The 109384-nt window shown below is 63.1% G+C and carries 114 protein-coding genes, 1 other RNA gene and 5 pseudogenes; 57 read left to right on the plus strand and 63 right to left on the minus strand.

Annotated elements, in window-relative coordinates; all coding sequences use genetic code 11:
- A partial coding sequence (locus tag BLU35_RS15395; RefSeq protein ID WP_143032929.1) for a transposase occupies positions 1–267 on the plus strand: 267 nt, incomplete at its 5' end.
- A gap of 30 nt (positions 268–297) precedes the next feature.
- Here the strand turns inward: BLU35_RS15395 and BLU35_RS15400 are convergent.
- From BLU35_RS15400 to pdxR, 4 genes are all read right to left on the minus strand, one after another.
- Positions 298–1281 (minus strand): threo-3-hydroxy-L-aspartate ammonia-lyase, encoded by a 984-nt coding sequence (locus BLU35_RS15400; protein ID WP_093233617.1) that lies wholly within the window; start codon positions 1279–1281, stop codon positions 298–300.
- Positions 1282–1352: 71 nt separating this feature from the next.
- A complete protein-coding gene (locus tag BLU35_RS15405) occupies positions 1353–1784 on the minus strand; it encodes a hypothetical protein (protein ID WP_210185141.1) in 432 nt (143 codons plus the stop codon).
- A 271-nt stretch (positions 1785–2055) separates the two neighbouring features.
- Entirely contained in the window at positions 2056–2739 is a 684-nt protein-coding gene (locus BLU35_RS15410; RefSeq protein WP_093233618.1) for a redoxin domain-containing protein, read from the minus strand.
- A gap of 170 nt (positions 2740–2909) precedes the next feature.
- Positions 2910–4394, minus strand: coding sequence for a MocR-like pyridoxine biosynthesis transcription factor PdxR (pdxR, locus tag BLU35_RS15415; protein ID WP_286161537.1), 1485 nt, complete (start codon positions 4392–4394; stop codon positions 2910–2912).
- 87 nt (positions 4395–4481) lie between these two features.
- Here pdxR and BLU35_RS15420 point away from each other — a divergent pair, with 87 nt between their 5' ends.
- The 13 genes from BLU35_RS15420 (at position 4482) to BLU35_RS15475 (ending at position 13271) form a co-directional block, all read left to right on the plus strand.
- Entirely contained in the window at positions 4482–5105 is a 624-nt protein-coding gene (locus tag BLU35_RS15420; protein WP_093233620.1) for an FMN-binding negative transcriptional regulator, read from the plus strand.
- Positions 5106–5202: 97 nt separating this feature from the next.
- The gene (locus BLU35_RS15425) at positions 5203–5835 is read left to right on the plus strand and encodes a LysE family translocator (RefSeq protein WP_065376289.1); all 633 of its coding nucleotides are present in this window, start codon (positions 5203–5205) and stop codon (positions 5833–5835) included.
- Between the two features lie 96 nt (positions 5836–5931).
- Complete coding sequence (locus BLU35_RS15430) at positions 5932–7518, plus strand: acetolactate synthase large subunit (RefSeq protein ID WP_093233621.1); 1587 nt, start codon at positions 5932–5934, stop codon at positions 7516–7518.
- 282 nt (positions 7519–7800) lie between these two features.
- The gene (locus BLU35_RS15435) at positions 7801–8043 is read left to right on the plus strand and encodes a helix-turn-helix domain-containing protein (protein ID WP_057253735.1); all 243 of its coding nucleotides are present in this window, start codon (positions 7801–7803) and stop codon (positions 8041–8043) included.
- A gap of 497 nt (positions 8044–8540) precedes the next feature.
- Positions 8541–8750 (plus strand): cold-shock protein, encoded by a 210-nt coding sequence (locus BLU35_RS15440; RefSeq protein ID WP_057253733.1) that lies wholly within the window; start codon positions 8541–8543, stop codon positions 8748–8750.
- Between the two features lie 119 nt (positions 8751–8869).
- Positions 8870–9142, plus strand: coding sequence for a hypothetical protein (locus tag BLU35_RS15445; RefSeq protein WP_057253730.1), 273 nt, complete (start codon positions 8870–8872; stop codon positions 9140–9142).
- Between the two features lie 45 nt (positions 9143–9187).
- Entirely contained in the window at positions 9188–9427 is a 240-nt protein-coding gene (gene rpsU, locus BLU35_RS15450) for a 30S ribosomal protein S21 (RefSeq protein ID WP_057253728.1), read from the plus strand.
- A 43-nt stretch (positions 9428–9470) separates the two neighbouring features.
- Positions 9471–9692 (plus strand): hypothetical protein, encoded by a 222-nt coding sequence (locus tag BLU35_RS15455; protein ID WP_057253726.1) that lies wholly within the window; start codon positions 9471–9473, stop codon positions 9690–9692.
- A 260-nt stretch (positions 9693–9952) separates the two neighbouring features.
- The gene (locus BLU35_RS34975; RefSeq protein WP_143032930.1) at positions 9953–10354 is read left to right on the plus strand and encodes a hypothetical protein; all 402 of its coding nucleotides are present in this window, start codon (positions 9953–9955) and stop codon (positions 10352–10354) included.
- A 358-nt stretch (positions 10355–10712) separates the two neighbouring features.
- Positions 10713–10835, plus strand: coding sequence for a hypothetical protein (locus tag BLU35_RS36135; RefSeq protein WP_255571031.1), 123 nt, complete (start codon positions 10713–10715; stop codon positions 10833–10835).
- 168 nt (positions 10836–11003) lie between these two features.
- On the plus strand, positions 11004–11915 hold the full coding sequence (locus BLU35_RS15465; protein ID WP_093233622.1) for a pyridoxal-phosphate dependent enzyme: 912 nt from the start codon (positions 11004–11006) through the stop codon (positions 11913–11915).
- 142 nt (positions 11916–12057) lie between these two features.
- Positions 12058–12831: a TIGR01458 family HAD-type hydrolase gene (locus tag BLU35_RS15470; RefSeq protein WP_093233623.1), complete on the plus strand. Its 774-nt coding sequence runs from the start codon at positions 12058–12060 to the stop codon at positions 12829–12831.
- Between the two features lie 215 nt (positions 12832–13046).
- The gene (locus tag BLU35_RS15475) at positions 13047–13271 is read left to right on the plus strand and encodes a hypothetical protein (RefSeq protein WP_093233624.1); all 225 of its coding nucleotides are present in this window, start codon (positions 13047–13049) and stop codon (positions 13269–13271) included.
- A 374-nt stretch (positions 13272–13645) separates the two neighbouring features.
- Here BLU35_RS15475 and ilvC read toward each other — a convergent pair whose 3' ends face one another.
- Positions 13646–14665, minus strand: a complete 1020-nt coding sequence (ilvC, locus tag BLU35_RS15485; RefSeq protein WP_058322376.1) for a ketol-acid reductoisomerase — start codon at positions 14663–14665, stop codon at positions 13646–13648.
- Positions 14666–14722: 57 nt separating this feature from the next.
- A complete protein-coding gene (locus BLU35_RS15490) occupies positions 14723–15364 on the minus strand; it encodes a TetR/AcrR family transcriptional regulator C-terminal domain-containing protein (protein WP_373419870.1) in 642 nt (213 codons plus the stop codon).
- A gap of 163 nt (positions 15365–15527) precedes the next feature.
- Between BLU35_RS15490 and BLU35_RS15495 the strand changes: the two genes are divergently transcribed.
- Positions 15528–16103 carry an AAA family ATPase gene (locus tag BLU35_RS15495; protein ID WP_093233626.1) on the plus strand — a complete coding sequence of 192 codons (576 nt, stop codon included), beginning with the start codon at positions 15528–15530 and terminating at the stop codon, positions 16101–16103.
- A 146-nt stretch (positions 16104–16249) separates the two neighbouring features.
- On the opposite strand, the gene BLU35_RS15500 is transcribed toward BLU35_RS15495, so the two are convergent.
- Positions 16250–16663 (minus strand): hypothetical protein, encoded by a 414-nt coding sequence (locus BLU35_RS15500; protein WP_058322373.1) that lies wholly within the window; start codon positions 16661–16663, stop codon positions 16250–16252.
- A gap of 141 nt (positions 16664–16804) precedes the next feature.
- Positions 16805–17653: a LysR family transcriptional regulator gene (locus BLU35_RS15505; RefSeq protein WP_176907273.1), complete on the minus strand. Its 849-nt coding sequence runs from the start codon at positions 17651–17653 to the stop codon at positions 16805–16807.
- Between the two features lie 127 nt (positions 17654–17780).
- Here BLU35_RS15505 and BLU35_RS15510 point away from each other — a divergent pair, with 127 nt between their 5' ends.
- The 5 genes from BLU35_RS15510 (at position 17781) to BLU35_RS36660 (ending at position 23795) form a co-directional block, all read left to right on the plus strand.
- The gene (locus BLU35_RS15510; protein WP_093233628.1) at positions 17781–18404 is read left to right on the plus strand and encodes a cysteine hydrolase family protein; all 624 of its coding nucleotides are present in this window, start codon (positions 17781–17783) and stop codon (positions 18402–18404) included.
- A gap of 177 nt (positions 18405–18581) precedes the next feature.
- Positions 18582–19931, plus strand: coding sequence for an efflux RND transporter periplasmic adaptor subunit (locus BLU35_RS15515; protein ID WP_093233629.1), 1350 nt, complete (start codon positions 18582–18584; stop codon positions 19929–19931).
- Between the two features lie 8 nt (positions 19932–19939).
- A complete protein-coding gene (locus BLU35_RS15520; RefSeq protein WP_093233630.1) occupies positions 19940–21883 on the plus strand; it encodes a MacB family efflux pump subunit in 1944 nt (647 codons plus the stop codon).
- Positions 21884–22080: 197 nt separating this feature from the next.
- Entirely contained in the window at positions 22081–22392 is a 312-nt protein-coding gene (locus BLU35_RS15525; protein WP_093233631.1) for a hypothetical protein, read from the plus strand.
- Positions 22393–22469: 77 nt separating this feature from the next.
- Positions 22470–23795 (plus strand): nucleotidyltransferase family protein, encoded by a 1326-nt coding sequence (locus BLU35_RS36660; RefSeq protein WP_353615033.1) that lies wholly within the window; start codon positions 22470–22472, stop codon positions 23793–23795.
- Between the two features lie 45 nt (positions 23796–23840).
- Here the strand turns inward: BLU35_RS36660 and BLU35_RS15540 are convergent, their stop codons facing one another.
- Entirely contained in the window at positions 23841–24164 is a 324-nt protein-coding gene (locus BLU35_RS15540; RefSeq protein WP_143032931.1) for a hypothetical protein, read from the minus strand.
- A gap of 26 nt (positions 24165–24190) precedes the next feature.
- Here BLU35_RS15540 and BLU35_RS15545 point away from each other — a divergent pair, with 26 nt between their 5' ends.
- The gene (locus tag BLU35_RS15545) at positions 24191–25084 is read left to right on the plus strand and encodes a LysR family transcriptional regulator (RefSeq protein ID WP_093233634.1); all 894 of its coding nucleotides are present in this window, start codon (positions 24191–24193) and stop codon (positions 25082–25084) included.
- A 24-nt stretch (positions 25085–25108) separates the two neighbouring features.
- Here the strand turns inward: BLU35_RS15545 and BLU35_RS15550 are convergent, their stop codons facing one another.
- Both BLU35_RS15550 and BLU35_RS15555 read right to left on the minus strand, forming a co-directional pair.
- The gene (locus BLU35_RS15550) at positions 25109–25696 is read right to left on the minus strand and encodes a hypothetical protein (RefSeq protein WP_093233635.1); all 588 of its coding nucleotides are present in this window, start codon (positions 25694–25696) and stop codon (positions 25109–25111) included.
- A 15-nt stretch (positions 25697–25711) separates the two neighbouring features.
- On the minus strand, positions 25712–26119 hold the full coding sequence (locus BLU35_RS15555; protein WP_093233636.1) for a GFA family protein: 408 nt from the start codon (positions 26117–26119) through the stop codon (positions 25712–25714).
- 169 nt (positions 26120–26288) lie between these two features.
- On the opposite strand from BLU35_RS15555, the gene BLU35_RS15560 reads away from it, so the two are divergent.
- Entirely contained in the window at positions 26289–27038 is a 750-nt protein-coding gene (locus BLU35_RS15560; RefSeq protein WP_093233637.1) for an SDR family oxidoreductase, read from the plus strand.
- 83 nt (positions 27039–27121) lie between these two features.
- On the opposite strand, the gene BLU35_RS15565 is transcribed toward BLU35_RS15560, so the two are convergent.
- Entirely contained in the window at positions 27122–27577 is a 456-nt protein-coding gene (locus BLU35_RS15565; RefSeq protein WP_093233638.1) for an Lrp/AsnC family transcriptional regulator, read from the minus strand.
- A gap of 118 nt (positions 27578–27695) precedes the next feature.
- Between BLU35_RS15565 and BLU35_RS15570 the strand changes: the two genes are divergently transcribed.
- Complete coding sequence (locus BLU35_RS15570; protein WP_093233639.1) at positions 27696–28682, plus strand: nucleoside recognition domain-containing protein; 987 nt, start codon at positions 27696–27698, stop codon at positions 28680–28682.
- Between the two features lie 199 nt (positions 28683–28881).
- On the opposite strand, the gene BLU35_RS15575 is transcribed toward BLU35_RS15570, so the two are convergent.
- The gene (locus BLU35_RS15575) at positions 28882–29112 is read right to left on the minus strand and encodes a type 2 periplasmic-binding domain-containing protein (protein WP_353615034.1); all 231 of its coding nucleotides are present in this window, start codon (positions 29110–29112) and stop codon (positions 28882–28884) included.
- Complete coding sequence (locus BLU35_RS15580; protein ID WP_093233641.1) at positions 29084–29788, minus strand: LysR family transcriptional regulator; 705 nt, start codon at positions 29786–29788, stop codon at positions 29084–29086. The genes BLU35_RS15575 and BLU35_RS15580 overlap by 29 nt, the downstream gene beginning before the upstream one ends.
- A 230-nt stretch (positions 29789–30018) precedes the next feature.
- Between BLU35_RS15580 and add the strand changes: the two genes are divergently transcribed.
- A complete protein-coding gene (gene add, locus BLU35_RS15585; protein ID WP_093233642.1) occupies positions 30019–31041 on the plus strand; it encodes an adenosine deaminase in 1023 nt (340 codons plus the stop codon).
- Positions 31042–31497: 456 nt separating this feature from the next.
- On the opposite strand, the pseudogene BLU35_RS35935 reads toward add, so the two are convergent.
- The 4 genes and pseudogenes from BLU35_RS35935 to ftrA form a co-directional block, all read right to left on the minus strand.
- Positions 31498–31845: pseudogene (locus BLU35_RS35935) on the minus strand (transposase); the annotation flags it as partial.
- A 280-nt stretch (positions 31846–32125) separates the two neighbouring features.
- Positions 32126–32434: pseudogene (locus BLU35_RS15595) on the minus strand (IS91 family transposase); the annotation flags it as partial.
- A 10-nt stretch (positions 32435–32444) separates the two neighbouring features.
- Positions 32445–33349 (minus strand): annotated as a pseudogene (locus tag BLU35_RS15600) (tyrosine-type recombinase/integrase).
- Positions 33350–33645: 296 nt separating this feature from the next.
- Positions 33646–34683, minus strand: coding sequence for a transcriptional regulator FtrA (ftrA, locus tag BLU35_RS15605; RefSeq protein ID WP_502688156.1), 1038 nt, complete (start codon positions 34681–34683; stop codon positions 33646–33648).
- 86 nt (positions 34684–34769) lie between these two features.
- On the opposite strand from ftrA, the gene BLU35_RS15610 reads away from it, so the two are divergent.
- Both BLU35_RS15610 and BLU35_RS15615 read left to right on the plus strand, forming a co-directional pair.
- Entirely contained in the window at positions 34770–35201 is a 432-nt protein-coding gene (locus BLU35_RS15610) for a rhodanese-like domain-containing protein (RefSeq protein WP_093233643.1), read from the plus strand.
- Positions 35202–35400: 199 nt separating this feature from the next.
- The gene (locus BLU35_RS15615) at positions 35401–35880 is read left to right on the plus strand and encodes a hypothetical protein (RefSeq protein WP_143032932.1); all 480 of its coding nucleotides are present in this window, start codon (positions 35401–35403) and stop codon (positions 35878–35880) included.
- A 347-nt stretch (positions 35881–36227) separates the two neighbouring features.
- Here BLU35_RS15615 and BLU35_RS15620 read toward each other — a convergent pair whose 3' ends face one another.
- Entirely contained in the window at positions 36228–37460 is a 1233-nt protein-coding gene (locus BLU35_RS15620) for an HlyD family secretion protein (RefSeq protein ID WP_093233645.1), read from the minus strand.
- Between the two features lie 3 nt (positions 37461–37463).
- Positions 37464–37904, minus strand: coding sequence for a hypothetical protein (locus BLU35_RS15625; protein ID WP_176907275.1), 441 nt, complete (start codon positions 37902–37904; stop codon positions 37464–37466).
- Positions 37905–38174: 270 nt separating this feature from the next.
- Here BLU35_RS15625 and BLU35_RS15630 point away from each other — a divergent pair, with 270 nt between their 5' ends.
- Positions 38175–38900: a class I SAM-dependent methyltransferase gene (locus tag BLU35_RS15630; RefSeq protein WP_093233646.1), complete on the plus strand. Its 726-nt coding sequence runs from the start codon at positions 38175–38177 to the stop codon at positions 38898–38900.
- Between the two features lie 25 nt (positions 38901–38925).
- On the opposite strand, the gene BLU35_RS15635 is transcribed toward BLU35_RS15630, so the two are convergent.
- From BLU35_RS15635 to BLU35_RS15650, 4 genes are all read right to left on the minus strand, one after another.
- Complete coding sequence (locus BLU35_RS15635; RefSeq protein ID WP_143032933.1) at positions 38926–39378, minus strand: hypothetical protein; 453 nt, start codon at positions 39376–39378, stop codon at positions 38926–38928.
- A 170-nt stretch (positions 39379–39548) separates the two neighbouring features.
- A complete protein-coding gene (locus tag BLU35_RS15640; protein ID WP_093233648.1) occupies positions 39549–40817 on the minus strand; it encodes an NAD(P)/FAD-dependent oxidoreductase in 1269 nt (422 codons plus the stop codon).
- Between the two features lie 125 nt (positions 40818–40942).
- The gene (locus BLU35_RS15645) at positions 40943–41536 is read right to left on the minus strand and encodes an isochorismatase family protein (RefSeq protein ID WP_093233649.1); all 594 of its coding nucleotides are present in this window, start codon (positions 41534–41536) and stop codon (positions 40943–40945) included.
- A gap of 6 nt (positions 41537–41542) precedes the next feature.
- Entirely contained in the window at positions 41543–42007 is a 465-nt protein-coding gene (locus BLU35_RS15650; RefSeq protein WP_057253667.1) for an Lrp/AsnC family transcriptional regulator, read from the minus strand.
- Between the two features lie 185 nt (positions 42008–42192).
- Here BLU35_RS15650 and BLU35_RS15655 point away from each other — a divergent pair, with 185 nt between their 5' ends.
- Complete coding sequence (locus BLU35_RS15655; protein WP_093233650.1) at positions 42193–42912, plus strand: aspartate/glutamate racemase family protein; 720 nt, start codon at positions 42193–42195, stop codon at positions 42910–42912.
- A gap of 61 nt (positions 42913–42973) precedes the next feature.
- Here the strand turns inward: BLU35_RS15655 and BLU35_RS15660 are convergent, their stop codons facing one another.
- The 4 genes from BLU35_RS15660 to BLU35_RS15675 form a co-directional block, all read right to left on the minus strand.
- A complete protein-coding gene (locus BLU35_RS15660; protein WP_058321305.1) occupies positions 42974–43339 on the minus strand; it encodes an NIPSNAP family protein in 366 nt (121 codons plus the stop codon).
- Positions 43339–43719: a VOC family protein gene (locus tag BLU35_RS15665; RefSeq protein WP_093233651.1), complete on the minus strand. Its 381-nt coding sequence runs from the start codon at positions 43717–43719 to the stop codon at positions 43339–43341. Before BLU35_RS15665 ends, BLU35_RS15660 begins: the two co-directional genes overlap by 1 nt.
- 55 nt (positions 43720–43774) lie before the next feature.
- On the minus strand, positions 43775–45055 hold the full coding sequence (locus tag BLU35_RS15670; protein ID WP_093233652.1) for an FAD-dependent oxidoreductase: 1281 nt from the start codon (positions 45053–45055) through the stop codon (positions 43775–43777).
- A 378-nt stretch (positions 45056–45433) separates the two neighbouring features.
- Positions 45434–45838, minus strand: a complete 405-nt coding sequence (locus tag BLU35_RS15675; protein ID WP_058321302.1) for a winged helix-turn-helix transcriptional regulator — start codon at positions 45836–45838, stop codon at positions 45434–45436.
- A gap of 200 nt (positions 45839–46038) precedes the next feature.
- Here BLU35_RS15675 and BLU35_RS15680 point away from each other — a divergent pair, with 200 nt between their 5' ends.
- Positions 46039–46923 carry an NmrA family NAD(P)-binding protein gene (locus BLU35_RS15680; protein WP_093233653.1) on the plus strand — a complete coding sequence of 295 codons (885 nt, stop codon included), beginning with the start codon at positions 46039–46041 and terminating at the stop codon, positions 46921–46923.
- 198 nt (positions 46924–47121) lie between these two features.
- A complete protein-coding gene (locus BLU35_RS15685) occupies positions 47122–47505 on the plus strand; it encodes a VOC family protein (protein WP_093233654.1) in 384 nt (127 codons plus the stop codon).
- Between the two features lie 152 nt (positions 47506–47657).
- Here BLU35_RS15685 and BLU35_RS36140 read toward each other — a convergent pair whose 3' ends face one another.
- From BLU35_RS36140 to BLU35_RS15700, 4 genes are all read right to left on the minus strand, one after another.
- Positions 47658–47945, minus strand: coding sequence for an MFS transporter (locus tag BLU35_RS36140; RefSeq protein ID WP_286161528.1), 288 nt, complete (start codon positions 47943–47945; stop codon positions 47658–47660).
- Positions 47885–48871, minus strand: coding sequence for an MFS transporter (locus BLU35_RS15690; RefSeq protein ID WP_286161529.1), 987 nt, complete (start codon positions 48869–48871; stop codon positions 47885–47887). The genes BLU35_RS36140 and BLU35_RS15690 overlap by 61 nt, the downstream gene beginning before the upstream one ends.
- 109 nt (positions 48872–48980) lie before the next feature.
- Complete coding sequence (locus tag BLU35_RS15695) at positions 48981–49613, minus strand: histidine phosphatase family protein (protein ID WP_093233655.1); 633 nt, start codon at positions 49611–49613, stop codon at positions 48981–48983.
- A 62-nt stretch (positions 49614–49675) separates the two neighbouring features.
- Positions 49676–50428, minus strand: a complete 753-nt coding sequence (locus tag BLU35_RS15700) for a pyridoxine 5'-phosphate synthase (protein WP_093233656.1) — start codon at positions 50426–50428, stop codon at positions 49676–49678.
- A 449-nt stretch (positions 50429–50877) separates the two neighbouring features.
- Here BLU35_RS15700 and BLU35_RS15705 point away from each other — a divergent pair, with 449 nt between their 5' ends.
- From BLU35_RS15705 to BLU35_RS15720, 3 genes are all read left to right on the plus strand, one after another.
- Entirely contained in the window at positions 50878–51990 is a 1113-nt protein-coding gene (locus BLU35_RS15705; protein WP_093233657.1) for a hypothetical protein, read from the plus strand.
- Positions 51991–52580: 590 nt separating this feature from the next.
- Positions 52581–53258, plus strand: coding sequence for a MerR family transcriptional regulator (locus BLU35_RS15715; RefSeq protein ID WP_057253643.1), 678 nt, complete (start codon positions 52581–52583; stop codon positions 53256–53258).
- A gap of 197 nt (positions 53259–53455) precedes the next feature.
- A complete protein-coding gene (locus BLU35_RS15720) occupies positions 53456–54130 on the plus strand; it encodes a spermine/spermidine synthase domain-containing protein (protein WP_058326714.1) in 675 nt (224 codons plus the stop codon).
- Positions 54131–54297: 167 nt separating this feature from the next.
- Here the strand turns inward: BLU35_RS15720 and BLU35_RS34985 are convergent, their stop codons facing one another.
- Complete coding sequence (locus tag BLU35_RS34985) at positions 54298–54822, minus strand: hypothetical protein (protein ID WP_143032935.1); 525 nt, start codon at positions 54820–54822, stop codon at positions 54298–54300.
- Positions 54823–54847: 25 nt separating this feature from the next.
- The gene (locus BLU35_RS15735; protein WP_057253637.1) at positions 54848–55975 is read right to left on the minus strand and encodes an ATP-dependent DNA helicase; all 1128 of its coding nucleotides are present in this window, start codon (positions 55973–55975) and stop codon (positions 54848–54850) included.
- 437 nt (positions 55976–56412) lie between these two features.
- Between BLU35_RS15735 and BLU35_RS15740 the strand changes: the two genes are divergently transcribed.
- The 4 genes from BLU35_RS15740 (at position 56413) to BLU35_RS15755 (ending at position 59510) form a co-directional block, all read left to right on the plus strand.
- Positions 56413–57501, plus strand: coding sequence for an AbrB family transcriptional regulator (locus BLU35_RS15740; RefSeq protein WP_286161530.1), 1089 nt, complete (start codon positions 56413–56415; stop codon positions 57499–57501).
- A gap of 266 nt (positions 57502–57767) precedes the next feature.
- Positions 57768–58142, plus strand: coding sequence for a COG4315 family predicted lipoprotein (locus BLU35_RS15745; protein ID WP_058321292.1), 375 nt, complete (start codon positions 57768–57770; stop codon positions 58140–58142).
- Positions 58126–58680 (plus strand): RNA polymerase sigma factor, encoded by a 555-nt coding sequence (locus tag BLU35_RS15750; RefSeq protein WP_057253630.1) that lies wholly within the window; start codon positions 58126–58128, stop codon positions 58678–58680. Before BLU35_RS15745 ends, BLU35_RS15750 begins: the two co-directional genes overlap by 17 nt.
- Positions 58677–59510 carry an anti-sigma factor family protein gene (locus BLU35_RS15755; protein WP_093233661.1) on the plus strand — a complete coding sequence of 278 codons (834 nt, stop codon included), beginning with the start codon at positions 58677–58679 and terminating at the stop codon, positions 59508–59510. The genes BLU35_RS15750 and BLU35_RS15755 overlap by 4 nt, the downstream gene beginning before the upstream one ends.
- Positions 59511–59547: 37 nt before the next feature.
- Here the strand turns inward: BLU35_RS15755 and BLU35_RS15760 are convergent, their stop codons facing one another.
- The 5 genes from BLU35_RS15760 to nthA form a co-directional block, all read right to left on the minus strand.
- On the minus strand, positions 59548–60393 hold the full coding sequence (locus BLU35_RS15760; protein ID WP_093233662.1) for a glycosyltransferase family 2 protein: 846 nt from the start codon (positions 60391–60393) through the stop codon (positions 59548–59550).
- Positions 60394–60424: 31 nt separating this feature from the next.
- Positions 60425–61366, minus strand: a complete 942-nt coding sequence (locus BLU35_RS15765; protein WP_502688157.1) for a glycosyltransferase family 2 protein — start codon at positions 61364–61366, stop codon at positions 60425–60427.
- 194 nt (positions 61367–61560) lie between these two features.
- Complete coding sequence (locus BLU35_RS15770) at positions 61561–61935, minus strand: nitrile hydratase accessory protein (RefSeq protein WP_286161531.1); 375 nt, start codon at positions 61933–61935, stop codon at positions 61561–61563.
- A complete protein-coding gene (nthB, locus tag BLU35_RS15775) occupies positions 61922–62581 on the minus strand; it encodes a nitrile hydratase subunit beta (protein WP_093233664.1) in 660 nt (219 codons plus the stop codon). The genes BLU35_RS15770 and nthB overlap by 14 nt, the downstream gene beginning before the upstream one ends.
- A complete protein-coding gene (gene nthA, locus BLU35_RS15780) occupies positions 62578–63216 on the minus strand; it encodes a nitrile hydratase subunit alpha (RefSeq protein ID WP_057253620.1) in 639 nt (212 codons plus the stop codon). Before nthA ends, nthB begins: the two co-directional genes overlap by 4 nt.
- A gap of 458 nt (positions 63217–63674) precedes the next feature.
- Here nthA and BLU35_RS15785 point away from each other — a divergent pair.
- The 3 genes and pseudogenes from BLU35_RS15785 to BLU35_RS15795 all read left to right on the plus strand — a co-directional run bounded on the left by BLU35_RS15785 (position 63675) and on the right by BLU35_RS15795 (position 67397).
- Positions 63675–65305: pseudogene (locus tag BLU35_RS15785) on the plus strand (DUF1254 domain-containing protein).
- Positions 65306–65629: 324 nt separating this feature from the next.
- Positions 65630–66918: pseudogene (locus tag BLU35_RS15790) on the plus strand (SDR family oxidoreductase).
- A gap of 2 nt (positions 66919–66920) precedes the next feature.
- Positions 66921–67397, plus strand: a complete 477-nt coding sequence (locus tag BLU35_RS15795; RefSeq protein WP_058321317.1) for a DUF2269 family protein — start codon at positions 66921–66923, stop codon at positions 67395–67397.
- Here BLU35_RS15795 and BLU35_RS15800 read toward each other — a convergent pair.
- Positions 67389–67982 (minus strand): LysE family translocator, encoded by a 594-nt coding sequence (locus tag BLU35_RS15800; RefSeq protein WP_093233665.1) that lies wholly within the window; start codon positions 67980–67982, stop codon positions 67389–67391. The genes BLU35_RS15795 and BLU35_RS15800 overlap by 9 nt on opposite strands.
- A gap of 1362 nt (positions 67983–69344) precedes the next feature.
- Between BLU35_RS15800 and BLU35_RS15810 the strand changes: the two genes are divergently transcribed.
- Positions 69345–70190 carry an aldo/keto reductase gene (locus tag BLU35_RS15810; protein WP_093233667.1) on the plus strand — a complete coding sequence of 282 codons (846 nt, stop codon included), beginning with the start codon at positions 69345–69347 and terminating at the stop codon, positions 70188–70190.
- Between the two features lie 20 nt (positions 70191–70210).
- Here BLU35_RS15810 and BLU35_RS15815 read toward each other — a convergent pair whose 3' ends face one another.
- Positions 70211–71173: an acyl-CoA desaturase gene (locus BLU35_RS15815; RefSeq protein WP_093233668.1), complete on the minus strand. Its 963-nt coding sequence runs from the start codon at positions 71171–71173 to the stop codon at positions 70211–70213.
- Between the two features lie 179 nt (positions 71174–71352).
- On the opposite strand from BLU35_RS15815, the gene BLU35_RS15820 reads away from it, so the two are divergent.
- Entirely contained in the window at positions 71353–71697 is a 345-nt protein-coding gene (locus BLU35_RS15820; RefSeq protein WP_065374913.1) for a metalloregulator ArsR/SmtB family transcription factor, read from the plus strand.
- A 281-nt stretch (positions 71698–71978) separates the two neighbouring features.
- Here the strand turns inward: BLU35_RS15820 and BLU35_RS15825 are convergent, their stop codons facing one another.
- The 3 genes from BLU35_RS15825 to BLU35_RS15840 form a co-directional block, all read right to left on the minus strand.
- On the minus strand, positions 71979–73007 hold the full coding sequence (locus tag BLU35_RS15825; protein WP_286161532.1) for an NADP-dependent oxidoreductase: 1029 nt from the start codon (positions 73005–73007) through the stop codon (positions 71979–71981).
- 432 nt (positions 73008–73439) lie between these two features.
- Positions 73440–74012: an acetolactate synthase small subunit gene (gene ilvN / locus BLU35_RS15835; RefSeq protein ID WP_065374914.1), complete on the minus strand. Its 573-nt coding sequence runs from the start codon at positions 74010–74012 to the stop codon at positions 73440–73442.
- Between the two features lie 22 nt (positions 74013–74034).
- The gene (locus tag BLU35_RS15840) at positions 74035–75813 is read right to left on the minus strand and encodes an acetolactate synthase 3 large subunit (RefSeq protein ID WP_093233670.1); all 1779 of its coding nucleotides are present in this window, start codon (positions 75811–75813) and stop codon (positions 74035–74037) included.
- 583 nt (positions 75814–76396) lie between these two features.
- On the opposite strand from BLU35_RS15840, the gene BLU35_RS15845 reads away from it, so the two are divergent.
- Both BLU35_RS15845 and BLU35_RS36840 read left to right on the plus strand, forming a co-directional pair.
- Positions 76397–77206: a DUF2092 domain-containing protein gene (locus tag BLU35_RS15845; protein WP_093233671.1), complete on the plus strand. Its 810-nt coding sequence runs from the start codon at positions 76397–76399 to the stop codon at positions 77204–77206.
- Between the two features lie 13 nt (positions 77207–77219).
- Positions 77220–77414 (plus strand): hypothetical protein, encoded by a 195-nt coding sequence (locus BLU35_RS36840; protein WP_093233672.1) that lies wholly within the window; start codon positions 77220–77222, stop codon positions 77412–77414.
- A gap of 117 nt (positions 77415–77531) precedes the next feature.
- Here BLU35_RS36840 and BLU35_RS15855 read toward each other — a convergent pair whose 3' ends face one another.
- Positions 77532–78599 (minus strand): alkene reductase, encoded by a 1068-nt coding sequence (locus BLU35_RS15855; RefSeq protein ID WP_176907281.1) that lies wholly within the window; start codon positions 78597–78599, stop codon positions 77532–77534.
- Between the two features lie 106 nt (positions 78600–78705).
- Here BLU35_RS15855 and BLU35_RS15860 point away from each other — a divergent pair, with 106 nt between their 5' ends.
- Entirely contained in the window at positions 78706–79584 is an 879-nt protein-coding gene (locus tag BLU35_RS15860) for a LysR family transcriptional regulator (protein ID WP_093233674.1), read from the plus strand.
- Between the two features lie 162 nt (positions 79585–79746).
- Positions 79747–81480, plus strand: coding sequence for an adenylate/guanylate cyclase domain-containing protein (locus tag BLU35_RS15865; RefSeq protein WP_093233675.1), 1734 nt, complete (start codon positions 79747–79749; stop codon positions 81478–81480).
- Between the two features lie 48 nt (positions 81481–81528).
- Here BLU35_RS15865 and BLU35_RS15870 read toward each other — a convergent pair whose 3' ends face one another.
- Positions 81529–81897, minus strand: a complete 369-nt coding sequence (locus BLU35_RS15870; RefSeq protein WP_093233723.1) for a hypothetical protein — start codon at positions 81895–81897, stop codon at positions 81529–81531.
- Positions 81898–82066: 169 nt separating this feature from the next.
- Between BLU35_RS15870 and BLU35_RS36145 the strand changes: the two genes are divergently transcribed.
- Positions 82067–82195, plus strand: coding sequence for a hypothetical protein (locus BLU35_RS36145; RefSeq protein ID WP_286161533.1), 129 nt, complete (start codon positions 82067–82069; stop codon positions 82193–82195).
- A gap of 80 nt (positions 82196–82275) precedes the next feature.
- On the opposite strand, the gene cax is transcribed toward BLU35_RS36145, so the two are convergent.
- Both cax and BLU35_RS35635 read right to left on the minus strand, forming a co-directional pair.
- Positions 82276–83373 (minus strand): calcium/proton exchanger, encoded by a 1098-nt coding sequence (cax, locus tag BLU35_RS15875; RefSeq protein WP_093233676.1) that lies wholly within the window; start codon positions 83371–83373, stop codon positions 82276–82278.
- A gap of 111 nt (positions 83374–83484) precedes the next feature.
- Complete coding sequence (locus BLU35_RS35635; RefSeq protein WP_176907268.1) at positions 83485–83706, minus strand: hypothetical protein; 222 nt, start codon at positions 83704–83706, stop codon at positions 83485–83487.
- Between BLU35_RS35635 and BLU35_RS15880 the strand changes: the two genes are divergently transcribed.
- Positions 83656–85731, plus strand: coding sequence for an ATP-binding protein (locus tag BLU35_RS15880; protein WP_093233677.1), 2076 nt, complete (start codon positions 83656–83658; stop codon positions 85729–85731). The two genes, BLU35_RS35635 and BLU35_RS15880, sit on opposite strands and share 51 nt — an antisense overlap.
- A gap of 236 nt (positions 85732–85967) precedes the next feature.
- Positions 85968–86369: a VOC family protein gene (locus tag BLU35_RS15885; RefSeq protein WP_057253593.1), complete on the plus strand. Its 402-nt coding sequence runs from the start codon at positions 85968–85970 to the stop codon at positions 86367–86369.
- A 29-nt stretch (positions 86370–86398) separates the two neighbouring features.
- Here the strand turns inward: BLU35_RS15885 and BLU35_RS15890 are convergent, their stop codons facing one another.
- Together BLU35_RS15890 and miaA are read right to left on the minus strand one after the other, a co-directional pair.
- Positions 86399–86686 (minus strand): hypothetical protein, encoded by a 288-nt coding sequence (locus tag BLU35_RS15890; RefSeq protein WP_093233678.1) that lies wholly within the window; start codon positions 86684–86686, stop codon positions 86399–86401.
- On the minus strand, positions 86683–87621 hold the full coding sequence (gene miaA, locus BLU35_RS15895; protein ID WP_093233679.1) for a tRNA (adenosine(37)-N6)-dimethylallyltransferase MiaA: 939 nt from the start codon (positions 87619–87621) through the stop codon (positions 86683–86685). The genes BLU35_RS15890 and miaA overlap by 4 nt, the downstream gene beginning before the upstream one ends.
- Here miaA and serB point away from each other — a divergent pair.
- Complete coding sequence (serB, locus tag BLU35_RS15900; protein ID WP_093233680.1) at positions 87620–88507, plus strand: phosphoserine phosphatase SerB; 888 nt, start codon at positions 87620–87622, stop codon at positions 88505–88507. The genes miaA and serB overlap by 2 nt on opposite strands.
- On the plus strand, positions 88504–89070 hold the full coding sequence (locus BLU35_RS15905; protein ID WP_093233681.1) for a GNAT family N-acetyltransferase: 567 nt from the start codon (positions 88504–88506) through the stop codon (positions 89068–89070). Before serB ends, BLU35_RS15905 begins: the two co-directional genes overlap by 4 nt.
- A gap of 86 nt (positions 89071–89156) precedes the next feature.
- Here BLU35_RS15905 and BLU35_RS15910 read toward each other — a convergent pair whose 3' ends face one another.
- From BLU35_RS15910 to BLU35_RS15955, 10 genes are all read right to left on the minus strand, one after another.
- Entirely contained in the window at positions 89157–90059 is a 903-nt protein-coding gene (locus BLU35_RS15910; RefSeq protein ID WP_093233682.1) for a LysR substrate-binding domain-containing protein, read from the minus strand.
- Between the two features lie 588 nt (positions 90060–90647).
- Positions 90648–92129, minus strand: a complete 1482-nt coding sequence (locus tag BLU35_RS15915) for a DegQ family serine endoprotease (protein ID WP_093233683.1) — start codon at positions 92127–92129, stop codon at positions 90648–90650.
- Positions 92130–92478: 349 nt separating this feature from the next.
- Positions 92479–92865 (minus strand): ACT domain-containing protein, encoded by a 387-nt coding sequence (locus tag BLU35_RS15920; RefSeq protein WP_057253576.1) that lies wholly within the window; start codon positions 92863–92865, stop codon positions 92479–92481.
- 6 nt (positions 92866–92871) lie between these two features.
- Positions 92872–93057: a DUF2065 domain-containing protein gene (locus BLU35_RS15925; protein ID WP_057253574.1), complete on the minus strand. Its 186-nt coding sequence runs from the start codon at positions 93055–93057 to the stop codon at positions 92872–92874.
- A 7-nt stretch (positions 93058–93064) separates the two neighbouring features.
- The gene (hflC, locus tag BLU35_RS15930) at positions 93065–93988 is read right to left on the minus strand and encodes a protease modulator HflC (protein ID WP_057253572.1); all 924 of its coding nucleotides are present in this window, start codon (positions 93986–93988) and stop codon (positions 93065–93067) included.
- Complete coding sequence (gene hflK, locus BLU35_RS15935; RefSeq protein ID WP_093233684.1) at positions 93985–95094, minus strand: FtsH protease activity modulator HflK; 1110 nt, start codon at positions 95092–95094, stop codon at positions 93985–93987. The genes hflC and hflK overlap by 4 nt, the downstream gene beginning before the upstream one ends.
- Positions 95095–95249: 155 nt before the next feature.
- On the minus strand, positions 95250–95786 hold the full coding sequence (locus BLU35_RS15940; RefSeq protein ID WP_057253568.1) for a dihydrofolate reductase: 537 nt from the start codon (positions 95784–95786) through the stop codon (positions 95250–95252).
- The gene (locus BLU35_RS15945) at positions 95779–96384 is read right to left on the minus strand and encodes a glutathione S-transferase (protein WP_057254388.1); all 606 of its coding nucleotides are present in this window, start codon (positions 96382–96384) and stop codon (positions 95779–95781) included. The genes BLU35_RS15940 and BLU35_RS15945 overlap by 8 nt, the downstream gene beginning before the upstream one ends.
- Positions 96385–96545: 161 nt before the next feature.
- Complete coding sequence (locus tag BLU35_RS15950; protein ID WP_057253566.1) at positions 96546–97340, minus strand: thymidylate synthase; 795 nt, start codon at positions 97338–97340, stop codon at positions 96546–96548.
- A 203-nt stretch (positions 97341–97543) separates the two neighbouring features.
- Positions 97544–97852: a DUF2853 family protein gene (locus BLU35_RS15955; protein ID WP_057253564.1), complete on the minus strand. Its 309-nt coding sequence runs from the start codon at positions 97850–97852 to the stop codon at positions 97544–97546.
- A 146-nt stretch (positions 97853–97998) separates the two neighbouring features.
- Here BLU35_RS15955 and ssrA point away from each other — a divergent pair.
- From ssrA to BLU35_RS15980, 5 genes are all read left to right on the plus strand, one after another.
- Positions 97999–98358, plus strand: a transfer-messenger RNA (tmRNA) gene (ssrA, locus tag BLU35_RS15960).
- Between the two features lie 132 nt (positions 98359–98490).
- Positions 98491–99003 (plus strand): SspB family protein, encoded by a 513-nt coding sequence (locus BLU35_RS15965; RefSeq protein ID WP_057253562.1) that lies wholly within the window; start codon positions 98491–98493, stop codon positions 99001–99003.
- A gap of 124 nt (positions 99004–99127) precedes the next feature.
- Positions 99128–99340, plus strand: a complete 213-nt coding sequence (locus tag BLU35_RS15970) for a DUF4169 family protein (protein ID WP_057253560.1) — start codon at positions 99128–99130, stop codon at positions 99338–99340.
- 193 nt (positions 99341–99533) lie between these two features.
- On the plus strand, positions 99534–99770 hold the full coding sequence (locus BLU35_RS15975; protein ID WP_057253558.1) for a ribbon-helix-helix domain-containing protein: 237 nt from the start codon (positions 99534–99536) through the stop codon (positions 99768–99770).
- A gap of 288 nt (positions 99771–100058) precedes the next feature.
- Positions 100059–100847 (plus strand): hypothetical protein, encoded by a 789-nt coding sequence (locus BLU35_RS15980; protein WP_057253556.1) that lies wholly within the window; start codon positions 100059–100061, stop codon positions 100845–100847.
- A 114-nt stretch (positions 100848–100961) separates the two neighbouring features.
- On the opposite strand, the gene BLU35_RS15985 is transcribed toward BLU35_RS15980, so the two are convergent.
- Positions 100962–102296 carry a TadE/TadG family type IV pilus assembly protein gene (locus tag BLU35_RS15985; protein ID WP_057253554.1) on the minus strand — a complete coding sequence of 445 codons (1335 nt, stop codon included), beginning with the start codon at positions 102294–102296 and terminating at the stop codon, positions 100962–100964.
- 584 nt (positions 102297–102880) lie between these two features.
- On the opposite strand from BLU35_RS15985, the gene BLU35_RS15990 reads away from it, so the two are divergent.
- Positions 102881–103462 carry a cation efflux transmembrane domain-containing protein gene (locus BLU35_RS15990; RefSeq protein ID WP_093233685.1) on the plus strand — a complete coding sequence of 194 codons (582 nt, stop codon included), beginning with the start codon at positions 102881–102883 and terminating at the stop codon, positions 103460–103462.
- 223 nt (positions 103463–103685) lie between these two features.
- Here the strand turns inward: BLU35_RS15990 and BLU35_RS15995 are convergent, their stop codons facing one another.
- A complete protein-coding gene (locus BLU35_RS15995) occupies positions 103686–107423 on the minus strand; it encodes an AsmA family protein (protein WP_093233724.1) in 3738 nt (1245 codons plus the stop codon).
- 243 nt (positions 107424–107666) lie between these two features.
- Complete coding sequence (locus BLU35_RS16000; RefSeq protein WP_093233686.1) at positions 107667–109073, minus strand: FAD-binding oxidoreductase; 1407 nt, start codon at positions 109071–109073, stop codon at positions 107667–107669.
- Positions 109074–109384 lie beyond the last annotated feature (311 nt).

A 109384-nucleotide genomic window follows, 5' to 3' on the forward strand; every position in this document is an offset into this window, starting at 1 on the left:
GCCGGCCTCGCTCCGGTCGCTCGCCAGTCCGGACAGTGGATCGGCCGCGCCTTCATCCGCGGCGGCCGGGCCAATGTCCGACGAGCACTCTACATGCCCGCGCTCGTCGCCATCCGCTTCAATCCCGACCTCAAGGCCAAGTACGACCGGCTCAAGGCCGCCGGAAAAGCCTCAAAACTCGCCATTACCGCCGTCATGCGAAAGCTCATCATCATCGCAAACGCATTGCTCAGGGATGGCCGCATATGGGAACCAACCCGTACTTGACCAACACGGATGCTCTGGGATCGCCGCTCTCTACTGCAGCAGGGCGCAGAACGTCGCGAGATCGACATTGCCGCCGCTGATCACGATGCCCACTCTTTGCCCGGCGCAGGGAAGCACGCCCTGCAGCACGGCCGCCGCCGCCAGGCATCCGGTCGGCTCCACGATCATTTTCATGCGCTCGGCAAAGAAGCGCATGGTCTCCACGAGTTGGGCGTCGCTCACCGTGACGACCTCGCGGACATCGCGCTTGAGGATCGGGAAATTGTGCTCGCCGATATGGTTGGTCAGCGCCCCGTCGGCGATCGATTTCGGCACCGGGATATGGACGATCTCGCCCTTCCTGAGCGACTGCTGTCCGTCATTGCCAGCCTCCGGCTCGACACCGACGACGACAGCGCCGGGCGAACGTTCCTTGGCGCTGAGTGCCGTGCCGGCGAGCAGGCCCCCGCCGCCGAGCGGCGTCACAATCAGGTCGAGTTCGCCCACCTCCTCGATCAGTTCCAGCGCCGCCGTCCCCTGCCCGGCGATCACATCAGGGTGGTCAAAGGGCGGGATGAGGACGGCATCGCGCTCGGCCGCCAGCTTCGCGCTGATCGCCGACCGGTCCTCGGTGTAGCGGTCATAGAACACGACATCGGCGCCATAGGCGCGGGTCGCCGCCACCTTCATTTCGGGCGCATCCTTCGGCATCACGATCGTCGCGGCAACACCCTGCAGCCGCGCGGCATAGGCGATCGCCTGCGCGTGGTTGCCGGAGGAGAAGGCGACGACGCCCCGCTTCTGGCCGCCTTCCTGCAAGGCGGCGATCGCGTTGTAGGCACCGCGGAATTTGAAGGCGCCGGCGCGCTGGAAATTTTCCGCCTTGAAGAAAAGCCGCGCGCCGGTGGCGGCATCGGCTGTGCGCGAGGTCAGCACCGGCGTTCGATGCGCCATGCCGGCGATGCGGTCCCGTGCCGCCTGCACGTCGTCGAATGTCGGAAGGCGCAATGCCGCCTCTGCCGCTGAAACTGCCATGAGCCTCTCCCTGAGCTTGCCACTTCCGAGGCTATTGAATGCGGTCCTGCAAGGCAAGGATGCCAGCGCGGCTACCCACCGCTGGAAACGACAGTGCGGTAGTGATCGACCGCGAAGCTGAAAAGCACCTTCAGCATGAACAGGGCCGACACCGCCGCCATCGCCGGCGTCAAGCCCGGCAACATCGGCAAGCCAGTGAGGCCGACCGCCAGCAGCAGCCCGCCGACAAAGGTCTGTGCGGCGCGTCCCGCAAGCAGATTGACGACCGCGGCCGCAGCGATCGTATAGGCCCAGACGGCGACCGCAGCACCGAGCCCGGTGCCGACGAGCAGCGCGACGATGACCACATGGAAGTGGATCGCGATGAAGATCCAGCGATTGCGCGGCCGCGCCGCGTAGAAGTCGTTGGTCGAGGGCGTGAAGTTGGCGATGCAGCCGGCGGCGATATCGAGGACGAGGACAAGCGCCAGTGCCGCCCGCCACCAGGCAAGGCCTGCCAGCATCTGGCCCGCCGACAGGGCAAAGGTGGCCGCGACACCGACACCAAACAGGAGATCGCGAGCAGATAGGCCGGCGGCTGCTCTTCACCGAACATGTCGTGAAGCTGGGGATGTATGCGATGAGATCTCATGAAGGCCACACCGCCACACTGAAGAGTTGGCCACTATGAGCAGACGCAGCCAGGGCGCAAGCAGCTAACCGTAACGCGAGGCCGGTTGCGACCTTGGCCTGCACCCTGTTTGCAGGCCCCAGCTTGCAAGCCGGTTGCCCGTACTAGGTTGCGACCCTCTTGACGGCCGTCATGATCTCCGCGGCGCTCGGGAACACGCCGAGTTCGTCGGGGCCGAACCGCGCCTCGATCTCGCTCCAGCTGATGATGCCGGCTGCATCGACCAGGAAGTGGCCGACCAGTTGCGTTCCGTGTTCGGCAAAGATTCGCAGATCGGTCTCGTCCGGCTCGAAGCCTTCGCGTGCATTGAGCAACTCATTGGCCCGCATCGGATGCATCGGTTCGGCGAGCTCGCCTGTCGGGTTGATGCGCGCTGCGGCGAAATCGGCAGGCCGCGTGCGATGGGGCCATTCCGGCGTCTCCGTGCTTTCGGGCGGAAGCAGCGCGGCCTGTGGCGCGCCGAAATCCCTGTGCGTCTGGCAGTCCGGATCCGCAAGGACCGTGACCGGCGTCGGCTGGAAGCGGAAATAGAGGCGCGCCCGCTCGACCGGGGTGTTGACCACCGCCAGCGTTTCCACGCCGACGGCACGCAATGCCGGCTCGACGGAGGAGAACTGCCGCATCTGGCGCCGGCAGAACGGGCAGTGCAGGCCGCGGAACAGACCGATCAGAAACGGCCGGCCGCGAAGGCTCGCAAGCGAAACCGGACCGTCCCGATTGGCGCTTGCAAGCTCGAAGGCGGGTGCGGGTTGTCCCGGCTGCAACGGCTGCACTCTCCGGTCTGCCATCTGCTCCCCCAGTCGACGCCCCTGCGCCGCTCTGTCCCTGCCCGTGATTTTCGCTCCCATTGCCGCCCGCCCGGAGGCCGGTCGATGGCGGAAGATAGCCCCACCCTACCACAGGTGGACGGACGGCCCACGTCGAATGGTGATCTGCATGGCGTTTTGTGCCGCCGGTGCTAATCGAACCAATCACCCAGCAGCTTCGCGAGCGCCGCGACACCCTGACCGATCTGCGGCACTTCGAGGCTTGCATAGCCCATGACGATGCCGGCGCGGTCCGGCCGGTGACCGGCATCATCGGCACCGTAGAGGGGCGAGATCGGATAAAGGCCGATGCCCGCTGCCCGCGCCCGCACGATCAGTTCGCCTTCCTGCGTCCGGTCCAGCCGCTCGAACCAGACGACGACGTGCAACCCGGCGTCGGCGCCCGATATCGTCACGCGGCTACCGAGTTCCGCCTTGAGCGCCTGAAGCAGCGCCTGGCGGCGGCGGCCATTGCTGCGCCGGCTCCGGCGAATGTGGCGTTCATAGGCCCCGCTTGCAATCATCGCCGCCAGCGCCTCCTGCTCGAGGCTGGGCGAATGCCGGTCGACCAGCTGCTTGGCGGCGGCGAAGACGGGGTAAAGCAGCGGCGGCACGACGAGATAACCGAGCCGGAGCATCGGCGACAGGCTCTTCGAGATCGTGCCGAGATAAAGGACGTTCTCCGCATGGCCCATCGTCTGCAGCGGCGGGATCGGCCGGATATCGTAGCGATACTCGCCGTCGTAATCGTCTTCGATCACAAAGGCGCCGCTGCGTTCCGACCAGGCGAGAAGCTCCTGCCGGCGCCGGGCCGAGAGCACGCCGCCGAGAGGAAACTGATGCGAGGGCGTGACATAGGCAAGCCTGACGGCGTCGAGCCCCGCGAGCGCATCGGTCTGCAGCCCCTCCTCGTCGACGGCAATCGGAACCACCTCAGCGCCGGCGGCCGCAAACACCCGGCGCGCCATAACGTAGCCGGGATCCTCGATCGCAACGCGGTCGCCGGGATCCAGGAGCACGCGGGCGGCAAGATCCAGTCCTTGCTGCGAACCGTTGACGATGATGATCTGGTCCGGCGCGCATCTCAGCCCGCGCGCCCGCCAGAGATAGGCCTGCAGGGCTGCCCGCAGCTCCGCCGAGCCGCCGGGGTCGTCATAGGCGAGCCGCGGTTGGCGTCGCCGAAGTGCGGCGTTGACCGCCCGCCGCCAGGCCTCCGCCGGAAAGTCGGCCGCCGACAGGTCGCCGTAGCGAAAATCGGCGATCAACCCACCGGACTGCGGCGGCACCCAGGACGGCCCTTCACCAAGGGTCGCTCCAAAGCGCGACAGGCGAACGGGTGCTGCCGGTCTCGGCGCAAACCGGGAAGCCGTCCCTGCGGAAAGCGGCTTGGCACCCTCATGCGCGTGCAGCAGCGCCACTCTTGAAGGCGCGCCCTGCCGGCTCTCCAGAAACCCCTCGGAAAGAAGCTGCTCATAGGCTGCGGTCACGGTGGTGCGCGAGACACCAAGCTCGGCCGCAAGCGCCCGCGTCGATGGCAGCCGATCTTCGGGGCCATAGGTGCCGCCGAGGATCTGCGCCTTCAGCGCGTCGTAGATCCGCCGGGTGGTCCCGCCCCTCGCCTCGTCCTTCTCCGTCACCAACTGGCCCACTCATTTATGCGGAAACTGGATATTCGTTCTGGTCCAGTTTGCATCTATGACAGGACAAGCACAAGGAGCAAGATCATGTACACACCCCCGGCCTTCAAGGAGGAAACACTGAGCGTGCTGCACGCGATCATCGAGGCCGCATCGCTTTCCACTTTCGTCACCGCAACGGCCGAGGGCCTGCTGGCCACCCCGCTGCCGCTGCTGCTCGATCGCGACGAAGGTCCTTATGGCACACTCTACGGCCACCTCGCCCGCGCCAACCCGCAAGGGACGACCTCGCCGATCGGCGCAGCCATGGCGACCTTCATGGGACCGGATGCCTATGTCACCCCCTCCTGGTATGCCTCCAAGCGCGAGCACGGAAAGGTCGTGCCGACCTGGAACTATTCGGCCGTGCATGCCTATGGCGAGGTCGAGTTCTTTACCGACGAGGACCGGCTTCTCGATGTCGTCACCCGCCTGACCAATCGTCACGAGGCGGCGCGTGCCGAACCCTGGCAGGTGAGCGACGCGCCACCCGCCTTCGTCAAGGCCCAGCTTCGCGGCATCATCGGTCTGCGGCTGCCGATCGACCGCCTCGACGGCAAGCGCAAGTTCAGTCAGAACCGCAGCATTGAAGATCGTCAGGGCGTGGCCGCAGGGCTCGCAGCCAGCGCGCAGCCCGAGGATCGCCTCGTCTCCGGGGAGATACCGGTCTGACGCTCACGGGGGGCGCTCCGATTTCCCGTCAACTTTCCCGCGCAAGACCTTAGAACGACTCTCGAAAGAGGCCGCGCATCAGCAGACGAGGTATCCCATGCCATCGCTCGACATTCTCCTCACCTTCTTCGTCACGACAGCGATCTTCGCCTATATCCCCGGACCGGCGATGCTCTACGCCGCTGCGCAGACGATGGCGCGCGGCCGTTTTGCCGGGCTGATGGCCTCGCTCGGCATCCATCTCGGTGGTTACGTGCATGTCCTTGCGGCCGCCGCCGGACTTTCGATCCTGTTTCATGCGGTGCCGACACTCTATCTCGTGGTGAAGCTTGCCGGTGCCGCCTATCTCGTCTGGCTGGGCTTCACGCTGATGCGTGCCAAGGCGAGCGGCGACGGTCACCTGCCCGCGGTCGAGGCGAAATCGGCCCGCCGCGCCTTCTTCGAAAGCATCACCGTCGAGGTGTTGAACCCGAAGACCGCGATCTTCTTCGTCGCCTTCCTGCCGCAGTTCACCGATGCCTCTGCCGCCTTCCCGGTGTGGGTGCAGTTTCTGCTGCTCGGCACCGTCGTCAACCTGATGTTCTCCTCCGCCGATCTCGTCTGCGTGTTTCTCGCCGATGCCGTCGTCGTCAAGATGCGCCGCTCCACCCGGGCACAGCGCCTGCTGCAGCGCGCCGGCGGCACGGTGCTGATCGGGCTCGGCGCCCATCTCGCCTGGCAGCGGACGTAACCCCACTTGGGCGGCGCATCGAGCGCCGCCGCAAGCCTACCTTGCACCCGCATCACTTGCAGCTATCATGCGTGAACGCCATCGGGGGACACGCGCATGGGAGAAGGCGGCCAACCTATTCGCACCACAGGTGCGGACATCCTCGTCGATACACTTCTGGCAAACGATGTGAATGTCTGTTTTGCCAATCCCGGCACGTCGGAAATGCACTTCGTCGCCGCCCTTGATCGCAAGCCGGAGATGCGCTGTATCCTCGGCCTCTCCGAAGGCGTCGTCACCGGTGCGGCCGATGGTTATGCGCGCATGACGGGTTGCCCGGCCTCGACCCTGCTCCACACCGGTCCCGGTCTCGCCAACAGCCTTGCCAACCTGCACAACGCGCGGCGCGCTCGCACGCCTGTCATCAACGTCGTCGGCGACCATGCCTCCTACCATCTTGCGCTCGATGCCCCGCTGACCAGCGATATCGAGGGACTGGCACGCCCGATGTCGAACTGGGTGCGGCGGGTGAACGACCCCTCCGACGTGGGGCCGACGGCGGCCGCCGCCTATCGCGCGTCGTTGACGCCACCGGGCGTTGCCACCATGATCCTGCCGGCAGACGCGTCCTGGGGCGCGTTTTCCACCGACGCGCCAGTGCAACAAGTCCTGATCGAAGCCCCGCGGCCGGCAAGTGCGGAAACGGTCCGCGAGGTCGCCCGCCTCGTCCGTGCGAATCCTGCAGGGGTCGCCATGGTCTTAAGCGGCGCCGCCGCAAGGGCCGAGAGCCTCGCCATCGCCGGGCGGATCGCGGCCGCCTGCAACGTCCAGCTTTTCAACGAGGTGCTAGTCGCCCACACCCAGCGCGGCCGCGGGCGGGTGGCGCCGCGGCGCATCCCCTACCCGATCGACATGGCGCTCGAAACGCTCCGCGACGTCAAGGTTCTGATCCTCGTCGGCGCACCGGAACCGGTGGCTTTCTTCGCCTATCCGGGAAAGCCCGGCCGGTTGGTGCCGGAAGGCTGCGCGGTGGTCACGCTTGCCCGCCACGGTGAAGACCTGAAAGGAACGCTCGAAGCGCTGCGCGACGAACTCGGTATCAGCGCCACGCTGCCCCTGCCGATGCCAAGCGCCCCCACAGACGAGGGCGAGCCTTCGGGCGCGCTGACCGAAGACGCAATCGCCGTCATCGTCGCCCATAAGGTGCCGGAGAATGCGATCGTCTGCGACGAGGCGGCCACTTCGGCCCGGCGTTACTTCGCACTTTCGGCCTTCTCTGCGCCGCACGATTTCATCATGCAGACCGGCGGCGCGATCGGCGAAGGCATCCCGCTTTCCACCGGTGCCGCGATCGCCTGTCCCGACCGCAAGGTGATTTGCCTGCAGGCCGATGGCTGCGCCATGTACAATATTCAGGGCCTGTGGACGCAGGCGCGCGAAAACCTCGACATCGTCACCGTCATCTTTTCCAACCGTACCTACGCCATCCTGCATGCCGAAATGCGCAATGTCGGCGTCGAAGAGATCGGCACCAACGCGCGCCGCATGCTGAACCTCGACAACCCCGCGCTCGACTGGGTTTCGCTCGCCCGCGGCTTCGGCGTTGAAGCTGCCGTCGCGACCTCCTGCGAAGCCTTTGCAGCGCTCTTCGATGCCGCGCTATCGCGGCGTGGGCCCTTTCTGATCGAGGCTCGCCTCGTGTGAATTTCCCTGCCGTTTTTGCACTGCGTCGAGCACCCGCGCGTCGTAAGGATGATGCCCCTGACCGATGGGATTTACCGGCCTCCTGGCGCGGAAATCACAGGGTAAACGATTGATTTAAATAGGCATTTCACAAAACTTCGGCCGCAAACTTGCGCCCGGAAACTTCTCGCTTATATTAGCGGCGCCCTAGGTTCGCGCTCATCTGTCCGAGTCGCATTTCAGTTTTGGGCCCCCTTCAACCGACAATGTTCTTTGTCGGTGGACCAACGAAGGAGACACTTCATGTCCTTTAAGAAAGACCTAACCAAGGCCCCCGGCGCATCTCTGTCCCGCGTCAATATCGGAGCCGCCATCAAGCATTCGCGTGAAACCGCCGGCTATACGGTCGACGATCTCTCGGTCACGACTGGCCTGACGGAAGTTGAAATCTCAAAGATCGAGCTTGGCGCCGATACCGATCCCGCCAAGCTGCAGCGCATCGCCGCCGCATTGCAGGTCTCGCCGCAGACCTTTACAAGCGCCTGACAAGCGGGGGCGGTGCGCCGAAGACAGCGCGCCGCCGCCTTCTACCTTCGCGCCTCCTGTCGCGACCGGCCGCTTTGGTCGAAATGGCCAGCGACAGCCCGCTTGCCGATCCAAGAATCCGCTTGCCCGCCCTCAAAGCAGCGCCTGCCTTTTCATTCAGCAGCTATGCGTCCGGAGCACCGCGCAACGACGGGTCGCGGCGTGGCTCACGCGCACAGCGTCTGGCTCTCGAGAAGCCGTATCAGCTTGAATAACAAGAAAAATAAATGGACGAAAAACCCGCCATTTCAGGCCTTTGCAGATGTTTTCGCGATCGCTCAAAATCAAATAATTTAATATTTTCATTGAGTTTCAAAAAGTATCGTCTATATATCACCTCATCGAATATTGCTTGTGACCTTTGACACGGCGCTTCCGCGCGGCCAGATCTCCTCTCAAATATCGATCACCGCCAGAGAAATATTTCTGGTAAATTCAGCGATTGAAAGGAAATCGTCATGGCTTCAGGCACGGTAAAATGGTTCAACGGCACCAAGGGCTTCGGCTTCATTCAGCCCGACGACGGCAGCACGGACGTGTTTGTACACATCTCCGCGGTCGAACGGGCTGGCATGCGCTCGCTCAACGAAGGTCAGAAAGTGACCTTTGACGTTGTTGCCGACCGCAGAACGGGCAAGAGCTCGGCCGACAATCTCAGGGCCGAATAATTTGTCATTCGCCCTCCTCTGACCACGGATGTACTGGCAGGGAGGCGCTTGAATGACGGGAAGAGGTCGGGGAACAACCCGGCCTTTTTGCGTCTCAGGGCCCTTTTCAGGAGACCACCATGAGCCGCAAAACCTATGAGATTGGCGACAAGGTCACGCTGAGGGCGAGTGCCGCTCAGTCGACCTTGAACAGCCGTCTTGGTCTGATCGTCGGCCTTTTGCCCAATGATCGTGGCGAGGCGCGCTTTCGCGTAAGGGTCGAAGGCGAGACGTTCGAACGCTGCGTGCTGGAGACTGACATCGAGCATGCCGAGACTTCGAAAGAGGACGCCCCCCAGGCGGCCATCACCGGGCCCTGGCTCAAAAAATTGAGCACCAAACCCGGCAGATAACCGCGGCTACAGGGAAAGCCGCGACCGACAACAGGAGAACATCTTTTGCAGGTACTCGTTAGGGACAATAACATCGACCAGGCCTTGCGCATCTTGAAGAAGAAGATGCAGCGCGAGGGTCTGTTCCGTGAATTCAAGGCGCGCAGCAGCTACGAGAAACCTTCGGAAAAGCGCGTCCGCGAAAAGGCAGAAGCGGTACGGCGCCAGCGCAAGCTGCAGCGCAAGAAGCTCCAGCGCGAAGGCCTGCTGCCGGGACCCAAGAAGGCAGCGCGACCTTCGCGCTGAGGCTTGGGGTCGGCAAAAATCCGCCCGTTTCAGGAGACAGGTCATGACGCCACACCCCAACACGGCATTTAAACCGGCCAAGACCTCCGCGAGCGAGAAGGCCTCCGCCACCGATCACACGGCGAGAGCAATCGTTGCTGCCGAAAAGATCGCCCGCGACAAGAAGACCGAGAAGCTCAAGGCCCAGCGCCTTGAGCGCGCCGCCGCCGAACCGCCTGCGGAGGTGCCCGCAAGCAAACCATCCCGAAAATCGCGCCGGCCGTAATATCGACTGAAACCGAACGCGCAGGCCCGGACATGGGCATAAGGCCTTGCGCAAGCACCGACAGCGCCGCGCGTCTTGTCAGACGCGCAAAGGCCGCCGTAGACTTTGACTTGCTGCATGTCTTCGTCCTTAAATCGAGATCGATTGAAGGAGACATGCAGTAGGAGAGAATTGTCGGAGCGTCCTTTGTGCGTTCAGATGAACGTACGGCGCCCTGGACGCGCCGAAAACGACGTTTCCCGTCAACAGGAGGTGGCTTCATGTCACCCGCTCAGCGGCATCCATTGGCTCCCTCCGACCTGGCAATGCTCGATGGCGTGTTGCGGCGCGCGGGCTTTCATCAGCGCGTCGACCTTGACGATCAAGACAGCCTTCGCCTTGCCGCCGTCTTCCTTGTCAGAAGGTTCCAGGCGGGCGTTACCACCGCGGATATCCTGCTTGCTGAACTGCAGAACCGGGATGGGCAGCGCACCCCGCGGCAGATTGAAACCGCAAATCTCGAACAGTGGGAAAACGACGGCGGCGCGCCGCAAAGACCCAGCGCGATTACCCGCTACACCGGTGCCCGACGCCTCCCCTGGCCGGGCGTGATATCGCCCCTGAACCCGACACCCCGTCCCGGCAAGGGCCCGAAATCCGGCAAGGCCCCGAAATCCGGATAGGCCCGTAACCCGGACAGGCCATGAGTGCCGGAACGTCGAAGGGATGTCCTTCGAAGGGGATCTCCCTTGTGCTGGACACATTTGAGGCGCATGGTTCGACGATCGACACTGGCCGACTTGGCATATCGCGGTGGGGGGCTCCCGACCGCCAATTTCCTCCTTTATCGACAGCAGTACGTCCGCGACGTTGCGCGGAGGCGAGAGGCAACCGTGAGCCGAACGGGTGTGTAACGGGTGTGTTCGGGGCTGAGCAGACAATCTCGCCACAGCGAATTTACGGGCGCTACATTTTACGGGCGCCGCATTGCGCTTGAACGAACGGCGAGGAGCCGCAGATCCCTTACGATTGGACGAACACATGTTCCAGACGCTCACACACAGACTTCGCCGATACGACTATACTCTGGCAGCCATCAAGGCATCGCTCGTCCTGTCCCTGCTCTTCATCACGCTCATGACATTGAGCGGCCTTCTCTGGTGACGGGCGCCGTAGACCCATAGTATCCCACGACAGGACACGGCCATCCGCGACTGTACCCCTCCCGTGTTGCGTTGAACTAGCGATCAGGGGCAAATTGCTTCAAGATTCTCCCGCAGGAGCCATTGCAACAAACCGGCCTCCAGCACCGCGCGCTCAACGGAACATCCCATGGCACTTCACCTCGAAACTCCCCTCCTTGAATCCCGCCCGCTAAGCCTCGCATCCGATTGCTCCATCTGGCTAAAGATGGAGGCGCTGCAGCCGCCCGGTTCGTTCAAGATCCGCGGCGTTGGTGCTGCCTGCGAGCACCATGCGCGAAACGGCAAGCGGCGTTTCGTCTCCTCCTCCGGCGGCAATGCCGGCATGGCGGTTGCCTATGCCGGCCGCCAGCTCTCAATCCCCGTCTCCGTCTTCGTTCCCGAAACGACCACCGAACGGGCAAAGGCGCTTATCCGCCAGGAAGGCGCCGAGGTGATCGTCCACGGCGCCGCTTGGGATGAAGCGAATGCCCGCGCGCTCGCATCCGTCGATGCCGAGACCGCTTTCATCCATCCCTTCGACGATCCGCTGCTGTGGGCCGGGCACGCGACGATGATCGACGAGGTGGTCAAGGCCGGCCTCGCCTTCGATGCGGTCGTGCTCTCTGTCGGCGGCGGCGGGCTGCTGTCGGGCGTCGCCGAGGGACTGGAGCGCAACGGGCTCCGAGAAATTCCTATTGTCACTGCGGAGACCGAAGGCACCGCGTCCTACCTCGCCTCCGTCAAGGCGGGAGAGCTGGTGGAGCTACCCTCGATCAGCGGCGTCGCCACTTCGCTCGGCGCCCGAAAGGTCTGCAAGCGTGCCTTCGAGATCAGCCAGATCCGGCCGGTCGAATGCGTTGTCGTCAGCGACCAGTCGGCGGTCGACGCCTGCACCCGCTTCCTCGACGACCACCGCGTGCTGGTGGAACCCGCCTGCGGCGCCGCCCTGGCCATCGCCTACGAGCACGCCGATCAACTCCTGCGCTTCGAGCGCGTGCTGATGATCGTCTGCGGCGGCGCGACGACGACCGTCGAACGGCTGCAGGCCTGGCAGGCCTGATCCTTAGGCGGCACCGGCCCTGCTCGCCTGCCGTGGGAAGACAGCAACCAGTCCCCAAGGTGCCAGCGCTAAAGGGGAACCGATTGGGAGGCGTCCGCCGCCCAACGTTGACCATGGTCTGGCGCTCAGGCAGTCTCTTGCCATGGCAAGAGGCGTGCTGCTCGATCTCTCCGGCGTGCTCTATGACGGCAACACGGTGTTGCCGGGTGCCATCGCGGCGGTGCTGCGGCTGCGCGCAGCTCGCCTCCCCGTCCGCTTCCTGACCAACACCACCCGCCAGTCGAAGCGCCAGATCGTCGCTCACCTGCAGCGCCTTGGCTTCGATTGCGCTGCCGACGAGGTGTTCACGCCGGTTGCCGCCGCGCGCGCCTGGCTCAAGGCGAACAGCCACCAGCCGCACCTGCTCATTCATCCCGCGCTTGAGGAAGACTTCGCCGATTGCCGCATGGACGGCCCCGTCGCCGTCGTGCTTGGCGATGCCGCGGAGCGCTTCAGCTATGAGGGCCTCAACGCCGCGTTTCGCGCCCTGATGGCTGGCTCGCCGCTGCTGGCGCTCGCCCGCAACCGGTTCTTCCGTGATCGCGACGGCGAGCTGAGCCTCGATGCCGGCCCCTTTGTCGAGGCGCTGGAACATGCGAGCGGCATCAAGGCGAAGCTCTTCGGCAAACCCTCTGCCGATTTCTTCCTGGCAGCAGCAGCGAGCATGGGCCTTGACCCGGCCGATTTGGCCATGATCGGCGACGATGCCGAAAGCGATACCGCCGGTGCGCTTGCCGCCGGGATCGGCACCGCGATCCTCGTGCGCAGCGGCAAATATCGCGATGGCGATGAGCAGCGTTTCCAGCCGGCGCCTTCGGCGGTTGTCGACGACATTACGGCCGCCTGCGATCTCATCCTGGCGGCGCAGCGGGACTGACACCCGAGGTACAGCGCCGCGCGCCTTATCAGACGCGCAAAGGTCGCTGTAGCACTTTGATTCGCTGAAGCCGATTAAAGGAGACATGCGGTAGCCGAAACGGAACGGCCCTCTCTTCGGACCTCCTCGCTCCTGGCCCCTGGCGATCACGCATACGCGAACTTATATGCTGAAGTGAACCATAGATTGTTCTGCTCTCAGCCAGGAAGGCAAGCATGCGCGAGACGTTCCTGTTTATCGTTCGGGTCACAGTCGTCTGTGCGGCGACCGCCTTCGGCGCCCTGCTCGGCTGGCAAGGTCACGGCTGGGACGGAGCGCTCGGTTTCGGCGTGGTCGGCTTCGGCGCCGGTTCGGCCTCTGTCGCCTTCCCTGGCTTTTGGCTGGATCTGCTTGGGAGTCTCTGTTTGGATCTGCTTCGGTTTCTCTGGGAAGTCGTCTAGGGCGCCGTGCGTTCAGATGATCGCACCAATCACGCTCGAGTGCTTTGGTTCTACAGCGCCGCGCGTCTCATCAGACGCGCAAAGGTCGCTGTAGCACTTTGAAGTGCTGCATGTTTTTGTCCTTTAACCGGCCACGATTAAAGGAAACATGCAGTAGCCCATCTTTCTGTCTCAACTGGTTTCACTTCAGGCAGGATGCTCCAGGCCGACTGCTTGCATCTTGCCGCCGCACGCCGTCAGGCTGCCACCCGTCTGCCTCGACCAATCTCGCGCCGATCCGGCAGCAATGACGCGGTTTTGCAAGTGGCCTGCCCGGGTCACGAAAAAAGCCGGGGCACTGCCCCGGCTTCCTTCATTCAATCGTTCGATAAGGCTTAGTTCTTCGCCTTGTCGACCAGCTTGTTCTTGCCGATCCAGGGCATCATGCCGCGGAGCTTCGCGCCGACTTCCTCGATCTGGTGGCTGTCGTTGACGCGGCGGATGCCCTTGAAGCGGGCGGCACCCGACTTGTACTCCTGCATCCACTCGGAGGTGAACTTGCCGGTCTGGATGTCCTTGAGGACGCGCTTCATTTCGGCCTTGGTTTCTTCGGTGATGATGCGCGGGCCGGTGACGTATTCGCCCCACTCGGCCGTGTTCGAGATCGAGTAGTTCATGTTGGCGATGCCGCCTTCATAGATCAGGTCGACGATCAGCTTCACTTCGTGCAGGCACTCGAAATAGGCCATTTCCGGAGCGTAGCCGCCTTCAACCAGCGTTTCGAAGCCGGCGCGGATGAGTTCGACGAGACCGCCGCAGAGAACAACCTGTTCGCCGAAGAGGTCGGTTTCGCACTCTTCCTTGAAGTTGGTTTCGATGATGCCCGAACGGCCGCCGCCGACGCCGCAGGCGTAGGAGAGCGCGAGGTCAAGGGCGTTGCCCGAAGCGTCCTGGTGAACGGCAACGAGGCAGGGAACGCCGCCGCCCTTCTGGTATTCGCCGCGAACCGTGTGGCCCGGGCCCTTCGGCGCGATCATGACGACGTCGAGCGAAGCCTTCGGCTCGATCAGGCCGAAGTGAACGTTGAGGCCGTGGGCGAAAGCGATCGCAGCGCCGTCGCGGATGTTGCCGGCGATGTCGGCCTTGTAGATTTCGGCCTGCAGTTCGTCAGGCGTTGCCATCATGATCAGGTCGGCCCACTTGGCGGCTTCCGCAACCGACAGAACCGAGAGACCGTCGGCCTCGACCTTGGCAGCCGTTGCCGAACCCGGCTTCAGCGCGATGCGGATTTCCTTGGCGCCGGAATCTTTCAGGTTCAGCGCATGGGCGCGGCCCTGGCTGCCGTAGCCGACGATGGCGACCTTCTTCGACTTGATCAGGTTGATATCGGCATCACGATCGTAATAGACGCGCATTTTCGTGGTCCTTCCCGTTTGCTTGTCAGTTTGTCGATGGCGAGGTTCCCCCCGCCGTTACCCTTTCGTGCCGTAAAGCGCGAGGAAGGCTGAAACCGCCTGCTCCGCCTTGCGACTGAAACTCTTCTTCATCTCGCCGGCCTCTTCGCCGAGCAGCATCTTCAGGTGCCAGTCGGAAACGACAAGCCCATAAAGTGCCCCATAGGCCTCGTCGGCGTCGTCGAACCTGAGCAGCCCGGCTTTGCGCCCGGCCTCCAGCAGTGCGGCCGCACGGCGGCCGATCTGCCGGCGTCCGCGTTCCTGCAGCATGTGGCCAAGTTTGGAGCCATCGCGGCTCGCCTGGCCGATCGCCAGCCGGTTCAGCGCCAGCGACACGTCGCCCGAGAGAACCTCGAGCAGATCTTTGGCGAAGACGATCAGGTGTCGCTCCAGGCTCTCGGCATCGAGCGCCTTGGCGGCGACGTCCTGGGTGCGCACCTTGCTCGCCTGGAAACCGATCATTGCCGAGATCAGCCCGTCGCGATCGCCGAACCACTTGTAGAGGCTTTCCTTGGAGCAATTGGCCGCGCGCGCGATGCCCGCCGTCGTCAGCGCCTTTTCGCCGCCGTCGACCAGAAGACGCAATGCCTGTTCGAGAACGGCGCCCTGACGTTCCGTCAGCCCCTCCCCGGCATTCGCCTCCCTTATCGCCGCAGTCATCTGCACGTCGCCTCGCTCCCGATCAGTACCGTACGGTACGGTTCGCACTCTTCTAGTGAAGCGCCCCGGAGGCGTCAAGACGATTCTCACAACGGGGCGAAATTTCGGCGGTGACGGCGAAAGGCGGAGCCCATAGGTTTCGAGCCGACTGAACGAGATCGACCTGCCACCGCCCCTGGGTCTTCTGATTGGAGGAAGTTCACACGTCGGCAAGTCGACATTGGCTAGCGCTCTGGCAAGCTCTCTCGGTCGCGAGCTGATCTCGACGGACAATCTGGGCCGCCATCCCGGCAGGCCGTGGCCATCGGTCCGCCCGCAAGTCGCCGAATATTATGCCAGCCTGTCCGACGAGACCATTCATTGGTTCCTGAAGGTTCACCATGAGAATATGTGGCCGCGCATCCGCCAGATCATCGAAAGCCATCGGCAACTGGCAAAGCCGTTCGTGCTGGAGGGCGCCGCGCTTAGACCGGAATATGTGGCTCAACTCGAACCGGGGAGCGTTGCCGCCGTGTTCCTCTACGCGGATGAGGATTTCCTGCGTCGACGGATGATGGAAGAAGCTGGACACTCAGATGCGGACGAGGCGACAGCCGCGATTATCGCGAAATTCATCGAGCGCTCGATCCGAGAAAATAGAGACATGCTTGAGGCTGCCCAAGCGGCCAACATCCGGTGTGTCGATGTCGCAGCACCCGGAACGCTTGACGCGTTGACGAAAGCGTTTTCGGCGGCTTGATCGCCGAAGAGTGATGGCCGCTTGGGCCGTCGGCGGTCACTGGGGCACGGTGCCGCTCAGAGCTGAAGGCCCCTCATCTGCCAGCCGGCACCTTCTCCCCGCCCGCGGGGACAAGGGCGGCCACAAGTCCGGGCCCAAAAGCGGAACTATGTAGCAATCGCCGCCAAATCGGTCATTTGAACGCGCTGAGACGGCAATGGGACTTGGATCTGAGATGGCCGTTTCAACTTCGCCTCATGCAGATTCCACATCGTCAGAAACAATGTCGTCACGGCAAAAAAGGCCAGCGCTGCCAGGTGGATCTTGCCGATGCGGCGCGCGAAATAGGAGCTGGCTCTCGCCTCGATGGCTCGACCTGCGGCTCCAGCCTGCCGGGCATTTTCATTCATATAGCGGGTTATTCGTCCGCCGGAACGGTCCCGCGCGCGGGCCAGATCATCGTCGCTGGGCCCCGCACCGAGTCCAGCACGCACAGCGCTAAAGAGCAGGATCGCGAACAGCACCCAGAACACCAGAAAAGACAGTGCAGCAAGCTGGCCGCTGGGGGTGTTGGTATCCATTGCCGTGTCCGGGCTGTGCAGCAATTATCGCCTGTACCGTCCAGGCGCTTCCTTTGCCGCGTACTGAAGACATTGTCCCATTTGGCATAGAACTTTCAAGCCTAGCTCGGAAGAGTTGCAGAGGGTGGCAAAGCCGAACGCCTACCGCCACCCCCTCATCGCCTCCTCGATGAAAGCCGCCACCGCCGCCACGCTCTGCACGCGCGCCCTCTCCGGATGCATCATCAGGAAGACCGGACGCTCGGCTGTCGTCTCCGGTTCGTCCACCGCTTCGAAGCGGGGGTCGCGCCTCGCGGAGACCTCCGGCAGCATCAGCTCAGTGCCGAGCGAAAGCGCCGCCTCCATCAGGATTTCCAGCTTGTCGGCGGTCAGCGCTACGCGCGCCTCTGGCCGAAGCCGGTCAAGCGCCTGCATCTCCGGCACGTGGGCAAGCGCCGGGCCATAGCGCACCACGGGACAAGGCCCCGTCCCTAACCCCTTTGGCCGGAAAAGCCGGAAGCGAAGCGTGCCGAGGCTTTGAACCCGCACCGAATCCTCACCCGTGCGCGCCATGCGGATGGCGATATCGGCCTCGCGCCGCTCAATGCTCAGCATCTGGTTGTCGGCAACGAGATCAAGGGTGAGGCCCGGATGGCGCTGCTCAAGGCGGGCAAGCGACGGCGCCAGGATGGCGCTCAGCACGAAGCCGATGCTTGTCACCCGTACCTGGCCCTTCAATTCCGCCGTCCGCCGCAAAAGCGTCGCGAGCGACAGCGACGCTTCTTCGGAGATCGTCCGCAACCGCTCGACAACAGGGGCAAGCACCGGCGTCGGTGTCAGCCGGCCGTCGATGCGGTCGAAGAGTGCTGCCCCCACCCGCCGCTCCAGCGCTGCGAGCCTGCGCGAAACCGTCGTCTGGTCGACGCCGAGCGAGCGGGCGGCCTGGCTGAGCGTCGCGCCGCGCACCAGATGATCCAGCAGCTCGAGATCTGCCCACGTCCCTGCATTCATGCAGATCATTCTCCGAAAACTTCGGGTCACTCTGCATCAATGCAGTCGCTAAGATCAAGCCCGTCGACAGACCGCTTTGACGACCCGGTTCACAACGGCCACTTCGACCAAACCAAGGAGCCTTCCCATGTCCGATTCCGCCACCCTTTCGCCCGCCGCCCCGGCAACCCTCTTCGCGCTCGCCGGCGTCACGCTCACCCCGCCGCCGCTTGGTGATGCGACGCTGATCCTGATCGACTATCAGAACGAATACCTGGCCGGCCCCTTGCGGCTTTTCGAACCGGAAGCCGCGGTCAAGAAGGCGCGCGAGCTCTTGCTTGCAGCCCGTGCCGCGGGCGCCAAGATCATCCATGTCGCCCATCGGGGTTCGGCCGGCGGCGTGTTCGACAGGGCGCAGCATCGCGGCGCGATCGTCGATGCGCTGGCGCCGCTTGCAGGTGAAACCGTCGTCGAGAAGCCGCGGCCCAACGCCTATTCGGGTACCGACCTTGCCGAGATCGTCGGTCCGGCCGGCACGCCTGTTATCATCGCCGGTTTCATGACGCACAATTGCGTGTCCTCGACAGCCCGCGCCGCCAAGGACCTGGGCTACGGCATCACCATTGCGGCCGACGCCTGCACCACCCGCGACCTGCCCTCGCCGAACGGAACCGTCTCGGCGCGCGCCCTGCATGATGCAGAGCTCGCCGGCCTTGCCGATCACCACGGCGCCGTCGTCGATGTGGCTGTGCTGGTTGCCCCGCGGGGCTGACAAGCTCGCCCTTCGCAATCGAAACTCGGGCGTCCACCGATCGTGGACGCCCTTTGTTTCCCCGCAGATGACGAAGATTACGAAAATATAATGATCTCAATGCTTTTCGCCGCGTCCATTCGCTTCTATTTTTGACCTATCCATTTTGGCATCGACGATGCCGGTTAGGCGCAAGCGATGAACAAGACAGCAAAGACGGCGCGAGCCGACACCACCCCCCGCGACGACGCGGCTCCCAACGTCACCTTCATTCCCGGTGCGGTGCAGAAGCTGAAGCGCAAGCGTCGCAGCCGGTCCTGGCTTTGGCTGCCGGTCGTTCTCGCCGTTGCCGGTGCCGGCTATTACGGCTGGGTGCGCTACGGCGAGGAACCGGCAACGGCTGCTATGGTGACCGATGTGGTGACGCGCGGCGACATCGAAAACAGCGTCACCGCCGTCGGCACGCTCGACGCGGTCAAATCCGTCGATGCCGGCGCGCAGGTCTCCGGCCAGTTGAAGGCGCTGCATGTCGAAATCGGCGACAAGGTCACTCAAGATCAACTGGTCGCCGAGATCGACCCGGCAACGATCGAGAACCGCATCGAGATCGACCAGGCGGAGCTCGCCAATCTCCAGGCGCAACTCATCTCCAAGAAGGCGCAGCTCGTTCTGAAACAGGCCAATATCGACCGTCAGCGCAATCTCGTCGAAACCAAAAGCGTGGCGCAATCGACGCTCGACCAGGCGATCGCCGATCTCGCCGCGGCTGAAGCCGATGTCAACGCCATCGAAGCGCAGATCCGCAAGCAGCAGGCGACGCTTGCCGGCGACAAGGTCGATCTCGGCTACACCAAGATCTATGCGCCGATGACCGGCACCATTGTCGCCAACCCGGCGAAAGAAGGCCAGACGCTGAACGCCAACCAGACGACGCCGACCATCGTCACCATTGCCGACCTCTCGACCATGACGGTGAAGGCACAGGTTTCGGAAGCCGACGTTACCCGGCTGAAGGTCGGCATGGAGGCCTATTTCACGCTGCTCGGCCAGCCGGGCAAACGCTTCGTCGGCAAGCTCCGGCAGATCCAGCCGATGCCTGACACCGCCAACAACGTCGTGCTCTATTACGCCCTCTTCGACGTCCCCAATCCCGAGGGCGAGCTGATGATGTCGATGAGCGCGCAGGTGTTCTTCGTGCAGGCTGCCGCCAAGGACGTGCTGATCGTGCCGAGCGCCGCGCTGAGCCAGCCCGCCAAGGGTACCGCCGAAGCGGCCGGCCAGGGAAGCGGCCGACGCGACGGCCAGGGCAATGGCCAGGCGGGCGGCGCACGGGGTGAAGGCCGCAAGGCGCAGGTCACCGTCGTCGCCGCCTCCGGCGCACTCGAAACGCGAGACGTCGAAGTGGGTATCCGCAATCGCGTCAGCGCCGAGATCAGGAGCGGCCTTAAAGAGGGCGAGAAGATCGTGGTCAGCACCGGTTCCGGCAGCAGCGGCAACGCCCGAGACGGCCGAAGCCAGCGCGGCATGCGCATGCCGCCGATGTTCTGAGGTTGGCCATGTCCCCGCTCATCTCGCTCAAGCACGTCAGCAAGACCTATTTCAACGGCGATCTCGCCGTCGAGGTCCTGCACGGCCTCTCGCTCGATATCGAGGCGGGCGAGTTCGTGGCGATCGTCGGCCAGTCCGGCTCCGGCAAGTCGACGCTGATGAACATTCTAGGCTGCCTCGACCAGCCGACCGGCGGCGACTACCTGATCGACGGCGAGAGCGTAGCCGATCTCGACACCGATGAGCTGGCGGCGCTGCGCCGCCGCACCTTCGGCTTCGTCTTCCAGAGCTACAACCTCATCCCGACGGCAAGCGCGAAGGAGAATGTCGAGGTGCCGGCGGTCTATGCCGGCATGTCCGCGCGCGACCGGCACGACCGCGCCGAGGCGCTGCTCGAAGCGCTGAAGCTCGGCGAGCGGCTCGACCATCGGCCGAACCAGCTCTCCGGCGGCCAGCAGCAGCGCGTCTCCATTGCGCGCGCGCTGATGAACGGCGGCCGGGTGATCCTCGCCGACGAGCCGACCGGCGCGCTCGACAGCCAGAGCGGCTCGGACGTGATGGCGCTCTTACGCGACATGAACAACCAGGGCCACACGATCATCGTCATCACCCACTCGCGCGAGGTCGCCGAGCAGGCCGTCCGGCTGATCGAGATCCATGACGGCCGCATTGTCGCCGACCGCGCCAAGAAGAGCCGTAGCAATGCCGAAGGCGCAGCAGCGCTTGCCCACCATGTCAGCGAGGGTTCGGCGGCAATCGCCGATGTCACCGAAGCGGTCAAGATGGCGTTCCGGGCGCTGAAGGCCAATCTCTTCCGCACCATCCTGACGCTTCTCGGCATCGTCATCGGTGTCGGCTCTGTCGTCGCGATGCTGGCGATCGGCACCGGCGCGCAGGATTCGGTGCTGAGCCGCATCTCTTCCATGGGGTCGGACCTGCTCGTGGTACGCCCCAGCATGGCGAATTTTCGCGGCAGCGCCGGCGGCAGCAACGTGACGCTGGTCCCGGCCGATGCCGATGCGATCCTCGAAGTGCCGAACGTCGCCTTCGCCGTGCCCGAGATGACGAGCTCCGTCACGCTTCGCCACGGTAACATCGACTACCAGACGACCGCCAACGGCACCGTGCCCCAGTTCACGACGGCAAAATCCTGGAAAATGGCGAGCGGCGAGTTCATCAACCAGAACGACATGGACACTTACGCACCTGTCGCCGTCCTCGGCCAGACGGTGGTGAAAACCCTCTTCCCCGATGGCGACAATCCGATCGGCCAATATGTGCTCGTCAACAAGATCCCCTTCCAGGTGATCGGCGTGATGGCGGAAATGGGCGCGACGTCTTTCGGCAACGACCAGGACGACGTGGTGCTGGTGCCGCTGACGACGGGCAGCATCCGCCTCTTCGGCCAGCGCAACATCAGAACCATCACCGTGCAGGTGAAGGACGGCTCGGCGATCGACATAACCCAGCAGACGATCCAGGCGCTGCTCGACCAGCGCCACAAGCGCCAGGACACGCAGATCACCAACATGTCCTCGGTGCGCGAGGCCTTCACCGAGACCTCCAATACGCTGAAGCTGTTCCTGGGTTCCGTCGCCGCGATCTCGCTCTTGGTCGGAGGCATCGGCGTCATGAACATCATGCTCGTCTCGGTCAGCGAGCGCACCCGCGAGATCGGCGTGCGCATGGCGACCGGCGCCCGCCAGCGCGACATCCTGCTGCAGTTCATCATCGAGGCCCTGGTCGTCTCGGCGATCGGCGGCGCGCTCGGCGTGCTGCTCGGGCTCGGCACCGGCGCGCTTGCCGGCCAGTTCGGCATGCCCGTTTCCTTCACGCTCGGACCCGTGGCGCTCGCGTTTACCTGCGCCTTCCTCACCGGCCTCGCCTTCGGCTTCCTGCCCGCCCGCAACGCCTCACGCCTGCAGCCGGCGGTGGCGCTGAGTGCGGATTAAGCGGCGCGCGGCCCTCGGCGGGGCCGTGGACAAATCGAGTGCCACCACCGAAGATAGCAACCGGGCAACCGGGATGATTCGCGACGTGGAAAGCGTTTGCAGTACTTTGCGGGCTGATTTTCTTTTTTCTCCTGTCATTGGCTTTTGTCACGTTGCCACCTGAAATAGCACGCCAGCTGTCGTCCGCCGACCGAGCGATGTTCTATGTAGGTCTGGTCGTGGAATTTGCGGTCACAATAGGGCTGTTTGCCTACGCCTTCGACCTGACGATCCCGCCCTTTCCGCTGTGGCGGCCGTTCAGTTGGTTTCTCGCTGGCTGGTGCCTCTACACCTCGCTGGCCAAGGTTTGGGACCTCGTCTCACTCATCACCGCACCCCAAGGCGGAGACGAAAGTCTCCTGTCAGGGTTTTTCGGTTTGTTGCTCTTGCTTCTGCTCAACTACTTCGGCTGGCTCGGAGTCTGGCGCTACGGGCAGCGTGTGTCGCAGCAGCAGGCGCGGGCAAGCTAGAAAACGGAACGTTCGGGAACGGCGTGAAGACTGGACAATCCCGTGCGGTCGCAGGCGCGGGAAAGCAGGAGGTCAAGGTGGTCAACCTCGTCCTCTACAGCGATCAGCTTTTCCCGAAATGTTCGGCGATCGATCGAAGGCTCGTGGAAATGCTTGAGGCGCTTGGGCCGGGACGCCGCATCGCCTATGTCGCATCCGGCCCGGAGCCGGACCGCAGCTTCTTCCTTGCTGCCCGGTCCTATTACGGCCGATACGGCCTCGACCTCGCGCCGTTCTTCGATCTCGACCAGCCGCATCCGCCAGACGACTTCGCCGCGCTTTTCGCCTGCGACGCCATTCATCTTTCAGGCGGGCATACCGGCGGATTTCTCGAACGGCTGAAGCAAAGCCGCATGCTCGGCCCGATCCGAGACTGGGCGCTCGCCGGCGGCATCCTCATCGGCGTCAGCGCCGGCGCCATTCTCATGGCCCTGACGATCGCGACCGATGCGCTGTTTATCGGCCTGAGGCCCGAGGACATTGCAGACGGCGACGCGCTCGATCTGGTGCCGTTCGCGTTCTTTCCGCATCTCAGCGACGACGACACCCACCTGCCCGCGCTCTTGCGCTACAGCACGCATACGGCACAGCCGATCGTCGCCTGCAACGATGGCGACGGCATCGTCGCCATCGTTGCAGGCGGGTCGAATGTTTTGGAGATCCCGTGTGGATCGCCGCTGGATCCGTGCAAACGGCGGGCGATATCAGGCTCGACGGATTCTCGATATCCAAGGCGTGGCATGGCAGATCCTGAGATCCTCTCACACCGAAGGCAACATCCGATGCGCGAGCACGAGGAGCTGCGGGCCATCGTCCTCAAGAGCCCGCTACTTTCTCCGATCCTCGGAAACTGGGAGAAGATTGCCCTGCCGGCTGGCTGGCTGGTGGCCGGGGCAATCGCACAAACCGTCTGGAACCATGCCTTCGATTTGCCTCCCACACATGGGATCAGCGACATCGACATCGTCTATTTCGACGGTGACGACCTTTCCGAAGAGGCGGAGGCCGCGCACGCCACCCGGATCGGAAACCTGTTCACTGACTGGTCCGTCCGGATCGATGTCAAGAACGAGGCGCGCGTTCACCTCTGGTATCAGGAGAAGTTCGGCAGCCCCATCAAGCCCTATAGCTCGATGGAAGAGGCCATCGCGACATTCCCGACCACAGCAACCGCCGTCGGCATTCGCCCGTCATCGCGCGGTCTGGACGTATGTGCGCCCTTCGGCCTTGGCGACCTGTTGGCCCCCATCGTGCGGGCCAACAAGAGCCAGATCACGCGCGAGGTATATGAGCGCAAGGTCAATCGGTGGAGCGCTCTTTGGCCGTGTCTCCGGATCGAACGCTGGGATGAGAACCCTGATTGAGTCAAGGCTTTCACACATTTGGCCGGCAACCCTCGCCTCGCCGCTTCAAGCGGCGAAATGGTCGCCGATACCTGCAGCGACTACATCGCCCCGCACAGCCTCGGCATGCCGTGTGGGCATTGCGCTTTCTCGCGCCCGCACCGGGGCTGCCTTGCGCCTTCCAAGCTGCGCCTCGGCCTGTTTGATGCCGATGTCGGCAAGGCGCTCCGCGTCCAGTTCGCGCAACTGCTGCAACTGCCAGTACCGCGACTGCGGCGAGGCGACGAGATAAAGGCCGATTTCCCGGAACATGTCGAACACCCATGTTTTGTTTCTCACCATGGGCACAGTCTGCGCCTCGACATTCCATAAAAGAAGCTTAGCTTTCATATCCAACGCATAAGAGAAACTTTGATATGAGCGCTCTCGATCTCGATTATCTCAAAACCTTCACGCTGGTCGCCGAACTCGGCAGCTTCTCGGCGGCCGCCGAGCGCCTGGGACTGACGCAGCCGGCAATCAGCCTGCAGGTGCGGGCGCTGGAAAAACAGCTCGGCGTGCGCCTGGTCGAGCGCGTCGGCCGCACGGCAAGGCCAAGTGCCGCCGGCGAGGAACTGCTTGCCCATGCCGGCCGCATCGAGGCTGCAACCAGCCAGGCCATCGAAGCGGTGGCGCGCCATGCCAAGGGCGTTCTTGGCCGGGTGCGGCTCGGCACCGGCGCCACCCCTTGCGCCTTCCTGCTGCCGCCGCTGCTCGCCGATCTCAAGCGCCGCTTCCCCGACCTCGACATCACGGTAACGACCGGCAACAGCGCCGACATCGTCCGGGCGGTCGATGAAAACCTGCTCGATATCGGGCTGGTCACCCTGCCCGTCACCGGCCGCATTTTCGATGTCGCGCCGCTCTTCGACGAACGCTTCGTCGCAATCGCCCCTCTGGGAACCGATCTCCCCGAGAGCGTGACCGCAAAAACCCTGGCGAAGTACCCGATGATCCTCTACGAACCCGGCGCCAACACCCGCCGGATCACCGATGAATGGCTGGCGTCGGGCGGCACCGACGTCAAACCGCTGATGTCGTTCGGCAGCGTCGATGCGATCAAGGAAATGGTCGCCGCCGGCCTGGGTGCTGCCCTCGTTCCGGAGATCGCGCTGCGCGCCGGGGATCGCGAACGGCTGGAGGTGCGGCAAGTTACGCCGCCCTTCTCACGCCGCTCCGCCCTGGTGCTTCGCCGCGACAAGCGGCTCGATCGGGCGCTGCGCGAAACGCTGGCCGCCCTAAGGACGTTGGCGAATCTGGACGAAGACTAGCTTCATCGTCCTTGAGAAGTTTCACTAGGGCCTACCAGCCCCTATCGATGCCACCTCTCGGGGACGGCACCGTTCGAGATCACGCATTGCGTCCAGTTCCTGCAAGAGTTTGAAGCCGACGTAGTCACGGCGCGAGAACTGCCAGCGGTAGTAGCAGTCCCAATAGCTGGTAACTCGGTCACAGGTGAGCTTATAAAACACCGGGTTCGCCCTGATAAATGTCGAGACGACGTCCCCGTCCAGGTCGGGCAGAGCCGCTTGGATATCCCGGACGATTTCAACGACGTATTCGCCGATCAGCGCGATGACGAAGGGAATGGACCAGGGCTGATTGATGCGAAGGACTTCTTGCAGAGCGGCCTGGCGTTGGAAGCCGTCCGTGCTGCGCGTGAGCAAGCAAAGGGCCATCTGCCGCTCGAACAGGCTCAGTCCCGGGAACTCCGGCCTTGCCGATAGATGAACTCGGTTGGGTATGCGCAAGGTCTCGCCGAGAATGTTGACCGAAAACTGGCCGGATACATAGTCGGAATTCAACCTGAGTGCCGAAACAGCATTCACGGACTGACAGCGAAGTGCGATCGGGAAAGCCTCAGGAAACGTATTTTCCACCATCAATCAATTCCAGCCCTACAAATGCCGCACCTCGGCCGGCATCGAACCCCAGTTGTTGTTGAGCCCATCGCAATAGGTCACGGGGGCTGAGACTAACTCGTCAATATCGACGCCATCGAGGCAGGCGACGTTGATGTTGTAGTAGGTCTCGTTGGTCATGTTCGGCGCGTCGATGCGCTCGAATGGCCTGACGCCGCACTGGCTGCAGAAGAAATGATGGGCGACCAGGTTGCGCCCGCGATAGTCCGTCAACGCCTCCTCGCCGGCGATCAGCCGGAAAGCCTCGGGCTTCACCACCACCGACCAGAGCCGCATCTTCACGCAGATGGTGCAATTGCATTTCCCGGTGCCGGCGCTGATGTCCATGTCCGCCTCGATGCGCACCGCGCCGCAATGGCAGCTCCCCCGATAGGTCTTCAGCATCCCGTTCCTCCCTGCCCCTCTTGGCGGCTCGGACTATGCCACCGGCCCCGCCGATTGAAAACCGTCGTCCCTCAACCGTCTTCCGAATTGAGTGGACGGAAATCGGGTGGGCGCTGCCATCCGCCGGCAGTAGTCAGGGCGCACTTCAACCAAGAGAAGGGATAAGTCCATGACCATGCTGCAAGACAAGATCGTTATCGTCACCGGTGCCTCCTCGGGCATCGGCCGGGCGGTCGCCAAGCTCTTCGCCGCCGAGGGTGCGAAGATCGTCGCCAATGCCCGCGGCGAAGCGCAGCTTATGGCGGTTGTCGAAGCGATCCGCGAGGATGGCGGCGAAGCGATCGCCGTCAGCGGCGACGTCACCGACGAAGCCACCCATATCCGGCTGGTGGAAGCGGCCCTGAAACATTTCGGCGGTCTCGATATCGCCGTCAACAATGCCGGCGCCGTCAACGTCATGAAGCCGGTCGCCGAGATCACCGCTTCGGAATGGCAGCAATCGCTTGCCACCAACCTCACCTCCGCCTTCCTCGGCGCCCGCCACCAGATCCCGGCCATGCTGAAGCGTGGCGGCGGATCGCTGGTCTTCACCTCCACCTTCGTCGGCACCAGCGTCGGCATCCCCGGCATGGCCGCCTATGGTGCGGCGAAGGCCGGGCTGATGGGACTCGTCAAGGGCATCACTGCCGACTATGGCGCAAAGGGCATCCGCGCCAATGCCCTGCTCCCGGGCGGTGTCGATACGCCCGCAGGCGGCAGCAAGGAACAGAAGGAATGGGTCGCCGGCCTGCATGCGATGAAGCGCATTGCCCAGCCGGAAGAAATTGCCCAGGCCGCCCTCTTCCTCTCCGGCCCGATGGCAAGCTTCGTCTCCGGTGCGGCGCTCTTTGCCGATGGCGGCAATGCTGCGGTGAAGTGACGGTCGCGACAGTCTTGTGCGCCGGGGCACGTTGCCCCGGCGCGAACCAAGCGCGCGGCGATACCGAGTGTCCCGATGCGACCCTACCCCAGCGGAATCTCCGTCGTCTCCTTGCCGGTGCGGATCACGAACGCCGTGTAATAGCGCGCAACGTTGCTCTCTTCCTTGAAAAGCCGCTCGGTCAGCGCGTCGAGCTCGTCCATGTCTTTCAGTCGCAGCATCAAGAGCGCATCGGTCTCGCCGCTGACGCTATAGGCCTGGATCACCGCCGGCTCCTTGGCGGCCATGTCGAGGAAGCGGCGGACGAATTGTTCGCCGTGACGCTCGAGCTCCACGGTAATGATCGCCTTCATCGTTCGCCCGGCCTTTGCCGGATTGAGGACAGCGACAATCCGGTCGATGACGCCGGTCTGGTGAAGGCGCCTTATGCGGCGCAGGCAGCTTGACGGCGAAAGGCCGACTTCAGCCGCAAGCTCGGCATTGGTGCGCGAGGCATCCTCCTGCAGCAGCCTCAGAAGCTTGCTGTCGATCTTGTCCATGCCGAATCCTCCCACTTGTGGCGCCGTGCAATTTTATTGCATGAAAGTGCATATTTTGACCACAACTGCGAAGGGCCTCGCGCTAGTCCTTGGACAACACATTCAAGGAGACACCGTCATGGCCGTTCACATGATTTTCTACCGCAAGACGCTCGCCACACTCGAAGTCTACTTTGACCTGGTCCGCATCATCGTGCCGGTCACGATCGTTACCCATGTGCTGCAGGAACTCGGCGTGATCCGCGCGGTCGCACCCGCCTTCGAGCCGCTGATGACACTCGTCGGGCTGCCGCCAGAGCTTGCCTTCGCCTGGCTGACCGGCCTGCTTGTCGGCATCTGGGGCGCCGTCGTCGTTGTCTTCGCGCTGGTCCCGGTCTCGGAGCTGACGACTGCCGACATGACCGTCTTTTCGGCATTGATGCTGGTGGCGCATGCCATCCCGATCGAGCAGCGCATCATCCAAAAGGCCGGGCCGAGCTTCCTCGTCACCGGAGCATTCAGGATTGGCGGCGGCCTCGTCTTCGCGGCATTGCTACACCAAGTCTTCGCGGTAACCGGATGGCTCACCACGCCGCTGAATCCCACATGGATACCGGTCAACGAGGGCTCCGGCTGGCTCGCCTTCGGCTTGAGCACGCTGAAGACGCTCGCCACCATGCTCGTGGTGCTGCTCGCCTTGAGTTGGACGATCGAGATTCTGAAGCTCGTCGGCATCCTCGGCTGGCTGAACCGGGGCATGGCGCCACTCTTCCGCCTTGCGGGCATCCAGTCGCAAACGGTGCCCTTCGCCGCCGTCGGCGTGCTCCTCGGTATCTCCTACGGTGGTGCACTGCTGATCCGCGAGGCCCGCGAAGCCAAGGTCGAGCCGCGCCAGGTCTTCCTCGCCTGCGTCTTCATGGGCTTTGGCCACAGCCTGATCGAAGACACATTGGTGGTCGTCGCGCTGGGCGCGGATTTCACCAGCGTCTTCTTCGGGCGTCTCGTCTTTGCCATCGCGGCAACAGCCATCGTCGCCCGGATCATCGTCTCGGCGCCGGACGCCGTGTTCTTCCGGTCCTTCTTCCGCAGGGACAGTGGCCAGATGGCGCCATCGGAAGCAGGCTAGCGGTTGAAGCAAGTCCAGGAAATGTGTGAAACGGTTTTCCTGGACTTGCTTCACTTTGAAAATGCGGTATCGCAAATGCCACCAGCGGCACGGCCCGCCCCTCGATCGATCCCGACGAGGGCCGTAGGACAGCTTTGGATCCGAGGCGGTCGTTCCTGATGACGAACTTGGATGTCCTGAATACGCTTGAAAGCTGCCATCAGGCTCCTTTGAGACCATCCAGCGTCAAGGCGATGATGCGTACGTAGTCGCGAGTGGTCGGGTTGAGGGCCTTGGCGTCACGCGCCGCGACTGAAAGCAACTCAAACAGGCGCGCGCCTGCGATAGGCTTGAAAAGGAGGCTTTTGGCGCGAACCTCACTGAAGACGTCGACGGGTGTGAGAATGCTGACGCCACCACCCTCAGCGACCATCGCTTTCAGAACAGTCACGGAGTTGGTCACTACCGCTCTGATTGGTGGCCTGCGGGAGCGCTCGAGCCATTTCGTCCACGACCGGCCCCATTGTCAGCGTGTTGTCAACAACGATCAAAGGATACTCAAGCAGATCCTCGAGATGCAGCTCTGCGCGGCTCGCCAGTGGATGGTCCGGCCGCATGACGGCGCCTCGTTGCACACGCACCTCATGCATCACCTTAAGGCCGATGTCTTGCGGCGCATTGAAGGTGATGGCGAGGTCGATCTCGTTGGCCATCAGCCGAGCGGTCAACTCGGCTGTGCTGCCGACGATCGCGCGAAGCGATGCGTCGGGATGACGCAACTGCAATTCGCTGAACGTCCGCGGCAGGAATTCCGCGGCCAGGCACTCCATCAAGCCGATGCGCATTTGGTGGCCGCCCGTCCCTTTTAAGTGTTCGACGGAAGCCAAAGTCCGTTGGTTGTCGCGTTGCCATTCCCTGACCTGCTCGACGATGATTTTTCCAGCTTCTGTCAACCGCATCCCGCGAGGCAACCGCTCGAAAAGCTGTGTGCCAAGCTCGGCTTCGAGATTCAGGATTTGGCGGTTAACTGCCGATGGGGCCGAGTTGACGCGTTCAGCAGCGCGGCGGATTGAACCGTAGCGCGCTACCATTTCGAGCACCTTGGCTGCCTGCGTGGTTAGGGGCATCGGCACGATCCACCTTACTGTCCTATTTTTGCGAACATTATGCACGAGTCTATGCGCTTGTCGTCACTCCTGATGCGTGTAGCTTTGGCTCCATGACAAAAGACCTTCTCGTCACAGCAGATAACTAAGTGCCAAGCTGACCCTTCAACGCCGGCACCAGAATCCGTGCCTGCGTCTGAACTTCCGACGATAACAGGAGGGCGCCCTCGACCGGCGCGCGATGTATGCAAATGAACAGCCCCGCAAAAGCAAAACAACACACCTCGCTGTGCGCCCTGCCCAAGGCAGAGGTACATGTCCATCTCGAGGGGACTTTCGAGCCCTCCATCTTGGAGAAATGGGCGGTTGAAGCAGGAGTGGCGATGCCGAGGCCGCGCGAACGCTTGCTGGAATTCGGTGGGCTTGCTGACTTCCTGCATTTTCTCGACTGGGCGTGCGGTCTTGCAAACACAGCGGACCGATTGTCCGAGCTGGCCTATGCCTTCTGCCAGCGCCTCGCTGCCGACGGCACTGGCTATGCCGATGTCATTATCAATCCGACCCACTGGAGTGCGTGGCACGGGCGAACCAGGGCCATGATCGAAGCCCTCGATGCTGGCTTCACCGCAGCGGAACAGGATGGCCTCCCGACGGCGAGGCTTTGCATCAGCTTGCTACGCACCCAGACAGCGGATGAAGCCGCCGAAATGGTTGACCAGCTCGTTGAATGGTGCCACCCGCGCGTGGCAGCTCTATCGATCGACGGTAATGAGGCTGCCGCCGGGCGCACCGGTCCGCGCTTTGCTGACGCCTTCCGCCGCGCAGGTGCCGCTGGATTGCGGCGCACCGTTCATGCCGGCGAATCGAGCGGACCCGAGGGTGTGCGCGACGCCATCGAACTTCTTGGCGCAGACCGGATTGATCATGGTGTGCGTGCAATCGAAGACGAGAGAGTCGTGGCGCTGCTTGCGGAGCGCGGCATACCGCTCGGAATCTGTCCGACTTCCAATCTGACGCTCAACGTCTACCCATCGATGGATGCCCATCCAATCGAGCGGCTCCGCAAAGCCGGAGTGCGTGTCTCGGTGAACACTGATGATCCGAGCCTTCTCGCAACAAACTTGCCGTCGGAATATGAACTGGCCCGCTCCACCTTCGGCTGGACGGACGCAATCGTGCGCGAAGTGGCTCGGACGTCGATCGACGCGAGCTTCGCGGATGCCGACACCAAGGCGCTGCTGAAGTCTCAGCTTTCGCTTTGGCCATCGGATTGAATTGGTATCTGCAGCGGACTGTGTTTGCTCAATTCAGGTCTCAGATAAGCGATTTCGAGACAACCGGACATTCAATTCAGCGCAACGCAGGTCAGGAAGTGTGATGGGTTTCGGATGCCGGCATCCACGTGATGGCCTGGCACCGGGCCGGCGTCCGAAAGCCTCCAGGGAAGGAACCCGCGGGATGGGGAGCGCGGTTGCCGGTCTATGGGGATTTGTCGTTTTCGTTGGGTGCTGCTCGGCCGAACTGATGCGGCAGACGGGTGGCAATGATCATGTTGACGGTGGAGCCAACCTCGCGGGTGCTGCGCATGCTGCGGCCTGGTGGCTGCAGGGCGGTCGATTTTGGTGTGTTGCGTTGCGACGTTCGGCGCCGGCGCACGACGTTAGCCTTCCGGGGCCGATGAGGTCCCTGGGCAGGAATGGTGCGTGACGGGCGGGTCGCGGTCATGGCGTTTAGGCCCCGCTTGTTGAGGCGGCGGATGGCGGTGCTCGGCCTTGGTTGTCGCGCTCGAAGGTCTCGATGATGATCATGCGCCCACCGCAGCATGGACAGGGCGGCCGCCAGTCGGGCGGGGCAGCAGTATCGGCATCATCGGATCGGCCGACTTCAGGCTGGGGCGCGGCGAGAAGCATGCGGGCGCGCGCGATATTTGCCGCGCAACCGGCGCTGGCAAGCAGTCCATAGTGACGGATGCGATGGAAGCCCGTGGGCAGTACGTGAAGCAGGAAGCGGCGAATGAATTCATCTGGATCGAGCGTCATGACCCGATAGCGCTCGTCACCGCTGCGACGGTAGTCCTCACATGAGGGTCATCACGTCAAGCCGAGGAATCACGGCGGCATTGTTCGTTCCTTATTCGGAGACGGCATCCACGGTCTGAGCCCGATTGTGCGACACTGCCCGAAACCGGGCCTGGTCAACCTCACATCCGGTCGCCGCCCTTGGCGGCTGCACCAACATCCCGCTTTCGGCGGGCAAGGGCTCAGAAGGACGCGACCATTCTTGTAGGCGGCTTGCTTAGCCATAGACTACCACGGTTCGTCCCCCTGGATCCGTCAGGGCTGATCAGGCCCTGGGGACCGGCAGCGTGAAAACGATATGGAAGTAGCCGACGGGCAGCAGATCGGCCTGGCGCGCGGCGAGCCATTCCCTTGCCGCTGCACCCTGGCACCTGGGGCAGTGCCGATTGCGGCAACTGTTGTAGGCGATGCGGCTATGGCCGCAGTCCTCGCATGCCTCGACGTGACCGCCGAGGGTTGCGGTGCGGCAGCTCTCGATCGCCGACATTACCTTCAACTGGCCGAGGCTCAAGTGACCGGCATGGGCCGCGCGCCAGGCGGCGCCATGGCGGTGGAAGATATCGGCGACCTCCAGGAACGGGCGGCTCACCGCCGCCGCGTCACGCGTCCGGTTTGGTCTCGTCCGCTGCCAGAAGTCTGATCCGGTCGAGCGGGCTCATCACGGCGCGGATGGTCTTGGTGGCGACGCGGGCATAGAGCGCGGTCGTATCTTGGCATGGCCGAGCAGCACCTGGATGACGCGGATGTCGACGTCTTGCTCCAGCAGATGCGTGGCGAAGCTGTGGCGCAGCGTGTGCGGCGTCACCCGCTTCTTGATCTTGGCGGCTTCCGCGGCGGCATGGACGGCGCGATTCATCTGCCGCGTGGAGAGTGGCGTGATCGGGTTGCGGCCCGGAAACAGCCAGCCGTGCGGCAGCATTACGCCGCGGCGCTTGCCCTCGCGCCACCAAGCCCGCAGTAACTCGAGCAGTTGCGGCGACAGCATGGCGTGGCGATCCTTGCGCCCCTTGCCCTGTTCGACGCGGATCAGCATGCGTGTCGAGTCGACATCGGTCACCTTGAGCGCCACGATCTCCGACACCCGCAACCCGGCGCCATAGGCCGTGCAGAGGGCAGCCTTGTACTTCGGCCCCGGCGCGGCTTCGAGCAGCCGCGCCACCTCTTCGACGCTCAACACCAGCGGCAGCTTGCGCGGCTGATGGATCAGGGTCAGGCGGCGAGACAGATCAGGCCGGTCGATCGTCACAGTGAAGAAGAAGCGCAGCGCCGAGACCGAGCTGTTGATGCTCGGCGGCTGCATGCCCACCTGGGTCTGGTGCAACTGGAAGCGGCGCAGATCCTCAGCCGTCGCCGTGTCGGGGGAGCGGCCGAGGAAGGCGGCAAGCGCCTTCACGCAACGGATGTAGTCACGGCGCGTGGCCTCGGTGAAGCCGCGCATGGACATGTCTTCGATCATGCGCTCACGAAGCGCGCTGCCGGATGGATTCGAAGGGACGACGGTCATCGGATGCTCCTCTCAAGCTGAAGGTTGACCCCTTCATGCTCGGAGCTCTCCGGCCGCCCGTCACCTCTGTTCGATCAAAGCCTCACCGATGCCGTCAACGAGGCACACGCCTCAAAGCCCGCGCCCCTCCCGCGCGAGCGGGTTCGTTCGTTGGCGCAAAGCTGTCGCTGGAACTTGCCCCCAATTTGCTGCACGATCGCGTAAAATTGAGCAATTCCAGGAAAAGCGTGCAGCGGTTTCCGCCCGGAATGCGTCACGTCAAACAGGATCGCGGCGGCGTGGCTCACGCCACCCGATCACTCCGCGGCGACCTCGGCAGGCACACCCGCCTGCCCCGCCATCCGCCCAAACGTCGCGCGGTAGGCGGCAGGTGTCGTCGAAAGCTGCTGGCGGAAGTGGTGGCGCAGCGTCTGGGTCGAGCCGAAGCCGGAAGCTTCGGCCACCTGCTCCATGCCGAGCGCGGTTTCCTCCAGCAATTGCCGGGCGCGCGAAAGCCGCTCGTTCAAAAGCCAGCGCGCCGGCGTCGTGCCGGTCGCGGCCTCGAAGCGGCGAAGGAATGTGCGCTCGCTCATGCCCGCCGCCTTTGCCAGCACGGCGATCGAGAAGTCTTCACCCAACCGTTCGCGCATGCGATCGAGCAAGGGCCCGAGCCGGGCGCTCTCATGCACATCAGGCACCGCCCGCTCGATGAACTGCGCCTGGCCGCCGTCGCGGTGCGGCGGCACGACCAGGCGGCGAGCCACGCGGTTGGCCGCCTCGCTGCCGAAATCGCGGCGGATCAGATGCAGGCAGAGGTCGATGCCGGCGGCACTGCCGGCAGACGTCAGCACCTGCCCGCTATCGACATAGAGCACATCGGGCACCACCTCGATGTCAGGATATAACGCCCCAAGCTTGTCGGTATAGCGCCAGTGGGTCGTCGCCCTCCGGCCCGAAAGCAGTCCTGCCGCCGCCAGCACGAAGACGCCGGAACAGATGGAAAGGACGCGCGTGCCGCGCTGATGCGCATCCCGCAGCGCCTGGCAGACTGCCTCCGGCACAGGTTGGTCCGCGCCGCGCCAACCGGGCACGATGATCGTGCCGGCCTCGGCCAGAAGCTCGATGCCGCCATCGGCCACAAAGCGCACGCCGCCGGTTGCCCTCAGCTCGCCGGGATCGACCGAGGCGACGGCGAAGCGATACCAGTCCTCGCCCATTTCCGGCCGCGGCAGGCCGAACATCTCGACGGCGACGCCGAACTCGAAGGTGCAGAGCCCGTCATAGGCGAGTGCCACGACGAGCGGATTTTGGAGCGATTGGGTAGCGGAAAACGACTTTGGCATGATCTTGAGCATATATGGCAATATTGCCAACTGCCAGCCCTCATCAGGCGCTGCTACATATCTCTTCGTCAACACGCACCGAGCCAAGGAGAGCCCCGATGAGCTACGTCACCGAAACCCCCGCCGCTTCCCCCGAGATTGCCATTGCCCATTTCGCCGGGCGCCTCAGCGTCGAGACCGATTGCGCCGACGTCGCCCATGCGCTGAAGAGCGGGCAGCAGGATTTCGTGCTCTTGCATGTGGTCGGCTCGGATGCGGCTTACGCTCGCCGCCATGTGCCGGGCGCGATCCACCTGCCCCACCGCGAGATCAGCGCCGAGCGCATGGCCGAGTGGCCCGAAGATACCATCTTCGTCGCCTACTGCGCCGGCCCGCATTGCAACGGCGCCGATCAGGCCGCGCTCAAGCTCGCGCGGCTCGGCCGCCCCGTGAAGATCATGATCGGCGGCATCACCGGCTGGGAAGATGAAGGCTTCGCCTTCGCCACCGGCGCAGCACCGGGGGAAGCGCAGGCCCTGCTCGCCGCCTGAGCGCCGGTCAGCGCAAAATCGCTACGCACTTTGGACCGCTGGATAATTGTCCCTAAATGGGTTGCTATCCAAGGAATCTGCAGCAAGGCGGGCGTCCCCGCGGGCCTTCCGTAACCCACACCTAACAGGTCACCCCTTTGCACGAGATGTCGAGATGAACGCATCACCCCTCACCGTCCGCCCCTTCGAACGCCCCGACGTGACCGATGTGCTGGGGCTGATGCGCGGCCTTGCAATCTTCGAAGGTTACATCGACAAATTTTTCGTGACCGAAGCGGATCTCATCGAACACGGGCTTGGCGATAACCCGCGCTTCGGCGTGCTGGTCGCGGATCTCGGCGGTCGTGCAGTCGGTATCGCCGTACACTATGTTATCCCGTGGACCTACGATCTGAAGCCGGCGCTGGTGCTGAAGGAACTTTTCGCTGATGAAACAGCACGTTCCTCGGGCGCAGGCGCCGCATTGATCGCAGCTTTGAAGCCACGCCGCCAGGATCGGCGCGCCGCGCATCAACTGGACCGTGCTGGCGACCAACGACGCCGCCAAGCGTTTTTACCGACGCGAAGGCGGCAGCCACGATGCGATCTGGGAACCCTGGACGATGCCGGTGGAGATCACCGCGGATGGCGGCGAAAGCTAGCGATCAGCCTGGCCATGGGCCGAAAAAATGGCGTCTAACCCCGGCAAAGCCTTTCTAATCCGCTTGGGCAAGTCATCGCGCGGCCCTGCCTAGCTCGAATTGACTACTCAAATGCCCCTTAAATTATATTGATTTCAGACCCCGCTTTTGTCAAACTGCACCTGTAATTGCACACCGCAAACATACAATCCCCGGAAGAGTAGTGTGGTTGCGTTTTTATTGCCGTGCAGTTGCTTTATTTGTTTTTATTGCGCGCCTGAGCCTCCGTTCCCCGCGGAGGCTCAGTTCATTTGAGGAACAGGAAAAGAGAAAGGGCCCCGACCAGTTCCGGTCGGGGCCCTTATATTGACTGCCGTAGGGGCACCTCAGAGGCTACACCGCCCCCTCAATGCCCGCCGAGCACCAGCGTCTGCACCGGCAGCATCAAAGCCTGCATGCGCAGGATCATCGCATGGACGAGGCCCACGGCGTCGACCACGTGCAGATAGGCCCAGCGGGCGGTGCTGATATCGGGCGACTCGAGCTCGTCATGGCTGTTGGTATAGGCATTGGCGATGCAGCTGCTGCCGGGCGGAATGTCCTCGAGCACGCCGGGATAGAGCGGCTCCATGACCACGGTCAGCGTACCGGGCTGCGAGATCTGGGTGACGTCGATCAGCTGGTCGCTCGCCCTCACCTGGCCGGAGGCGATCACGTCCTGCACGTCGGTGACGACAAGGGGAATGATGGTGAAGGGCTTGCCGATGCAGGTGGCCTCGCCGATCATGCCGACCTTCATCACCTGCGCCTCGATCTGCCCGAAGCCAGCGACCAGCTGCGCCCGGCCGGCATCTTCAGGGACGAGAACGCCCGCTGGCCGCAGAAGCGGATTGACGACCTCGCCGACCCGGAGTGCGAACTGCTGCACCCGGCCGGACACGCCGGCGCGCACGGTGGTCTTGCTAATATCGACCTCCGCCTCCTTCAGGGCCGCTTCGGCGCTCGCCTTTTGCGAAGGCAGCAGCGACGAGAGCTTCGTCTCCAGCGTCTGCTTGTTGGAAAGGACAGCGGTGAGTGCGCCCTTGCGCCCTTCGAGGTTGACCTGCCGACGCTCGATCTCGCGCCGTGCGACGACGTTGGGGTTCAGCTTGTTGAGTTCGACCTGGGTGTCGTACTCGTCCTGAGCCTGTTGCACGGCCGCCTGGGCTTCCACGATCGCGCCATCGGCGGCGACCAGCTCGGTGCGAGCGACGGCGAGCTCCGCTTCCACTTCGGCGATCTGGCGGCGGGCAACCTCGGCGGCGGCTTCCTGTTCGGAGCTGTCGAGCTTGAACAACGGCTGGCCGGCCTTCACCTTCTCGAAGCGCGTCGCATAGATTTCCGAAACGCGCCCGCCGGCTTCCGGCAGGATGGCGACCGTGCGGAACGCCGCGGTGACATTCTTCGTCGAGGGGTGGAAGTAGAAGATCAGCGTGATCAGCGAGATCGTCAGGATGATGCAGGCGGTGATGCCCCAGCGCAGTTCGAACCACACCGAATAGATGGTGATCTCCCGCCCGAACCTTTTGCCCTGGACATAGCGGCGGAAGAGATAGTCAGGAAGGATCGTCAGCATCGAGCAAAGCATGAATTCGAACATGGCTCAGGCCTTCCCTTCCATCGACGGCCGATCTGCAGGTACGGCCGGATGGCTCGCCACCGTCTCGGGCTCGGCCGGCACCGGTTCAGTTGATGCATCCACCTTGCCGGCGATCCTCTCCAGAGAGCGGGAGATCGACGAGAGCGGCGAGGAAAAGTCCGGCAGGTCGATCAGCGCCAGGATCAGCGCCGCGATCCAGAAGATGTTGTTGTGCGTGAGCAGCGAGATCAGCCCCAGCACCGCCACCAGCTCGTACTGCACCTTGTGGCTCTTGTGCGCCATGGTTTCCGGCAGCGAATGCAGTCTGAGATAGAAGGTGCCGAGGGCGAAGATCGCCAGGATCATGAAGACGACGACGACGTTGAACAGGACGTCGCTTTGTCCCGGCGCCGTGATGAATGCCGGCAAATGATGGATTGCAGTGGGATGGATGGCCTCGGACATTACGCCTCCACAAAACGGACTGGACCAAGAGAATCGTACATTAACACACCCCCAAAAAACACAAGTAAAACCTTGCACCTCAGCCGCAACTTGACCTTGCGGCGCTCGACGCCCTATCAGATCAACGCGCTAGCACTTTGAAATGCCGGAGGTTTCGAGCAGGATCCTTGCCGGCATGCTGTTCCCAAGGTAACGGCAAACGATGCCCGCTCGCCCTATCGCGCGCGGCAGACGACCGCGCTCTTGCCCATTGCCCCGAAGGAGACCGATATGGCCCAGAACATTTACGACAAGCCGGAATTCTTCGAAGGCTACAGCCAGCTCGGACGCTCGGTGCATGGCCTTGCAGGTGCTGCCGAATGGCCGGCGATTCGCGCCCAATTGCCGGATTTGTCGGGAAAACGCGTCGTCGATCTCGGTTGCGGCTTCGGCTGGTTCTCGCGTTTTGCCCGCGAGGCTGGTGCGGCCCAGGTGCTCGGACTTGATCTCTCGGAAAAAATGATCGCCCGCGCCAGGGCCGACACGTCCGATCCGGCGATCGACTACCGGATCGCCGACCTCGACCAGCTCGACCTCCCCGAAGAGAGCTTCGACTTCGCCTATAGCTCGCTCGCCTTCCACTATGTCGAGGATTTCGGCCGGCTCGTCACCACCATCCACCGGGCGCTCGTGCCCGGCGCCCACTTCGTCTTCACCATCGAGCACCCGATCTATATGGCGTCGCTCAATCCCGGCTGGCGGCTTGAGAACGGCGAGCGCACCTGGCCGGTCGATCACTATTCGGCCGAGGGACCACGCACCACCGACTGGCTGGCAAGGGGCGTGATCAAGCACCACCGCACGACAGGCACGACGCTCAACACGCTGATATCAACGGGCTTTGCCATCCGCCACGTAGAGGAGTGGCGCCCGACGGAAGAGCAGATCGCGGAGATCCCTGCCCTTGCCGAAGAAGTCGATCGCCCGATGATCCTGATCGTGAAGGTTGAGAAGTAGGTAGCCACTTTGGCCCACCCTCGCGTCACGAGCCTGAGAGGAATGTTTCCATCGCCGCGCTGCGGCACGCATGGGTGACCCCGATCAGGGCCGCTTCGCGACGAGAAACATTCGCTTTGTCCCAATAGGCCTGTCCGGATTTGGCGCTCGGCCTGGACGTCGTCTCCAACATCTCAGGGAGTGTTTTGTTCACGCACCCCAGGACGAGCGCACGTACCGCCTGAATGCCGCATTCAGCGCCGTGTGCGTTCAGGCGGCTTTGGGGCATTTCCTTGAGCTGTTGATCCACACCCCTCAGCAGGAAGGCGGTTTCGTCACGCGGGAACGCATTCGCCGAGAGCACCTTTTGCAGCCGGGCCCGTTCCGCCGTGTAGCTGATCTTGGGGCAGGACGGCGCGGCTTCGGCAGCCGATGCACTGAAACCGGCAAGTATGAAGACCATGGCATAAAGGCAGCCCAAGCGCTGATGTCTCGTCATCTGGATCCCCGACTCCCTGAAATGAGACGGGAACATAGAGATCAGAGCACCATCCAGAAAGTGCGAATCTGCAGCACCGCACGCCTTTGCCGACGCGCAGCGCTGTCGCTCTTTCGGAGTTGCCGCATGTTTGCCCTCCGGTCGGCTGGAAACATGCGGCATAGAACCCCTCAGCCCTTCTCCTTCAGCGTCTCCTTCTGGGTGATCAGCCGGGCGCTGTGCTGGCCGCTGAGATAGGTCCAGAACCAGCTCCACGCGACCGCGAAGCGGCTGCGCGTGCCGATCAGGAAGTAGATGTGGGCGATGCCCCAGATCCACCAGGCAAGCGCGCCCTTCAGCTTGAACCGGCCGAAATCGATGATCGCGGCGCGGCGGCCGATGGTGGCGAGGCTGCCCTGGTGGCGGTAGCGGAAATCGGCGGGCGGATTGTCGCCTGCAAGCCGCGCGCGGATGACATCGGCCACATAGGCGCCCTGCTGCTTGGCGGCGGGCGCAATGCCCGGCACCGGCTTGCCGCCGTCATAGGTAACCGAAGCCGTGTCGCCGATGACGAAGACATCGGGATGATCGGGTGCAGTCAGATCGGCGCCGACAATCGCCCGACCGGCGCGGTCAGCAGTGATATCAAGCCAGCGGGCAGCGGGTGACGCCTGGACGCCCGCAGCCCAGACGAGCGTGCGGCTGGCGACCAATTCCTCGCCGATCATCACGCCCTCTTCGGTGCATGATGTCACCGGCGTGCCGGTGCGAACCTCGACGCCGAGGCGCTCCAGTTCCTTGACCGCATAGGCCGAGAGATCCTCGCTGAACGCAGCGAGAATGCGCGGACCCGCCTCGACCAGGAGCACGCGCGTTTGCCGCGTATCGATGCGGCGAAATTCGTCTGGAAGCGTGCGATGCGCCATCTCGGCGATGATGCCGGCAAGCTCGACGCCCGTCGGGCCGGCACCGATGACGGTGAAGGTCAGGAGCGCTGCGCGGGCATCCGGATCCTCTTCCAGCTCGGCGCGCTCGAAGGCGAGCAGCACGCGGCGGCGGATCGTCGTCGCGTCCTCCAGCGTCTTCAGGCCGGGGGCGAAGGGCTCCCATTCGTCATGGCCGAAATAGGCATGCGTCGCCCCGGTCGCCAACACCAGCGTATCGTAGCCGATGCGCTTGCCGTCCCTGAGAACGACCGCCTTTTCGGCCGCGTCCACATCCGTCACCTCGCCGAGCAGCGTCGTCACCTCCGGCCGGTCGCGCCAAAGGCTGCGGATCGGCCAGGCGATTTCCGAGGTGGCGATCAGCGTCGTTGCCACCTGATAGAGCAAGGGCTGGAAAAGATGGTGGTTACGCCGGTCGATGAGGGTGATGCGAACCGGCGCGCCGGCGAGCCCTTTGACGAGCTGCAATCCGCCGAACCCGCCGCCAACGACGACCACATGATGCCTGTCCTGCATGTTTGCTTCCAGCTGGCTCCCAGCCGGCCTTCTATTGGACATGCCACAAGATTGGGGTTGTGGTCAGCTAGGACAAGCGCAGCCACCTCATGTCACCCTTGCAAAAAGTCAAGAACGGCCGGCGATCAAGGCCTTGTCGCGAAGGTGATCTCGTCGGCCGCGTCCACCAGCACGATCTCGTCACCGAGCGACCATTCGGCCGCGCGCGCGGCCAGACGCGCCGGCACCATCGGCGAGCGGCCGGGACCGGGCGGCACGTCATAGGTGGCATGGGCGTCGTTGGCGAGGATCACGGTGAAGCCCTTGGCGATCGCCGTGCGGGCCGTCGCCGCCAGGCACATTTCCGAGAGCATGCCGCAAATCGCAAGCGTTTCGATGCCACGCGTCCGCAACAAATCCTCGAGGTCGGTTCCATCGAAACCGTCGTCCTTCCGTTTGCGCACCACCACCTCATCCGCCTCCGCCGAAAAGAAAAGCCGCCAGCCGTCGGTCTCCGGCTCGTCGGAGGCACCCTCGGGTCCGTCATTCTGCAGGAAGATCACCGGCACGCCTGCCGCACGAGCCTGCCGCAACAGAACCCCGACGGCGCGCTGAAGGCCGACATGGCCGGGCACCGCCTCCGGCCCGGAGATGAAAGCGCGCTGAACATCGACGACCACAAGCGCATCGGCAACGTCGCCTTCGTTCGCGGTGCTCGCCTCGTTTGCCTCATCCGTCATTGATTCTTACTCCGCATAATCGACCGGCACCGCCGTGCCGCTCTTCAGGATTTCCATCGAGATCGAGGCGGAAACGTCGAAGAGCTCCACCTTTCGCACGATCTGCTTGTAGACCACGTCGTAGTGCTCGACGCGCGGCAGCACGACCTTGACGATATAGTCATGGTTTCCCGTCAATCGATGTGCCTCGACGATTTCAGGGATATCGCTGATCGCGCGGCGGAACGTCTCGATCCACTCGTCCGAATGATGCGCCGTCTTGATCAGCGCGAAGACGGTGGTCGGCACGCCCATGCGCTCGCGGTCGAGCACGACGATCCGCCTGGCGATGTAACCCGCCTCCTCCAGCCGCTGGATGCGGCGCGAACAGGCGGAAAGCGAAAGATTGACCCGCTCTGCCAATTCGCCGACCGCGACGCTGGCATCCTGCTGCAACAGCCCAAGCAGCTTCCTGTCTCTCTCGTCAAGCACGCCGATCCCTCCACCCATTGCGATTCAATGCCGTATATATTTGTACAAATTTACCTCTATGCGCAAATTTTTCGCGCCGAACGGCATTCCTCTCGCGAACAAAGCGAACCATTCCGGCGGCTTCGGCCGCATAGTTCTGGCCATCGAACAACGGCGTGCCCGGCGCGCCATAAAGGGAAAGAGGAATGGCGATGCGCAAGATTGGTCTGATCGGCGGTATGAGCTTCGAAAGCTCGGTGGTCTATTATCGCATGGTCAACGAGGCGGTTCGCGAGCGCCTGGGCGCGCTGCACTCGGCCGAGGTGCTGCTGCATTCCGTCGACTTCCAGTCGATCGTCGACCTGCAGAAGGCTGGCCGCTGGGATGATGCCGCCAAGCGGCTTGCCGATGTCGCCCGTGGCCTGGAAGCGGCCGGCGCCGATTGCGTGCTGATCTGCACCAACACCATGCACCTGATCGCAGACGCGGTGCAGGCGGCGGTGAACATCCCGCTGATCAACATCATCGACGAGACGGCGCTCCGCCTCAAGGCCGCCGGCAGCCGCAAGCCGCTGCTGCTCGCCACCCGCTATACCATGGAGCACGGCTTCTACGCAGAGCGCATGCGGAGCCACGGCATCCACATCATGGTGCCGGACGCGGATGGCCGGACGCTCGTCCACAACGTCATCTTTGACGAACTCTGCGCCGGCAAGGTGCTGCGCTCTTCCCGCAGGGCGTTGATCGACCTGATCGACAAGGCCGAGGCGGAAGGCGCGGACGCCGTCATCCTCGGCTGCACCGAGATCTGCCTGACCCTCGACCCCAGGGCCCTGCCGCTGCCGGGCTTCGATTCCACCGCGATCCACGCGGACGCTGCCGTCGAGTTTGCGCTCGAGGGCGCGTTGCTGGCACGGGCTGCCTGAACAGAAACGAGAAACGGGTGCAAACGCAGGGCGGGAAATCCGCCCTCCGCTTTGCGTCCAGTCATTTTCTTGGAAGCGGCTGCAGGAAGATGCGCTCGTAGCTGATGAACGGCGGATCGTCCGCGTAACGCGCATTGGCCGCGATGCCGTCCGGATCGCTGGCAACGTCACGGCGATAGCGGCGGTAAGCCGCCTCGTCCGGAAAGGTAAAGAGCGCGATGGCGATATCGCCGGCGCCCTCCTCGCCGACACCCGGAAAGCTCGTGCCGATGCCCTCGGGCTTTTCGCGCGGGATGAAATAGCCGTGGTGCGTGCCGCCATGACGCTCGATGAGCTCAACCCAGGTTCGGGCATAGGCATCGAACTCCGTCATCCGGCCCTGCGCGAGCCGGTAGCGGATTTCACAGCTGACGGGACCATCCGGCATCAGGCTTCCTCTCCCTTGTATCCAGATCGCGGGCCGCGAAGGCCGATGCAATTGCCCCAGGGATCGCGCACCTGGCACATCCAGAGCCCCTCCTGGATCGCCATCGGTCCACGATAGAGAGGTGCGCCGAGCGCTTCGAAATGGGCAAGCGCCCGGTCGAAATCCTCGACCGCCCAGTAGACGACGGAACCTGCGGCACCGCTCGCCACCTTCTCATCCGCCTGAACGATTTCGAGATCCACCGTGCCGACCTTGAGATAGGCGAAGTCGAACGCCTGAAGCCACCGGCGTTCGGCCGTTGGGAAAGCACGCTGATACCAGGCGAGCCCCGCTTCCGTGTCGGGAACATGCACCAGTATGGCCGCCACGCTTTCGGTCATCGCAATTTCTCCATCCCTCAATCCGGCCCTCTCGTTACAGGATTCGCCGACTGCCTCAGGCGGAAATCGCGTCCGAGGCGGATCGCAGCAGGCCGTCCGGGCGCGCGCCCAACGCCTGCCAATCGCATTCGGCAAGCCCGGCCGACGCGAAGGGGTCGATCAGCGTGCCCGAGACGATCGAGGCGAGCAGCGCCTGCATCGGCGGCGTGCGGGCGATCGTCGCGACCAGCCGGTCGCGCAGCCAGGCGAGCAGCGCCGAGTCCGACTGGTAGAACGGCGTGAAGGCCAGCGAGAGAAGCTGGAACAGCGCGACATGATTGCGCCGCGCGGCAGCATAGGTGGCAAGGGCGCAATCAAGATCCGGCGCGGTCTCCAGCGCATGCGCCAGCGCCGCCACGTCGAGAAGCGCCATGTTGGCCCCCTGCCCGAGCTGCGGGCTCGTCGAATGGGCACTGTCGCCGACGAAGGCGATACGGCCGGAGACGGGCGGGCGCATGGTGCGATGCGCATAACGCGCCAGCGTCAGCTGCTCCCAGTCGGCGACCTGATCGAGCAAGGGCGCACAATCCGGCCAGTAGTCGAGGATACGCGCCTTCCAGCGCTCAAGCCCGGCAATGCGCACCGCGTCCGCATCCGCGACCCTCAGGCTCCAGAAGAAGGCGACGCGCGCCTTCTCTCCGACCCGCGCCCTGCCCGCCGGCAGGATGCCGATCATCACCCGCGCCTGGTCGTAGCGCTGCACCAGGGCGTGAGGATCATGGACGAGCCCTTCGCTGTCGAGCGTCGCCCAGAAGGCACTATAGGTGAGCTCGCGCACTTTGGGCGCGACAGCGGAGCCGCCCGATAGCGTCGAGCGCGCACCGCTCGCGTCGATCACCAGATCATAGGCGCCCACCTCGCACCCCTCTGTGTCCAGAAGCACTGCCTTGGCACCGGCCATTCGGACATCGGCGAGCGTGACGCCGGTGCGAATCGGCAAGCCGGCGGCGACCACGGCATCATGCAGCGTGTTGAAAAGCGCCGCGCGCTGCACCGCCAGCCCGAAGCGGCCACCGGCCAGCGCGTCATAGCGCACGTCGAGAACGGTGCGGCCGGATCTTGCATCGGCGCCATAGAGCCGGTCGATCCGGCTGCCGAGGGCAAGCATGGACGGCAGCAGGCCGAGCGCGTTCAGCACCGTCAGTCCCGTCGGCTGCAGCATCAGGCCGGAACCGACCGGCGAGGCCACGTCGAAGCGTTCGAGGATTTCCACCCGATGACCCTGCCGCGACAGCATCAGCGCCGCCGCGAGCCCCGCCGGGCCGGCGCCCGCAATGCCGATATCAAGTGTCTTCATGGGTCCCCGAGGTGAGTAGGCAGTCGACGAAACTATAGGGAAAATCAAGGCGCTAGCGCAAGTCTACACGAAGGGACACGACGTCGAGCACGTGGTCGACAGCCCCTCATCCCCCTGCCGGGACCTTCTCCCCGCAGGCGGGGCGAAGGAGACTCGTGGCACCCCCTCGCTCCACCTCACGATTTTCAGTCACGACATTCTCGACAGCAGGTCCCGGCTGGGAGCGCAGCCGTCGTCCACGTCCCCTCTCCTCGCCCGCGGGGAGAGGGCTAGGGTGAGGGGCAAACTTCGCTAGCGAAAGCCCGGAACGAGAGAGAAAGCGCCGTATGCGCCAATGATTGGCCCCCACGGCGAATTTCGCGCCTGCAGGGAAACGCCCTACGCCTCCGCGTCGTACACCTCGCGTGCCGCGCGGATCGCTCCGTGGTTTTCCAACGACCAGTCGACGAAATGCTTGAGCAGGCCAAGCAGGGAGCGGCCGAGATCGGTCAGTGCATATTCCACGCTCGGCGGCTGGGTCGGGTAGACGGTGCGGTGGATGTAGCCGTCGCGCTGCAGGTCGCGCAGCGTCTGGGTCAGCATGCGCTGGGAAATGTCGGGGATGAGCCGGCGAAGCTGGGAGAAACGCAAGGGACCGTCGGCCAGCGACAGGATCATCAGCGAGTTCCACTTGCCGCCGATATTGTCCATGACGTCGCGCACCGGGCAGTTCTCCATGTCCATCGGAACGCCGCAGACGATGGCCACGCGCTTGCCCTTCACATCCCCGGTCAGCTTGTTCATAGGCGGTACCCTTCCTGTAACCACAGCAGAAAAAACTGCCTCCTTTACAGCTGTACCGAGATTACGAGATAAGAGCAAGTCTCAAAAAGAGACCATGTGCCGCGCGACCTCCCGGGCCGCCGGCATCAACGACGAGCGAGGAAAGTGCGGGCGATGTCCCGCGGCCATCCCGTCTCAGGTTTAGAGGAAAAGGAAAGACCATGTCCGATACATTGCTCGTCACCGGCGCGACCGGCCAGCTCGGCAAGCTCGTGCTCGACCAGCTTCTTGGCTCCGGCGTCGAGCCGACCCGGATCATCGCCACCAGCCGTGACTCGGCCAAGCTTGCCGACTACACGGCCAAGGGCGTTCAGGCCCGCGTCGCCGATTTCGACGACCCGGCCTCGCTCGACAAGGCCTTTGCCGGCGCCGACCGGATCCTGATCATCTCGACCGACGCGCTGGATCAGCCGGGCAAGCGCCTGAAGCAGCACCTCGCCGCCGTGGCAGCTGCGAAGAAGGCCGGCGCCAAGCATATCCTCTACACCTCCATGCCCAGCCCCGAGACATCGGTGATCCCCTTCGCGCCCGATCATCTCGGCACCGAAAACGCCATCAAGGCGACCGGCATCCCCTACACCATCCTGCGAAACGGCTGGTACATGGAGAACCTGTTCATGGCCCTGCCGCACGCGCTTGAGACCGGGCAATGGTATTCCTCGTCCGGCGAAGGCCGCCTCGCCCACATCGCCCGCGCCGATGCCGCCAGGGCAGCCGCCGCTGCGCTTGCCTCAGATGTGAACGAGAGCCGCACCTATACGTTGACCGGCGGCGAGCTGCGCTCGACCAACGAGATCGCGGCCCTCGTCGCCAAGGCGACCGGCAAGCGGCTCGATGTCGTGCACATCTCGGACGAGGCGCTCGCAGGCGGCCTGAAGGGCGCCGGCCTGCCGGACTTCCTCATCCCGATCGTCGTCTCCTTCGACGCCAACACCCGCGAAGGCCATATCAACATGGTCACGAACGACGTGACGTCTCTGACGGGTGCAACGCCGGTAAAGCTCGGCGCTTTCCTGGAAGCGAGCAAGGCGAGACTTGCCGGCTGAGGAAGGAATCCGGTCCGAAACGACGCGAGCCCGGCCATCCGTGCCGGGCTCCCAGATTGCGACGAGGGAGATGCCCAATTGCGTCTTCCGCCCCGGCAGCAGGATCTTGTCAGTCGCCGTCGCCACATTTTGTTCTTGTTATGTTCACTATGACACGCTATGCATTCCCCACCTTCACCACCGGAGAAAGGGGACATTATGAGCGCTTATGTGACCGTGGGTGCCTTGGACTGCGCCCGCTCGAATACCTTCTATGACGCAATTCTCGCGACCATCGGATGGAGCAAGCACATAGAGTTTCCGGACTGGCGCGCCTATTCCGAAGGCGGAACCGGCAAAGGCTTTGTCCTGTGGGTCTGCAAACCTTTTGACGGTGAGCCGGCGACCGCCGGAAACGGCTCCATGGTCGGGTTCATGGCCAAGTCGCCCGCGGAGGTGGATGCTTTCTACCAGGCCGCCATCATCAATGGCGGGGCGGACGAAGGCGCACCCGGGCCGCGTCCGCACTATGGGCCCGACTGGTACTCCGCCTACATGCGCGATCCATCCGGAAACAAGATTTCAGTCGTCTACAACGGCTAGGGTTGCCGTAGCGGACAAGCTTTGCGAAAACGACGTGCACGGACGGATCGCGACCATGCTTTGCGGGTTCTCCTGGGCTTGTTTCCCTGGGGGCTGGACGGGCCGTGCGCAGGGCCGCGCCTGCCGCACGGTCCGCTCGGATCTTGCCTGGCTTAGCGTACGGCCTCCACCGGCGAGGCATCGGCCCGCAGCGCGATCTCCGCAAGCACGAGCGCGCTGGTTCCGGCGACAAAGAACCCGGCGGAAAGATTGAGCGTCGTGCCGTCGTAGAAGGCGCCGAATGCGATCGCGAACAGGGTCGCGATCAGGCTCGAGCCGGAGGCGATCAACGACGCCCCGAGGCCCGCCACCTGCCCCAGCGAGCGCGTGGCCATGGCGTTCAGGTTGCCGAAGAGCACCCCGATCGCAAAGAAGACCGCAAAGCCGAGCACCAGCAGCACGGCAAGAGGCGGCCGGCCGGCCCAAAGGGTGGATGCCGCCAGCATGGCGAGCCCCGCCACCGCCAGGCCATGAAGCCATAACGCGCCATCGCCTCCGAACCAAAGCGCTGCACGAGCTTGGCATTGAGGAACGAGGCAAGCCCGATGCCGGTCGCCAGCATGGCGAAATACAAGGGGAAGGTCTGCCCGATCCCGTAGGCGTCGAAGAACAGATCCGCCGCGGTGCTCAGATAAAGAAGCTGCGCGCCGAAGACGAGCCCGGTCGCCAGGATCAGCAGCGTCACGCGGCGATTTGAGAGGATACGCCGCCCGTTCGACACGAGAAGCCGCGGGCGAAAGGGAATGCGCTTCTCTAGCGGCAACGTTTCCGGCTGGCGCACCACCAGCCACATGCCGAGAAGTCCCGCCGCCGCTAGATAGACCGCAAAGACGCTACGCCAGCCACCGACGGTGATGATCCCTTGCGCGAGCGTCGGGGCCAGCATCGGCACGAGAATGAACAGCGTGAACATGAACGACATCACACGCGCCATGGCGTCACCTTCGAACTGGTCGCGGATCATCGCCCGCGTCGCAATCTTCGGCCCCGAGACCCCGACGCCCTGAAGGAAGCGGCCGAGAATCACCATCTCGAGCGAGCCGGCCGCCATGGCGATGATCGTTCCGAGCGCATAGACGCCAAGCCCGAGAACAAGCGCCCTCTTCCGCCCCATCGCATCGGAGAGCGGCCCCAGCAGCAGCTCGCCAAACGCCATGCCGAGGATGAAAAGCGAGATGATGTGCTGGGTGGAAAGTGGCGGCCGAACGCCGAGATCGGCCCCGATCTGGCGCAGGCCGGGCAAGAGCGCATCGATGCTGATCGAGGTCAGCGAGGTCAAAAGCGCATAGAGAACGATGCGCTCACGGAAACTGGTGGGGAATGTCATTGGCCGCTTACGAGGGAAGGAATGGACTCTACCTATAGCAGACCCACGGCAAAGTTGTAGGCTACAGAAGCGTTGCCGATCACCATGCACTGTTCTGATCGGCGAGATCTTACGATGGCGCAAAGCGCAGGTGCGAAGCATCCGCAAGATTGACGACCGCCCGGTTTCGGAAGAAATCGTCCTGGCGCAGATGCGTGATGCTTCCCGATTTTGCCGGAAAACTCAGGAATCCCGTGGCGCCGATCGGGATCTTCATCCAGGCGGCAAGCACCAGCGTCAGCGTGAAGCCGTGGGTGACGATGATCTGCGTTTGGCAGGGCCGCGCGACGATGGCGTCGACGCAAGGGAAGACGCGCAGCGCCACCTCGCGCCGGGTTTCTGCGCCATCGATCCCGCAGGGATCATCGAGCCGATTGTCATCCGGCGCCGGGGTGTAGCGCGCATCGAGCCAGGCCTGAGGCCTGCCACCGGCAACGCCATAGCTGATTTCCCTGAGATCGGCGGTTTCCACCACCGGCCGCTGGAAGCGCCTTGCTATCGCATCAGCCGTCTGGGAGGCGCGGCGCAGATCGGAGCTATGGATTTCCACGTCCCTTCCGCCAACCAAAGCCATCAGCCGTTCGGCCGTTGCCTGCGCATCCTCTCTGCCGCGGGCGGTCAGATCCGTGTCGTACCAGCCACCCACCTTGCCTTCCAGGTGATGGATGGATTCCGCGTGGGTGACGACGAAGAGATCCTTCATGGCATCGCTCGGGTTTCCGCAAGGCGCTGCTGCCGCGCAAGAACTAGGGCGCAAATGTCGCCTCAGACCTCCTGCCCGCAGGCGCGACGGAAGCGGCGCACCGTTTCGGCCATACCGTATTCCAGCGCATCGGCCGTCAGGCCGTGACCGATCGAGACTTCGGCAAGATCGGGGATGTGCCGGGCAAGCAGCGGCAGGTTGGCCACCGTCAGGTCGTGCCCGGCATTGACGTCGAGCCCGAGGCTCACGGCAATCGCAGCCGTGCGGCCAAGTTCGGCGGCGATCTTCTCGGCCTTGTCCGCGTCGTCATAGCAACCGCCATAGGGGCCGGTGTAGAGTTCGATGCGATCGGCGCCGGTTTCCTTGGCAATCCGCAAGGCCTCCGCATCCTCGTCGCCATCGGCAAACAATGAGACGCGAAAACCCCTCTTCTTCAGCCGGCCGACGACATTGCCGAGCAGGTTGTGGTTCTTGCGGAAATCCCAGCCGTGGTCGGAGGTCGCCTGCGCCGGATCGTCGGGCACCAGTGTCACCTGCTCCGGCCGATGCATCTCCACGAGGCCGAGGAATTCCTCGTTCGGATAGCCTTCCATGTTGAATTCCGTCTCCGGAAACGCCTGGTCGATCAGGTCGCGGATCGGCTGCAGATCGCTGAAGCGGACGTGGCGCTGGTCGGGTCGCGGATGCACGGTGAGACCGGCAGCCCCCGCTTCGAGCGCGATGTGGCCAAGCGCGGTGACGGAGGGCCACGGCAGATCGCGCCGGTTGCGGAGCATTGCGACGGCATTCAGATTCACGGACAGTTTTGCAGGCATGTCTGAACTTTCCAGAAAGCGGGCCCAAGGCGGGCCCAGACGCAGGCAATGTGGTTGCAATGTTCTACTGCATAATTGCTGAAACCGAAAACAGTTTGAGGTCCGATTATGCAGCAATTCCAAGGAGGTCGCAGGGGAGCGATGCGACGTTTGCGCGCGGTTCGTTTGCCCGCCTTGTCTTGACCAAGTCTTGACAATCGGCGTCTCTAATATGCGGGAAGACTCAATCAAGAATGGCGAAAATGGCCGACTGGACTTCCGCTACCATCCGCCACAGGGAGAACCGGCGCAATTTTTACGTTTATTTCAGAAAAAACTCAAATTTGGCGTCTACTACCCTGACAACCACCTTTTTAGGGCTTAACTTTCCGAATCAGATCGAATGGCCCAGCCCGCGCCGCGATCGCATTTCATAGATTTTAGTTCACATGACACTGGAGCAAGAACGGATGACGATGGTCGAAAGACCCTGCGACGAGACGATTCGACGGGCCCTCCGTCGTATCCTCGAAAGCAAGGCTTTCGCGCGTTCAGAGCGCCTCAGGGCCTTCCTCACCTATGTGGTCGAGAAGGAGATGGCCGGCGAAGGCCATCAGCTCAAGGGTTACTCGATCGCGATCGACGTCTTCGACCGGCCCCAGGCCTTCAACGCCGACAGCGACCCGCTCGTGCGGGTGCACGCCGGCAAATTGCGCAAGCTGCTCAAGGCTTTCTACGAGGGCGACGGTGCCGACGACGAATGGCGGATCGCCATTCCCAAGGGAACCTATGTTCCGGAGTATCAGCGCGCCCGTAACGAGGAAGAGCATCAGGCGGCAGCCTCGCCCCGCCAGCCGAAACTGACGAAGCGGCGCTTTGCCGGGCACCGGCCCGCCTGGCCGCCGGCGCCCTTCTCGTCGCCGCTCTCGGTGCTGACCGTGCTGCCGCTGCTCCTTTTCGCGCCGATGCCCTCGCAGGAAATGACGCTGGACATCGACGCGCAGGCAAAACTCTTCAACGCCCGCCACGCGACCGAGCGGGTACTGCCCTCGGTTCAGGTGAAGATGGCCGGCGCCGAAAACGAAGATGCAAAAGCGTTTGCCACGGCGCTTCGCCTTGCGGCCCAGCGCCACAAGACGCTGGCCCGCGCCACTGACGGCGACACCGGTCGCCCCGTTTCGCGCAATTCCGCCCTGTCCTTCACCGTGCAGGTGACCTGGTACGATGCGCCGGCGCAGGGCATCCGCGTCATTCTCTCCCATGATGGCGAGAACGTGCCCCTGCGCCAGGACTTCATCACCTGGAAGCGGCTCGCGTCCGAGCCGGACCTGCTTTACGAGAGCATGTCGCTGGCGTCGGAACTGTTTTCGCTCGACGGCGAGATCTACGAACACGCCCGCCAGGAGCAGATCGAAAGCCCCCTCATGGGCTGCATGGCCGCTACCCAGCGCTATCGCAAGCACCTGACCCGGGGTGCCTTCGAGGAAGCCTGGTCCTGCCAGCAGAAGCTGTCGCCGTTGCGCGGGGACGAACCGCTGTTCATCCTGAGCTCCAACAGCCCGCTCAAGGTTATCAGCCACTGACCTCGTGACCGCATGCGCCGCATCTTCGAGGACGCGGCAAGCTCACCGTAACGCTTTGAATCACTGCATGTTTTCCTGGGGCGGCCTGCAGCGCCGCGCGTCTTATCAGACGCGCAAAGATCGCTGTAGCACTTTGATTTTCTGCATGTCTTGGCCCTTAAATCGAGATCGATTTAAGGAGACAGGCAGTAGGGAGCCGTGCAGCGGCAGCGGCACCACCAGGCGGGGAAAACGGTCGTCAGCCTACCAATATTAAGGACTGGTCATATATTTGATTCGCGTATACGGTGCACGCATGCGTTGGGAATGGATGCCTGGTTGCTCGTCAGGCAAGCATCGAAGTCCTGAGTAGAACCGCGTGGTCCACGCGGGGTGCCCCAGCCGAGCAGCAGGCATTGTCGTTGTCGGTCAACGAGTGCCTCAGCACGCGGACGCGGTCCGCACCTATGAGACCCGGTGATCGCCGCCGCTTCCGGACGCGGACTGTTACACCCTGGGTCGGCCTCGATTCAGGTCAAATATGCGGAAAATCAAACGTTACAGAGACAACGCGCCGGATAGACGCGGCCTGTAGACCGGGGACAATCGATATGCCGCGAGACCACTGGAAATACGAAGGCATGCTCGCCGCGCCCGAACGCGTCGGCTTCCTGCCCATCCTTCCCCTTCCCCATCATGATCCGACGGCCCCGCTGGCGATCGCCGACATGGCCGATGCCTTCGGCGTCACCCACCGCACCCTGCATTTCTACGAGGAGAAAGGCCTTCTGACCGCCGCGCGCATGGGGCCGATGCGGGTTTACAACGAAGAACACATCCGCCGCATGGCTGTCATCAACGCCTGCCGCGAGATCGACATGCCGATCGCCGCCATCCTGGAGCTTTTGACCGGCCTTGCCGGCACCGAAGAACAGGCAGACGCCGACCAGTTGTTTCGCGAGGCGCTACTGGCGCGGCGCCGGGAACTTGCCGCCCAGCAGGCGAACCTGCGCCGCCAGATGCAGCGCATCACCGAGCTGCTCGAAAGCAGCGATGGCAGCGGTACCGCGACCGATGAAGATGACCATGTCCACCTTTCCCCGATCGAGAGCGAGTGTCTGACCTTCATGGCCGACGGTTATCCGGCCCCGCGCATCGCCGGCCTGATGGAGATGGACGTCGCCGCGGCGCTCACGCTCGAAGCCGGCATCATCCGCAAGTTCGGCGCCAACAACCGCTTCCAGGCAATCGCCAAGGCCGTACTCGCCGGAATGATCTCGGCGGAGTAACCGAAGCACCTTACGGCGGTTTTCGTCTTCGCCTGGAGACGTGTCAGCGCGTCTGGAGGCGGCACGGCCAAAGCCTGTCCGGTAGCCGGCCATACCGCCGGTTTGCCGGCGATTCTCCCGGGATCGCCGACAATGGGATGTCTTCGATGCCGCTCTCATGTTACGAGGCGCTGAAACGACGCAAGTGAGATACCCCGATGCTTCCCTGGATCCAGCTAGACCGAGCCACCATTCCCGGAGACGGTGACGAGTTGCGCCTGAAGCAGCGTGGCCAGGAATTTTCCATCATGCTCGGCTCGACCGAACTGATGAACAGCCGGCTGAGCGGCTCGGAAGAGGCGCTGGCGACGCTCGCCCACGAGCGGATCGCCGGCCGGAAAAACATGAGCATGCTGATCGGCGGCCTCGGCATGGGGTTCACATTGCGGGCGGCCCTCGCCGTGCTGCCGGACGATGCCAACGTCGTCGTCGCAGAGCTCGTGCCGGCCGTCGTCGAATGGGCGCGCGGCCCCATGGCTGATCTTCACAAGGGCACGCTCGACGATCCCCGCGTCGATATCCATGTCGGCGATGTCGGCGCGCTGATCCGCTCGAAGAAGGCCGCCTACGATGCCATCCTGCTCGATGTCGACAATGGCCCGGACGGATTGACGCGCCCCTCCAACGACAGCCTTTACAGCCATACCGGGCTTCGCGCCGCCCAGGCGGCGCTGCGGCCCAGCGGCGTGCTTGCCGTCTGGTCCTCGGCGCCGGACAGCGCTTTTACGCGGCGATTGCGTGAGGTCGGCTTTGCCACCGACGAGGTCAATGTGCGCGCCAATGGCAAGCGTGGCGGTGCGCGCCACGTGCTGTGGATGGCGACCAAGCGATAATCGTCCGTTATGCGGCCGGCCTTATCCAGCTTGCCGCCTACAGCGCCGCGCGTCTTATCAGACGCGCAAAGGTCGCTGTAGCACTTTGATTTTCTGCATGTCTTTGTCCTTAAATCGAGCTCGATTTAAGGAGACATGCAGTAGGTCAAAAGCCCGGACTGGTGAGCCTAATTTGCTTCGTCGATACATACCGAGCGGATGTCGCCGTTGCTCAGCGTCGTCTTGCACCGCTGGTTCGATTTGCAGTTAGGGTCACCGTTGCCCGTCACGACACCGCCAACGCGCTCACATTCCTGGGCAGTCAGTTCAGCAGAGCCGACCGTGGTCTGTGGGCCGGTTGCTCCAGCCTTGACCGACGGCGATTTCACCAGCGGCTTCTTGGTCTCTGCCACCAGAACCAGGTCCGATGGATTTGCAGCGGTGGGGCTGGTCCAGGACGGACTGTTTGTCATGTTGATAGGCGCTGCGTGGATCGTCGTTGCAAAGCCTATTGAGAATGCGGCGACGGAAAGGAAGCGAGCCCGAGACATTTTGCCCTCCACAACCGGTGGTGAAGCTATGATATTAGCAGCAAACAGGGCGGTGCGGAATCCACGTGTCGCTTGGCAGAGAAACGGGTTGTATCCGCCAGCCGAAATCGCGTCCACTATGCTGACAAAAGGCCTCGACACGATGATCCTGTTGATCGGCAACGTCGCACCCCTTCCGTAGCCGCCCTTAGCGAACGATCGTCAGTCGCTCCGCCGCGCGGGTAATCGCGGTGTAGAGCCAGCGTTCCCGCGTATCGCGGAAGGCCCAGCTTTCATCGAACAAAACGACGTTGTTCCACTGCGAGCCCTGCGCCTTATGCACCGTCAGCGCATAGCCGTAGTCGAACTCGTCGTAGCGCTTGCGCGTCGTCCAGGGGATCTCGCCCTCGACATCCTCGAAGGCCGCCTTCAACAGCTTGATCTTGGCGGCACCGCGATCCATGTCGTCGTCTTCCGGCCGGATCATCAGGTTGATGCCCGGCTTCACCGTTTCCTTCGACGAGCTCATCACCTGCCACAGCGAGCCGTTGAGCAGGCCCTTGGCAGGGTCGTTCCTGAGGCAGACCAGCTTGTCGCCGGACTGCGGATAGTCGCTGGTGAAGCCCTTGAGTTCGCGCAGGCGCTGGTTGTAGCGCCGGCGGGTCTTGTTGGTGCCGACAAGCACCTGATCCGCTTCCAGCACCAGCTCCTGGTTCACCTGCCCGCGACCGATCACCTGCGTGGTGCCGTAGTCGCCATGCATGATCTCGTTGCCTTCGCGCACCTGCATGGCGAGCTGGATGATCGGATTGTCGCGCGCCTGACGATGGATGTCGGTCAGCAGATAATCCGGCTCCTGGTTGGTGAAGTAGCCGCCACCGGAGACCGGCGGCAGCTGGCCGGGATCGCCGAGCACCAGGATCGGCGTGCCGAAGCTCATCAGGTCCTTGCCGAGCGCCTCGTCCACCATCGAGCATTCGTCGACGATGATCAGCGCGGCCTTGGCGACCGGGCTCTGGCGATTGATCGCAAACATCGGCGCGATCGAGGTCTTGCCGGTTTCCTCATCGGAAACCTCCTCCTCGCCGCGCGGACGATAGATCAGCGAGTGGATGGTCTTGGCGTTGCTGGCACCCTTGGAGCGCAGCACCTGCGCGGCCTTGCCGGTGAAGGCGGCAAATAGCACGTCGCCATCGACATGTTCGGCAAAGTGCCGGGCCAGCGTCGTCTTGCCGGTGCCGGCATAGCCGAACAGCCGGAAGAGCGGCGAGCGGCCCTCTTTCAGCCACTGCGAAACGGCCTTGAGGGCCTCGTCCTGTTGCGGTGCGAACTGCATGGGCTTGAGTGTCAGGATTCGGGCGGCACACGCAAGCCCGGATTTATGGGCTGCACGGCCCCTGTGACGGCAGGTTGGCGAGCACTCCGCGGCAATTCACGAAATTGCCACGCAAAATCAATATCTTTTTGCCTGACCGCATCTGTCGCGCTACCCGAGCCAGAGATCTTTTGTTCACGTTTTTTTCTCACAACGCGCGTTCGTCACACAGCTGCGAGCCTTCCCGGCAAGTGTGGCGACACCGCTCCCCTTGTTTCCGGCCGACGGCAGCTGTGGCACTTTCTTGCCGTGCCCCTTGAATGCAACGCCGCATTGTTGCTAACGAGCGGGACATTGATGGCGCCGCGATCCTGCTGGTGACGACCATCGCTCGAAGCCCGTCGAGGCCGGCCACGAATGGCCGCTCCGCCTTTACGGGGTCATGCCGGAGAATGCCCGTGACGACCGACAAGCCCAAAGCCGCGTCCTCTCCGGAAAAGGTCGGCATCGGACGGCTGGCCCCGTGGCTGCAATGGTGCCTGCTCTCGGCAATCTCCATTGTGCTCGCCTCGTTCTTCGAATTCATCGGCCTTCCGGCCGGGCTGTTGATGGGCCCGATGCTCGGCGCCGTTCTCGTCGGCATGAACGGCGGCACGATCCGGCTGCCGCGGCAGCTCTTCTTCTGCGTGCAGTTCATCCTGGCGATGATGATCGCCGGCGCCATGACGCCGGGCATGCTCGTGACCTTCTCCGGTAACTGGCCGCTGTTCCTCGCCGTCATTCTTTCGGTCATCGCCGTCAGCACGCTCTGCGGCTGGGTGATCACCCGCATGCGCATCCTGCCGGGCACGACGGCGATCTGGGGCTCGTCGGCCGGTGCCGCCTCGACCATGCTGCTGATGGCCGATGCCTATGGCGCCGACGCCCGCCTCGTCGCCTTCATGCAATATCTGCGCGTGATCTTCGTCGCCAGCACCGCAACGGTCGTGGCGCATATGTGGGTTACCGGTGCCGAAGCCGAGCAGACCACGCACTGGTTCGCGCCGATCGACGGCTTGCCCTTCCTCGAGACCATTGCCGTCGGGCTCGGCGCCGCCCTTGCCGGCCGCTTCCTGCGCGTGCCGGCGGGCGCCTTCCTGCTGCCCTTCCTCGTCGGCGCCGTGCTCAACGTCAGCGGCGTCATGACGACCGTGCTGCCGCAATGGCTGCTGGCGCTCTGTTTTGCGGCTCTCGGCTGGAACATCGGCCTTGGCTTCACCCGCCAGATCCTCATCCACGCGCGCCGCGCGCTGGTGCCGACGGTCATCTCGATTATCGTGCTGATCTCCTTCTCGGGTCTGCTCGCGGTGCTCCTGATCAAGGTCGTCGGCATCGATCCGCTGACCGCCTATCTCGCCACCAGCCCCGGCGGGCTCGATTCGATCGCGGTCATTGCCGCCTCGAGCAATGTCGACCTTTCCTTCGTCATGGCGCTGCAGACCGCCCGCCTTCTGATCATCACCATGATCGGTCCAGCCCTCGCCCGCTTCGTCGCCGACCGGGCTTGAGGCCCTTCGCTCGACGTCTGCACCCCTCCCGGATTTGAACCACCGCCGTCGACCGTAGTTGGGGGCGACGCCTTTCTGCCTCGATCCGCGCGCGGTGTCGGAGCAGCGGTCCCCCGTCTCGCATATTCACCAGTTTTCCGGGAATAAATCCCGCGCGCACCGTGTCTCACGGTTGGATCTGCAAGCATGCGGCTCTTGCGGAACGGGACGAGGAGGCATCCGCCCGTTTCCGGATAGGAAAATCATCTTGAGGAAGGACAATTGCCATGAGAACGTTTCCATTGACGATCGCCATGCTCCTTGCCGCCAGCGCCACGGCCTTCGCCGCGCCGCCGGTCAAGGAAGTCGAATCGGCCAAGGGCAAGGTACTGGCCGGGGAAAACGGTATGACGCTCTATACCTACAAGGACGACCATGGCGGCGTGTCCAGCTGCTACGACAATTGCGCCAAGAACTGGCCGCCCTTCCTGGCGGAAGCCAGCGCCAAGGCCGAAGGCGCCTATACGGTCGTCGAGCGCAAGGACGGCAAGAAACAGTGGGCCAAAGATGGCATGCCGCTCTATTTCTTCGTCAAGGACAAGAAGATGGGTGACATTACCGGTGATGGCGTGAAGGGCGAATGGGATGTCGCAAAGCCGTAATGGCGGCAATGCGGATGCGGGGGCCGAAAACCCCGCATCCGACCGGTTCGAAGAGGACGTGCTGGCTCTGGTGCCAGCGCTGAGGCGCTATGCCCGCAGCCTCGTGCGCTCGGATCCGGATGGCGAGGACCTGTTGCAGGATTGCGTGGAGAAGGTGCTTTCGCGCCGCGCGCAATGGCGCGGCGTCAACCTGCGCGCCTGGGCCTTCACCATCATGACCAATCTCGGCCGCAACCGGCACCGCTACCTCTCCATGCACCCGCAGGTGGCGCTGGAGGAGGATCTGGGGCTCGAGGCGGAGAACCGCGAAAGCGACCCGCTCGAACGCTCCAAGCTCGAACGGGCGCTGAACGGCCTTTCCTCGGAAAACCGCTCGGTGCTGATGCTCGTGGTGATCGAGGGATACCGCTACCAGGACGTGGCCGAGATGATGGCCATTCCAATCGGCACCGTGATGTCGCGGCTCTCACGCGCCCGGCGCCAGCTTGCCGAAGCCATGAAGGACGACAATGTGATCAGCATGCGGAGACCGAAATGACGGAAGATCTCAACACCGTCTCCGAAGACGACCTGCACGCCTATGTCGACGGTTTCGTGACCCCACGGGAACGCGAACGGATCGAGCAATGGCTGGAGAGCAACCCCGCCCGCGCCGAAGAAGTCCGGCAATGGCAGGCGCAGGCGTTGGACCTTCGTGCGCTCTTCGCCGGCTACGCCCACAGCGACACAAACGACCGCGCCCTGCTATCGAAAAGCCGCAACGATCTTCCGCAATCGGACCCGGACAAGGGCAAGCGATCCGCCACCGGCCGTCTGCGCGCCATCGCCGCCGGTCTCGCCCTGTTTGCCGCGGGCGCGCTGACCGGCCTCTACGCGCCATCTCTGATTTCTGCCGATGGCGGCAACCAATCGATCGAGACCGCCGACAGCTTGCCGCGGCAGGCGCAATCAGCCTTCCTGGTCTATGCCAGCGAAGTGCGCCACGCCGTCGAAGTGGGCGCCGACGAGCAGAGCCATCTCGCCACCTGGCTAGGAAAACGCCTCGAACATCCGCTGTCGATCCCCGATCTCTCCTCGCTCGGCTTCTCGCTGGTCGGCGGCCGGTTGCTGCCGGTCAATGGCAAGGCGGGTGCGATGTTCATGTATGAGGACGGCACCGGACGCAGGCTCACCGTGCTTCTCGGCCGGAACGACGACAACCGCGAGACCAGTTTCCGTATCGACAGCGTCGACGGCGTCGAGACCTTCTACTGGATCGACGGCCCGATCGGCTACGCCGTCACCGGCGAGGTGCCGCGCAGCCTGCTGCAGCAGGTGGCCGACGAGTGCTACCGCCAGTTCGACAAGAGCGAGGCGAAGGGAAGTTGAGATCGCGGCGCGCCCTCTCCGGCGCGTGTCCGCCCAATCAGAAAAAGCCGAGGAGCTTGTAGCGGGTCTTGCGACGCGCGTCGTTCCAGAACATCCGGAACAGCAGGAACTTTGTCCACGGCGACATCGGCGGCAGCTTGTCCTTCAGCCGATAGCAACCGACCGTATAGTCCCAGCGCTGCGAGAACTTTTCCCGGAAGGTCTTTGCGCCATACCGCTGAACCGATCCCGAACCCTCGATGAAATGGAACTCGGGCCCCTCAACATAGGCGACGAGATCGCGCACCACGAACTCCGTGACTATGTAGGAGGCGCCGGTCCAGGGATAGCTGAACTCCGCATAGCGCCGGAGCAGGATCTCCAGGCTGCCTTGCGACCGATAGATGCCGTAGACCCATTCGGACGGATAGCTCAGATTGCGCGGGATGTTACCGTCGCGCACGCGCTGGGCAAAATTGAAGACGTCGCGGTTGGGGCTGGCAAGGCGTCCCTTGCCGTTGTTGATGCGCCTGACGTCCGAAACCCCGAGCAGCTTGGTCTTATCCGCGTCCAGGGCGGCGACGAGGCGCGACAGGTAGTCGAGCGTCGAAAAGTCGTCGCAGGCCCTGAGGCAGAAATACTCGCCGAGTTCGGTGCCGAGGTGGAAGCACTTGAGGAAGTTCTCGTCAGCCTTGAGGTGCACTTCGTTCTCGAGTACTTCGAAGCGAGGATCCTTCGCCGCGAAGGCTTTGGCGATCTCCAGCGAACCATCGGTCGACCCGTTCTCGACGATGATGGCGCGAAAATCCCTAAAATCCTGATCCGCGATGCACTGCAGGCACTTTTCCAAGGTCTTCGCACCATTGAAGACCGGAAACAGAACGACGAGTTTCGCCTTCTCCATTCTCACTCCAAGCTATTCGCCGAGCCGCGCTTCAGGCGCGCTCAAGCCGCGTTATAAATCCGAGATCCAGCAATTGCTTGGATCCGGTGAAGCGCACCGAAACATCCGACGTCAATTGCAGACCGCCGGCGTTTGCTATGTTCTCCTTGATCTTCACATAGACGGCGGAGGCATCGAAATACTGCCCGCCTGCCGCCGCCGCATCGACGACCTCGGCATAATCGGCGAAGAACTTGAAATGCAGCAGCACGCCCATGGCGGCTGGAAAATTCCGGTCATAGGGCAAGGGCTGATGGATGCTGGGCCCGAAGCAGCACTCGCCGTCCCAGAACAGCAGCGGATACTTGACCATCTCCAGGTCGGTTCCGAACTTGCGATAGCGCGGCCCACCCTTGACGCTGAAGGCCCGCTTCAGCGCATGCATGACGTAGCCGGTGGCATCGAAATGATCGGCAATCTCCCAGGGGGCCTGTTGCTCCAGCTTCTTAACATCGGCGCGCTCGAGATCGACCGGATACATGTCGAGCATGGGGGCGAGCATGCGGCGGGCGCCCATGCGCTCCAGCGCCGGAATGAGCCACTTCAGTCCGCGTTCCTCATAGCCGTCATAGACGAGATACTCGTCGGAATCGACATTGACGTACCATCGGCCGGTGCCATAGCGCTCGAACAGCGTTTCCCGCCATTCGCGCCCGCGCCGCGCCTCCTTGAAGCGGACGATGGACGACCAGACGTCGACGTCCGGCTGCGCCACCAGGTATTCGCGCGTGCCGTCGGACGAGACGTCGTCGATGCAGATGAAGCGTGTCACCCCGAGCTTGCGGTAATGCGCCAGGAACGACGGCATCAGCTTGAGGTCGTTGTGGGTGATGAACATCAACGGGATATCGTCGGGCGACAAGGTCGCCGGCCCCCTAGCGTTCAGGCACGTCAACGCGTGCCGGCGTCTCTTTTTCCTCTCCCGCCGGGCCATCCTTTTCGTTTCCAGCCATGTGCTGAGGCGCTCGAGCGGCGTTCTTCTGAACATCTCCGCCGCCGCCTCCATGGAGGAAAAAGGATATCGCATTTCGCCCACGGCAAGCTCCAGATCGTTTAGATTAGCAGCCTCTACGTGAAAAACCGTCTGCGATCAACTTGCGAAAGTCCTGCCGATCGGAGCCTTCGAAATCAGGGCCGCTCAGGATCGTTGGCGAGCAGGATCGGCTGCCCGTGCGGCGTCGCTTCCGCCGCCCGCTGCCAGCTCAGCGTCAGGTGTTCCAGCTCACGGCCAGACGCGATCGAGAGCTCGGTGACGAGGCGCGAGAGCGCGGCTACCCAGCAATCGTAGAAGTCGCTGGCATCCGCCTTGCGGCCAGGCTTGTAGAGCTCGGCCGAAAGCGCCTCGGCCCATTCCGGCCAGGAGAACACGCCCCTTTCGTGCAGGCGCACGGTCATGGCAAACGCATTCGCCTGCCAGGGCTCGGCAAAGACCGGGTCGCCTTCCGGCGACTTTGGCAGTTCGGCCGAGGCAACGAGCGGCGACGTCACCTTACACGTGTTCAAGGTAGCTCTCCCAGGCATCGATCGAGACCGTCAGCGTCGGGTCGGCGCCCTCGCCCCAGATCTCGGGCCCATCGAAGACGACCGTATAGACCCATTGCGGATTTTCGCCGCGGCCATGGGCGTTATCATCAGGGAACACGAAGACGCCCTGCACCGCCTCCACCCGGCCGAGCTTGGCGCGGGCGTAGCGCGGCAGGCGCGTGTGTGTCTCCGGATTGAAATTCTTCGTCTTCACCCGGTCGCCGGCGGTAAAGCGCGGCTCCGCCGCGACCGGACGGTCGCACGGAGCGCCCTTGGCCAGCACGCCGGCCACCATCTCGGCCGTCAGTACCCGCTTCGGGCTCGCACCCGGCTCCAGCATATGGCCGCCATCGAGCTCGGCTTGGGTGACGAAGCCGTGGCGCTTCAGCAGCGTCTCCAGCGCGCGGGTCCAGATCTCGTAATAGCTCGCCGAAAGATAGGTCGCCGGCGGCAGGCTTTCGCGCGCATGCCGGCTTTCGTCGATCGTCCAGGCGCCGAAGGCGCCGCAGGAGAGCGTGACGCCGAGCGCCCGGTTCTCCCATTCGCCGTGGAAATAGGGCTCGTCCTTTTCCGGCGCCACGGGGCCGAGGCCGTGCGCGCCGCCGAGATCGTGCGGACCGTTCATCGAAGCGTCTCCCCGGAAAGCGCGAGCCCCGTGCCGATCATGGCATCGCGCGTCACCAGCCCCGCGAGTTCCTCCTCGCTGAAACCGTCGGTATCGGCCGGACGCTCTGGGATCACCAGATAGCGCAGCTCCGCCGTCGAGTCCCAGACGCGGATGCGCGTTGTCTCCGGCAAGATCAGACCGAACTCCTGGAGCACCCCGCGCGGATCGATGACCGCGCGCGAGCGATAGGGCGGCGCCTTGTACCAGACCGGCGGCAGGCCGAGCACGGACCAGGGATAACAGGAGCAGAGCGTGCAGACGACGAGGTTATGGGTCTCGGCCGTATTGAACACGGCGCGCATATGCTCGCCCTGCCGGCCGGTATAGCCGAGGCTGGCGATCGCTTCGGTCGCATCGCGCTTCAGCCACTCGGCAAAATCGGGATCGACCCAGGCCTTGGCCACCACGCGGGCACCGTTGCGCGGGCCGATCTTCGTCTCATAGGTCTCGACGATCGCGTCGATCGCCGCCGGATCGATCAGCCCCTTCTCGGTCAGCACCGTTTCCAGCGCCTTCACCCGCGCTTCCATGTCGGTGAAATGGTTGTCATGGTGATGATGGTCGTGATCGTGACCATGATGGTGTTCGGACATTGCCTGGCTCCTCGCAACGGCGCACCCCTCGGGCGCAGACGGCGCTGCCTCCTCACTCGCGCGATAGTGGTAGCTGATGAGATCCGGATTCGAAATCGAATTCATCAGCGACCGGCGACCAGAATTGTCACCGTAACAAGTCCGGTTCCATGCGAACCGGCAGCATTGAAAAATGCGCTATTATGTAGGATCCACCAACGCGCGAGGCTAAAGCCAGCAAGAGCGCCGTTTTCCACGTATGTTGCAGTAACGTAATTGCTATTTCACGGCCTCGTGAAAGGGTTCACGCTGTCCGATTTGCAGACCCGCTGACTCAAACTCTCATGAAGACAAACTTGTCCAAAAGGTACTCGCGGAGCATGCTCGGGAGTCGGGAAACGTGCATCGCGCCATAGACATCCGGCAACGTGGTGTTGTCCGCGCCAATCCAGAGTCTTACTCAACAAATGGAGGGCAGCATGAAACCTATTAGAAGCAAGCTTCCACTATTTGCAGCTCTTGTCGCCGCAACCATCGTCAACGGCGGAAATCCAGCTTTTGGCCGGACGGCGACCGAAATCCCACCGATTCTGGTTACCCCGGATAAAGTAGAGTCTCGCATCGGTACGCTCAATTTCAAGGATGGCGCGCCGAGTGCAGACACCGTCGACAAGGTTTATGACACGCTTGATTTCACTCGCGCCCTTGACGCGTTCCTCAACAGCTATGGCGGCGCATCGGCCTATGCGATCCGCAAGGGTCTTCTCAGCATCGGCGCAGAGGACAACACGGTCACCCTTTACCCTGAACTGATGGATTCGAAGTCGCTGTTCCTCACGGCCAATGCCGATACCGTCTACTATTTCAGCATCGTGGATCTGACGAAGGGGCCGACCGTGGTCGAGCAGCCTCCTATGGGGGTAGGCACGATCAACGACATGTGGTTTGGCTGGATCATCGATGTCGGGTTCCCCGGTCCCGACCGCGGCGAAGGCGGAAGATACCTGCTGCTGCCACCCGGTTATGACGGTCCGGTTCCGGAAGGTGGTTTCTATGTTGCGCGGTCGCGAACCGGGTCATCTATGCATCTCGCGGTTACCTTGTAGACAACGATCCGAAGCCGACCGTCGAGAACATCAAGAAAAATATGAAGATCTATCCCTACACGCCGGGCGGTGTCGGCACGAGCATCGCAACGGCGCTCGAAGGCAAAGTCAGGCTTGAAGTGAATCCGCCGGTTCCTGAAACCAAGTTCCTCGCGGCGAGCGGCAAGGCGTTCAATACGATCCCCCCAAGCGACTATTCGTTCTTCGAGATGATCAACGCCAATGTTCAGGCCGAGCCGGCCGATTCCTACGATCCGGAACTTGCAGGCCAGTTGGCAGCCATCGGTATCGTCAAGGGCAAGGAATTCAACCCGGACGACCGGATGAAGAAGATTCTGACCGATGCAGCAGCGGTGGGAAACGCGGCCAGCCGTGTGTTGAACTGGCGTTTCAGCGGGCCCCATCCTGATTGGTCGTACTATTCAGACTCAATGTGGGGAAACATGCTGTGGCAGGGTGGCGCAAATTTCGAAACGCCGCCGCCGATGATCACAAAGGATGGCCTGTTCGACCCGCTACCGCCGACTGGCGCGCGTACCCTCGATTCCAAGACGGCCTTCTACTTCGGCTACACGCTCGACTCGCCCGGCATGATCATGCGGCTCCCCAAGGTCGGGTCGCAATATCTCATGGGTTTCCTGGACGCCAACAAGAACGACCTCGACGGCGGCAAGACCTACAAGGTGACGCTGCCGAAGGACATTCCGGCGGCCGCGTTCTGGTCCTTCACGCTCTACGACAACCAGTCGCGCTCGATGCTACAGACGCCGCAAGGCTACCCGCGCGCCGGCAGCCAGAGCTATCCATCGCCTGCCGCGGAAGCGGAACCGGATGGCTCGACGACGATCTATTTCGGCCCAACCCAACCCGAGGGGGTGAAACGCGGCAACTGGATCCAGACCATGCCCGGCAAAGGCTGGTTTGCGCTCCTGCGTCTCTACAGTCCGCTGGAATCGTTCTTCACGAAGGAATGGCGGCTAAGCGAGATCGAACTCGTGCCCTGATGGTGGGAATGTGGGAGCAATGCTGACAAATCGCGGCGGAAGTAGCCTCCCGCGAGGTGCGACGTGATCGCGAGAATTCACACCACCGCTGCGCCTTGCCCATGTGATCGGCGCCGCCGTGCTTTTCGGCACCGGCGCACCCCTCGGGCGCAGACGGCGCGGCCTCCTCACTCGGGCGATAGTGGTAGCTGATGAAATCTGGATTCGAAATCGATTTCATCAGCGACCGGCGACCAGAATTGTCACTGTAACAAGTCCGGCCGCGACTAAACTTTGACGATACATGATGCTTTCGCGCGCAACCGCCTCCGCTATTCTAGCCGCATGAAGGTTCTGATTCTCGGCGCCACCGGCTTCATCGGCTCGACCCTACTCGATCGTCTTGTCAGCGACGGACACATGGTAACCGGCCTCGGCCGCCATGTCGCGAGCGCGCGGCTGAAACGGCCGCAGGCGCAATGGTTCACGGCCGACCTCGCCGACATGCGCGCTGCCAGCAACTGGCGAGGGTTGGTCGAGGCCCATGACGTCATCGTCAACTGCGCCGGCGCGTTGCAGGATGGTTTGGCCGATGATGTCGGTGCGACCCAGGAGACGGCGATGCTGGCGCTTTATGCGGCTGCGAAGGCATCGCCGGTGCGGATCGTCCAGATCTCCGCACCCCAGATCTCAGCGTCATTGGGCGGCGCCGGCAGCGACAGCGCCTTCCTCGCCACCAAGTTCCGTGCCGACACGGCGCTCGCGGCAAGCGGCATCGCGCATGTCATCCTTCGCCCGGCGCTGGTGCTTGGCCGCAACGCCCATGGCGGTTCGGCCCTGCTGCGTGCCCTTGCCGCCCTGCCCTTCGCCATCCCGCTCGTGCATGTGGGGTCACGCGTCGAAACGGTCGCCATGAGCGATGTTGCAGAGGCCGTCAGCGCGGCTGTTGCCGGGCTGATGCCCGAAGGAAGCGATCTCGTGCTTGGCGACGAGACACCGCCGACGCTTGGCGAACTCGTGGCACTGCACCGTGAGTGGCTTGGCCTGCCCGCCGCCAGAACCGTCTCGTTGCCCGCAGCACTTGCAGCACCCGTCGGTTTCCTTGCCGATATCGCCGGCAGGCTTGGCTGGCGTTCGCCGCTGCGCTCGACAGCACTTTCGGTGATGGCCGGCGGCGTTTCTGCCGCGGGTTGGCCCCGAGCCCCCGGCCCGTTCCTGTCCGCCCGCCAGAGCCTTTCAGCCAATCCATCGGGCGTTCAGGATCTCTGGTTCGCCCGGCTCTACCTGCTGAAGCCGCTGATGGTCGTCGGGCTTTCGCTCTTCTGGCTGCTGTCCGGACTGATACCGCTTTTTGCCTTCGACGCTGCTCGGCAGCATTTCCTGCGGTTTCTCACCGATGGCCCGGCCACGGCGATGACGCTTGCAACCTGCCTTGCCGATATCGCCCTTGGCATTTCGTCCGCCCCTTGGCGAAGCGTGCGCTGCTGGGCATGCTCGCGCTGACTTTCGGTTATCTCGCCACAGCAAGCCTCGTCGAACCCGCACTCTGGGCCGAACCGCTCGGACCGCTCGTCAAGGTCCTGCCTTCGATCCTCGCCACACTTGCGACGCTTGCCATTCTGGATGAACGCTGATGCTGCTCGAAGATGTGCTGCGCCTTGCCCATGTGATCGGCGCCGCCGTGCTCTTCGGCACCGGCGCAGGCATCGCCTTCTTCATGCTGATGGCCCGGCGCACCCGCGATGCACGATTGATCGCCCATGTCGCCGGAACGGTGGTCATCGCCGATACGGTCTTCACCGCCACGGCCGTGCTGATCCAGCCAATCACCGGCTATCTGCTGGCGACGAGCATCGGCTGGTCGCTGACGGAAGGCTGGATCGTGTTGTCGCTGATCCTCTATGTGGTCACCGGTCTCTTCTGGCTCCCGGTCGTCTGGATCCAGTTGCGGCTGCGCGATCTTGCCCGTCTTGCAACGGCAAACGGTGCGTCGCTGCCACAGGAATTCGACCGGCTCTACGCCATCTGGTTTGCCTGCGGTTTCCCGGCCTTCCTGGCCGTGACCGGCATCTTCTGGCTGATGCTCACCAAGCCGCAATTCGCACTATTTTAGCATCGGCCAGAGACTGACGACGAGCAGTACCGCCATGGTGATGTTGAACCATTTGAGCCGCGACGGCTCCGACAGCCATTGGCGGAGCGCCGAGCCGAAGCCTGCCCAGGTGGAAACGCTCGGTACATTGACCAGCGCGAAGACCAGGCCGACGACCAGGACGCTGAAGAGGTAGCTTTCGCTGCTGGTATAGGTGGCCATGGCCGAGACCGCCATGACCCAGGCCTTGGGGTTGACCCATTGGAAGGCGGCCGCCTGCAGGAAGGTCATCGGATTGGCGCCGGCCTTGCCTTCGCCGAGCGAACGTGAGGTGCCGATCTTCCAGGCGATCCAGACGAGGTAGGCGCCGCCTGCGAATTTCAATGTGGTGTAGAGCAGCGGCACGGAATGTAAGAGCGCGCCGAGACCGAAGCCGACGGCGATCAAGAGCAGGAAGAAGCCGGCACCGATGCCCAGCATATGCGGAACGGTACGCACGAAGCCGAAGTTCACGCCCGATGCGAACAGCATCATGTTGTTCGGTCCCGGCGTGATCGATGTGGTGAACGCAAACAAAAACAACGCCAGCAGCGTATCGGCCTGCATGGTTTCCTCCGGCTCAATTGGGTCAACATAATTGACCTATTGACCGGCACCAGTCGCGAACTTGTCACCATGACATCTTTATTTTTGCCATGCCATAGCCAGAAAACCCTTGTGGCACAAGGCTTTGGCCCATTCACGTCCGTGTTACCCTTGGGGCCGGGTAGCGTCTGGGTAACATTCGCGTTTAAACGAACGGCCACCGGCTTCGCCGGGTCGAAGGCGACGGTTGTTCGGGGTTCGCTTTCGGTCAAGGCTGCTCGGCTTCGCCTCGGCCTACGGGCCTTCGACCCTTGACCTTCGCTCCACGCCTCACTCCCTGCCTTCTCACTCCCGGCTAAAGTCTTGTGGCCTCGTGCGATCAACGGTGGACGATCGGACCAAGAGACGACTAGTCGGGGCGATTTAGCGGGCCACTGAGAGGCGAATGTTCTAATCCTGGTACTTGTCCTTGGCTTTGGCCCGCAAGCAACTGGAGAACAGCACGTCAGACTGCATAGCCCTTTGATCTCCCGGAAGGCGTGCGGCAAGGCACTCGGTTGCGCGAGCGCAGTATTCCTCTTCCAACCGCCGCTGGGCAATCAGGGCGTTCGCTGGCATCGGAACGCCAGCCGATCCGATCAAGGTTAGATTTGCTTTGGTGTAGGCGTCTAAAGCGGCGGCAAGGCAAGCGCTCTCGTCATTCGCTGCTAGTGCGCTGGTGGTTATTACCGCTGATAAAGCTACCGCGATCCCGCTGCGATACAATGAATTGCCTCCCGGTCACCGACGCTACTTCGGCAAGAGTTGCGCCGCTGCAAGCACAGTCGGCTGCGGCCCTCCTAGTCGAAATGCCAACCTCGATATGACGGGAATATTCGAAGGTACGCAACCGCGTTCGCTTGTTGTCCCTCTCCAATTTCGTTGGTCGTAGTCTCGCCCCGTTTTGGTCTCGTTTTCGCTTGGTCCCGGGCTTGGTATCACCTCTCCCCTATTACATAGGGGGAGAGTGAGACTGATACCTGAGACTTGCCGTGAACTAAGGGTTTGCGGGTTAGGTCCCATTTCAAAGTGAGACCTGAGAGTGAGACCTAAAAAGCGGCACCTGAGACCTTAAACTCACCCTGCAACATGTACCTGCCATCCGGCCCCGGGGGTAACCATAAACAAAAAAGCCTGCATTTGCGGGCTTCATCGTTCAAATCCACTTGTCACCATGACAAATTGACGACGGCCACCTCATCGACCTTTGCGCGAAATTAGCCGCCTGCCGCGCGATACTGCTTTGCCCGAGGGCGTGGGCTCGAAAGCGCGATGCTTTGCGCTAGATTGCCGATCGGACCGAACAACCGCCCGTCCAACCTATACGCCTGCGAGGAGAGCCCGATGCACGACCCGATCCCGACAACCACGCTACCCGATGGCCGCCGCGTGCCCGTGCTCGGGCAAGGCACTTGGCGCATGGGCGACACCGCGGCGCGGGCTGCCGACGAGGTGAAGAGCCTGCAGCTTGGCCTCGATCTCGGCATGACGTTGATCGACACCGCGGAGATGTACGGCAATGGCGCCTCGGAGCGCATCGTCGGCGAAGCGGTGCGCGGGCGTCGCGACGAGGCCTTCATCGTCAGCAAGGTGCTGCCGTCGAATGCCAGCCGGATCGGCACCGAAGCCGCCTGCGAACGCAGCCTGAAGCATCTCGGTATCGACCATATCGACCTCTATCTCCTGCACTGGCGCGGCGGCTATCCGCTCGCCGAAACCGTCGCCGCCTTCGAGGCGCTGAAAAAGGCCGGCAAGATCGGCGCCTGGGGCGTGTCGAATTTCGACGTCGACGACATGGAGGAATTGCTTGCGGTACCGGACGGAAAGAACGTCGCGGTCAACCAGGTGCTCTACAACCTCTCACGCCGCGGCATCGAATTCGACCTTTTGCCCTGGTGTCAAAAGCGCGGCATCGCGATCATGGCCTATTCGCCGCTCGACGAAGGCCGACTGCTCCGCCATCCGGATCTCATCCACATCGCCAAGGCGCATCAGGCGACGCCATCGCAGATCGCACTTGCCTTCCTGAAAACCCGTCCCGGCGTGATCTCGATCCCCAAGACCGGTTCGGCGGACCGCGCCCGCGAAAACCGCGACGCGATGGACATTCACCTGACGTCGGAAGACCTCGGCGACCTCGACCGCGCCTTCCCGCCGCCGAAGCGCAAGCGGTCGCTGGAGATGATCTAAACCAGCCGCCAGCTTAAGCATTACCGCAGCAACGCGCGCAGGACCGGACAGGCCTTTCTCTGGCCGGTCAGTCCTTCCGGACTTGCAACGATGCGTCTGAGACCGGCGCGTCGTCGCGTATTGGACGGCAGCTTGATCGCCGAAGCCAGCCCCAGGCGCGAAAGCAGGCGGATGAACCACCAGCCCAGATCGATCTGCCCGTCCTCGATCCCGAGCCGGGCGGATTCCGGAAAGGCGTGGTGGTTGCCGTGATAGGCTTCGCCGAAGGTCACCAGACCGAAACGCGGCAGGTTGTAGCCCTGCACGGCGACGCCATCGACGCGCCACCCCTGCTCGCCGCCGCGATGGGCGAAGTGACCGACCAGCCAATGCCCCGTGAGCGAGACGGAAACACGGACCGCCACACCCCAGATCACCCAGGAAATGCCACCGAAGACGAAAAGCACCAGCGCCAGCGGCACTTGCTGCAGCATCCAAGTCGCTTCAAGGAAGCGATAGAACCGATCCTGCGCGACACGGTCTTCAATGACAAATCGCGGCGGATGATCGAGCGCGACCACGCAATGCATCTGCCAGAAGGCGTCCTGAAGGAAAGGTCGGCGGTGCGCGAAGAGATCGTGGCAGGCCTGCTGGCGCTGCGCCCAATCGCGAATGTCATGGGCGTAGATCATGCCGAACGGCCCGGCCATGCCGACAAGCACACCGAAGGTGACGAGGATGCGCTCGAGCCAGAGCGGCGCCTCAAAAGAGCGATGGATCAGTAGCCGGTGCATGCCAACCGAATGGCCGAGGCAGATCGTAAGGGCCGTCAGAACGATGAAGATCACAAGGGCGTCCACCGAAAACGTCATTGGCGCACCGATAACGGCCACGAGCGTCATTCCGGAGATCCAGAGCGACTTGCCCGGAACCCAGACGACCCGGCCGTTCACCGGTTCGCTATCGCGCAGCGCTATCATTCTGCCAGTCGACACGACATCCATGGCACCCTCCACGACAAAACCCTGACCAGTTTTTCAGGCAACACTGAAGGACCCGATTGAAAACAACCGGCGCAGAAGTTATTTAGGAAATAAACTAATTACATATTTACCCGCGAATAGGTATTTAGGCAATATCCTAATTACCTATTGATCGACCTGCCGGCGACAAAGGAGATCTCGTGAACGACGACACGCTCAACCAGGATGCAGGCGGATCGGCACAGCGTGTGTTCAACGCCTTGTCGTCGCTGCACCGGCGCAAGATACTGGCCTATCTCTCAGCCTCCAGCCTGACGGCGGGCGAAATCGCCGAGCGCTTCAACATGAGCAAACCCTCGGTGTCGCAGCATCTGACGGTGCTGGAAAATGCCGGCCTGATTGCCAAGGAAAAGCGCGGCCAGTTCGTTCATTACACCATTGTGACCAACAATCTGATCAACACGCTGAATGGTTTTGCCCAGGAGGTCTGCCCCGTCAGCCGGCCCCTCAAGCGCGAGAGCGAAGCCAAGGCGAAGTCAAAGTAGGACAGCCCCTCATCCGGCCTGCCGGCCACCTTCTCCCCGCAGGCGGGGAGAAGGAAATCCGCCGCGCCCACTCGCCCCAGCAAAACCGTTGGCGACCTGCTCGTCCCTGAAAGAACTCCCGGGGCGGTCAGCGCACAACCGCGTCCCCTCTCCCCGCCCGCGGGGAGAGGGCTAGGGTGAGGGGCTGTCAGGGGGCGGACAGTCCCCCGTATCCGACGCTGGAAATCATAGTCCCTATGGGCCGCGGTTCATCGCGGCGATGCCGTTGCTGCAGACTTGGGTTAGCCGGAGCGACTCCCGATCTCCACCACCACCTTGCCCTTGGCGTGGCCGGATTCCAGATAGGCAAAGGCTTGCACTACATCCTTGAGCGGAAACACGCGGTCGATGACGGGCCTGATCGCCTTGGTCTCGATGAGATCGGCAAGTTCGGCAAGCTCGGCACCATCAGGATGCATGAAAAGGTAGCGGTAGGCGACGCCATGTTTCCTGGCGACGGCGCGGATCCGGTAGGATGCAAGCCAGAAAAGCGCCCTCAGGAACAGGCCACGGCCGAGGTCCTTTCGCGCGGTTTCAGGCTCGGGCATGCCGGCGATGGAAACCACTTTGCCGCCGCGCTTGACCACGCCGAACGACTTCATGAGCGTTTCGCCGCCAACCAGATCGAAGGCGCCGTCCATGTCGCGCAACTGCTCCTCGAACCGTTCTGTCGTGTAGTCGATCACCACGTGCGCGCCGAGCTCTTCGACAAGCGCACGGCCACGCGGCGACGCCGTGGTCGTCACCTCCGCCCCCAGCCATTTCGCCAGCTGGATCGCGAAGGTGCCGACGCCGCCGGCCCCACCGGGTATGAAGATCCGGCTGCCTTCCCTCACATGAAGCTCGTCGCGCAACGCCTGTAAGGCCGTGAGGCCGGCAAGCGGCACGCCGGCTGCCGTGTTGAAATCGATCGATGCGGGCATCTTTGCCAGAAACTGTTCAGGCACGACCGCATACTCGGCCAAGCCGCCCATGGCCTCCTTGGGCATACGCGCAAAGACACGATCTCCCGGCGTGAAGGACGTGACGTCTTCTCCCAGCGCCTCGACGACGCCGGCAAGTTCGTTGCCCATGACAACAGGCAACGGATAGCGCTGGACGACTTTGAGCATCCCTTCGCGCGTCTTGTAGTCGACAGGATTAAGTCCTGCGGCATGCACCCGGACAAGCACCTCGCCGCGCGCCGGTCGCGGACGCGGCACGTCACGCAGCTCGGCAGCATCAGGACCGCCGTATCGCGTCAGAACAAACGCCCGCATCTGCATGAACATGACCCCGCCGCCTGATATTGCTTGTTTTGTCGGCGATTAGTCGGCGAGAAATACCGGCGAAGTCAACAGCGCGTGGCTTCCGGCGGCTTCCATCGAGGCTCCGCCTGCCCCTCATCCGGCCTGCCGGCCACCTTCTCCCCGCCTGCGGGGCGAAGGACACGCGCGGCGACGCCCTGCGTAAAAACACCCGACGCTACCTGCAACTATGGCTTTTGGAGATCAAAAAACGTTCGGCACGCGCGGCGACAGTCCCCTCTCCCCGCCTGCGGGGAGAGGGCTAGGGTGAGGGGCAGTCCCGGCGAAGGGTGAGGGATAATCTCAGCAAGGAGCCTGAGGGCAGCCCCGGCGCGAAACATGGGGCCCGCCCTAGCTTGGCGTGTGCGAGCCAGAAACGGGCGCAGGGCCAGGTGAGCCCCTCGCCCGCTGCGACTATCACATGCCCTGCGGGCCGCGGTTCATGGCCGCAATACCCGTGCGGCAGACTTCGATGAGGCCGAGTGGCTTCATGATGGCGATGAACTGTTCGATCTTCGACGGCTTGCCGGTGATCTCGAAGACGAAGTGATCGATGTTGGCGTCGATGACGGAGGCACGGAAGGCGTCGGCCAGCCGCAGGGCCTCGACCCGGTGGTCGCCCGAGCCGTGCACCTTGACGAGCGCCAGTTCCCGCTCGATCGGCCGGTCGTGGCCGAGGCTTGCGGCGCGCACCGTCAGGTCGACGACGCGGTGAACCGGCACCAGCCGTTCGAGCTGGTTCTTGATCTGGTCGAGCACATGCGGTGTGCCGCGCGTCACGATGGTGATGCGCGACAGGTGCGCCTCGTGTTCCGTTTCCGAAACCGTGAGGCTTTCGATGTTGTAGCCGCGGCCGGAGAACAGGCCGATGACGCGGGCAAGGACGCCCGGTTCGTTGTCGACGAGAACCGAAAGCGTGTGGGTTTCGGCGAGCTCGGTCTCCTTGGCGATGAAGTAGGCGGAGCCGGTCGGTTGAAGGTGTGCGTTCATGTGAGTGGTTCCTCTACCTATCTCAGACCAGCTGACGGCCCTTGGCGTCGATCGCGTTGGCGACCGCTTCGTCCGTGGCTTCGTCGGGCAACAGCATCTCGTTGTGAGCCTTGCCCGAGGGGATCATCGGGAAGCAGTTGGCGAGATTGGCAACACGGCAATCGAAGATGACCGGTGCCGGCGTGTCGATCATCTGGCGGATCGCAGCGTCGAGCTCGCTCGGCTTGTCGCAGCGGATGCCGACGCCGCCATAGGCTTCCGCCAGCTTGACGAAGTCAGGCATCGCCTCGGTGTAGGAGTGCGACAGGCGGTTGCCGTGCAAGAGCTGCTGCCATTGCCGCACCATGCCCATGTACTGGTTGTTGAGGATGAAGATCTTGACCGGCAGGCCGTACTGGACCGCGCAGGACATTTCCTGGATGCACATCTGGATCGACGCGTCGCCGGCGATGTCGACGACGAGGCTGTTCGGATGCGCGACCTGGACGCCGATGGCAGCCGGGAAGCCATAGCCCATGGTGCCGAGACCACCCGAGGTCATCCAGCGGTTCGGCTGTTCGAAGCCGAAGAACTGGGCCGCCCACATCTGGTGCTGGCCGACTTCCGTCGTGATGTAGGTGTCGCGGCCCTTGCTGTGCTCATAGAGCCGCTGGATAGCGTATTGCGGCATGATGACATCGTCGTTCGGCGCATAGGCGAGCGAGTTGCGGGCACGCCACTTGGTGATCATCTCCCACCAATCGGCAAGCCGCACCTTGTCAGCGCTCTTGGACGCGGCGCGCCACAGGCGAACCATGTCTTCCAGAACCGTGCCGACATCGCCGAGGATCGGCACGTCGACGCGCACGTTCTTGTTGATCGACGACGGGTCGATGTCAATGTGGATCTTCTTGGAGTTCGGCGAGAACGCGTTGAGGCGGCCGGTGATGCGGTCGTCGAAGCGGGCGCCGATGCAGATCATGACGTCGCAGTCATGCATCGCCATGTTGGCTTCGTAGGTGCCATGCATGCCGAGCATGCCGAGCCAGGCCTTGCCGGAGGCCGGATAGGCGCCGAGGCCCATCAGCGTCGAGGTGATAGGGAAGCCCGTCAATTCGACCAGCTCGCGCAGGAGATGCGAGGCTTCCGGACCGGAATTGATGACGCCGCCGCCGGAATAGATGATCGGCTGGCGCGCATTGCGCATCAGTTCGACCGCTTCCTCGATCTTCTTCAGATCGCCCTGCTTCTTCGGCTGGTAGCTTTTCTGGGTCGGAACGGCTGATGGAGGCGTGTAGGTGCCGGTCGCAAACTGGATGTCCTTCGGGATATCGACGACGACGGGACCCGGGCGGCCGGACTGGGCAACGCGGAAAGCCTCATGGATGATGCGGGCGAGATCGTTGACGTCCTTGACCAGCCAGTTGTGCTTGGTGCACGGCCGGGTGATGCCAACGGTGTCGCATTCCTGAAAGGCGTCGGAACCGATCAGCGAGGTCGGAACCTGGCCGGAGATGCAGACGAGCGGGATGGAATCCATCAGCGCGTCCTGCAGCGGCGTTACCGCATTGGTGGCGCCGGGGCCGGAGGTGACCAGCATGACACCGACCTTGCCGGTCGAGCGGGCATAGCCTTCGGCCATGTGGCCGGCGCCCTGCTCGTGGCGAACGAGGATGTGCTGGATATCGTCCTGCTGGTGGATCTCGTCGTAGATCGGAAGCACGGCGCCGCCCGGATAGCCGAAGATATGCTCGACGCCGTTGTCTCTCAGTGCCTGGAGAACGATCTCCGCGCCTGTCATCTGGTTTTCTGTACCGCTCATTGACTTGCTTCCGTCCCTTTTCCCAGTTGGGTGCTTAGCTTGTTTGAAGGCATAAAAAAAGGCCCCGTCAGGAGCCTCGTTCAGCGCATGGGTGGCTACCGCCGGATGGTTACACCATCCTGCCCATGCGCCGTCCCACCACAAGAATAACCGCGAAATTTTTCATGGGCCGAGTTGATAACCACAAAAGCCCAAGGCGTCAACGGCTTTTAGTTACACGATCGGGCTTCCGCGCGGAACATTGTTGCGCAAGCAGGGGCGCCCGACCCGTGGCCGGTTGAGAAAACCGGGCGGCAAGGTGCCGAAGCGGCTCATTCCGGCACCAGATCATGTCAGCCTGTCGCGTGCCGATCAGAACGCCGGCGCAGCGGCCTTGCAATCGCGTCGACACTATTTGATTAACCTGCTAGTATCCGTGACTTCCGATTGCAAGCGTACGTTTCGGCGCGCGGTATCCATCTCAAGCGCGCGAGGTGGATTTCCGTGCGATCATTTGTCTGCCATTGATCGCCACCCTCGGAGCGCTCGCTGCCGGGAGGCGACCTCATGTAAGCCAAGTGCGGCATAGAGGGAGAACAATCAGATGGTGAAGCTTGTGCAGAAAGCGGTGGTGCGTTCCACCGCGACGGTGTCGGCTGCGGTATTGGCATTAATCGTTGGCATGGGAACACCTTCAGGCGCGAAGGCCGGGAATGCTGAGGCCAAGAGCCTGCTCAAGGCCATGTCCGACTATTTGGCGGCGCAGAAGACCATATCTTTTGGTTATGATACTAATCTCGAGGTTGTTACCAAGGATCACCAGAAGCTCCAACTGGCGAGTTCTGGAACGATCGATCTCGCCCGGCCCGACAAGATTCGTGCGACGCGCACTGGCGGCTTCGCCAATGTCGAGATGATCTTCGACGGCAAGACTCTCACGGTTCTCGGCAAGGACGCCAATCTCTATACCGAGGTCGAGAAGACCGGCACGCTGGACCAGCTCGTCGACGAGTTGCGGGAAAAGCTCCAGAAGCCCATGCCTGGCGCCGATTTGCTTCTGTCGAATGTCTACGATGTGCTGATGACCGACGTTGTTGACGTAAAGGACCTCGGCAGCGGCGTAATCGGCGGCACCGAATGCGATCATCTGGCATTTCGCACCAAGGAGATCGATTGGCAGATCTGGATCGCTCAGGGCGAGCGCCCCTATCCCTGCCGGTATGTCATTACCAGCAATCAGCTTGACCAGGCACCGCAATACAGCGTCCAGACCAGGGACTGGAAGACCGGCAGTGAGGTTGCTGCAGACGATTTCGGCTTCAAGAACGAGACCAACGCAAAGAAGGTCGATCCGAAGGAACTCATCGATATTGATGAACTGCCCGGCCATCTGGCCATAGGAGGCGGCCAATGACCGTGTCAAAGAAATTGAGATTGTGCTGCTCGCCGGCATCGTCGGCTTTCCAGGACTGCAAGCGGCGGAGCGCATTCCAGCGTTGAGTTCGTACAGTTTCGTCTCGATAGCCGAGGCCAGGGTCGGGCGTCCACTTACGCCGGTCAGCGTGGCCGGAGTGGCGCGGCGCACCGTGCGCCGCTGCGCAGTTGGCGTCTACTACTGCTAAATCGCAGCCGAGAAGCTCAATGCGCTCCTATGGTCGGGTGATCAAGACGTGCAGCTACTGCATGTTTCCTTTAATCGTAGCCGGTTAAAGGACAAAAACATGCAGTAGGCTCCCGCTTCAGGCGGTAGCGGCGAGCGCCGGATAGTCGACGTAACCCTTCGCGGTGCCGCCGAAATAGGTCATGCGGTCAGCATAGTTCATAGGCGCGTCGGCCTTCAGCCGGTGAACGAAATCCGGATTGGCCAGCACCATCTGGCCATAAGCCTCCAGATCGGCGAGCCCCGATGTCAGATCGGAACCGATCTCGTCGCGTCCGCGGCCGGGCCTGTTCAGGATCAAGGGCTGCGTCCAGAGCTTGCGGATCGAGGCGAGCAATGGCTCGTCGCCCGCATGCATGATGTGCAGATAGGCAAGGCCCAGCCTGTCGAGTTCGGCAACCAGATAACGATAAAGATCAGGCCCTTCGGCGCCCTCGTCGATGCCCCACATCGCAAGGCCGGGAGAAAGCCGGATGGCGGTGCGGTCCGCGCCGATCTCCTCGGCGATGGCCGCGGCCACCTCGATCGCAAACCGCGCCCGGTTCTCGATTGATCCGCCATATTCGTCGGTGCGAGTGTTGGCGCTCGGCGCCAGGAACTGATGGACCAGATAGGCGTTGGCGCCATGGATCTCGACGCCATCGGCACCGGCCTCTACCGCGCGACGAGCCGCATGGCGGAAGTCGGCAACGGTCCGGCGCACTTCTTCGGTTGTCAGCGCCCGCGGCGTCGGGATGTCCTGCATGCCCGTTGCCGTGAACATGCCACTCCCCGGCGCGATCGCCGACGGCGCAACGCCCTGGCGATGATGCGGCGTGTTGTCGGGGTGCGACATGCGCCCGGCATGCATGAGCTGGACGAAGATATGACCGCCCCTCTCGTGCACGGCGGCAGTGATCTTCTTCCAGCCGGCGACATGCGCATCGGTGTAGATGCCGGGCGTGGTGAGATAGCCCTGGCCATCGTCCGAAGGCTGGGTGCCCTCGGTCACGATCAGGCCGACGCTGGCGCGCTGGGCGTAATATTCGGCGGCAAGTGTGCCGGGCGTACCATCGAATTCGGCGCGGCTGCGGGTCATGGGCGCCATGGTCAGCCGGTTGGCAAGCGTGTAGCGACCGATGCGGACAGGGTTGAATAGCAGGCTCATAGGATCTCCTTCGAGGCTTGTCCTTAACTTGGAGTCCTTGTCCACCATTCCGTTTCCGGGATAAATATAGCCATACTGAATTTACTGTTCCACTGATGGAGCAAAGATGACCCATTTGAACGACATGGCACTGTTCGTCGAAGTCGCGAAAGCCAGAAGCTTTCGCAAAGCCGCCGAAATCGTCGGCATGCCCAACTCCACCCTGTCGCGGCGGATCAGCGAATTGGAGAAGGCGATCGGGCTGCGGCTGCTTCACCGCACGACGCGAAAGATCGAACTCACCGAAGCGGGCCAGCTCTATTTCGAGCGCAGCAAACGCATCGTCGACGAAGCGCGCCTCGCCCACGAGCAGCTCGGCGCGATGCTGGAGCAGCCGAGCGGCCTCCTGCGCGTCTCCATGCCGGTCGATTTCGCAACCATCTACATGACGCCGCTGATCGCGGAATTCGCCCGGCGCTATCCCGGCATTACCTTCGACTTCGACCTGACGCCGCGGCGCGTCGATCTGGTGGCGGAGCCCTTCGATGTAGTGATCCGTGCTGGCGAATTGCAGGATTCACGCCTGATCGCGCGGCTGCTCGGCCGCCACGCACGCTATCTCTACGCTTCCCCTGCCTATCTGGCGGCGTCTGGGGAGCCACAGGATCCGGCAGATCTGGCCCGCCACGACTGCATCTCCATGCCGAGGGCAACGGACTGGACGCTGCATGATGGCAGCAACCACAAGATCGAGGTTTCGGTCGGCGGCCGCTTCACGGTCAACAATGTCGGCATGATGAGCGCACTTGCCGTCAACGGTCAGGGCATCGCCTTGTTGGCCGAACGCATCGCCGGTGACGATTTCGCCGAGGGCCGGTTGAAGCGTGTGCTGCCCGCCTGGGAGGGCACCTCCGTCGCAATCCACGCCATCACCGAAACGCGGCTGCTGCCGGCCAAGACCCAACGCTTCATTGAATTTCTGCAGCAGCAGATGGGACGCAGCTAGAGTGAATCGCGCAGAAGTACGCAGCGGTTTTACGAAACGACATTCGAAAAATCGAAAAAGACGCAAGGAGCGAATCTGAAAAACGCGCTTGGACCGCGAACGCCTTCATCTTCCGGCCCTAGTGAGAACACGCTAAAATATAGACAGCATGCGGAGAGCAGGATGGCAAACGGGCGCGTCGAGCGGCGACTTGCGGTCATCATGGCCACCGATATTGTCGGCTACTCCCGTCTGACGGAGGCCGACGAAATTCGCACGCTTGGCACTATGAAGCGGCTGCAGACGTCCATCCTTGCTCCCAGCATCGCCGCCTGCAGCGGGCGGATCGTCAAGCTGATGGGTGACGGCGCGCTGGTCGTCTTCGACTCCGCCGTCAACGCGGTGGATTGCGCCCTATCGCTGCAGGAGGCGCTCGCTTCCGATCAGCTGGAGCAGCCTCCCGACGACCGCATCCTCGTCAGGATCGGCATCAATCTCGCCGACGTCGTCATTGAAGGAGACGATCTCCTTGGCGACGGCGTCAACGTCGCCGCGCGCCTGCAGGCCTCGGCGTCCCCCGGTGGGATATGCATCGCCGATGTCGTCCATCGGCAACTCAGCGCCAAGAACCGATCGGCCTTCCTCGACGGCGGCGAGATCGCGCTGAAGAACATCACGCGCCCCATCCGCGTCTGGCACTGGACGGACGCACCGACAATGGGGCCGGCGGCCTCGCAAGCCTGCGCGCATACGTCGATCGCGGTCCTGCCATTCGAGAACCTCGGCGGCGCGACGGAGCAGACCTTCTTCAGCGACGGCGTCAGCGAGGACGTCATCGGCGGGCTCGCGCGGTTCCGCTCGCTTTCCGTCACATCAGCTAGTTCATCCTTCAGCTTCCGCGATCGAAGTGTCGATAGAAGGGAGATCGGCCGCCGGCTCGGCGTCACCTACCTCGTCGAGGGCAGCGTCCGCCGCGCCGGCGAGCGGATCCGCGTCACCGCGCAGCTGGTCGAGGCAGCGAGCGGCGCACACCTCTGGTCGGAGCATTACGACCGAAGCCTGACGGATATTTTCGCGGTGCAGGACGAGGTGACCCGGACGATCGTCTCCACCCTCGTCGGGCAGATCGAGAGCGCCGGCATGCGGCAGGCGCTCCGCAAGCCGCCGACGAGCCTTGCGGCCTATGAATTCTACCTGCGTGGGCTCGCGCATATTCGCGGCTACGAGCCGGAAGACAACCGGCAGGCATGCGCCATGTTCCAAGCGGCCGTCGACCGCGACCCGCATTTTGCCTTGGCTTACGCCCATCTGGCACTCGCGATCACCGCCGCGCAAGGCTACGCCAATGCCCCGCAGGACGTTCTCGACAGTGCCCTGGCCATGGCGCGCAAAGCGGTCTCGCTCGACGAGACCGAAGGCGGTTGCCAGCGGCTGCTGGCGCTCATTCACGTCAATCGCCGCGAATTCGAGTTGGCCGAACGGCACTATCGGCGCGCCTATCTGCTGAACCCCAATGATGCCAGTACGCTGGTGCAGATGGGAGGTCTCTTTGCGCGACGCGGCAAGCTTGATGAAGCAATGGAGTGGATCAACGAAGGCTTCCGGTTGAACCCATTTCCGCCACCCTGGTATAGCGCTGCACTCGGCAACGCCCTCTATATCCTCGGCCGCTATGAAGAGGCAGCCGCGGCGCTCAAGGAGTTGCCCAATCCCGGCCCCTTCACGCTCGCGCGCCTTGTCGCCTGCCATGCGCAGGCCGGCAGCAGCGCCGCCGCCGAGGAGACGAAGGCCCGCCTTCTGCAGGTGCGCCCGGACTTCTCGACGGAAGACTTCATCCGGCGCGGCCTCCTGCTTGAGCTGGACGAACACCGCGACCTGTTCCGCCAGGGCCTGCTGAAGGCAGGACTGCCGGCGTGACGCAATCGGCTGGCCCGATCATGGAACCGTTTCACACCGGAATTGGTTTCAGAACCGCGAAAAGCCCGTGAGCGGCGGCATGATGAAACCGCGCCCGTCACCGATGAAGGGCGCAAGCCCCTTGGCCACCGCCTCGCTCGGATTGCCGTAGACCTCGAGCCGCTCCACCGTGCAATGGGCAGACACATCCTGGATATGCGCGTCGGACATCTGCCAGTGTCGGAGCACGTCCTGCGAATTACGATAGAGCTGGATACTTACCGCCTGCATCGCCTTCTCGTCGATGAAGGTCTGCGCCATCAGCTGCGGTGCGTGCGTTTCAACGAAGGCGATCGCGCTCAGCACCGCCTCGCGGAACGGATCGAGATGGCCGGGGGTGATCCTCATCAGGTTCCGAAAAAGCAGCTGCTCAGTCATGCCGTCCTCCATGTCGCTTGTCGTCTGGCTCCCCGGGCCGGGCTAGAACCGGGAATGACGCTCCGCGCGTCGTCATGGAATTGTAGGAGCTCAACTATAGTTGAGGTCAAGCCTGATAAATCTCGTGCACCCCGCATTAACACTTGCCGTGGAAGATTCGCATTGCTGCATGATGCAGCTTCAAACCAAGGGCAATGATATGCTTGACCTCCCTGTGTTGATGCCGCTCGTCATCAGCTTTGCTGCGATCTACCTGTTCTTCCGCTGGGTCGTATTCGACATGAACTCCCCCAAATAGCCGGCAGCCGCGCGCCACCTCGATCCCCGCCATCCCGCCCGAAGATCCCTTGATATCGTCGACCAGACGGAAGCCGCGTCTCACAGCTGTTGTGGTGGCAGCAGGAACAGGGTCATGCCGAAGATCACGTAGACCGTCAGCGCCAGCACGCCCATGTACCAGGCAGAACGGCCGGCATTCGACAGCAGCGTCGCCGCCATCGTCGCGACCAGCATCATCACGATGGCCCCCGGCCAGAACTGCAGGTCCATCGGCTGCGGCCCGAGCACATAGCTCAAGAGCACCAGCAGCGGCGCGACAAAGAGAGCGATCTGCACCGCGCTGCCGAGCGCGATGCCGACGCTCAGGTCGAGCCGGTCCTTGCGCGCGGCGGAAAAGGCGGTCGCCATCTCGGCGGCGGCCCCGACCAGCGCCACGACGACGAAGCCGACGAAGGCCGGCGTCATGCCAAGCTCTTCCGCCGCCACCTGCACCGAGCCGACGAAAACCTCGCTGACGAGCGCCACCAGCACGGTCACCGCCAGAAGCACGCCGATACCGGTCGCCAGCGGCCAATGCGCCTCCTCTCCGCCATGCCCGGAGCCGGCGGAGATGAAAAGCTCGCGATGGGTCCTGAGCGAAAACAGCATCCAGAGCCCGTAGACGACGATCAGGACAACAGACAGGCCGGCGCTCAATTGCTGGGTGAAGGGCGTCTGCGGCTGTCCATCGGCTGCGCCGATGAGCGACGGCACGAGAACCGCGACCGTCGCCATGAACAGAAGGCTCGCCAGGAAGCGCGCATTCACCCGGTTGAACTCCTGCAGATGATAGCGCAGTCCGCCGAAGAGGAACGAGCCTCCGAGCATGAAGAGCGTATTGGTGACGATGGCGCCGGCGATCGAGGCCTTGACCAGCAGGTACTGACCGGCGGCGAGCGCCATCAGCGCGATGACGAGTTCCGTCAGGTTGCCGAGCGTCGCGTTGAGGAGCGCGCCGATCGTATCGCCGGTTCGTGCCGCGACGGACTCCGTCGCCTGGCTGAGCAGGGCCGCAAGCGGTACGATGGCAGCCACCGAAAGGAGGAAGAGCAATGTGTGTGCCCCCGGCCAGATGTGCTCGCCCGCGATCGCCAGGGGGACGAAAACGAGAAGCCAGAGAATGGGTGTCCGGCGCACGTAATCAAATGCACTGCCCATGGCCGCCTCCCCCCGCCAACCGGCAAGCCTAACCGGATGCCATCTCCGGCTGGATGCTGTTGGTCAGGGCATAGGATTATTCCGCTTCAGGCAAAGGCGCATTGACTTTTATCAAGTCGTACGCGCAACCGCCCTATCGTCGACCAGCCGCGCCACGAGATCGCCGAGCAGGCGCTGCCGACCGTGCTGATCGGCGTCGCTTCGGCCGGCGTCCTGCGCCACATCCTGGGCTGAGCGTCGCGCAAAATCCGCGAAACCACTTGTTAAATCCCCCCGGCTAACATGAGCGACCGTGATGCCGGGGTTTTTGCGTTGCTGAACAATGATCTTCATTCCTCAATCCGCGCGGGAGAGCAGGATCGCCGTGACGGCCTGAAGCCCGGCAACCGGTTCCTGGGGCGTGTCGTCGCGTGCAGCGGCGCGCGCGCCACGATCGCTGCCGTCGCCGAAAACGGCGAAACGTCGCTGACCGAACTCTGGTCGGTCGGGCGACTGATCTCGATCTCCGTCGGCAGAAACCGCGTCGTGGCGCTGGTCTATTCCATGCAGACCGCCTCGGCCGAATGGGGCGAGGAAGCCAACAACACCTTCCGCATCGAAGTCGAACTGATGGGCGAGGTCCACAAGGGGGCCGATGGGCGCGAGACGTTTTCCGCCGGCATCAGCCAATATCCCTATCTCGGCGCCATCGTGCACCGCATTCGCGCGGCCGACCTTGCACGCATCTACGATTCCGGCCGCAGCGACAGCTGCATCATCGGCAAGCTCACTCAGGACGAGAGCCTCGACGCGACCATCCACGTTCCCTCGATGCTCGCCAAGCACTTCGCCATCGTCGGCACGACCGGTGTCGGCAAATCGACCGCAGTCACGCTGCTGCTCAACAAGGCGATCGCCTCGGATCCGAAGCTGCGCGTGCTGATCCTCGACCCGCACAACGAGTTTGCCGCCGCCTTCCCGGAGCTTGCGGTCGTCATCGACACAGACACGCTCGACCTGCCCTTCTGGTTCTTCCGCCTCGAGGAATTCGCCGAGGTGATCTTCCGCGGCCGCCCGGCACCGCCGGACGAACTCGACATGCTGCGCGACATCATTCCCGAAGCGAAGAAGGCTTTCCGGGGCGGCGAATCCGGCCTCATGCGGCGCCAGACGGAGAAAAGCTCGATCACCGCGGATACGCCGGTGCCCTACCGGATTGCAGACCTCTTGGCGCTGATCGACGAACGCATCGGCCGGCTTGAGGGGCGCAACGACAAGCCGCATCTGCGCTCGCTGAAGGTCAAGATCGTCTCGGCGATCAACGATCCGCGCTACCATTTCATGTTCTCCTCGAACACCATCACCGACACGATCCAGGACACGATCGCCAAGATCTTCCGCATTCCCGGCGATGGAAAGCCGATCGCCACCTTCGAACTTGCCGGCATTCCCTCGGAAGTCGTCAATTCCGTCGCTTCGGTGCTCTGCCGCATGGCCTTCGAAATCGGCCTGTGGAGCAATGGCGGCATTCACATGCTTGTCGTCTGCGAAGAGGCGCACCGCTACGTGCCGGCCGATCCCTCGCTCGGGTTCCTGCCGACCCGCCAGGCGATTGCCCGCATCGCCAAGGAGGGCCGCAAATACGGCGTCTCGCTCGGCGTCATCACCCAGCGCCCCGGCGAGCTCGACCCGACGATCCTTTCCCAGTGCTCGACGGTCTTTGCCATGCGGCTTGCCAACGACCGCGACCAGGAGATCATTCGTTCGGCCATCCCGAACTCCTCGACCTCGACCACCAGCTTCATCTCCTCGATCGGCAACGGCGAAGCGATCGCCTTCGGCGAGGCCGTCGCGGTGCCGATGCGCATGCGTTTCAACCGGATAGCCGAAGAGCGCCTGCCGCGCGCCCACGGCATCGTCGACCGGATCGACGAAGACGCACCGCCGACCGTCGACCTGCGCTCGATCGTCAGCCGCATGCGGGCGATCAACGGGCCGGATATTTCCGGCTTCCAGCAGAGCTACATTGCGGCAACGACCGGCAGCGAAGAGCAGCGCTGGGACAGCGAACTCGGCGCCACATCCGCAAGCGAGGCGGAGCATGGCTTCGCCGACGAGGCCCTCTCTGCCGAGCCCTACCGCCCGGACATGCTTCCACGCAGCACCATTTCCCCCAATCCCGAGCTGGAGCGCTTCAACCAGATCCGCCAACAGCTTCTGAACGAAAAGCCCGCGGCCGAGCAGCCCGCGCCTCGCTTCGCGGCGCCGCCGCCCACAGCACACGATTCGCCGCCCACCGCGGGCGATCGACCGCGCGAAGGGTCGCTCCGGGAAAGCCTGCTGAAGCGGCCGCTCGGCAGCATCATCCGCAAGACCTAGCGCAAATTCCCGTCGCTCCTTGCGCGACCCCTGGCCTTGCCAGGGAAATTGGGCCTCCGATAGAATACGGATCATAATTGTCTCGTGATCCGGGCGCTCATCCAAAGGTGCGGTCGCAAGGCTTCTGGAATGCCACGGAACCTTTGCAGCGCCCCGTCGTTGGTCTGCGCAATCCTGTAGCGCGAACAGACAGCGGATCTACAAGCACTCAACGAAAACGAAGTCAGGAGGCCGCCATGGTCGCAAGCGTAACCCCTTTCTTGATGTTCCAGGATGGCGTCGCGGAGGCAGCCATGGCCTTCTACATCTCGCTGTTCCCGAATGCCGAGGTGCTGGAGATCGAGCACTATGGCCCGGGCGAGCAGGGTCCTGAAGGCAGCATCAAGGTCGCGCTGTTCCGGCTCGGCGCACAGAGGGTCAAGTGCATCGACAGCCCGGTCAAACACGCCTTCGATTTTACCCCCTCCTTCTCCTTCTTCGTCGAATGCCAGAGCGAGGACGAGATCATCACGCTCGCGACCATGCTGGCCGAGGACGGCGCGGTGCTGATGCCGCTCGACAATTACGGTTTCAGCCAGCGCTTCAGTTGGGTCAACGACCGCTTCGGCGTTTCCTGGCAGCTGAATTTGGCGGCCTGAGCGCAACTCTGCCGAGCGAGACTGACGTGTCAGCCCCTCAAATCGGCATAGTCCCACGATGCCTCAAGCCGGAGACGGGCCTCTTTGACGACGTCGGCGTAGTCTGCCCGAAAAGGTGCGACCAGTTGCTTTTCCAGATCCGCAAGCAACCCGTGCAGCCCAGCGCATTCAGCGGTGCTTTCGAAGCACTCCGCGGCCGGCGTGGGAGCATCATTCTCCTCGCACCAACGGGAAAGAAGGTCGAAAAATACGAGGGCTTCATCGGGAGAAAGGCGGATTTCCGCGCTGTCGGGAAGTGATTTCTGCTCGTTTTTCATGGTCGGGAGTTGGCCCCTCCGCTCGACAACACGGCCTCGGCGCGCTCGATCCGCCGCCAGCTCTCGTCGAGCTGATTGCGGAACCAGGTCATCTGGCGCTTGGCATATTGCCGCGTTGCCGCAGCACCCATCTCAATCACCTCGGCCTCGTCGAGTTCGCCCCTCAAGAGTGCCGCAATCTGGCTGACGCCGATCGCCTTCATGAGGGGCATTTCCGGCGGCAGGTCGAGCGAAAGCAGCGTCCGCACTTCGTCGATCGCGCCGCCCGAAAGCATCAACTCGAAACGGCGATTGATGCGGTCGTGCAGGAGCTTGCGCTCCGGCAGCACCACGTATTTCTCCGCCCGGTCCGGATCGACGATCATCGGGCCGCTCTGCTTTTGGAAGAAGCGGATCGGCTTGCCGGTCGCCTCCACCACTTCGAGCGCCCGGACGATCCGCTGGCCGTCGCCGACGTTCAAGGTCGCCGCCGTCTCCGGGTCCTTGGCCTCGAGCACGCGATGCAGGGCTTCGGGCCCTTCCGCCTTCAGCCGTTCGCGCAGCCGCTCGCGGATCGCGGCCGGGATTTCGGGCATGTCTGAGAGACCGCCGGTCAGCGCCTTGAAATAGAGCCCGGTGCCGCCGACGAAGACCGGCATCCGCACCTCCTGCTTGAGCCGCGCGACCAGCGCCTGCGCCTCACGCACCCAGGCGCCGGTGGAATAGGCTGCGGCGGCCGGCACATGGCCATAGAGACAGTGCTCCACGCCGCCCATATCCGCTTCGTCGGGCCGCGCCGTCAGCAATCGCAGCGTGTCATAGACCTGCATGCTGTCGGCATTGACGACCACGCCGCCGTGCCGGCGCGCCAGTTCGACCGCAAGCGCAGACTTGCCGCTGGCGGTCGGCCCGGTTATCAGGATCGCGTCGCTCTCGGTTTCAAGGTTATTGTCCATGGCTCTCGTTGCCACGCTTATCGCCAATCCGTCAAATCCTGTTCTGACGCCAGCACTCGCGGAAACCGCCGCCGATGCCGTCAAGGCGTCCGGCCTCTATTGGCTGGCCGATGGCGTCGCCTGCGATATCGCGCTCGCCGACGGCGCCGACCCGGATGCGGCCGAAACCCTGCTGCGCGATGCAATCGGCGGCGCGCCGATCGATGTCGCCGTGCAGGACGCCGAGAGCCGCCGCAAGCGGCTTTTGATCGCCGACATGGATTCGACAATGATCGGCCAGGAATGTATCGACGAACTGGCCGCCGAAGTCGGCCTCAAGGACAAGGTGGCGGCCATCACCGCCCGCGCCATGAACGGCGAGATCGCCTTCGAGCCGGCGCTGATCGAGCGCGTCGCGCTTTTGAAGGGCCTGCCACTCAGCGTCGTCGACGAGGTGATCGCCAAACGCATCACTCTGACGCCGGGTGGACGCACCCTGATCGCGACGATGAAGAGCAAGGGGCATTACACCGCGCTCGTCTCCGGCGGCTTCACCGTCTTCACCGGACCGATCGCCGAGATGCTCGGCTTCGACGAGAACCGCGCCAACACGCTGATCGCCGAAGATGGCGTGCTGACCGGCGAGGTCGCCTCCCCCATCCTCGGCAAGCAGGCCAAGGTCGATGCCCTCATCGACATCGCCGGCCGCCTCGGCATCTCGACGGACGAAGCGCTTGCCGTCGGCGATGGTGCCAACGATCTCGGTATGATCCAGCTTGCCGGCACCGGCGTGGCGCTGCATGCCAAGCCCGTGGTCGCCGAACAGGCCAAGGTGCGCATCGACCACGGCGACCTGACCGCCCTTCTCTATCTCCAGGGCTATCGCAAGACGGATTTCGTCGGATGATCATCACCGAGACCGAGCGGCTGCGCATTCGGGCCTGGAAGGAAAGCGACCGCGATCTCTTCTTCGCCATCAACAGCGACCCCAAGGTCATGGAATTCTTCCCCTTCCGCCGCAACCGAGCGGAAGCCGACGCGCTCTTCGATCGTGTCGGTCGCGGCATCGCCGAGACCGGTCTGGGCTTCTTCGCGATAGCGCTGAAGGCCGACGACCGGCCGCTCGGCTTCTGCGGCCTCGCCTTGACCGACCTGGAGCCGCACCTGCCCAAGGGAACGGTCGAGATCGGCTGGCGACTGGCGCCGTCCTATTGGGGCAAGGGCTTTGTCACGGAAGCCGCCTCCGAGCTCCTGCGCTACGCCTTCGAGGAAAAGGGGCTCGACGAGGTCGTCTCCTTCGCGATCGCCGCCAACAGCCGCTCGACGGCGGTCATGCAACGGCTCGGCATGCACCGCGACGCCTCCCGCGACTTCGACCACCCCCGCGTCCCCGCCGACCAGCCGGCACTCGTGCGCCACGTGCTCTACGCCATCAGCGCCGCCGAGTGGCGGAAGCGGAACGCGAAGTAGCCAGGCCTTCTTTCGACAGGATTGCCCCTCACTATCCTGCCGGACAGAGAGGGGCCGATCACAACACTCTTGACTCTTGGCGCGCCTCACCTCTCCCGCCCGGCGCCCGGGTAGCTCCGCTCGATCCATTCAACAAACGCCTTCGCCGCATCCGACAGTGCATCGAAGCGCCGCGCCACGAGAAAGAACGCGCCATAGGGCACAGATTCCTCGAAAGGCTGGATCAACCGCCCGGCGATCACATCATCGCGCGCATGGTCGCGGTCGATCAGCCCTGCGCCGCTGCCACGGAGCGTCGCCTGCAGCACCATCGAACCATCGGCAAAGATGGCGCCGCGCTCGAGCTTCACCGGCGCGGCACCGGCGGTCGTGAACCATTGTTCCCAGAGAAGCCGGTTGTCCTCATGCAGAAGCGCGTGCTGCAGCAGGTCGTCGGGGCGATCGAGCGGCTGCCCGGCGCCGGCGAGCGCCGGCGCGATCACCGGGATCATCTCGACTTTCGCGAGCGGTCGCGCCTCCACCCGCGGCCATGAAACGGCGGTCAAGCTGTGGCGGATGGCGATGTCGGCGTCGCCGCTGCGAAACTCGGCGAGCCGGGATTCCGCATCGATCACCAGGTCGATCTCCGGGTGCGCCTCCTGAAACTCCTGCAGATGCGGCACCAGCCAGCACCCGGCAAAGGAAGGCTCGGCGCTGACCTTCAGCGTGTGCGAGAGCCGCCGCCCCGAAAGCATATCGAGGCTCTCTCCGACCATGTCGAATGCCGACGTCAGCACGCCAAGCAGCACGCGGCCATCGGCCGTCAGCCGGACGCTGCGATGATGACGCTCAAACAGCGGTCGGCCGATCAGATCCTCGAGCTCGCGCACCTGACGGCTGATCGCCGCCTGCGAAACGAAAAGCTCGGCGGCGGCCAGCGTGAAGCTCTCCAGCCGTCCCGCCGCCTCGAAACTCCGCAGCGCCGTCAGGGGCAATCGTCCGCGCTTCATGCATAACCTCAAGTTATCCGAAGCCGACAGTAAACTCGTTTGAGGGACAGGGGCAAGTGCGGTGAAATAAAGGTCAGAAAGGAGGTGCGGTCATGCTCGCGATCATCGACATCCTGTTCGAAGCCCTGCGGCTGATGACCTTCCAGCCGGCCCGCAGGAAGTCCCCGCATCCCGCACGGGCTGCGGCAAAGGACGACTGCTGACGACCATGCTTGGCTCTCCGCTAACCGCCCATTTCGCGATCTGCCCCTCTCCTCCGCGCGCACTCGGCTTGCGGCACAGTCCGAGAAGTCACGGAGGCTCGGCACGGGAACGAAAAATGGGATGGTCGCTATACTGCGAGCCGGTGCGACACACCCCTTCTCCCCGCCTGCGGGGAGAAGGTCGCGGCAACGGGATGAGGGGCATGTCCTGCCCGACGGCGAGGGACCACTCTGTTGAATCAAATCCTGAAGAAGCGGATTCAGCTTGCCAGCCCGGAAGCCGATACCCTTGAAAAGACTCAGGCAATCGGCTTCAGACAAAGGCAACGTCGCGGCACCGATCCGATGCCGCAACTGCAAGATCATGAAAGGCGCGGTGCGCCACCTACTCCACCCGCACCGTGACGAAGCGCAGTTCGCCGGTCTTGCTGGAGAGCATCAGGAGCGCGTTGCGGCGGCCGTTCGATTTCAGCTCCTCGACGCGATCGGCAACGTCGCCGGGCGTATCCATCGCCTCCTGGCCGACCTCGACGATCACGTCGCCTGGCTCGACACGGCGTTCCGCCGCCGCCGAATTCGGCGAGACCTCGGTGATGACAACGCCGTCCACGTCTTCGGCAATGCCGTATTTCTTCCGCATCTCCTCGTTCAGCGTCGCAAGCTTCATGCCGAGCACGACATCGGTCGCGGGCAGCGGGGCTGCTTCGGGCTTGTCCGGCTTTTGCGTCTCGTCGTTGGTTGTCGCCGCCGGCGCGGCAGCGACCTCATCGCCATCTTCGAGGCGACCGAGCGTCACCTTGACCGTCTGCTCCTTGCCGTCACGGACGACCACCACGTCGACCGCCTTGCCGACAGGGCTTTCGGCAACGGCACGCGGCAGATCGCGCATCTCCGTGACGTCACGGCCGTCGAACTTGACGATGACGTCGCCGGCCTTGATCTCGCCATGGGCAATCGGCCCGCCCTCGATGATGCCGGAGACGAGCGCGCCATGCGGCGTCGCCATCTTCAGGCTCTCGGCGATATCGTCGGTCACCGGCTGGATACGGACGCCGAGCCAGCCGCGCCGGGTCTCGCCGAAATCCTTGAGCTGCAGCACGACGTTGGCGGCAAGCTCCGTCGGTACCGAGAAGCCGATGCCGATCGAGCCACCCGACGGCGAGATGATCGCGGTGTTGATGCCGATCACTTCGCCGGCCATGTTGAAGAGCGGCCCGCCGGAGTTGCCGCGGTTGATCGCCGCGTCCGTCTGGATGAAGTTGTCGTAGGGACCGGCATTGATGTTGCGGCCGCGCGCCGAGATGATGCCGACGGAAACCGAGCCGCCGAGGCCGAACGGATTGCCGATCGCCATCACCCAGTCACCGATGCGCATCTTGCGGGAATCGCCGAAAGGCACCGCCTTCAGCGGCGTCTTCGGCTCCACCTTCAAGACCGCGAGATCGGTCTTGGTGTCCTTGCCGACGAGCTTGGCCTTGAGCTTGCTGCCATTGGCAAAGTTGATCTCGATATCGTCGGCGCCTTCGATCACGTGGTTGTTGGTAACGATGAAGCCGGTGGGGTCGATGACGAAGCCGGAGCCGAGCGAATCAACGGTGCGCTGACGGTTGCCGCCCTGGCCACCCTGCCCTTTGAAGAACTCGTCGAAATAGGGCTGGTAGGGCGAGCCCTCCGGCACCTGCGGTGCCGGCGCATCGTCATCGTTCTTGACCTTTTGCGAGGTCGCGATGTTGACGACCGCGTCCAGCAGCCCGGCGGCGAGATCGGCAACGGAAGCGGGACCGTTGGTCGGCGGGCGAATGGCCGTGTTCTGGGCGAGCGCCGTGCTGCTGAAGGCAAGCGCGCTTGTCAGCGCCAGAACGCCCAAGGTGGCGCCAAGCGAGTGAGCTCGGAATTTCGTTCGCGTGGACAAGTCGCTTAAGCTCCTCTGGCTGTTCGATGGTCGACCGCTTCTCTTGGCCGCCACCTCTCCTGCCTACGGCGCCGAGCGCCATAGCACTTTGATTCTTCGCACAATTCTGCGTCGACCGGAACCGGCAAGAGCGCCTATGCGGTAGGAACCGTCGACGCAATCCGCAAACCGCGCGACTTTCGATTTCACCTGAAGATAAGGCGGAATTCGGAAGCGTCCACACACGATTTCCTGATCCCCGCGCAGAGGACTGCGAAAGGCTGGAGGGTACCGGCTGCGTCTTCTTGGAAGGAGGCGCGACGTGTCAGGTCGTCAGGTCGTGCCCGTGGTCTTTCAGGGCCTGCACCGCCTTGTCGAGATCGGAACCGGCGACGAAGACATAGTCGGTGCTGAAGGTCGAATTGGCGAAGACGCCGACGCCGGCGGCCGAAAGCGGCCTGAGCACGGACGAGAGCACGCCGGGAACGTCAAAGGCAAAGTGCTGTTCGACGCGGAAGCAGCGCCAGCCGAGCGAGCTCTGGACGCTGGAAGGCACGCGGGCGGCTCGGCAGACCAGCGTCATCTCCTCGCGGGAGCTCGACACCGTCCAGAAGCCCGGCCCCGGCAACCATTCCGGTATGCTGGAGCCGATAGTGAGGCGGGTGATCGCGTATTCGGCATCGACCAGCCGGATCAGCAGTTTATGTGGCATTTCGCATTATCCTCGAAGCAACCATACAAGTCCGACCCCGGCAGCCACGGAAAAGAGCCCCGCCAGTCGAAGCTGATGTTCGGGGACATACGGCAAACGCTTCGCCATTTCCACCAAAACCAAAGGGGCCAGTGCGTACACCAGCCCCTCGATGATCAGGAAGAAAGCGATTCCCGTCAGGAAATCTGACATCGCCCGCTTAGTTCCCGGTGGTTGCTGGCGGCGCCGCGGCAGCCGGTGCAGTGCCTTCGGAGTCGTTGAAGTAACGGAAGAATTCCGAATGCGGCGAAAGCACAAGCGTCGTGTCCGGGCTACCGATCGACTGGGTATAGGCCGCCATCGAGCGGTAGAATTCGAAGAACTTCGGATCGCGCGCAAAGGCGTCGGCAAAGGTCCTCGTCCGTTCGGCTTCGCCCTCACCGCGCAGAATTTCCGAATCGCGCTGCGCCTCGGCGACGATCTCGACGACCTGACGGTCGGCGATGGCGCGACGACGCTGGCCGGCTTCGTTACCGCGGGCGCGGATCAGTTCGGCTTCGGCCAGGCGCTCGGCCTTCATGCGGTCGAAGGTCTGCTGCGAGACTTCCTGCGTCAGGTCGGTGCGACGGATGCGAACGTCCTCGATGTTGAGGCCGAGCGATTCGGCATCGGTTTTGAGGTCGGCGCGAACTTCGCGCATCATCGATGCACGCTCGTCCGACAGTGCCGCTTCGAAGCCACGCAGACCGTAGACGCGGCGCAGCGATGCGTCGAGACGGGTACGCAGGCGTGCCTCGGCCGAATCGCGGTCGCCCGAAACGGTTTCGCGGAAGCGGCGGGGATCGGCGATCTTGTAGACGACGAAGGCATCGACTTCATAGAACTTGCCGCCCGAGACCTGGACGCGGATGTTGTCGAGGTCGAAGCGCAGAGCCTGGTCTTCGACATATTGCACGCGGTCGGCATCCATGAAGGCGAAGGGCAGCTTGAAGTAGAGGCCCGGCTCGGCCTTGACGTCCTGGATCTGACCGAAGCGCACGACGATCGCCTGCTGGCGTTCGTTGACCACGAAGATCGACGAATAGAGACCGACGAAGACGACGGCGAGCAGGATCAGGATGACTGAGGTACGATTGTTGATCACTGTGCTGCTCCCGCTGCTGCTGCTGCACCCGACTGGGCAGGCCGGCCAATTTCATTCAGCGGCAGATAGGGCAGAACGCCCTGCCCGTTCTTCTCGTCGATGATGACCTTCTTCGACTTGCCGAGAACGCCCTGCATCGTTTCGAGATAGAGACGTTTGCGGGTGACTTCGGGCGCCTTGGAATATTCGTCATAGACGGAGATGAAGCGTTGCGCCTCACCCTGTGATTCCTTGACGACGCGGTCCTTGTAGGCGGCCGCCTCTTCACGGATCTGCGCGCCCTGACCGCGGGCCTTGCCGAGCACCTGGTTGGCGTACTGGTTGGCTTCTTCGACGAAGCGGTCTTCGTCCTGTTCGGCACGCTGCACTTCGTCGAAGGCGTCGGCCACTTCGCGCGGCGGCGCCGCATCCTCGATCGCGACGGTGTTGACGGAGACGCCGGCACCATAGGTGTCCATCGTCGCCTGGATCGTGCTCTTCACGTCGGCGGCGATTGCCTGACGGTTGTCGCGGAAGATGTCCTGGGCCGGACGGCGGCCGACGACTTCGCGCATGGCGCTTTCTGCGACCCGCTGCAGCGTGTCGGCCGGGTTCTCGACGTTGAACAGATAGGCCTTCGGGTCGGTGACTGAGTAGAGCACCGAGAACTGCACGTTGACGATGTTCTGGTCGCCGGAGAGCATCAGGCCCGAATTGGACTGACCACCAGTGCGCCCGCCAATGTTTTGCTGCTGCTCCGTCACCTTGACGATCTCGACGGTTTCGAGCGGCCAGAAGTGATAGTGCAGGCCCGGCATCGAAATTTCTTCCTTCGGCTTGCCGAAGCGCATTTCGACGCCGCGCTCGTCTGGCTGCACCGTGTAGATCGAATTGATCAGGATGAAGCCGACGATCAGCAGGCCGACGATGGCGAAGACACCGCCGTTGAAACCGCCGGGAACGACATTCTTAAGCTGGTCCTGACCACGGCGAATGATCTCTTCCAGATCCGGCGGGCCACCCTTGCCGCCGCGCGGCCGATTGGGCCCCTGGCCCCATGGGCCCTGATTGCCGCCGCCGCCGCCGCCCCATGGGCCGCCGCCGCCATTCTGATTGCTCCAGGGCATCAAAACCTCTCTATTGACACTTCCCACGCCCAACGGCCGCGCCACCGCGCGGTCGTTTACGATGTGAAACCGTTATAGGTATCACCCGCACCGCTTTCAACGCGATAGGCCCGAGTTCACCGTAAATGGTTCAAAATAGTTGACGATCCGGCGCGTCAGGCTGTCGCACGCCGCTTCCAGGTAACGAAATGCATGGCGTGACTGTCCTTTTCGCCCTGCGGCAGGTCTTCTTCGAACACCTTCTCGAACACTTGCGCGTCGATATCAGGAAAGCGCGTGTCACCATCGACCTCGGCCTGGACCTCGGTCACGTGCAGGATATCCGCCATGCCGATCGACTGGCGATAGATCTCGCCGCCGCCGATAACGCAGATCTCATCGACGCCCGCCGCCTGAGCCTCGCGGTTCGCGACCGCGATCGCGGCATCGAGCGATGGCACGACATCAGCGCCTTCGGCGACAAAATCCGTGTTGCGGGTGATGACGATATTGGCTCGGCCAGGCAGCGGACGGTTCAGCGAAGCCCAGGTCTTGCGCCCCATGATCACCGGCTTGCCGATCGTCAGCGCCTTGAAGCGCTTGAGGTCAGTCGAAAGCCGCCAGGGCAGATCGCCGTCTCGCCCGATGACGCCGTTGGCGGCAACGGCGACGACGATCGATATCTTCGGATGGATGCTCTTCGTTTCAGTCATGGAACCCGTTCGGTTTGCTGTCGATTTCCCTTGCCCGGTCGTAGGCCGCCCGGTCCGTCACCACGCGGATGTAGCGGTCGACCACCGTGCTTTCCGGCAGGATCTTGCGCATCCATTGCAGCGCGCTTGCGAGCAGCAGGTCGGCCGCACTCATCGTTTCGCCGAGCAGATAGGTCCGGCGGGTGAGCACGTCGATCACATGAGCGCACATTTCGTTGTAGAGCCGCGCCTGCGCCGGATTGTTGATGGTCGCACCGGAGATATGGGCGAGCGCCGTCGGCTCGATCACCCCGGCATAATAGGCGAGCCAGGAGAGATAGGCGCCGCGCTCCTTGTGACCGGGCGGCCGACCGAGGCTGCAATCGGGATGGAGGTCGGTCAGATATTGCACGACCGCCGCCGATTCCCAGATCACTGCGCCGTTGTGAATGAGCGCCGGCACCTGCTTGTGCGGATGCGGATTGTTATCGTCCGGCGCGCCGGAGCCATCCCAGCGGCGGATCGAGACGTAGCGGATCTCGTATTCGGCACCCAGTTCCTCAAGCAGCCAGACGATGCGCGACGACCGCGACAGGGGCGCATGGATCAGTGTGAGCATCATACCTCCCTTGAGGGCCAGCCCTCCCCGGCCACTCTCCGCTGCAGCCCTCGCCAATCGGCTCCATGGCCACGCCCGTATTGTCATGCATGGCAGCGAGGCCCACCCGCACACGCCGGGTCGTCGCTGGCGCGCAGGCGGGTCCGCCCCGCCCAGGTGCCTTAGACCGCGATCGGCGCCTTGATCGTTGAATCAGCTTCGTAGCCGACGAGCGTAAAGTCTTCGAAGCAGAAAGAAAACAGGTCCTTCACGTCAGGATTGATTTCCATCCGCGGCAACGCCTTCGGCGTGCGGGTCAGCTGCAGCCGGGCCTGTTCGAAATGGTTGTGGTAGATATGCGCATCGCCGAGCGTGTGCACGAAATCGCCGAGCTTCAGGCCGGTCACCTGCGCCACCATCATCGTCAAAAGCGCGTAGGACGCGATGTTGAACGGCACGCCGAGGAAGATGTCGGCGGAACGCTGGTAGAGCTGACAGGAGAGCTTGCCGTCAGCCACGTAGAACTGGAACAGGCAGTGGCATGGCGGCAGAGCCATCTCGTCTACCAGTGCCGGGTTCCAGGCCGAAACGATGTGGCGGCGCGAGTTCGGGTTGGTCTTGAGGCTCTCGACGAGGCCTTCGATCTGGTCGATGTGACGCCCATCCGGCGCGGGCCAGGAGCGCCACTGATAACCGTAGACCGGGCCGAGATCGCCGTTTTCGTCGGCCCATTCGTCCCAGATGGTGACGCCGTTTTCCTTGAGGTAGCGAACGTTGGTATCGCCCTTCAGGAACCAGAGCAGTTCATGGATGATCGAGCGCAGATGCAGCTTCTTTGTCGTCAGCACCGGGAAACCTTCGGCGAGGTCGAAGCGCATCTGGTGGCCGAAGACCGAGCGCGTGCCCGTACCCGTCCGGTCGCCCCGGTCGGTTCCGTTGGTCATCACATGGTCGAGGAGGTCGAGATATTGCTGCATGGTCTGGCGCCGCCGATTCGTATTGCCCTGAATTTAGGACGAAGCCGGCGGCGAACCAATGACCTCCGGGCGATTATCCCGGATAATTCGGCTGCCTTAGAGCGGGATGAGGAAAAGTGCACGCGCTTTTCCTCATCCCGCTCTAACTATGAGAGGCGATCACGTTTATGGTTTTGGGTCGATCGACCCAAAACCATCGTGATCTACAGCGCTTGCAGCTTCCCGAGGTTTTTCGCCACCAGGTAATAGAAGGTAACGCGCGACTTGGAGCGATCGGCGGACATCTCCTTGACCGTGGCGGCGATCGCCGTATCCGCATCGCCGCCGCTGATGCCGAGCTTCTTCTCGCACCATTTCTCCTTGACCCGCTCGAGCTCCTTCGGATCGGTCGCCGACACGAGCGAAGAATCCTTGTTGCGAAGCGCAATCCCAAGGTGACGCACGATCTTGTTCACGATCGCCTCGTCGGCGCCGCTGTCGTATTTCTGCACATCTGCGAGGTAGTCCGTCATGAAGCCTCCAGGTTGCTTTGTTTCTCGAAACTGCGGCCGGACAATGCCTGCCGCATGCAGCAGCGGGAGTTTTTCATGGATGCCGGTCAAGTCAAGGCGGTTCGGGGCCGGCACAGTCCGGGACAAAGTCATATATCCGACACATCCCCCTTTTCTTGGAGACAGGAAAGACCTATATGAACGGTGCCGTCTTCGGGCGGCTATGGCAATAAACGGGCGATGAAATAAACCCATTGGACCCGGGGGCGGTACCCGGCGCCTCCACCAAAAACCGATCTCCTGAGGATCGGCTTTTGATGGGGGCGAAATAGGATCGACAAGGGCGTAAAGATCGACTTTTTGCTCGGCATTGTACCACCGTTATCGGGCTAAACTTATAGTTGCAAACGACAACTATGCTGAAGCACGTCTCGCTGCTTAATCGCGGCGCGACACTTCAAATCAAGTCCTTCCGGGTAGCACCGTAAGGCGGGGTCCGAAGGCACCTGGCAACAGAAGCCTTCACCTTCTCCCCCGCCTCGAAATGGTCTATAGATGCTCAAATAATTGACTCGTCCCTTGTGGATGGGCAATGAAGCGTGACGGCGGCTAGCCGGCAGCAAGCAGTAAGATTGAGTTCGAGGAAAGACGGGACACTCATGGGCCAGGACCACATCCGCTACGACATTCTGGCACAGGACGCGCTCCGCAGCGTCATCCGCAAGGTCCTGACCGAAGTCGCCACGACAGGCCATCTGCCCGGCGAACACCACTTCTTCATCACCTTCCTGACCGGCGCGCCGGGCGTGCGCATCTCGCAGCACCTCAAGGCGAAGTATCCCGAGCAGATGACCATCGTCGTCCAGCACCAGTTCTGGGAACTGAAGGTCACTGACGTCGGCTTCGAGATCGGGCTTTCCTTCTCCGACACGCCGGAACGCCTGGTGATCCCGTTCAACGCCATCCGCGGCTTCTACGACCCCTCGGTCAATTTCGAGCTGGAGTTCGATGTCGCCGCCGGCGAGGAAGAGGAAGTGGAATCGGCCGAAATCACCGCCTATCCGGTCCCGGAAGAAAACGGCGAAGCCACGGCCAAGGAAGACAAGCCTACCGAACCGAAGAACGGCGGCGGCTCCGTCGTTTCGCTCGATTCCTTCCGCAAGAAGAACTGATCACCACCGGCTGCAAGCCGCCTCCAGTCGCAGCCGATTGGGCGGCCAGGATCATGCAGCCACGCGAAGTGCTACAGCGGCCTTTGCGCGTTGAGGACGCGCAGCGCTGAAGGAGCATCGGATCATGACCGGCGACGTCGTCAATCTGCGCCAGTTCCGCAAGCGCCAGCAGCGCACGGAAAAGGAAAAACAGGCCGAACAGAACCGCATCTCCTTCGGCCGCACCAAGGCTGAAAAATCCCTGACAAAGGCGCTGAACGACAAGGCGGAGACCCGCCTTGACCAGGGCCGCATCGAGCGGCCGGCCAAGGACGAAGGCGGCGACAGCAAGGACTGAGCCGCCCTTCCCGAAGAAAAGGCTTCCGGAGCAAGGACTTGCGACCGCTTTTCGAATCGAATTGCCAAGCAGTTGAATCGATCCCGCAGCCCGCGTGCGGCAACTTTCCGCCGCAGCACGCTCCAACTTATTACAATCGATCCCGTTTACGGGGCGATCCGCCCCAAAGTCATTTTGATCCAGAGACCGGACAATGATCCGTAAGCACTCCGCGACCCTGCACGGCCACCGCACCAGCTTCTCGCTCGAAGACGCGTTCTGGCAGGAACTGAAGGCGATCGCCGAGACAAGGGCGATGCCGCTCGCGCAACTCATCGCCGAAATCGACGACCAGCGCACGCCCGATAGCAACCTTTCCTCGGCGCTACGGGTCTACGTGCTGGAATGGCTGAAATCGAAACTTGCGCTGCCGTCGCCTGACGCGAACTGACGCGCAACCCATTGCGCCAACAACAAGAAATCACCTACAGCGCCGCGCTTCTTATCAGACGCGCGGCGCTGTAGCACTTTGATTTGCTGCATGTCTTTGTCCTTAAATCGAGGTCGATTCAAGGAGACATGCAGTTCGCCAATGTGTGGCCCTTGCAACAGCAGCACCGGTTTTGCCCGCATTCGTTCCCGTTCGCCGCCGAATTCGGTTGTTTTCGCAGCAACTTATATAAAGATGTGCGTATCGAGGGTGGCAAGTCTGAGTCGCCACCACTGCGGGAGGCGTATCATGAGAATCTCTACGCGTATCGGCCTTACGGCCTGCTTGAGCTTGGTGTCCTGCCTTTCGGCCAATGCGGCCGATATCACGCCGCTGATGGCGCCGACGGCGCCGGTGGAAGAAACCGAGAGCGGCTGGCAGTTTACCGTCGCCCCCTATTTCTGGATCGCAGGCATTTCCGGCGACACGGCGCAATTCGGTCTTCCCACCGTCCATATCGACTCTGACTTCGGCGACATCTGGGACAATCTGGATTTTGCGGCCATGGGCATAATTGAAGCCCGCAAGGACCGCTTCAGCATCTTCTCCGACTTGATCTATTCCAAGCTTTCCGGCGACGGTAAGGCGCGTGGCATCTTCACCGACACGGTGGACGTGAAGTCCGAAACCTTCGCCGGCCTCTTCGCCGTCGGCTATACGGTGTTCGAGGATCAGCAATCGCACCTTGACGTTGTCGGCGGCGCCAAGGTCTGGTCGGTCGATACCACCATCTCCTTCCAGGGCGGGCCGCTAGACGGCGTCAGCCGTGAAGACGGCGAAACCTGGGTCGACGGCATGGTGGGCTTGCGGGGAGCCTACTACATGACGCCGGAAATCTACCTGACCGGCTGGGGGATCGTCGGTGCTGGCGGCGCCGATATCGATTGGGATGTAGGGCTCGGCCTCGGCTACCGCTTCAGCGACACCATCTCGGCTGTCGCCGGCTATCGTGCGGTCGGCGTCGATTACGACAACGACGGCTTCATCTTCGATACGGTGCAGCAGGGCCCGATCCTCGGCGTTTCCATACGCTTCTGAGCATTCGCATGGGAAAGAACCCGGTTGCCATGCAACCGGGTTTAAGAGGTGGTGACCCAACCGTCACGTTTGTCCGCGCGTCTCCCGACCGCCGTAGCAGACGTCGCACGCAGACTATCTGACCAGGCGAATTGCACCCGGATTGTTGATGGTGTTGTTCGCAAGCGCCGCCTTGCAATCCAGCTTGAAGCTGCTGTTGCCGATCATGGTGATCTCCTGCGCGACGATGCGCACGCATTCGCCGCCAGTGGAGCCATTGCCAGCATACTGGATCTCACGCGAGGCCGGCATGTAGATGATGCCCGCAAGCGACGAGGCGCTGTTGCCGTTGATCGTCGCCGTCGCCGTATTGTTCCTGGCGGCAACGATCGAGAAGCCTGCCCAGTCACCCGTCAGGAATGGCGTGACGTTGAAGGTCGCGCCGCCGTGAATATCGAGTTGGGCACCGTTCAGCAGGAAGAAGGTGATGCCCTCACCCGTGAGCACCGACTGGCTGGCGAGTTTCAAGGTGCCTCCATCGATGATGTAGGAGCCCGGCCGCAAAAGAACCTTGCCCTTGATCTCCAAGCCGCCATAGGTGCCGGGCTTCAGTTCGACGGTATAGCCGGCAGGCGCGTTGTTCGGCGTCTTGCTCGTGCCGTTGCAGTCGCCATTGCCGCCACCGCCGGCCACGAAGTTCTGTCCACATCCGGATAGGTTCACCCAGCTTCCCGTCGTCGGCATTTTCTTGGACCAGAAGGGGTCCGGGATTGGCGGAACATCTTCCACTGCCTTGCCGCAGGCGAGTTCGAGATGGGCAAGCGTCGCCGAGACCTTGCCCGTTGCATAAAGACATTCGGCCTTCAGCGTGGCCGAACCGCTGAGATAGATCGACTGCGCATCGCTCGAATCCGACGTGATTGTACAGCCCGACGTATCGACAGTGGCACTGCCGCTCACTTCGAACGCCCGGGATGCGGTCGGGTGCAGTGCCAGAATGCACGCTTCCCTACCCGGCATGCGCGCGGCGACACTTTCGCGAGTGATCGTATAGGGTTGAAGGCCCCAGAACAGCGGAGCGTATTTGAGCGCATAGGTGGTCGTCGCCGTGCTTTCGACGCCAAGAGCGCCGAAAACAACCTTGATCGCCTGGGTCGCCACCGGCGTCGAACTCCCCGATCCGATTTCGTCGACGATCTCCGGCACACCGAAATTGGCGAAGAAGGTGGTGTTCGCCAGATCTTTCGCTTTGGCTTCATCCTCCCCTTCGCCATAGGACTTGACCGCGGAAAAGGCGGCCGCATCGAGCGCGGCCTGCATCTTGGCGGATTCGAGATTGATGCGGGCGAGATTGATGGCGATGGAAGCACCCGTGAACAACGGTAGCATCACCAGAGCAGTCATGACGGCAAAGTTGCCGTTTTCGTCCTTAAGGAAGCGGACGAGCTTGTTCTTCAGATCGCTTGGCATCTGTTTGTTGCCCCCTCGGCAGATCACGACGACTTCAGAGCCAGGTGGCCCCAAAGCAAAAAGGCGTCATCGATTCCAATGAGTTGGAGCTAGATGCGGCCAGCTGGCCGCGCCCCTCCCTGCGCTCCAAAACAGATTGCTAATTTAGTTATCAATCGTGGAGAAATGACTTCAGAAATTGTTAAACTTTGTCGAAATCGGTACTGCGCGGAGGTAATCCCCAGCGAAAAACGGAAGCAATGCTACTATCCGGCGGCGAGCGCATCTGCAGAAACGTGGCAAGTCTGCCTAGGTATGTCGCCAGACCTTCACGGCAGAGATCACCATAATCACGGCGAGCACAGGCAGCAGGACCGCATTGGGCACAGCGGCAATCGGAAACTCGGCGCCCCCAAGGCCGAAAAAGCCACCGAGTGCGCCGATAGTTGCGCCTCCAAAAAATGCAGCCGGCGTATTGCGAGCAGCGGGGCTGAATCTTCCATGAACGATACATATGTCGAAACGCAACGCTATAGATAGCAATCTGATGCCAGCAAGTGTGTCAAATTGCCGATGGTCTATCTCGTCAGCGAAGGAACCCTTCAGTGGATAACAATCTCCGTCGCGTCGTGTTCTTCGTCGCCTTGTTGAACCTGGGCTACTTTGCGGTTGAATTCGTCGTTGCGTTGGCCATCGGCTCCGTGTCCCTGCTGGCCGACAGCGTTGACTTCCTCGAAGATACGTCCGTGAACCTTCTGATTTTCTTTGCGCTGGCATGGACGGCGCGGAGCCGCGCTCGGGTCGGCATGGCAATGGCATTCATTCTGCTTGTCCCTGCGCTGGCTTTTTTATGGACGGCGTGGGCGAAGTTCATGGATCCAATCCCGCCTGAGCCCTTTGCCCTATCCCTGGCTGGCTTTGGCGCTCTCCTGACCAACCTGTTCTGCGCGTACCTTCTCGTCACTTACCGTCATACGAGCGGCAGCCTCACACGGGCTGCGTTCCTGTCTGCCCGCAACGATGCTTTCGCCAATGTCGCGATCATCGGCGCGGGTCTGGCGACAGCTTACCTGTGGCAATCAGCTTGGCCGGATTTGATCGTTGGCCTGGGGATTGCACTGATGAACCTGGATGCCGCGCGGGAAGTCTGGGAAGCTGCGCGCGAGGAACACGACGTCGCGGTCTAAAGCCTGTCGCGCAAAAGTGCGCAGCGGTTTTGCGACAACGACATGCGAAATATCAAGAACTTAAAGCGCAAGGAGCGAATCTGAAAGATCGCGACGCGCTTTAGTTCATCTGGAGCCTCTTGTGGCTCTCGATAGGCCTGCAAGTCCCGCCGGACCTGGACGGGCGCAACGCACGGAAAACCACCTCAGGAGGCGGGCCTATCGTTTCAGATTTGAGCGCTGGTTATTGCACCGTGACGTCGGGCAGCACGTCGAAGTCCAGCTTCTGGCCGGGTGCCCGCCCGGTGCTGCCGCCCTGGACATCGTCGGAGCCGCTCTGCGGCGGGATCGGCTGCTGTTCCTGGCCGGCACCGCGCACGCGCGATGGCCCCTGTTGTGCCCGGCGCGCAGCTTCGGCCTGCCGTTCGGCTTCGGCCCTGCGCTCCGCTTCGGCCTTGCGCTCGGCCTCGGCGCGCGCTTCCACTTCAGCCTTGACGCGGGCCGCTTCCGCAGCCCCGGCAGCACGCCGGCGCTCGTCGGCAATGGCACGTCGCCGTTCGAGTTCGCGTCCTTCCACCTTCGCCTTGTAAAGCGCCACTTCGCGGCGCAGCCGCTGCTTCTCCAGCACGTTCGCCTGCAGGATCTCGACCCGGCGGCGCTCGCGTTCGAAGGCGCGCAGCGACAGGAAATTGGCCAGATCGGCCACGTCGAGGCTGACGCCCGGCGCCTCCAGCAGGCCGGCATAGCCGATCCGCACGCGTGGTTCGGTACCGGCAAGCGCTTCCTCGCCGGGCCGGAAGGTCAGGTCGATGCCGCCATCGATCCGGCCGGCCGCAAGGTCAAGCGCCGCTGCGCCCATGAAGGCGGCACTGCCATCGCCAGCCGTAACGTTCTGCACCCTCAGCACGCCGCCGGCGACGCTGAAGGGAGCCTTGACGACGCCGACCACCGATTGGCCGGAGAACACGGCCGCTTCCGCCGCGCTGCGGATGCTGTCCGCCGAAATCTGCCTCTTTTGGCCATCCGCGGCAGCAATCAACTGCGGCAAAGCCGCACTGTTGATGCCGTTCAGCGTCATGCCGTTGAAGGTCGCGGTGCCGGAACCGCTTGCCGCATGGGCCATCGCCTCCGGTGTTGCGCCGGATGCTTCCAGCGCGACGGAAAGATCGAATGTCCCGGTCGCCACCGGTGCGCCGGCATGGGTCCAGCCCGCCTGGGTCAGGTCACCGCCCTTGACGTCCAGGCGCGAGCGCAGGAACCCGGAGCCGTTGGCGTTCCCGACCTGCACCCGCCCGGCAAGCTTGCCACCCAGCCAGTCGCCGGTGGCATCGGTCAGGGAAAGCTCGTCGCCCTTCCACTCCATCTTGCCGGTAAAGCTCGTGATCGCACCATAGACGCCCGGCCAGAATTTTCCTGCCTGCACGTCGAGCGCGACGTTGAGGCCGGTCCAGGCCGGCTGCGCCAGGGCGCTCTTCGAGAACGCGCCGTTCGCATCCTCGACCGCGCCCAGGATGCCCTCGCCCAGCCAGGCAAGATCGAGCGTATCGACGGTGAGCTGGCCGGCGGCGGCGCCCGGCGATTTGCGGTCCACGGTCAAGGTGCCGGTAAAGGCGTTGTTGTCTGCCTTGCCCTCGACCGCCGTCAGCGCGATCGCCTCCGGGCTTGCGGCGACATCGGCCGAGATCGTCAGTGGCAGGCCGCTCCCCATCTGCGGCAGCGCGACCCCCTGCAGCAGCAGATAGGGCTCGACGTCCCGGGTCTGGAGCGTGACTTTTGCCTGGCCTTCGAGGAAGTGGTCGCGGGAAAGATCGACATTGCCCTTGGCTGCCAGCGACGACTTCTCGGTGGTGAAGGTCACCGTGCCGTTGGCCTTCGACCCTTCGGTGCTTTGCAGCTTGACCGAGAGGATGCCGTTGGCGTCCGCATCGAAGGGCAAGGGATCAAAACCGGTCTGCCCGAGAAGCAGGCGGGTTTCAGGGTTTTCAAGCGTCGCTTCGAGCAGCATCGCCTTGCCGGTCAGCGCCTGCACCATATCCGGCGCCTGGTAGCTGGCCGCAATCTTGGTGCCGTTCGCCGTACCGAAGATGCCGAAGGTCGCCGGCGCATTGCCTTCCTTGTTGCCGGCCGTCAGCGTCACGTCGAAAGCCGCGTCGCTATAATAGGGCCCGGCCTTGATCAGCTGCCGCAGCGCCGGATGGTTGACCGCGTGCCGGCCGATCATTTCCAGGAATGGCGTCAGGTTCTTGGCGGCAAGTTTCATCTTGGCCGAGACGACGGGCTTGTCCAGATCGCCGCTAGCCCGACCGGAGAAAGCCAGCTGAGCGCCGGCGAGCGCGCCGATCGCCAAGCGTTCGGCCTGAAGCTGGCCGTTCTTCAGCGTCAACACCGCCTGCACGTCCTTGGCTTCTTCACCGAAGGCGGAGAACTCGTCGGCCGAGAGGTCGGCGGCGATCGCATGCTGAAGCAGCGTCTGCGTGGAGGCATCGCCCGCCACCAGTCCAGTCAGCGCCTGAAGCGCCTCGAAATCGATGCGGTTGCCCTTGAGCTGCAGCGAGAGGTTCGGCTGCTGCTCGGCAAAGGACTGCCGTTCGAGCCGGCCCTTCAGGCTCGCCTCACCTGCGGCCAATTCGAGGTTTTCGAACTGCTGCAGCGTATCGGTCAGGTTCACCTTGGCCGAAAAGCCGGCGGTCTTCAGCTTGCGGATCGCCGGGTCGACCGAGCCCGCCAGCCAGTTCGCAAGACCAGAGGGCTGGTTGGAGGCGAGCAGCAGGTCGCCGCGGAAGCTGCGCTGTCCCTTAAGGTTCAGCCGCCCCTTCGCTTCGAGTTGCGTGCGCCCCGGCAAGAGGGCCACGACATTGTCGATCACCCAGCCGGCGCCATCGGGCTGGACGTCGATGCGCACGTCGCGCACCGTCGTGTCGCCGACGACGATCGCCGGCAGCTTCAGGCTGGCCCGGCCTGGCACCTGCGGAATGGGAATCTCGGCAGCAATAGCGAGCATCGCCTCCAGTCGCTGGCGCATGGAGATCGCCGGGTCGCGGCCGGTCTTGGCATTGCGGCTGGGACCGATGCGGCTGACGTCGATCTGCTGGCCGTCGGCGATCAGCAGGAACTTTTGGTCCTTGCCGGTATCGAGCGTCGCCTCGCCGGTGACCACATAGGGATCATCCGTCGAACCGACCTCGAAGCGATAATCCGGAACGCGGATGCTCTCGTTGGTAAGCTGGAAATCACCGTTGATGCGCAACGGCGCCCGCGCGTCATCCTTCTCCTCGCCCTGCCGGTTTTCCGTCAGGGTGAAGCGGCCGCTGTAAACGGGCTTGAAATCGACGATCTTCAGCGCGCCATCGGTCTCGACGCCGAAGGGGCGCTTGTCGGGCGTCACCCTTGCCTTGAGGCTGAGCGCCCCCGCTGCGTCCACCTCGTTGCTGGTAAAGGAGAAGCTGCCCACTTCGCCGTCGAGCGCCGCACGCCCCTCCACTTTCCAGGGACCGGTAAGCGAGCGGGCGGAAACATCGGCAGCAAGCCCGCTCACGCGACGGGTTCGGCCGGTCTGCTCGTCGACAAATTCGATCTGGCCATTGGTGATCTCGACGTTTTCGAGCACGACGGTCTTAGCCGGGATCGAGGTGCGGCGACCGCGCGCCCAGTCGAGCGTACCATCCGGCAACAGCCTTACCTTGGCCTTCGGCCGGTCGAGCCGCATGTCGAAGATCAGCGCCTCGCCGCTTAAGAAAGGCGCCAGTTCCGCGCTCATGGAAAACTGCGCCACCCGGATCAGTGGCTCACCGTCTTCGCCGGCGCCGACGCGCACGTCGTTCAGCGTCACGGTCGGGAACGGGATCAGCCGCGCATCGACGCTGCCATGTACGACGACCGGCTTGCCCATGATGCGGCTCGCCTCGCGCTCGAACTCCTTGCGAAAATCCGTCCAGTCAATGAACCACGGAGCGATCAGCGCCGCGAAAAGCGCCACGACCACAAGTCCACCGACGGCAAGCAGAATTCGCGAAAGCACCGTGCCTACATTCCCATTCAATTCATCGGCGCATTGCGCGCCGCACATCACTTGACCGCCAGAGGCTCGCGCCCTGACGCTCTGATTTGCCGCATAATTCGGTCAAGGTCGATTCCGACTTCGGAACTATGCAGTACCACACTTTGGCGCCGGCGCATTGCCCGAAAAATTGGGCCAAAACCAGACGCCCCCGCGCGGGGTTCCGCCTCAGGCGAAGATCTTGCCTGGGTTGAAGATATTGTCCGGATCGAGCGAACGCTTGACCTGCCGCATCAGGTCCAGCGCGTCACCAAGCTCGGCTTCGAGAAACGGCATCTTTCCCTGGCCGATGCCGTGTTCGCCGGTACAGGTTCCATCCATTGCAAGCGCCCGGGCGTTCAGCCGCTCTACAAAAGCCTCGGCCCGCGCCACGTCGGCTGCGTCCTTGTCGTCGAACAGCAGGCCGACATGGAAGTTCCCGTCACCTGCATGCCCGACGATCGGCGCCGTCAGCCCGTGGGCGGCGCTGTCCTCCTGGGTAGCGACGACGCAATCGGCCAGCCGCGAGATCGGCACGCAGACGTCTGTCGACAGGATCGCCGCACCCGGGATCAGGCTTTTCTGCGCCCAGTAGGCATTGTGCCGCGCTTTCCAGAGCCGCGCTCGCTCCTCCGGATTGGTCGTCCACTGGAAGCCTGACGAGCCGAACTCCGCCGCGATCTCGCCGAACTGGCGCGATTGCAGCTCGACGCTTTCGGCGCTGCCGTGAAATTCGACGAAGAGCGTCGGCGTTTCGGCATAGGAAAGGCCGGAATAGCCATTGCAGGCCTTCATCTGCAGCGCATCGAGAAGCTCGATGCGCGCCACCGGAATGCCCGACTGGATGGTGAGGATCACCGCGTTGCAGGCGTCTTCGATCGTCGGGAACGGGCAGACGCCGCCGGAAATGACCTCCGGGATGCCCTGCAGCCTTAGCGTGATCGAAGTGATGATGCCGAGCGTGCCTTCCGCGCCGACGAAGAGCCGCGTCAGATCGTAGCCGGCCGAAGACTTGCGGGCCCGGTGAGCGGTGCGGATCTCGCGCCCGTCGGCCGTCACGACAGTCAGCGCCAGCACATTGTCCTTCATCGTGCCGTAGCGCACCGCATTGGTGCCCGAAGCCCGCGTCGAGGCCATGCCGCCGATCGAGGCATTGGCACCGGGGTCGATCGGGAAGAAGAGACCGGTGTCGCGCAGATAGGTGTTGAGCTCTTCGCGGGTAATGCCAGGCTCCACCCGGCAGTCGAGATCCTCTGCATTAACCTCCAGCACCTTGTTCATGCGCTGAAGATCGACCGAGATGCCGCCATTCGGCGCATTGATATGGCCCTCGAGCGAAGAGCCGGTGCCGAAGGGGATCAGCGGCACCTTGTGCCGGGCCGCAATCCGAACGATCTCACGAACGTCTTCGGCGCTTTCGGCAAACACCACCGCATCGGGAAGCTGTGCCGGAATGTAGGTGGTGGTGTGGGCGTGCTGGGCGCGGATCGCCTCGCCCGTCTGGAACCGGTCGCCGAAGCGGATGCCCAGTTCTTCCTTCGCCGCCGTGATGCCGGCCTCGTTTCTCACGCCAGCTCTGATCGCCTTCAATGCCACGGAAAACGTCCTTCCTCTTGCATCTGCGGCATCCCCTTTGCAGATGCCCGGGAAGCGCAGTCATTTCAAGGCGCTACTGTGCAAATCGGAATCACTTTGTCCAGACACTCGCGCACTTCTTGGGGAACGTAGCGCAGGAAAACGCCTGACGTGAGACCGGAGTGTCACAAGAGATGCGTCGCGCCATCTCGATGCGTCATCTGACGGCGGGCGAACCACTGAAGATCCTTTCGGCAATGCCACGTATGAGGGCAAAAGCCGCAGAAAACACCTACTCAATTGCCGGCATTGGATTATCATGTTGGCGTGAA

The sequence above is a fragment of the Sinorhizobium sp. NFACC03 genome (assembly GCF_900103435.1).
In the GTDB taxonomy this organism is placed as follows: domain Bacteria; phylum Pseudomonadota; class Alphaproteobacteria; order Rhizobiales; family Rhizobiaceae; genus Ensifer.

What these genes read in the sequence shown, in the direction of transcription:
- BLU35_RS15400 (WP_093233617.1), bottom strand. Translation starts at nt 1,281, where the DNA reads ATGGCAGTTTCAGCGGCAGAGGCGGCATTGCGCCTTCCGACATTCGAC.
- BLU35_RS15405 (WP_210185141.1), bottom strand. Translation starts at nt 1,784, where the DNA reads ATGCTGGCAGGCCTTGCCTGGTGGCGGGCGGCACTGGCGCTTGTCCTC.
- BLU35_RS15410 (WP_093233618.1), bottom strand. Translation starts at nt 2,739, where the DNA reads ATGGCAGACCGGAGAGTGCAGCCGTTGCAGCCGGGACAACCCGCACCC.
- BLU35_RS15420 (WP_093233620.1), top strand. Translation starts at nt 4,482, where the DNA reads ATGTACACACCCCCGGCCTTCAAGGAGGAAACACTGAGCGTGCTGCAC.
- BLU35_RS15425 (WP_065376289.1), top strand. Translation starts at nt 5,203, where the DNA reads ATGCCATCGCTCGACATTCTCCTCACCTTCTTCGTCACGACAGCGATC.
- BLU35_RS15430 (WP_093233621.1), top strand. Translation starts at nt 5,932, where the DNA reads ATGGGAGAAGGCGGCCAACCTATTCGCACCACAGGTGCGGACATCCTC.
- BLU35_RS15435 (WP_057253735.1), top strand. Translation starts at nt 7,801, where the DNA reads ATGTCCTTTAAGAAAGACCTAACCAAGGCCCCCGGCGCATCTCTGTCC.
- BLU35_RS15440 (WP_057253733.1), top strand. Translation starts at nt 8,541, where the DNA reads ATGGCTTCAGGCACGGTAAAATGGTTCAACGGCACCAAGGGCTTCGGC.
- BLU35_RS15445 (WP_057253730.1), top strand. Translation starts at nt 8,870, where the DNA reads ATGAGCCGCAAAACCTATGAGATTGGCGACAAGGTCACGCTGAGGGCG.
- BLU35_RS15455 (WP_057253726.1), top strand. Translation starts at nt 9,471, where the DNA reads ATGACGCCACACCCCAACACGGCATTTAAACCGGCCAAGACCTCCGCG.
- BLU35_RS34975 (WP_143032930.1), top strand. Translation starts at nt 9,953, where the DNA reads ATGTCACCCGCTCAGCGGCATCCATTGGCTCCCTCCGACCTGGCAATG.
- BLU35_RS36135 (WP_255571031.1), top strand. Translation starts at nt 10,713, where the DNA reads ATGTTCCAGACGCTCACACACAGACTTCGCCGATACGACTATACTCTG.
- BLU35_RS15465 (WP_093233622.1), top strand. Translation starts at nt 11,004, where the DNA reads ATGGCACTTCACCTCGAAACTCCCCTCCTTGAATCCCGCCCGCTAAGC.
- BLU35_RS15470 (WP_093233623.1), top strand. Translation starts at nt 12,058, where the DNA reads ATGGCAAGAGGCGTGCTGCTCGATCTCTCCGGCGTGCTCTATGACGGC.
- BLU35_RS15475 (WP_093233624.1), top strand. Translation starts at nt 13,047, where the DNA reads ATGCGCGAGACGTTCCTGTTTATCGTTCGGGTCACAGTCGTCTGTGCG.
- ilvC (WP_058322376.1), bottom strand. Translation starts at nt 14,665, where the DNA reads ATGCGCGTCTATTACGATCGTGATGCCGATATCAACCTGATCAAGTCG.
- BLU35_RS15490 (WP_373419870.1), bottom strand. Translation starts at nt 15,364, where the DNA reads ATGACTGCGGCGATAAGGGAGGCGAATGCCGGGGAGGGGCTGACGGAA.
- BLU35_RS15500 (WP_058322373.1), bottom strand. Translation starts at nt 16,663, where the DNA reads ATGGATACCAACACCCCCAGCGGCCAGCTTGCTGCACTGTCTTTTCTG.
- BLU35_RS15505 (WP_176907273.1), bottom strand. Translation starts at nt 17,653, where the DNA reads ATGAATGCAGGGACGTGGGCAGATCTCGAGCTGCTGGATCATCTGGTG.
- BLU35_RS15510 (WP_093233628.1), top strand. Translation starts at nt 17,781, where the DNA reads ATGTCCGATTCCGCCACCCTTTCGCCCGCCGCCCCGGCAACCCTCTTC.
- BLU35_RS15515 (WP_093233629.1), top strand. Translation starts at nt 18,582, where the DNA reads ATGAACAAGACAGCAAAGACGGCGCGAGCCGACACCACCCCCCGCGAC.
- BLU35_RS15520 (WP_093233630.1), top strand. Translation starts at nt 19,940, where the DNA reads ATGTCCCCGCTCATCTCGCTCAAGCACGTCAGCAAGACCTATTTCAAC.
- BLU35_RS15525 (WP_093233631.1), top strand. Translation starts at nt 22,081, where the DNA reads ATGTTCTATGTAGGTCTGGTCGTGGAATTTGCGGTCACAATAGGGCTG.
- BLU35_RS15540 (WP_143032931.1), bottom strand. Translation starts at nt 24,164, where the DNA reads ATGAAAGCTAAGCTTCTTTTATGGAATGTCGAGGCGCAGACTGTGCCC.
- BLU35_RS15545 (WP_093233634.1), top strand. Translation starts at nt 24,191, where the DNA reads ATGAGCGCTCTCGATCTCGATTATCTCAAAACCTTCACGCTGGTCGCC.
- BLU35_RS15550 (WP_093233635.1), bottom strand. Translation starts at nt 25,696, where the DNA reads ATGGTGGAAAATACGTTTCCTGAGGCTTTCCCGATCGCACTTCGCTGT.
- BLU35_RS15555 (WP_093233636.1), bottom strand. Translation starts at nt 26,119, where the DNA reads ATGCTGAAGACCTATCGGGGGAGCTGCCATTGCGGCGCGGTGCGCATC.
- BLU35_RS15560 (WP_093233637.1), top strand. Translation starts at nt 26,289, where the DNA reads ATGACCATGCTGCAAGACAAGATCGTTATCGTCACCGGTGCCTCCTCG.
- BLU35_RS15565 (WP_093233638.1), bottom strand. Translation starts at nt 27,577, where the DNA reads ATGGACAAGATCGACAGCAAGCTTCTGAGGCTGCTGCAGGAGGATGCC.
- BLU35_RS15570 (WP_093233639.1), top strand. Translation starts at nt 27,696, where the DNA reads ATGGCCGTTCACATGATTTTCTACCGCAAGACGCTCGCCACACTCGAA.
- BLU35_RS15580 (WP_093233641.1), bottom strand. Translation starts at nt 29,788, where the DNA reads ATGCCCCTAACCACGCAGGCAGCCAAGGTGCTCGAAATGGTAGCGCGC.
- add (WP_093233642.1), top strand. Translation starts at nt 30,019, where the DNA reads ATGAACAGCCCCGCAAAAGCAAAACAACACACCTCGCTGTGCGCCCTG.
- ftrA (WP_502688156.1), bottom strand. Translation starts at nt 34,683, where the DNA reads ATGCTCAAGATCATGCCAAAGTCGTTTTCCGCTACCCAATCGCTCCAA.
- BLU35_RS15610 (WP_093233643.1), top strand. Translation starts at nt 34,770, where the DNA reads ATGAGCTACGTCACCGAAACCCCCGCCGCTTCCCCCGAGATTGCCATT.
- BLU35_RS15620 (WP_093233645.1), bottom strand. Translation starts at nt 37,460, where the DNA reads ATGTTCGAATTCATGCTTTGCTCGATGCTGACGATCCTTCCTGACTAT.
- BLU35_RS15625 (WP_176907275.1), bottom strand. Translation starts at nt 37,904, where the DNA reads ATGTCCGAGGCCATCCATCCCACTGCAATCCATCATTTGCCGGCATTC.
- BLU35_RS15630 (WP_093233646.1), top strand. Translation starts at nt 38,175, where the DNA reads ATGGCCCAGAACATTTACGACAAGCCGGAATTCTTCGAAGGCTACAGC.
- BLU35_RS15635 (WP_143032933.1), bottom strand. Translation starts at nt 39,378, where the DNA reads ATGACGAGACATCAGCGCTTGGGCTGCCTTTATGCCATGGTCTTCATA.
- BLU35_RS15640 (WP_093233648.1), bottom strand. Translation starts at nt 40,817, where the DNA reads ATGCAGGACAGGCATCATGTGGTCGTCGTTGGCGGCGGGTTCGGCGGA.
- BLU35_RS15645 (WP_093233649.1), bottom strand. Translation starts at nt 41,536, where the DNA reads ATGACGGATGAGGCAAACGAGGCGAGCACCGCGAACGAAGGCGACGTT.
- BLU35_RS15655 (WP_093233650.1), top strand. Translation starts at nt 42,193, where the DNA reads ATGGCGATGCGCAAGATTGGTCTGATCGGCGGTATGAGCTTCGAAAGC.
- BLU35_RS15660 (WP_058321305.1), bottom strand. Translation starts at nt 43,339, where the DNA reads ATGCCGGATGGTCCCGTCAGCTGTGAAATCCGCTACCGGCTCGCGCAG.
- BLU35_RS15665 (WP_093233651.1), bottom strand. Translation starts at nt 43,719, where the DNA reads ATGACCGAAAGCGTGGCGGCCATACTGGTGCATGTTCCCGACACGGAA.
- BLU35_RS15670 (WP_093233652.1), bottom strand. Translation starts at nt 45,055, where the DNA reads ATGAAGACACTTGATATCGGCATTGCGGGCGCCGGCCCGGCGGGGCTC.
- BLU35_RS15675 (WP_058321302.1), bottom strand. Translation starts at nt 45,838, where the DNA reads ATGAACAAGCTGACCGGGGATGTGAAGGGCAAGCGCGTGGCCATCGTC.
- BLU35_RS15680 (WP_093233653.1), top strand. Translation starts at nt 46,039, where the DNA reads ATGTCCGATACATTGCTCGTCACCGGCGCGACCGGCCAGCTCGGCAAG.
- BLU35_RS15685 (WP_093233654.1), top strand. Translation starts at nt 47,122, where the DNA reads ATGAGCGCTTATGTGACCGTGGGTGCCTTGGACTGCGCCCGCTCGAAT.
- BLU35_RS15690 (WP_286161529.1), bottom strand. Translation starts at nt 48,871, where the DNA reads ATGACATTCCCCACCAGTTTCCGTGAGCGCATCGTTCTCTATGCGCTT.
- BLU35_RS15695 (WP_093233655.1), bottom strand. Translation starts at nt 49,613, where the DNA reads ATGAAGGATCTCTTCGTCGTCACCCACGCGGAATCCATCCATCACCTG.
- BLU35_RS15700 (WP_093233656.1), bottom strand. Translation starts at nt 50,428, where the DNA reads ATGCCTGCAAAACTGTCCGTGAATCTGAATGCCGTCGCAATGCTCCGC.
- BLU35_RS15705 (WP_093233657.1), top strand. Translation starts at nt 50,878, where the DNA reads ATGACGATGGTCGAAAGACCCTGCGACGAGACGATTCGACGGGCCCTC.
- BLU35_RS15715 (WP_057253643.1), top strand. Translation starts at nt 52,581, where the DNA reads ATGCCGCGAGACCACTGGAAATACGAAGGCATGCTCGCCGCGCCCGAA.
- BLU35_RS15720 (WP_058326714.1), top strand. Translation starts at nt 53,456, where the DNA reads ATGCTTCCCTGGATCCAGCTAGACCGAGCCACCATTCCCGGAGACGGT.
- BLU35_RS15735 (WP_057253637.1), bottom strand. Translation starts at nt 55,975, where the DNA reads ATGCAGTTCGCACCGCAACAGGACGAGGCCCTCAAGGCCGTTTCGCAG.
- BLU35_RS15745 (WP_058321292.1), top strand. Translation starts at nt 57,768, where the DNA reads ATGAGAACGTTTCCATTGACGATCGCCATGCTCCTTGCCGCCAGCGCC.
- BLU35_RS15750 (WP_057253630.1), top strand. Translation starts at nt 58,126, where the DNA reads ATGTCGCAAAGCCGTAATGGCGGCAATGCGGATGCGGGGGCCGAAAAC.
- BLU35_RS15755 (WP_093233661.1), top strand. Translation starts at nt 58,677, where the DNA reads ATGACGGAAGATCTCAACACCGTCTCCGAAGACGACCTGCACGCCTAT.
- BLU35_RS15760 (WP_093233662.1), bottom strand. Translation starts at nt 60,393, where the DNA reads ATGGAGAAGGCGAAACTCGTCGTTCTGTTTCCGGTCTTCAATGGTGCG.
- BLU35_RS15765 (WP_502688157.1), bottom strand. Translation starts at nt 61,366, where the DNA reads ATGGCCCGGCGGGAGAGGAAAAAGAGACGCCGGCACGCGTTGACGTGC.
- nthB (WP_093233664.1), bottom strand. Translation starts at nt 62,581, where the DNA reads ATGAACGGTCCGCACGATCTCGGCGGCGCGCACGGCCTCGGCCCCGTG.
- nthA (WP_057253620.1), bottom strand. Translation starts at nt 63,216, where the DNA reads ATGTCCGAACACCATCATGGTCACGATCACGACCATCATCACCATGAC.
- BLU35_RS15800 (WP_093233665.1), bottom strand. Translation starts at nt 67,982, where the DNA reads ATGCAGGCCGATACGCTGCTGGCGTTGTTTTTGTTTGCGTTCACCACA.
- BLU35_RS15810 (WP_093233667.1), top strand. Translation starts at nt 69,345, where the DNA reads ATGCACGACCCGATCCCGACAACCACGCTACCCGATGGCCGCCGCGTG.
- BLU35_RS15815 (WP_093233668.1), bottom strand. Translation starts at nt 71,173, where the DNA reads ATGGATGTCGTGTCGACTGGCAGAATGATAGCGCTGCGCGATAGCGAA.
- BLU35_RS15825 (WP_286161532.1), bottom strand. Translation starts at nt 73,007, where the DNA reads ATGTTCATGCAGATGCGGGCGTTTGTTCTGACGCGATACGGCGGTCCT.
- ilvN (WP_065374914.1), bottom strand. Translation starts at nt 74,012, where the DNA reads ATGAACGCACACCTTCAACCGACCGGCTCCGCCTACTTCATCGCCAAG.
- BLU35_RS15840 (WP_093233670.1), bottom strand. Translation starts at nt 75,813, where the DNA reads ATGAGCGGTACAGAAAACCAGATGACAGGCGCGGAGATCGTTCTCCAG.
- BLU35_RS15845 (WP_093233671.1), top strand. Translation starts at nt 76,397, where the DNA reads ATGGTGAAGCTTGTGCAGAAAGCGGTGGTGCGTTCCACCGCGACGGTG.
- BLU35_RS15855 (WP_176907281.1), bottom strand. Translation starts at nt 78,599, where the DNA reads ATGAGCCTGCTATTCAACCCTGTCCGCATCGGTCGCTACACGCTTGCC.
- BLU35_RS15860 (WP_093233674.1), top strand. Translation starts at nt 78,706, where the DNA reads ATGACCCATTTGAACGACATGGCACTGTTCGTCGAAGTCGCGAAAGCC.
- BLU35_RS15865 (WP_093233675.1), top strand. Translation starts at nt 79,747, where the DNA reads ATGGCAAACGGGCGCGTCGAGCGGCGACTTGCGGTCATCATGGCCACC.
- BLU35_RS15870 (WP_093233723.1), bottom strand. Translation starts at nt 81,897, where the DNA reads ATGACTGAGCAGCTGCTTTTTCGGAACCTGATGAGGATCACCCCCGGC.
- BLU35_RS36145 (WP_286161533.1), top strand. Translation starts at nt 82,067, where the DNA reads ATGATGCAGCTTCAAACCAAGGGCAATGATATGCTTGACCTCCCTGTG.
- cax (WP_093233676.1), bottom strand. Translation starts at nt 83,373, where the DNA reads ATGGGCAGTGCATTTGATTACGTGCGCCGGACACCCATTCTCTGGCTT.
- BLU35_RS15880 (WP_093233677.1), top strand. Translation starts at nt 83,656, where the DNA reads ATGAGCGACCGTGATGCCGGGGTTTTTGCGTTGCTGAACAATGATCTT.
- BLU35_RS35635 (WP_176907268.1), bottom strand. Translation starts at nt 83,706, where the DNA reads ATGAAGATCATTGTTCAGCAACGCAAAAACCCCGGCATCACGGTCGCT.
- BLU35_RS15885 (WP_057253593.1), top strand. Translation starts at nt 85,968, where the DNA reads ATGGTCGCAAGCGTAACCCCTTTCTTGATGTTCCAGGATGGCGTCGCG.
- BLU35_RS15890 (WP_093233678.1), bottom strand. Translation starts at nt 86,686, where the DNA reads ATGAAAAACGAGCAGAAATCACTTCCCGACAGCGCGGAAATCCGCCTT.
- serB (WP_093233680.1), top strand. Translation starts at nt 87,620, where the DNA reads ATGGCTCTCGTTGCCACGCTTATCGCCAATCCGTCAAATCCTGTTCTG.
- miaA (WP_093233679.1), bottom strand. Translation starts at nt 87,621, where the DNA reads ATGGACAATAACCTTGAAACCGAGAGCGACGCGATCCTGATAACCGGG.
- BLU35_RS15905 (WP_093233681.1), top strand. Translation starts at nt 88,504, where the DNA reads ATGATCATCACCGAGACCGAGCGGCTGCGCATTCGGGCCTGGAAGGAA.
- BLU35_RS15910 (WP_093233682.1), bottom strand. Translation starts at nt 90,059, where the DNA reads ATGAAGCGCGGACGATTGCCCCTGACGGCGCTGCGGAGTTTCGAGGCG.
- BLU35_RS15920 (WP_057253576.1), bottom strand. Translation starts at nt 92,865, where the DNA reads ATGCCACATAAACTGCTGATCCGGCTGGTCGATGCCGAATACGCGATC.
- BLU35_RS15925 (WP_057253574.1), bottom strand. Translation starts at nt 93,057, where the DNA reads ATGTCAGATTTCCTGACGGGAATCGCTTTCTTCCTGATCATCGAGGGG.
- hflK (WP_093233684.1), bottom strand. Translation starts at nt 95,094, where the DNA reads ATGCCCTGGAGCAATCAGAATGGCGGCGGCGGCCCATGGGGCGGCGGC.
- BLU35_RS15940 (WP_057253568.1), bottom strand. Translation starts at nt 95,786, where the DNA reads ATGACTGAAACGAAGAGCATCCATCCGAAGATATCGATCGTCGTCGCC.
- BLU35_RS15945 (WP_057254388.1), bottom strand. Translation starts at nt 96,384, where the DNA reads ATGCTCACACTGATCCATGCGCCCCTGTCGCGGTCGTCGCGCATCGTC.
- BLU35_RS15950 (WP_057253566.1), bottom strand. Translation starts at nt 97,340, where the DNA reads ATGCAGCAATATCTCGACCTCCTCGACCATGTGATGACCAACGGAACC.
- BLU35_RS15955 (WP_057253564.1), bottom strand. Translation starts at nt 97,852, where the DNA reads ATGACGGACTACCTCGCAGATGTGCAGAAATACGACAGCGGCGCCGAC.
- BLU35_RS15965 (WP_057253562.1), top strand. Translation starts at nt 98,491, where the DNA reads ATGGGCCAGGACCACATCCGCTACGACATTCTGGCACAGGACGCGCTC.
- BLU35_RS15970 (WP_057253560.1), top strand. Translation starts at nt 99,128, where the DNA reads ATGACCGGCGACGTCGTCAATCTGCGCCAGTTCCGCAAGCGCCAGCAG.
- BLU35_RS15975 (WP_057253558.1), top strand. Translation starts at nt 99,534, where the DNA reads ATGATCCGTAAGCACTCCGCGACCCTGCACGGCCACCGCACCAGCTTC.
- BLU35_RS15980 (WP_057253556.1), top strand. Translation starts at nt 100,059, where the DNA reads ATGAGAATCTCTACGCGTATCGGCCTTACGGCCTGCTTGAGCTTGGTG.
- BLU35_RS15985 (WP_057253554.1), bottom strand. Translation starts at nt 102,296, where the DNA reads ATGCCAAGCGATCTGAAGAACAAGCTCGTCCGCTTCCTTAAGGACGAA.